The 112,083-nt window shown below is 72.6% G+C and carries 110 protein-coding genes and 1 rRNA gene (1 of these 111 only partly in view); 34 read left to right on the top strand and 77 right to left on the bottom strand.

Features of this window, described 5'->3' with window-relative positions; translation table 11 throughout:
* Nucleotides 1–879, top strand: partial view of a 2-oxoacid:ferredoxin oxidoreductase subunit beta gene (locus CHF15_RS26475; protein WP_089226393.1) — the 3' portion only. 207 nt of this gene lie to the left of the window's left edge; 879 of the gene's 1,086 nt are visible here — the last part of the coding sequence; its start codon lies off the left edge, out of view; the stop codon is at nt 877–879.
* Nucleotides 880–925: 46 nt separating this feature from the next.
* Here CHF15_RS26475 and CHF15_RS26470 read toward each other — a convergent pair whose 3' ends face one another.
* The gene (locus CHF15_RS26470) at nt 926–1,321 is read right to left on the bottom strand and encodes a winged helix-turn-helix transcriptional regulator (protein ID WP_089226392.1); all 396 of its coding nucleotides are present in this window, start codon (nt 1,319–1,321) and stop codon (nt 926–928) included.
* Between the two features lie 105 nt (nt 1,322–1,426).
* Between CHF15_RS26470 and CHF15_RS26465 the strand changes: the two genes are divergently transcribed.
* Nucleotides 1,427–2,284 (top strand): SDR family oxidoreductase, encoded by an 858-nt coding sequence (locus CHF15_RS26465; protein ID WP_089226391.1) that lies wholly within the window; start codon nt 1,427–1,429, stop codon nt 2,282–2,284.
* Between the two features lie 219 nt (nt 2,285–2,503).
* A complete protein-coding gene (gene rarD, locus CHF15_RS26460) occupies nt 2,504–3,448 on the top strand; it encodes an EamA family transporter RarD (RefSeq protein WP_089226390.1) in 945 nt (314 codons plus the stop codon).
* Nucleotides 3,449–3,471: 23 nt separating this feature from the next.
* Here rarD and CHF15_RS26455 read toward each other — a convergent pair whose 3' ends face one another.
* On the bottom strand, nt 3,472–4,086 hold the full coding sequence (locus CHF15_RS26455) for a CGNR zinc finger domain-containing protein (protein ID WP_089226389.1): 615 nt from the start codon (nt 4,084–4,086) through the stop codon (nt 3,472–3,474).
* Between the two features lie 64 nt (nt 4,087–4,150).
* On the opposite strand from CHF15_RS26455, the gene CHF15_RS26450 reads away from it, so the two are divergent.
* Both CHF15_RS26450 and CHF15_RS26445 read left to right on the top strand, forming a co-directional pair.
* Nucleotides 4,151–4,600, top strand: coding sequence for a VOC family protein (locus CHF15_RS26450; protein ID WP_089226388.1), 450 nt, complete (start codon nt 4,151–4,153; stop codon nt 4,598–4,600).
* Nucleotides 4,601–4,689: 89 nt separating this feature from the next.
* On the top strand, nt 4,690–5,247 hold the full coding sequence (locus CHF15_RS26445; RefSeq protein ID WP_089226387.1) for a flavodoxin family protein: 558 nt from the start codon (nt 4,690–4,692) through the stop codon (nt 5,245–5,247).
* 10 nt (nt 5,248–5,257) lie between these two features.
* Here CHF15_RS26445 and CHF15_RS26440 read toward each other — a convergent pair whose 3' ends face one another.
* From CHF15_RS26440 to CHF15_RS26345, 20 genes are all read right to left on the bottom strand, one after another.
* Complete coding sequence (locus tag CHF15_RS26440; RefSeq protein WP_089226386.1) at nt 5,258–6,130, bottom strand: ABC transporter permease; 873 nt, start codon at nt 6,128–6,130, stop codon at nt 5,258–5,260.
* Nucleotides 6,117–7,082 carry an ABC transporter ATP-binding protein gene (locus CHF15_RS26435; protein ID WP_089226385.1) on the bottom strand — a complete coding sequence of 322 codons (966 nt, stop codon included), beginning with the start codon at nt 7,080–7,082 and terminating at the stop codon, nt 6,117–6,119. Before CHF15_RS26435 ends, CHF15_RS26440 begins: the two co-directional genes overlap by 14 nt.
* Before the next feature lie 39 nt (nt 7,083–7,121).
* On the bottom strand, nt 7,122–8,393 hold the full coding sequence (locus CHF15_RS26430) for a LolA family protein (protein ID WP_089226384.1): 1,272 nt from the start codon (nt 8,391–8,393) through the stop codon (nt 7,122–7,124).
* A 266-nt stretch (nt 8,394–8,659) separates the two neighbouring features.
* Nucleotides 8,660–9,646: a polyprenyl synthetase family protein gene (locus CHF15_RS26425; protein ID WP_089226464.1), complete on the bottom strand. Its 987-nt coding sequence runs from the start codon at nt 9,644–9,646 to the stop codon at nt 8,660–8,662.
* Between the two features lie 510 nt (nt 9,647–10,156).
* A complete protein-coding gene (locus CHF15_RS26420; RefSeq protein ID WP_089226383.1) occupies nt 10,157–11,365 on the bottom strand; it encodes an FAD-dependent oxidoreductase in 1,209 nt (402 codons plus the stop codon).
* Nucleotides 11,362–12,618: a carboxylate--amine ligase gene (locus CHF15_RS26415; RefSeq protein ID WP_322975706.1), complete on the bottom strand. Its 1,257-nt coding sequence runs from the start codon at nt 12,616–12,618 to the stop codon at nt 11,362–11,364. The genes CHF15_RS26420 and CHF15_RS26415 overlap by 4 nt, the downstream gene beginning before the upstream one ends.
* 332 nt (nt 12,619–12,950) lie before the next feature.
* A complete protein-coding gene (nuoN, locus tag CHF15_RS26410) occupies nt 12,951–14,603 on the bottom strand; it encodes an NADH-quinone oxidoreductase subunit NuoN (RefSeq protein WP_089226381.1) in 1,653 nt (550 codons plus the stop codon).
* Nucleotides 14,600–16,195, bottom strand: coding sequence for an NADH-quinone oxidoreductase subunit M (locus CHF15_RS26405; RefSeq protein WP_089226380.1), 1,596 nt, complete (start codon nt 16,193–16,195; stop codon nt 14,600–14,602). Before CHF15_RS26405 ends, nuoN begins: the two co-directional genes overlap by 4 nt.
* Nucleotides 16,195–18,093 carry an NADH-quinone oxidoreductase subunit L gene (gene nuoL / locus CHF15_RS26400; protein ID WP_089226379.1) on the bottom strand — a complete coding sequence of 633 codons (1,899 nt, stop codon included), beginning with the start codon at nt 18,091–18,093 and terminating at the stop codon, nt 16,195–16,197. The genes CHF15_RS26405 and nuoL overlap by 1 nt, the downstream gene beginning before the upstream one ends.
* 12 nt (nt 18,094–18,105) lie before the next feature.
* Nucleotides 18,106–18,405, bottom strand: a complete 300-nt coding sequence (gene nuoK / locus CHF15_RS26395) for an NADH-quinone oxidoreductase subunit NuoK (protein ID WP_018558801.1) — start codon at nt 18,403–18,405, stop codon at nt 18,106–18,108.
* Nucleotides 18,402–19,199, bottom strand: a complete 798-nt coding sequence (locus CHF15_RS26390) for an NADH-quinone oxidoreductase subunit J (RefSeq protein WP_089226378.1) — start codon at nt 19,197–19,199, stop codon at nt 18,402–18,404. The genes nuoK and CHF15_RS26390 overlap by 4 nt, the downstream gene beginning before the upstream one ends.
* Entirely contained in the window at nt 19,196–19,852 is a 657-nt protein-coding gene (gene nuoI, locus CHF15_RS26385) for an NADH-quinone oxidoreductase subunit NuoI (protein ID WP_089226377.1), read from the bottom strand. The genes CHF15_RS26390 and nuoI overlap by 4 nt, the downstream gene beginning before the upstream one ends.
* Nucleotides 19,845–21,182 carry an NADH-quinone oxidoreductase subunit NuoH gene (gene nuoH, locus CHF15_RS26380; protein WP_375820740.1) on the bottom strand — a complete coding sequence of 446 codons (1,338 nt, stop codon included), beginning with the start codon at nt 21,180–21,182 and terminating at the stop codon, nt 19,845–19,847. Before nuoH ends, nuoI begins: the two co-directional genes overlap by 8 nt.
* Nucleotides 21,179–23,680 carry an NADH-quinone oxidoreductase subunit G gene (locus tag CHF15_RS26375; RefSeq protein ID WP_089226376.1) on the bottom strand — a complete coding sequence of 834 codons (2,502 nt, stop codon included), beginning with the start codon at nt 23,678–23,680 and terminating at the stop codon, nt 21,179–21,181. The genes nuoH and CHF15_RS26375 overlap by 4 nt, the downstream gene beginning before the upstream one ends.
* The gene (nuoF, locus tag CHF15_RS26370) at nt 23,677–25,008 is read right to left on the bottom strand and encodes an NADH-quinone oxidoreductase subunit NuoF (protein WP_089226375.1); all 1,332 of its coding nucleotides are present in this window, start codon (nt 25,006–25,008) and stop codon (nt 23,677–23,679) included. Before nuoF ends, CHF15_RS26375 begins: the two co-directional genes overlap by 4 nt.
* A 2-nt stretch (nt 25,009–25,010) precedes the next feature.
* Nucleotides 25,011–25,838, bottom strand: coding sequence for an NADH-quinone oxidoreductase subunit NuoE (gene nuoE / locus CHF15_RS26365; RefSeq protein WP_179279972.1), 828 nt, complete (start codon nt 25,836–25,838; stop codon nt 25,011–25,013).
* Between the two features lie 26 nt (nt 25,839–25,864).
* A complete protein-coding gene (locus CHF15_RS26360; protein ID WP_089226373.1) occupies nt 25,865–27,199 on the bottom strand; it encodes an NADH-quinone oxidoreductase subunit D in 1,335 nt (444 codons plus the stop codon).
* Complete coding sequence (locus CHF15_RS26355) at nt 27,196–27,933, bottom strand: NADH-quinone oxidoreductase subunit C (protein ID WP_089226372.1); 738 nt, start codon at nt 27,931–27,933, stop codon at nt 27,196–27,198. Before CHF15_RS26355 ends, CHF15_RS26360 begins: the two co-directional genes overlap by 4 nt.
* Nucleotides 27,930–28,484, bottom strand: a complete 555-nt coding sequence (locus tag CHF15_RS26350) for a NuoB/complex I 20 kDa subunit family protein (RefSeq protein ID WP_089226371.1) — start codon at nt 28,482–28,484, stop codon at nt 27,930–27,932. Before CHF15_RS26350 ends, CHF15_RS26355 begins: the two co-directional genes overlap by 4 nt.
* A gap of 15 nt (nt 28,485–28,499) precedes the next feature.
* Entirely contained in the window at nt 28,500–28,859 is a 360-nt protein-coding gene (locus CHF15_RS26345; protein WP_089226370.1) for an NADH-quinone oxidoreductase subunit A, read from the bottom strand.
* 555 nt (nt 28,860–29,414) lie between these two features.
* On the opposite strand from CHF15_RS26345, the gene CHF15_RS26340 reads away from it, so the two are divergent.
* Nucleotides 29,415–30,203 (top strand): C40 family peptidase, encoded by a 789-nt coding sequence (locus tag CHF15_RS26340; protein ID WP_245939052.1) that lies wholly within the window; start codon nt 29,415–29,417, stop codon nt 30,201–30,203.
* Between the two features lie 261 nt (nt 30,204–30,464).
* On the opposite strand, the gene CHF15_RS26335 is transcribed toward CHF15_RS26340, so the two are convergent.
* The 9 genes from CHF15_RS26335 to CHF15_RS26295 form a co-directional block, all read right to left on the bottom strand.
* On the bottom strand, nt 30,465–30,860 hold the full coding sequence (locus CHF15_RS26335) for a hypothetical protein (protein ID WP_089226368.1): 396 nt from the start codon (nt 30,858–30,860) through the stop codon (nt 30,465–30,467).
* A gap of 300 nt (nt 30,861–31,160) precedes the next feature.
* Nucleotides 31,161–31,520, bottom strand: a complete 360-nt coding sequence (locus tag CHF15_RS26330; RefSeq protein WP_089226367.1) for a DUF4180 domain-containing protein — start codon at nt 31,518–31,520, stop codon at nt 31,161–31,163.
* Nucleotides 31,513–31,977, bottom strand: coding sequence for a helix-turn-helix domain-containing protein (locus CHF15_RS26325; protein WP_089226366.1), 465 nt, complete (start codon nt 31,975–31,977; stop codon nt 31,513–31,515). The genes CHF15_RS26330 and CHF15_RS26325 overlap by 8 nt, the downstream gene beginning before the upstream one ends.
* Nucleotides 31,978–32,110: 133 nt before the next feature.
* Complete coding sequence (locus tag CHF15_RS26320) at nt 32,111–33,400, bottom strand: geranylgeranyl reductase family protein (protein WP_089226365.1); 1,290 nt, start codon at nt 33,398–33,400, stop codon at nt 32,111–32,113.
* 115 nt (nt 33,401–33,515) lie between these two features.
* Nucleotides 33,516–34,205: a demethylmenaquinone methyltransferase gene (locus tag CHF15_RS26315; RefSeq protein ID WP_089226364.1), complete on the bottom strand. Its 690-nt coding sequence runs from the start codon at nt 34,203–34,205 to the stop codon at nt 33,516–33,518.
* A 90-nt stretch (nt 34,206–34,295) separates the two neighbouring features.
* Nucleotides 34,296–34,700: an imidazolonepropionase-like domain-containing protein gene (locus tag CHF15_RS26310; RefSeq protein ID WP_089226363.1), complete on the bottom strand. Its 405-nt coding sequence runs from the start codon at nt 34,698–34,700 to the stop codon at nt 34,296–34,298.
* A gap of 8 nt (nt 34,701–34,708) precedes the next feature.
* Entirely contained in the window at nt 34,709–35,908 is a 1,200-nt protein-coding gene (gene mqnC / locus CHF15_RS26305) for a cyclic dehypoxanthinyl futalosine synthase (RefSeq protein WP_089226362.1), read from the bottom strand.
* Nucleotides 35,909–35,959: 51 nt separating this feature from the next.
* Nucleotides 35,960–37,642, bottom strand: coding sequence for a serine/threonine-protein kinase (locus tag CHF15_RS26300; protein ID WP_089226361.1), 1,683 nt, complete (start codon nt 37,640–37,642; stop codon nt 35,960–35,962).
* A gap of 191 nt (nt 37,643–37,833) precedes the next feature.
* Nucleotides 37,834–38,670 (bottom strand): menaquinone biosynthetic enzyme MqnA/MqnD family protein, encoded by an 837-nt coding sequence (locus CHF15_RS26295; RefSeq protein WP_179279971.1) that lies wholly within the window; start codon nt 38,668–38,670, stop codon nt 37,834–37,836.
* Between the two features lie 343 nt (nt 38,671–39,013).
* On the opposite strand from CHF15_RS26295, the gene CHF15_RS26290 reads away from it, so the two are divergent.
* Together CHF15_RS26290 and CHF15_RS26285 are read left to right on the top strand one after the other, a co-directional pair.
* Nucleotides 39,014–39,217, top strand: a complete 204-nt coding sequence (locus tag CHF15_RS26290; RefSeq protein ID WP_018558781.1) for a cold-shock protein — start codon at nt 39,014–39,016, stop codon at nt 39,215–39,217.
* 477 nt (nt 39,218–39,694) lie between these two features.
* Nucleotides 39,695–40,549, top strand: coding sequence for a MaoC/PaaZ C-terminal domain-containing protein (locus CHF15_RS26285; protein WP_089226359.1), 855 nt, complete (start codon nt 39,695–39,697; stop codon nt 40,547–40,549).
* Here the strand turns inward: CHF15_RS26285 and CHF15_RS26280 are convergent.
* From CHF15_RS26280 to CHF15_RS26255, 6 genes are all read right to left on the bottom strand, one after another.
* Nucleotides 40,546–41,178 carry a TetR/AcrR family transcriptional regulator gene (locus CHF15_RS26280; RefSeq protein WP_089226462.1) on the bottom strand — a complete coding sequence of 211 codons (633 nt, stop codon included), beginning with the start codon at nt 41,176–41,178 and terminating at the stop codon, nt 40,546–40,548. The two genes, CHF15_RS26285 and CHF15_RS26280, sit on opposite strands and share 4 nt — an antisense overlap.
* 45 nt (nt 41,179–41,223) lie before the next feature.
* Nucleotides 41,224–41,523: a DUF4229 domain-containing protein gene (locus tag CHF15_RS26275; protein WP_089226358.1), complete on the bottom strand. Its 300-nt coding sequence runs from the start codon at nt 41,521–41,523 to the stop codon at nt 41,224–41,226.
* A gap of 109 nt (nt 41,524–41,632) precedes the next feature.
* The gene (locus CHF15_RS26270; RefSeq protein WP_089226357.1) at nt 41,633–42,151 is read right to left on the bottom strand and encodes a GNAT family N-acetyltransferase; all 519 of its coding nucleotides are present in this window, start codon (nt 42,149–42,151) and stop codon (nt 41,633–41,635) included.
* Between the two features lie 145 nt (nt 42,152–42,296).
* Complete coding sequence (gene mqnE / locus CHF15_RS26265; RefSeq protein WP_089226461.1) at nt 42,297–43,460, bottom strand: aminofutalosine synthase MqnE; 1,164 nt, start codon at nt 43,458–43,460, stop codon at nt 42,297–42,299.
* A gap of 47 nt (nt 43,461–43,507) precedes the next feature.
* Nucleotides 43,508–43,963: an Lrp/AsnC family transcriptional regulator gene (locus CHF15_RS26260; RefSeq protein ID WP_018558776.1), complete on the bottom strand. Its 456-nt coding sequence runs from the start codon at nt 43,961–43,963 to the stop codon at nt 43,508–43,510.
* 81 nt (nt 43,964–44,044) lie between these two features.
* Nucleotides 44,045–44,734, bottom strand: coding sequence for a UbiX family flavin prenyltransferase (locus CHF15_RS26255; protein WP_089226356.1), 690 nt, complete (start codon nt 44,732–44,734; stop codon nt 44,045–44,047).
* 23 nt (nt 44,735–44,757) lie between these two features.
* On the opposite strand from CHF15_RS26255, the gene CHF15_RS26250 reads away from it, so the two are divergent.
* From CHF15_RS26250 to CHF15_RS26240, 3 genes are all read left to right on the top strand, one after another.
* On the top strand, nt 44,758–45,909 hold the full coding sequence (locus tag CHF15_RS26250; protein ID WP_143681636.1) for a hypothetical protein: 1,152 nt from the start codon (nt 44,758–44,760) through the stop codon (nt 45,907–45,909).
* A 92-nt stretch (nt 45,910–46,001) separates the two neighbouring features.
* The gene (locus CHF15_RS26245) at nt 46,002–46,646 is read left to right on the top strand and encodes a rhomboid family intramembrane serine protease (protein ID WP_375815859.1); all 645 of its coding nucleotides are present in this window, start codon (nt 46,002–46,004) and stop codon (nt 46,644–46,646) included.
* 43 nt (nt 46,647–46,689) lie between these two features.
* A complete protein-coding gene (locus CHF15_RS26240) occupies nt 46,690–47,286 on the top strand; it encodes a DUF4870 domain-containing protein (RefSeq protein ID WP_089226354.1) in 597 nt (198 codons plus the stop codon).
* Nucleotides 47,287–47,315: 29 nt separating this feature from the next.
* On the opposite strand, the gene mqnP is transcribed toward CHF15_RS26240, so the two are convergent.
* Nucleotides 47,316–48,239 carry a menaquinone biosynthesis prenyltransferase MqnP gene (gene mqnP, locus CHF15_RS26235; protein ID WP_089226353.1) on the bottom strand — a complete coding sequence of 308 codons (924 nt, stop codon included), beginning with the start codon at nt 48,237–48,239 and terminating at the stop codon, nt 47,316–47,318.
* Nucleotides 48,236–49,687: a menaquinone biosynthesis decarboxylase gene (locus CHF15_RS26230; protein WP_089226352.1), complete on the bottom strand. Its 1,452-nt coding sequence runs from the start codon at nt 49,685–49,687 to the stop codon at nt 48,236–48,238. Before CHF15_RS26230 ends, mqnP begins: the two co-directional genes overlap by 4 nt.
* Nucleotides 49,688–49,775: 88 nt before the next feature.
* Between CHF15_RS26230 and CHF15_RS26225 the strand changes: the two genes are divergently transcribed.
* From CHF15_RS26225 to CHF15_RS26215, 3 genes are read left to right on the top strand one after another with little or no spacing between them, the layout of a single operon-like run.
* A complete protein-coding gene (locus CHF15_RS26225) occupies nt 49,776–50,186 on the top strand; it encodes a PLD nuclease N-terminal domain-containing protein (protein ID WP_089226351.1) in 411 nt (136 codons plus the stop codon).
* A 21-nt stretch (nt 50,187–50,207) separates the two neighbouring features.
* Complete coding sequence (locus CHF15_RS26220) at nt 50,208–50,654, top strand: nucleoside deaminase (protein ID WP_089226350.1); 447 nt, start codon at nt 50,208–50,210, stop codon at nt 50,652–50,654.
* Nucleotides 50,651–51,604 carry an isopenicillin N synthase family dioxygenase gene (locus tag CHF15_RS26215; RefSeq protein WP_089226349.1) on the top strand — a complete coding sequence of 318 codons (954 nt, stop codon included), beginning with the start codon at nt 50,651–50,653 and terminating at the stop codon, nt 51,602–51,604. Before CHF15_RS26220 ends, CHF15_RS26215 begins: the two co-directional genes overlap by 4 nt.
* A gap of 17 nt (nt 51,605–51,621) precedes the next feature.
* On the opposite strand, the gene ccsB is transcribed toward CHF15_RS26215, so the two are convergent.
* The 7 genes from ccsB to hemL all read right to left on the bottom strand — a co-directional run bounded on the left by ccsB (nt 51,622) and on the right by hemL (nt 59,454).
* Nucleotides 51,622–52,704 carry a c-type cytochrome biogenesis protein CcsB gene (ccsB, locus tag CHF15_RS26210; protein WP_089226348.1) on the bottom strand — a complete coding sequence of 361 codons (1,083 nt, stop codon included), beginning with the start codon at nt 52,702–52,704 and terminating at the stop codon, nt 51,622–51,624.
* Nucleotides 52,701–54,473 (bottom strand): cytochrome c biogenesis protein ResB, encoded by a 1,773-nt coding sequence (gene resB, locus CHF15_RS26205; RefSeq protein ID WP_089226347.1) that lies wholly within the window; start codon nt 54,471–54,473, stop codon nt 52,701–52,703. Before resB ends, ccsB begins: the two co-directional genes overlap by 4 nt.
* A gap of 3 nt (nt 54,474–54,476) precedes the next feature.
* Nucleotides 54,477–55,199, bottom strand: coding sequence for a cytochrome c biogenesis CcdA family protein (locus tag CHF15_RS26200; protein WP_245939054.1), 723 nt, complete (start codon nt 55,197–55,199; stop codon nt 54,477–54,479).
* Nucleotides 55,200–55,236: 37 nt separating this feature from the next.
* A complete protein-coding gene (locus tag CHF15_RS26195; protein WP_089226345.1) occupies nt 55,237–55,854 on the bottom strand; it encodes a TlpA family protein disulfide reductase in 618 nt (205 codons plus the stop codon).
* A gap of 133 nt (nt 55,855–55,987) precedes the next feature.
* Nucleotides 55,988–57,283, bottom strand: a complete 1,296-nt coding sequence (locus CHF15_RS26190) for a polysaccharide deacetylase family protein (protein ID WP_089226344.1) — start codon at nt 57,281–57,283, stop codon at nt 55,988–55,990.
* A 186-nt stretch (nt 57,284–57,469) separates the two neighbouring features.
* Nucleotides 57,470–58,144, bottom strand: a complete 675-nt coding sequence (locus CHF15_RS26185) for a histidine phosphatase family protein (RefSeq protein ID WP_089226343.1) — start codon at nt 58,142–58,144, stop codon at nt 57,470–57,472.
* A complete protein-coding gene (hemL, locus tag CHF15_RS26180; protein ID WP_089226342.1) occupies nt 58,141–59,454 on the bottom strand; it encodes a glutamate-1-semialdehyde 2,1-aminomutase in 1,314 nt (437 codons plus the stop codon). The genes CHF15_RS26185 and hemL overlap by 4 nt, the downstream gene beginning before the upstream one ends.
* Nucleotides 59,455–59,560: 106 nt before the next feature.
* Between hemL and CHF15_RS26175 the strand changes: the two genes are divergently transcribed.
* A complete protein-coding gene (locus tag CHF15_RS26175; protein WP_179279967.1) occupies nt 59,561–60,139 on the top strand; it encodes a hypothetical protein in 579 nt (192 codons plus the stop codon).
* 32 nt (nt 60,140–60,171) lie between these two features.
* Here CHF15_RS26175 and CHF15_RS44005 read toward each other — a convergent pair whose 3' ends face one another.
* Nucleotides 60,172–60,474, bottom strand: coding sequence for a hypothetical protein (locus tag CHF15_RS44005; protein ID WP_107418568.1), 303 nt, complete (start codon nt 60,472–60,474; stop codon nt 60,172–60,174).
* 556 nt (nt 60,475–61,030) lie between these two features.
* On the opposite strand from CHF15_RS44005, the gene CHF15_RS26165 reads away from it, so the two are divergent.
* From CHF15_RS26165 to CHF15_RS26155, 3 genes are all read left to right on the top strand, one after another.
* On the top strand, nt 61,031–61,258 hold the full coding sequence (locus tag CHF15_RS26165) for a hypothetical protein (RefSeq protein WP_089226341.1): 228 nt from the start codon (nt 61,031–61,033) through the stop codon (nt 61,256–61,258).
* A gap of 79 nt (nt 61,259–61,337) precedes the next feature.
* Nucleotides 61,338–62,060 (top strand): hypothetical protein, encoded by a 723-nt coding sequence (locus CHF15_RS26160; RefSeq protein ID WP_089226340.1) that lies wholly within the window; start codon nt 61,338–61,340, stop codon nt 62,058–62,060.
* The gene (locus CHF15_RS26155) at nt 62,050–62,490 is read left to right on the top strand and encodes a protein-tyrosine phosphatase family protein (protein WP_089226339.1); all 441 of its coding nucleotides are present in this window, start codon (nt 62,050–62,052) and stop codon (nt 62,488–62,490) included. Before CHF15_RS26160 ends, CHF15_RS26155 begins: the two co-directional genes overlap by 11 nt.
* On the opposite strand, the gene CHF15_RS26150 is transcribed toward CHF15_RS26155, so the two are convergent.
* From CHF15_RS26150 to CHF15_RS26140, 3 genes are read right to left on the bottom strand one after another with little or no spacing between them, the layout of a single operon-like run.
* Nucleotides 62,469–62,759, bottom strand: a complete 291-nt coding sequence (locus CHF15_RS26150) for a glutaredoxin domain-containing protein (RefSeq protein WP_089226338.1) — start codon at nt 62,757–62,759, stop codon at nt 62,469–62,471. The genes CHF15_RS26155 and CHF15_RS26150 overlap by 22 nt on opposite strands.
* Nucleotides 62,756–64,120, bottom strand: a complete 1,365-nt coding sequence (locus CHF15_RS26145) for a M1 family metallopeptidase (RefSeq protein WP_089226337.1) — start codon at nt 64,118–64,120, stop codon at nt 62,756–62,758. Before CHF15_RS26145 ends, CHF15_RS26150 begins: the two co-directional genes overlap by 4 nt.
* The gene (locus tag CHF15_RS26140; protein ID WP_089226336.1) at nt 64,117–68,028 is read right to left on the bottom strand and encodes a Pls/PosA family non-ribosomal peptide synthetase; all 3,912 of its coding nucleotides are present in this window, start codon (nt 68,026–68,028) and stop codon (nt 64,117–64,119) included. Before CHF15_RS26140 ends, CHF15_RS26145 begins: the two co-directional genes overlap by 4 nt.
* 746 nt (nt 68,029–68,774) lie before the next feature.
* Here CHF15_RS26140 and CHF15_RS26135 point away from each other — a divergent pair.
* Complete coding sequence (locus CHF15_RS26135; RefSeq protein WP_089226335.1) at nt 68,775–69,677, top strand: MEDS domain-containing protein; 903 nt, start codon at nt 68,775–68,777, stop codon at nt 69,675–69,677.
* Nucleotides 69,677–70,105 carry an ATP-binding protein gene (locus tag CHF15_RS26130; RefSeq protein WP_089226334.1) on the top strand — a complete coding sequence of 143 codons (429 nt, stop codon included), beginning with the start codon at nt 69,677–69,679 and terminating at the stop codon, nt 70,103–70,105. Before CHF15_RS26135 ends, CHF15_RS26130 begins: the two co-directional genes overlap by 1 nt.
* Nucleotides 70,106–70,117: 12 nt before the next feature.
* Here the strand turns inward: CHF15_RS26130 and CHF15_RS46620 are convergent, their stop codons facing one another.
* Both CHF15_RS46620 and CHF15_RS46615 read right to left on the bottom strand, forming a co-directional pair.
* Complete coding sequence (locus CHF15_RS46620) at nt 70,118–70,345, bottom strand: DUF429 domain-containing protein (RefSeq protein ID WP_089226333.1); 228 nt, start codon at nt 70,343–70,345, stop codon at nt 70,118–70,120.
* On the bottom strand, nt 70,252–70,851 hold the full coding sequence (locus tag CHF15_RS46615) for a DUF429 domain-containing protein (protein ID WP_089226332.1): 600 nt from the start codon (nt 70,849–70,851) through the stop codon (nt 70,252–70,254). Before CHF15_RS46615 ends, CHF15_RS46620 begins: the two co-directional genes overlap by 94 nt.
* Before the next feature lie 114 nt (nt 70,852–70,965).
* On the opposite strand from CHF15_RS46615, the gene CHF15_RS45900 reads away from it, so the two are divergent.
* Nucleotides 70,966–71,517: a hypothetical protein gene (locus CHF15_RS45900; protein WP_245939051.1), complete on the top strand. Its 552-nt coding sequence runs from the start codon at nt 70,966–70,968 to the stop codon at nt 71,515–71,517.
* A gap of 41 nt (nt 71,518–71,558) precedes the next feature.
* Here CHF15_RS45900 and CHF15_RS26110 read toward each other — a convergent pair whose 3' ends face one another.
* Together CHF15_RS26110 and CHF15_RS26105 are read right to left on the bottom strand one after the other, a co-directional pair.
* The gene (locus CHF15_RS26110; protein WP_089226331.1) at nt 71,559–72,554 is read right to left on the bottom strand and encodes a phosphotransferase family protein; all 996 of its coding nucleotides are present in this window, start codon (nt 72,552–72,554) and stop codon (nt 71,559–71,561) included.
* 33 nt (nt 72,555–72,587) lie between these two features.
* Complete coding sequence (locus CHF15_RS26105; protein WP_322975705.1) at nt 72,588–73,076, bottom strand: hypothetical protein; 489 nt, start codon at nt 73,074–73,076, stop codon at nt 72,588–72,590.
* 211 nt (nt 73,077–73,287) lie between these two features.
* Here CHF15_RS26105 and CHF15_RS26100 point away from each other — a divergent pair, with 211 nt between their 5' ends.
* On the top strand, nt 73,288–74,034 hold the full coding sequence (locus tag CHF15_RS26100; RefSeq protein WP_089226330.1) for an uL14 family ribosomal protein: 747 nt from the start codon (nt 73,288–73,290) through the stop codon (nt 74,032–74,034).
* Nucleotides 74,035–74,075: 41 nt separating this feature from the next.
* On the opposite strand, the gene CHF15_RS26095 is transcribed toward CHF15_RS26100, so the two are convergent.
* Together CHF15_RS26095 and CHF15_RS26090 are read right to left on the bottom strand one after the other, a co-directional pair.
* Nucleotides 74,076–75,062: a 2-hydroxyacid dehydrogenase gene (locus CHF15_RS26095; protein WP_089226329.1), complete on the bottom strand. Its 987-nt coding sequence runs from the start codon at nt 75,060–75,062 to the stop codon at nt 74,076–74,078.
* Between the two features lie 58 nt (nt 75,063–75,120).
* Complete coding sequence (locus CHF15_RS26090; protein ID WP_089226457.1) at nt 75,121–75,699, bottom strand: TetR/AcrR family transcriptional regulator; 579 nt, start codon at nt 75,697–75,699, stop codon at nt 75,121–75,123.
* A gap of 114 nt (nt 75,700–75,813) precedes the next feature.
* Here CHF15_RS26090 and CHF15_RS26085 point away from each other — a divergent pair, with 114 nt between their 5' ends.
* Both CHF15_RS26085 and CHF15_RS26080 read left to right on the top strand, forming a co-directional pair.
* On the top strand, nt 75,814–77,313 hold the full coding sequence (locus tag CHF15_RS26085; RefSeq protein ID WP_089226328.1) for an FAD-dependent oxidoreductase: 1,500 nt from the start codon (nt 75,814–75,816) through the stop codon (nt 77,311–77,313).
* A gap of 135 nt (nt 77,314–77,448) precedes the next feature.
* Nucleotides 77,449–78,204 (top strand): SDR family NAD(P)-dependent oxidoreductase, encoded by a 756-nt coding sequence (locus tag CHF15_RS26080; RefSeq protein ID WP_089226327.1) that lies wholly within the window; start codon nt 77,449–77,451, stop codon nt 78,202–78,204.
* A 13-nt stretch (nt 78,205–78,217) separates the two neighbouring features.
* On the opposite strand, the gene CHF15_RS26075 is transcribed toward CHF15_RS26080, so the two are convergent.
* Nucleotides 78,218–78,478, bottom strand: a complete 261-nt coding sequence (locus tag CHF15_RS26075) for a hypothetical protein (protein ID WP_089226326.1) — start codon at nt 78,476–78,478, stop codon at nt 78,218–78,220.
* Nucleotides 78,479–78,559: 81 nt separating this feature from the next.
* A complete protein-coding gene (locus CHF15_RS26070; RefSeq protein ID WP_089226325.1) occupies nt 78,560–79,753 on the bottom strand; it encodes an RtcB family protein in 1,194 nt (397 codons plus the stop codon).
* A 238-nt stretch (nt 79,754–79,991) separates the two neighbouring features.
* Here CHF15_RS26070 and CHF15_RS26065 point away from each other — a divergent pair, with 238 nt between their 5' ends.
* The 3 genes from CHF15_RS26065 (at nt 79,992) to CHF15_RS26055 (ending at nt 82,944) form a co-directional block, all read left to right on the top strand.
* Nucleotides 79,992–80,777, top strand: coding sequence for a hypothetical protein (locus tag CHF15_RS26065; protein ID WP_245939050.1), 786 nt, complete (start codon nt 79,992–79,994; stop codon nt 80,775–80,777).
* Between the two features lie 65 nt (nt 80,778–80,842).
* A complete protein-coding gene (locus tag CHF15_RS26060; protein WP_089226324.1) occupies nt 80,843–81,547 on the top strand; it encodes a DUF3558 family protein in 705 nt (234 codons plus the stop codon).
* Between the two features lie 119 nt (nt 81,548–81,666).
* On the top strand, nt 81,667–82,944 hold the full coding sequence (locus CHF15_RS26055; protein WP_089226455.1) for a DUF2637 domain-containing protein: 1,278 nt from the start codon (nt 81,667–81,669) through the stop codon (nt 82,942–82,944).
* A 4-nt stretch (nt 82,945–82,948) separates the two neighbouring features.
* Here CHF15_RS26055 and CHF15_RS26050 read toward each other — a convergent pair whose 3' ends face one another.
* Both CHF15_RS26050 and lysS read right to left on the bottom strand, forming a co-directional pair.
* A complete protein-coding gene (locus CHF15_RS26050) occupies nt 82,949–85,564 on the bottom strand; it encodes an MXAN_6230/SCO0854 family RING domain-containing protein (protein ID WP_089226323.1) in 2,616 nt (871 codons plus the stop codon).
* A gap of 347 nt (nt 85,565–85,911) precedes the next feature.
* Nucleotides 85,912–87,579 carry a lysine--tRNA ligase gene (gene lysS / locus CHF15_RS26045; protein WP_089226322.1) on the bottom strand — a complete coding sequence of 556 codons (1,668 nt, stop codon included), beginning with the start codon at nt 87,577–87,579 and terminating at the stop codon, nt 85,912–85,914.
* Nucleotides 87,580–87,707: 128 nt separating this feature from the next.
* On the opposite strand from lysS, the gene argS reads away from it, so the two are divergent.
* Nucleotides 87,708–89,453, top strand: coding sequence for an arginine--tRNA ligase (gene argS, locus CHF15_RS26040; protein WP_089226321.1), 1,746 nt, complete (start codon nt 87,708–87,710; stop codon nt 89,451–89,453).
* A 92-nt stretch (nt 89,454–89,545) separates the two neighbouring features.
* Entirely contained in the window at nt 89,546–90,352 is an 807-nt protein-coding gene (locus tag CHF15_RS26035; protein WP_089226454.1) for a DUF4253 domain-containing protein, read from the top strand.
* 84 nt (nt 90,353–90,436) lie between these two features.
* On the opposite strand, the gene CHF15_RS26030 is transcribed toward CHF15_RS26035, so the two are convergent.
* From CHF15_RS26030 to CHF15_RS25995, 8 genes are all read right to left on the bottom strand, one after another.
* A complete protein-coding gene (locus CHF15_RS26030) occupies nt 90,437–90,760 on the bottom strand; it encodes a hypothetical protein (protein WP_089226320.1) in 324 nt (107 codons plus the stop codon).
* A gap of 442 nt (nt 90,761–91,202) precedes the next feature.
* Entirely contained in the window at nt 91,203–92,204 is a 1,002-nt protein-coding gene (hemB, locus tag CHF15_RS26025) for a porphobilinogen synthase (protein WP_089226319.1), read from the bottom strand.
* Between the two features lie 156 nt (nt 92,205–92,360).
* Nucleotides 92,361–93,962, bottom strand: a complete 1,602-nt coding sequence (locus tag CHF15_RS26020; RefSeq protein WP_089226318.1) for a bifunctional uroporphyrinogen-III C-methyltransferase/uroporphyrinogen-III synthase — start codon at nt 93,960–93,962, stop codon at nt 92,361–92,363.
* Between the two features lie 122 nt (nt 93,963–94,084).
* Nucleotides 94,085–95,053, bottom strand: a complete 969-nt coding sequence (hemC, locus tag CHF15_RS26015; RefSeq protein WP_089226317.1) for a hydroxymethylbilane synthase — start codon at nt 95,051–95,053, stop codon at nt 94,085–94,087.
* The gene (locus CHF15_RS26010) at nt 95,050–96,474 is read right to left on the bottom strand and encodes a glutamyl-tRNA reductase (RefSeq protein WP_089226316.1); all 1,425 of its coding nucleotides are present in this window, start codon (nt 96,472–96,474) and stop codon (nt 95,050–95,052) included. The genes hemC and CHF15_RS26010 overlap by 4 nt, the downstream gene beginning before the upstream one ends.
* Nucleotides 96,471–97,241 (bottom strand): redox-sensing transcriptional repressor Rex, encoded by a 771-nt coding sequence (locus CHF15_RS26005; protein WP_089226315.1) that lies wholly within the window; start codon nt 97,239–97,241, stop codon nt 96,471–96,473. Before CHF15_RS26005 ends, CHF15_RS26010 begins: the two co-directional genes overlap by 4 nt.
* A 131-nt stretch (nt 97,242–97,372) precedes the next feature.
* Nucleotides 97,373–98,095 (bottom strand): 3'-5' exonuclease, encoded by a 723-nt coding sequence (locus CHF15_RS26000; RefSeq protein ID WP_245939049.1) that lies wholly within the window; start codon nt 98,093–98,095, stop codon nt 97,373–97,375.
* A gap of 94 nt (nt 98,096–98,189) precedes the next feature.
* Entirely contained in the window at nt 98,190–98,486 is a 297-nt protein-coding gene (locus CHF15_RS25995; protein WP_089226314.1) for a glutaredoxin family protein, read from the bottom strand.
* A 109-nt stretch (nt 98,487–98,595) separates the two neighbouring features.
* Here CHF15_RS25995 and CHF15_RS25990 point away from each other — a divergent pair, with 109 nt between their 5' ends.
* From CHF15_RS25990 to CHF15_RS25980, 3 genes are all read left to right on the top strand, one after another.
* A complete protein-coding gene (locus CHF15_RS25990; RefSeq protein WP_089226313.1) occupies nt 98,596–99,516 on the top strand; it encodes an HAD family hydrolase in 921 nt (306 codons plus the stop codon).
* A 307-nt stretch (nt 99,517–99,823) separates the two neighbouring features.
* On the top strand, nt 99,824–100,618 hold the full coding sequence (locus tag CHF15_RS25985) for an ECF subfamily RNA polymerase sigma factor, BldN family (RefSeq protein WP_026250935.1): 795 nt from the start codon (nt 99,824–99,826) through the stop codon (nt 100,616–100,618).
* Between the two features lie 216 nt (nt 100,619–100,834).
* Nucleotides 100,835–102,028 (top strand): DUF5667 domain-containing protein, encoded by a 1,194-nt coding sequence (locus tag CHF15_RS25980; protein WP_089226312.1) that lies wholly within the window; start codon nt 100,835–100,837, stop codon nt 102,026–102,028.
* 100 nt (nt 102,029–102,128) lie between these two features.
* Here CHF15_RS25980 and CHF15_RS25975 read toward each other — a convergent pair whose 3' ends face one another.
* From CHF15_RS25975 to CHF15_RS25955, 5 genes are all read right to left on the bottom strand, one after another.
* Nucleotides 102,129–103,337: a lysophospholipid acyltransferase family protein gene (locus CHF15_RS25975; protein WP_089226311.1), complete on the bottom strand. Its 1,209-nt coding sequence runs from the start codon at nt 103,335–103,337 to the stop codon at nt 102,129–102,131.
* Between the two features lie 26 nt (nt 103,338–103,363).
* Nucleotides 103,364–104,416: an NAD-dependent epimerase/dehydratase family protein gene (locus tag CHF15_RS25970; protein WP_089226310.1), complete on the bottom strand. Its 1,053-nt coding sequence runs from the start codon at nt 104,414–104,416 to the stop codon at nt 103,364–103,366.
* A 181-nt stretch (nt 104,417–104,597) separates the two neighbouring features.
* Complete coding sequence (locus CHF15_RS25965) at nt 104,598–104,696, bottom strand: 30S ribosomal protein bS22 (RefSeq protein ID WP_003948845.1); 99 nt, start codon at nt 104,694–104,696, stop codon at nt 104,598–104,600.
* Between the two features lie 107 nt (nt 104,697–104,803).
* Nucleotides 104,804–105,016, bottom strand: coding sequence for a helix-turn-helix domain-containing protein (locus CHF15_RS25960; RefSeq protein WP_018558718.1), 213 nt, complete (start codon nt 105,014–105,016; stop codon nt 104,804–104,806).
* A gap of 128 nt (nt 105,017–105,144) precedes the next feature.
* Nucleotides 105,145–105,960: a phosphatase gene (locus CHF15_RS25955; protein WP_089226308.1), complete on the bottom strand. Its 816-nt coding sequence runs from the start codon at nt 105,958–105,960 to the stop codon at nt 105,145–105,147.
* A 145-nt stretch (nt 105,961–106,105) separates the two neighbouring features.
* Between CHF15_RS25955 and CHF15_RS25950 the strand changes: the two genes are divergently transcribed.
* Nucleotides 106,106–107,659 (top strand): GMC family oxidoreductase, encoded by a 1,554-nt coding sequence (locus tag CHF15_RS25950; protein ID WP_089226307.1) that lies wholly within the window; start codon nt 106,106–106,108, stop codon nt 107,657–107,659.
* Nucleotides 107,660–107,687: 28 nt separating this feature from the next.
* Here CHF15_RS25950 and CHF15_RS25945 read toward each other — a convergent pair whose 3' ends face one another.
* From CHF15_RS25945 to CHF15_RS25935, 3 genes are read right to left on the bottom strand one after another with little or no spacing between them, the layout of a single operon-like run.
* Entirely contained in the window at nt 107,688–108,863 is a 1,176-nt protein-coding gene (locus CHF15_RS25945) for an acetoin utilization protein AcuC (RefSeq protein WP_089226306.1), read from the bottom strand.
* Nucleotides 108,814–110,043 (bottom strand): MFS transporter, encoded by a 1,230-nt coding sequence (locus CHF15_RS25940; protein ID WP_089226305.1) that lies wholly within the window; start codon nt 110,041–110,043, stop codon nt 108,814–108,816. The genes CHF15_RS25945 and CHF15_RS25940 overlap by 50 nt, the downstream gene beginning before the upstream one ends.
* A gap of 43 nt (nt 110,044–110,086) precedes the next feature.
* Nucleotides 110,087–110,734, bottom strand: a complete 648-nt coding sequence (locus CHF15_RS25935; protein WP_089226452.1) for an HAD family hydrolase — start codon at nt 110,732–110,734, stop codon at nt 110,087–110,089.
* A gap of 122 nt (nt 110,735–110,856) precedes the next feature.
* Here CHF15_RS25935 and CHF15_RS25930 point away from each other — a divergent pair, with 122 nt between their 5' ends.
* Nucleotides 110,857–111,897 carry a hypothetical protein gene (locus tag CHF15_RS25930; protein ID WP_089226304.1) on the top strand — a complete coding sequence of 347 codons (1,041 nt, stop codon included), beginning with the start codon at nt 110,857–110,859 and terminating at the stop codon, nt 111,895–111,897.
* Between the two features lie 57 nt (nt 111,898–111,954).
* Here CHF15_RS25930 and rrf read toward each other — a convergent pair.
* Nucleotides 111,955–112,071 (bottom strand): 5S ribosomal RNA (rrf, locus tag CHF15_RS25925).
* Nucleotides 112,072–112,083 lie beyond the last annotated feature (12 nt).

Below are 112,083 nucleotides of genomic sequence, written 5' to 3'. Positions count from 1 at the left end.
GTCTCGGGGATCGGCTGCTCCTCCCGCTTCCCGTACTACATGAACACCTACGGGATGCACTCCATCCACGGCCGCGCCCCGGCCATCGCGACCGGGCTCGCCGCCTCGCGGCGCGACCTGTCGGTGTGGGTCGTCACGGGAGACGGCGACGCGCTGTCCATCGGCGGCAACCACCTGATCCACTCGCTGCGGCGCAACGTCAACCTCAAGATCCTGCTCTTCAACAACCGGATCTACGGGCTGACGAAGGGGCAGTACAGCCCGACCTCCGAGCTCGGCAAGATCACCAAGTCGACGCCGATGGGTTCGCTGGACGCGCCCTTCAACCCGGTCTCGCTGGCGCTGGGCGCGGAGGCCTCCTTCGTGGCGCGCACCGTCGACTCCGACCGCAAGCACCTCACGAGCGTGCTGCGGGCGGCCGCCGCGCACCCGGGTACGGCCTTCGTGGAGATCTACCAGAACTGCAACATCTTCAACGACGGCGCCTTCGAGGTGCTGAAGGACCGGACCTCGGCCGAGAACGCGGTGATCCGGCTGGAGCACGGCGAGCGGATCCGCTTCGGCGCGGACAACGCCAAGGGCGTCGTGCGCGACCGGGCGACCGGCGACCTGCGGGTCGTCGACGTCGACGCGTCCAACGAGGACGAGGTCCTGGTGCACGACGCGCACGCCGCGACACCCACGACGGCCTTCGCCCTGTCCAGACTCGCCGACCCCGACACGCTGCACCACACGCCGATCGGTGTGTTCCGCAGCGTCGAACGGCCGGTCTACGACGCGCTGATGTCCGAGCAGCTGGAGCAGGCCGTCGAGCAGCACGGCAAGGGCGACCTCGCCGCCATGCTGGCCGGCAACGACACCTGGACGGTCGTGGGCTGAGCCACCGCACCCACCTCAGCCGCCGTACGGGGCCCGGGCCGCACGATCAGGCCCGGGCCTCGTCGTACGTCCGGCGGGCCGCGATCACCTGCCCGGTGCGGTCCTCGGTCCAGCGGGCCAGGGCCCAGACCTGGTCGGCGGCCTCCTTGCCGAGCGGCGTGAGGGAGTACTCGACGCGCGGCGGGATGACGGGGTGCGCCTCGCGGTGCACGAAGCCGTCGCGCTCCAGGGTCTGCAGGGTCTGGGCGAGCATCTTCTCGCTGACCCCGCCGACCGTGCGGCGCAGCTCGCTGAAGCGCAGGGTGCCGTCGATGAGGGCGGCCAGCACCAGCACGCCCCAGCGGCTGGTGACGTGTTCGAGGATCACCCGCGAGGGGCAGTTGCGCGCGTTCACGTCGGGGGGCGCCTGCAGCAGGCCGGCCGGCTCTTCCCTTACGTCCATGCCACTAGCTTACTTCAAAGTGGGTACTTTCTAGAAGTTAGTACCGGCTCTAGGGTTAGTCCAGTCATCACCAACGGGGACAACAGGGACTGGAGTGAACCCCTCATGAGCATCGTCGTCACCGGAGCCACCGGACAGCTGGGCCGTCTGGTCGTGGACCGGCTGCTCGCCGGCGTCCCGGCCGGGCAGGTCGTGGCCGTCGTACGCGACGCGGACAAGGCCGCGGACCTCGCCGCCAGGGGCGTGGAGCTCCGGGTGGCGGACTACAACGCCCCCGAGACCCTCAAGGGCGCCTTCCGGGCCGGCGACGTGGTGCTGCTGATCTCGGGCAGCGAGGTCGGGCAGCGCGTCGCCCAGCACACCGCCGTGATCGAGGCCGCCAAGGAGGCGGGCGTCGCGCGGCTCGCGTACACCGGCGTCCTCGGCGGCCCTGCCGCCGACTTCCTCCTCGCCGCCGAGCACAAGGCCACCGAGCAGGCCCTGCTGGACTCCGGCCTGACCTACACGCTGCTGCGCAACGGCTGGTACACCGAGAACTACACCGCGCGGATCCCCACCCAGCTGGAGCACGGCGTCGCCGGCAGCGCGGGCGAGGGCCGCATCGGCTCCGCGAGCCGTGAGGACTACGCGGACGCCGCCGCGGCCGTGCTGACCGGCGAGGGGCACGAGAACGCGGTGTACGAGCTCAGCGGGGACGAGGCCTGGACGATGGCCGAGTACGCCGCCGAGCTGGCGCAGCAGTCCGGCCGGCCGGTCGCCTACGCCGACCTGCCCGCCGACGCCTTCCTGGCGGTCCTGACCGGCGCCGGGCTGCCCGAGCCGGTGGCCGCGATCTACGTGGACGTGGACGTCGCCGGCATCTCCCGCGGTCTCCTCCGGGGCGGCAGCGGCGACCTCGCCCGGCTGATCGGACGTCCCACCACCCCGCTCGCGGAGACGATCGCGGCGGCGCTCAAGGGCTGACCCCGGGCATCCGCCGGAACGGCGGGGCCCCGCGGCGGATCCCCTCCGGCCGCGGGGCCCCGCCCCGTTCCGGCCCGTCCCGTTCCGGCCCGGCCGGTCCGTCCCGGCGCGCTGCCTGCCCGCGGCGAAGGTGTCATGACCGTCATGCGATACGCAGATGACGGGAGAACGCCCCGCACGCTACCTTCGAGCAGTCGGCCAGCGCCCCGGGAGGAACGAGTGAACGAGCAGCGTGCCGGTCTGCTGTACGGATTCGCCGCCTACGGGCTCTGGGGGCTCTTCCCCCTCTACTGGCCGCTCCTCGAACCGTCCGGCGCGGGCGAGATCCTGGCCCACCGCATGGTGTGGTCGCTGGCCGTCGTCTCCGTCGTGCTGCTGGTGATGCGCCGCTGGGCCTGGGTCCCCGAACTCCTGCGGCAGCCGCGGCGGCTCGGGCTGCTGGCCGTGGCCGCGGCGGTGATATCCGTGAACTGGGGCCTGTACATCTGGGGTGTCAACAGCGGCCACGTCGTCGAGACCTCGCTGGGCTACTTCATCAACCCGCTCGTCACCATCGCCCTCGGCGTCCTCGTCCTGCACGAGCGCCTGAGGCCCGCGCAGTGGGCGGCCGTTGGCGTCGGCGCCGCCGCCGTCCTGGTGCTGACCCTGGGCTACGGGCGGCTGCCCTGGATCGCGCTCACCCTGGCCTGCTCCTTCGCCACGTACGGCTTCATCAAGAAGAAGGTCGGCATGGGCGGCCTGGAGTCGCTGGCGGCCGAGACCGCGATCCAGTTCCTGCCGGCGCTCGGCTTCCTGGTCTTCCTCGGCTCCCGGGGGGAGACCACCTTCGCCTCGCACGGGGCCGGTCACGCCTCCCTGCTCGCCGCGTGCGGCGTCGTCACCGCGGTGCCGCTGGTCTGCTTCGGCGCGGCGGCCATCCGCATCCCGCTGAGCATGCTGGGGCTGCTGCAGTACCTCGCGCCGGTCTTCCAGTTCGGGCTCGGACTGCTGTGGTTCCACGAGGAGATGCCGGCCGAGCGCTGGGCGGGCTTCGGCCTCGTCTGGCTCGCCCTGGCCCTGCTGACCTGGGACGCGCTGCGCGCCGCCCGGCGCGGCCGGATCGCGGTGCGGGACGCCGCCGTCGTGCCCGACGAGGCGGCGCCGCGCGGGGCCGTCACCGGCTGAGCGGCGGCGTCCGTGCACCGGCGCTAGCCTTCCGGCGCCTCGTACGCCTGGCTGCGGGAGCGGTGGGCGCGGACCTTGTGGCGGTTGCCGCAGTGCTCCATGGAGCACCAGCGGCGCCGGCCGGGACGTGAGACGTCCACGAAGACCAGCCGGCAGTCGTGGGCGGAGCATTCCCGGACGCGGTCGGCGTACGGGCCGGAGAAGAGCTCCACCGCGTCCCGGGCGACGGCCGCCAGGACCTGGGTGCCGGTGATCGGGGTGCGCCAGGTACGGCCCCCGTCGGGGGCGAGACGCAGCGCCGGGGGACGCCAGGCGGCCGCCTCGTTGAGGACGACGAGGTCCGGGGCGGGGAGCGGTTCGCCGTGGACCCGGGCGACGGCGATGTGCCAGAGCGCGTCGCGCAGGTAGCGGGCCGCGGCGACGTCCTCCGGGGAGACGACGAGGCCGCCGGGGTCGGGGCGCAGCCGGGACGCCGCCGCCCAGCGGGCCAGGTCGGCGGGCTCGTTGAGGACCTCGTAGTGGGACAGGGCGCCGGGGCCCCCGGTGGGCAGCAGCTCCAGGCCGAGCGCTCCCGGATCGAAGCGGTGGGCAACTCCTTCGGATGAATGGAGGACCAAACCGATTGCGGGCTCCGTCATGTAACCAATATAACTGGTTACACACCGGCCGAGAGCCGGCGGGACGCGAACGAGGGGGCACGTCATGGCAGTTCACTGGAAGCTCGTGATCGACGCGGCGGATCCGCACCGGCAGGCCGCCTTCTGGGCGGAGGCCCTGGAGTACACGCTCGAGGACCACAGCGTGCTGATCGAGAAGCTGCTGGGGTTCGGCGCCGTCACGGAGGACCTCCTCACGGAGGCGGCCGGCCGCAAGGCCTGGCGGGACCTGGCGGGCGTACGGCACCCCGAGGACCCGTACGACAAGGAGAAGGGCTCGGGCCTCGGGCGGCGCATCCTCTTCCAGCGGGTGCCCGAGGCCAAGACGGCGAAGAACCGGCTGCACATCGACCTCCACCCGGGCGGCGGACGACTGGAGGAGGAGGTGGCCCGGCTGGAATCGCTCGGCGCGAAGGTGCTGCGGCGGATAGCGGAGCCCTCCGGCACCTGGGTCACCATGGCCGATCCGGAGGGGAACGAGTTCGACGTCGAGTAGCCCTCCGGCACCCGCCTTGACTCCGGTGGCGGAGCGATGAAAATATCTCTATGCATACGCAATTATTGCATACGCAAGGAGATGACGGGGTGTCGGATTCAGAGCGGTCGTTCCTCTTCCTGGTGGGAAGCAGCCGCGCCGACGGCAACACCGAGACGTTGGCGCGGCACGCCGCCGAGCGGCTTCCGCCGACGGCGGACCGGCACTGGCTGCGGCTGGGCGATCTGTCGCTGCCGCTCTTCGAGGACCGTCCGCGCGAGGGCGAAGGACCCTGCCCCGCGCCGTCGGGGCTCGCCGCGACGCTCCTTCAGGCCACCTTGTCGGCCACCGACATCGTGGTGGTCTCACCGCTGGACTGGTACGGCGTCTCGACCGCCACCAAGCTCTACCTGGACCACTGGTCGGGCTGGATGCGGGTGCCGGGGCTGGACTTCCTGGAGCGGATGCGCGGCAAGACCCTGTGGTCGGTGACCGTGCACGGCGGCCAGGATCCGGCGACGGCGGCCCCGCTGGTCGGGACACTGCGCCACACGGCCGACTACGCCGGGATGCGCTGGGGCGGGGCGCTGCTGGGCCACGGCAGCCGGCCTGGCGACGTCCTGCGGGACACGGCGGCACTGGGCCGGGCGAAGACCTTCTTCAGCTGACCGGTGGCGGTCAGGCCAGGATGTCGCGGGTGGTGAAGCGGGCCCAGGCCGCGGAGCCGAACACGGCGACATAGAGGGCCTGGAGCTGGAAGTTGCTGCGCATCTCGTCCCAGTAGACGGGGTCGCGCACCAGGTCGGCGAAGCTCAGCCAGTAGTGGGGGAAGAGGTAGGGCTGCACGGCGTGCAGTTGGGGGATGGTGTCGACGATCTGCACGGTGATCAGCAGACCCACGGTGGTCGCCATGGCGGCGATGCCGCTGTTGGTGAGCGTGGAGATGAACAGGCCCAGCGCGGCGATGCCGGTGAGCGAGGCCGCCACGACCAGGGCGACCAGCAGGGCGCGCAGCAGCCCCTCGGAGAAGGGGACGGTCGTACCCGACAGCAGGGTGACGTCCCCGAGCGGGAAGAGCAACGCGCCGGTCACCAGGGCCGAGACGGCCACCACGAGGGTGCCGATCAGGCAGAAGGCCAGGACGGAGGCGTATTTGGAGACCAGGAGACGGGTGCGCCCGGCCGGGGCCACCAGCAGATAGCGCAGGGTGCCCGCGTTGGCCTCGCCGGCGACGGCGTCGCCGGCCACGACACCGATCGCCATGGGGAGGAAGAAGGGCAGCGTCGCGGCGAGCGAGGCGAAGACCAGGAAAAGACCGTTGTTGGTGATCAGCGCGACGAAGGCCGGGCCGCCTCCGCCACCACCGCCGGCCGAGCCGCCGTCACCGGTCTCGATCCGCACCGCGATCCCGATGAGCACCGGGACCCCGGCCAGGACGGCCAGCAGGGCGAGGGTGCGCCAGCGGCGCAGCACGGTCACCAGTTCGCTGCGGAACAGCCCGAGCGAGCGGATCGGCCACACCGACCTGGTCAGGGTGTCAGCCTGCGACATCGAAGCCCTCTCCGGTCAGCGCGACGAACGCGTCCTCCAGTGACGCCCGTTCGACGCCGAAGCCGCGGACGCGGACTCCGGCGGCGACCAGGGCGGCGTTGAAGTCGGCGAGTTCGGGGAGCGCCGCGGGGTCCTGCGGCAGCTCTCCGGTGACCCGGTCGCCGTCGGCGGCCAGGCCGGTGACCCCCCGCTCCTTCAGGACGCGCACCGCCTCGGCGGGATCGGGGGTGGTGACCACCAGTCGCCCGGCGGAGGAGAGCGCCTCCACCGGGCCCTGGGTGATCAGCCTGCCGCGGGACATCACCGCGGCGTGGGTGCAGACCTGTTCGATCTCGTCGAGAAGATGGGAGGAGAGGAAGACCGTGGTGCCGTCCGCCGCCAGCTCCCGGACGAGCGAGCGGATCTCCCGCATGCCCTGCGGGTCCAGGCCGTTGGTGGGCTCGTCCAGCACCAGCAGCTCGCGGGGCCGCAGCAGCGCGGCCGCCAGGCCGAGCCGCTGCTTCATACCGAGCGAGTAGGCGCGCGCCTTCTTGCCCGCGGCGGCGGCCAGGCCCACCCTCTCCAGGGCCGTGTCGACCCGTGTCCCGCGGGTGCGGGGCTCGGCGGTCGGATCGGCCGCGTCGAAGCGGAGCAGGTTGTCACGGCCGGAGAGGAAGCCGTAGAGGGCGGGGCCCTCGATCAGCGCGCCCACGCGCGGCAGGACGCTGCGCACCGCGCGCGGCATGGGCTCGCCGAGCACCCGTGCCGCACCGGAGGTCGGGGCGATGAGCCCCATGAGCATGCGGATCGTCGTCGTCTTCCCGGAGCCGTTGGGCCCCAGGAAGCCGAAGACGCTGCCGCGGGGAACGGCCAGGTCGAGGCCGTCGACGGCGAGCTGTCCGCCGCGGTACCTCTTGGTGAGCCCGCTCGTGGAGATCGCGTGCTCACCCGTCTGGGCGGACGGCTCCCCCATCGGCGCTCCTTCGCTCGGTGACGTGCCCTGCTCCGCGCCCTACCGTGCGGCCGCGTCCGCGGCCTTGATCAGGGCGTCCTGGGTCACGGTGCCCACGTAGACCTTGCCGCTGTCGGTGATCAGGGCGTTCACCAGGCGGGTGCTGACCACCGTGCCGGTGCCGAAGTCGCCCTTGACCTCCTTGCCGAAGGTACCGAGCAGCCCCTGACCGCCGAGGCCGGGGGCCTTTTCGCCGCCCTTGGACGGGGACTCGTTCAGCGCCTCCGGCGGCAGCTTCAGCTCGGCGATCGAGTCCCAGCCCTTGCCGAGGACGTCAAGGCCCTCCAGGGCGTCCGGGCCGCCGAGGTCACCGAACTCCTCGCGGGCCTCCCGCTCGGCCTTGGCGTCCGCCTTCTCACCGGCCTTCTCGCCGGCCTTCTCCGTCGTCACCTCGGCGCCCTTGGGCGGGGTGAAGTCGAAGGTCGAGGCGGCGGGCCGGGAGAAGTCGACCTTGGTGAAGGCGACGTCGACGATGGCCTTGCCGCCGCCCCTGGGGGCGAGGGTGAACTTCAGCGGCACACCGGTGCCGGCGTCGACGCCGATCCGGATCGACCCGACCGTGGAGTCCGTGGCCTTGGGCGTGACCACCAGCTGGTAGGCGTCCCGCCCGGCGATGCGCGCGGTGCCGTCCACCGTGACGGTGGAGCTGTCGTCCGCCGCGTCGAGGATCTTCTTCGCGGCCTCCTGCGGGGTGGCCGGCCAGCCCTCGGGCACCTCGTGCCCGCCCTTGGCCCCGTCCTTGCCCTGCGCCTCCTGCGGGAGGCCGGTCAGGTGGTAGGCCTGGTTGCTGCCGCTGTCGTAGGCCCAGACCTCGTCACCGTTGTGGATGAGGCTGTACTCCGCGGCGTTCCGGACGATCGACACCTTCTGCCGCTGCGGGCCGTCGGCCGCGACGCGCAGGGTGTGGGAACCGGCCAGCAGCTCGGTCAGCTGCTCCTTCGGATCGGCCGAGGAGTCACCGCGGCCGCCGCCTCCGCCACCGCCGAACGGCCCGCCGGCGCCCGTGGCGCCGGTCAGCAGGGCCGGCAGACCGAAGTCCGTGCTGATGCGGACCGAGCCGGAGATCGTCTGGGTGTCCGAGGCCGCGACCTTCGCGATCAGCTCCTCGGCCGTGATCTTGGGCAGATCGGGGCTGCCCACGCTCGCGAGCGCCGGCACGAGGCCGATGGTCGCCGCGGCGACCCCCGCGGCCGCCACCGGGACCGCGTAACGTATCGCCTTGGCCCGGCGCCGGGGCTCCCGGTCGTCGTCCATGGGCTGAATGGGTGCCATTACGTCCCTACCTCCGTTGTCAACGGCGGGTTCCCGTCAGCATCGCAATCGTCCACCTCGGGCCATTGTCACCCGATCCGCCGTGTGGTGGTGCCTCTTATCCCATCAATCCGGCCGCTCGGGCGCATCGCCCGCCGGGATCAACTCGGCGTACACCTCTGGGATGACGTCCCCTGACAACAGCTCAGGGCAGAGGTGTCCCGCACCCCCGTGGACACACGGGCCGCACGGGCCGCGTGGACGCCGGGAACGGGTGCCGGGCTCCGCTAGCCCGCGCGGTGCACCACGGCGTCGCAGAGGCCCTCCAGGGCCTGCTTGGCGGCGCAGTCGGGCAGCGGTGCCAGCAGGGCCCGCGCCTCGTCCGCGTAGCGCACGGTGTCGCGCCGGGCCTGGGCCAGCGCCGGGTGGGCGCGCAGCAGCGCCAGCGCCTCGGCGTGCCGCCGGTCGTCCGTCAGATCGCCGTCCAGCAGTTCGCACAGCCGCAGGTCGTCCGCCGACGCGAAGTCGCCCGCCTTGGCCACGGCCGCACGCAGGTGCAGGACCGGCAGGGTCGGCACGCCCTCGCGCAGGTCCGTGCCCGGGGTCTTGCCGGACTCGTGCGAGTCGCTCGCGATGTCCAGCACGTCGTCGGCGAGCTGGAAGGCCGTGCCGATGCGCTCCCCGAACTGGGTGATGATGTCGACGACGCTCTCGTCGGCGCCGGACATCATCGCGCCGAAGCGGCACGAGACGGCGATCAGCGAGCTCGTCTTGCCGGCGATGACTTCCAGGTAGTGGTCGATCGGGTCGCGTCCGTCGCGCGGGCCGACGGTCTCCAGGATCTGCCCGGTGACCAGCCGCTCGAAGGCCTCGGCCTGGATGCGTACGGCCTCCGGCCCGAGGTCGGCCAGTATGTGCGAGGCCTTGGAGAAGAGGAAGTCGCCGGTCAGCACGGCCACCGAGTTGTCCCAGCGGGCGTTGGCGCTCGGTACGCCGCGCCGCACCTCGGCCTCGTCCATGACGTCGTCGTGGTACAGCGTCGCCAGGTGCGTCAGCTCCACCACCACGGCCGACGGCACGATGCCGGGCGCGTGCGGATCGCCGAACTGGGCGGCCAGCAGCACCAGCAGGGGACGGAACCGCTTCCCGCCCGCGTGCACGAGGTGGCGGGCCGCCTCCGTGATGAACCGCACATCGCTCTTGGTGGCCTCCATGAGGCCTTCCTCGACGGCGGACAGCCCGGCCCGGATCCCTGACTCGAGGTCCTCGTCCATTACGCTCAGCCCGAAGGGCCCGACGACGGTCGTCACCTGGGATTCTCCTGTCGCTGAGATCGCTTCTGCGGCTTGCGGCGTGGCGCTTTACTACACCGGCAGCGTAACCGGTCGCCTCTCGATCACTGCGAGGGCATGGCCCCCTCGGGCCACTACGCCCGGTTTTGCCCGCGTGTGCGGCCGGACTTTCGCGGCCCGCGCCCGGCCCGCACCGGGCCCACCACCGGCCCCCAGACCGGCTCCCGCGCCCATCCGCGGGCCCCACCGCCGCCCCGGACATCCCCTCACGAGGCACCCGCGGCGGCCTCCGCGAGGTACCTGCGCCGTTGTCCCGCCTTCCCCGGGAGCCGCCCCCCCCATGCCCGGCCCCCATGCCCGCCCCGCCGCAGGCCCCGGCGCACACGGCGAACGGCGCGGCCCCCGCCAAGTGCGGGGCGCCGCGCCGTGGATGGCCGTGCGCCGGGACGCGCCGGAACGCGCCGTAACGTACGAAGACGCGCCGGAACGCGCCTAGCGCCCGTACGCCTTCGCCACCGCCGCCGCCAGTCGCGGCGAGGCCCACTCCGTGCCGCACACGAAGCGCAGCACCGGCCCGAAGGTGGCCGCGGCGGGCAGCCCGGTGAAGTACATCCCCGGGACGGAGGAACCGAAGTCGGCGCCCAGCCGGGGCGAGCCGCCGGTGCGGGCGAGCTCGGCGCGCAGCTCGGGGCCGAGGAATTCCAGCGCCTCCAGGTCGACGCGGTAGCCGGTGGCGGCCATCACGTGGTCGGCGCGGAACTCGGCCGCGCGGCCGCCGGGCGCGGCGGTGGACAGCACGACCTTGCCGTCCTCGTCCACGCGGGCGCTGCGCAGCGTGTGGCCCTCGCTGACGGCGACCTTGCCCTCGAAGCGCTCGCGCAGCCACCAGGCGCCCAGCGGGCCCAGTACGCGGCGTACGAGGTGCAGCCGCAGGGGCGCGGGCAGGCCGCGGAAGTACTGGGCGTGGTAGCTGAAGGCGTACAGGGACCAGGCCCGCCCGAAGGGCGACTCCGGCCGCAGGCGCGGCTGGCGGTCCGGCGGGGCGCCGAAGCCCACGGCGCGCCGTCCACGGGCCAGCAGCCGTACGGTGGCGCCCGCCTCGGCGAGCAGCGCCGCGCCCTCCAGGGCCGACTGCCCGGCGCCGACGACGACCACCTCGCGTCCGGCGAGCCGGCCCGGGTCGGTGTGCTGGGAGCTGTGCGAGACGGGCCCGGCCGCGGACGGCCCGTCCGGGGTGACGCGGCGCAGCACGCCGGGCGTGTACGCGAAGCCGTGCAGCCCGCTGGCGACGACGACCGCCCGGGCCCGGAACTGCTCGCCGGAGTCCAGCTTGAGCTCGAAGCCCCCGCCGGCGGCCCGGTCCACGGAGACCACCCTGACCTGCTCCAGATCGGGGACGAGCCGCTCCTGGAACCAGTGGCCGTAGCGGACGAAGGTCTCGGCGGGGACGAGGTCCCAGTCGGTGACCAGCGGCCGCTCCCCGGCGTCCAGGCAGAAGTCGCGCAGGGTGTGACCGGGCCGGGCGGCGGAGATGTCGGAGGCGGCGGGGGTGGACTTCAGCACCATGGCGGAGGGCATGTTCTCCCGCCAGCTGACCATGGGTTCGCCGAAGGTGCGCACGGGGACGCCCCGTTCGCGCAGGTGTGCGGTGGTGGACAGACCGTACGGGCCGGCGCCGATCACGGCAACGGGCGTCGTCATGGGTGTTCCCTTCGCATCGCGGTTCGACGTCGTGACCGGTACATCTGCATCAGGTGCCGGGCGCCCGGCCGTACGAAGCGGGCGAGCATGGTGAAGAAGGGCCTCAGGTCGTCGGCGGCCAGCCAGGCCAGCTCGGTGGCGCCCGCGCGGGCGGGTGCGTGGGGCGTGGTGTAGCCGCTGCGGCGGTAGGCCAGGAGAGCGGGCAGGTCGATGTTCTCGACGACGAAACGCCGGCCCTCCGGTTGCCCCGCCCGGGGGATCTCCCGTCCCGTCAGGTCGAGGTGCTGCGCGCGGACGACGTCGATCCCGGCCTCGGATTCGAAGAGCCGGAACTGGGCGCCCATGCGGGGATTGAAGTCGAGCAGTTTGTAGCGGCCGTCGCGGCGGTCGTAGCGCCAGTCGAGGTCGGCGATGCCCCGGAATCCGATGGCCGCGCAGAAACGGCGGGCCATTGCGGCGAGTTCCGGATTGTCCACCACATAGGCGCAGGCCGTCATTCCGGCGTGCGGCGGCCAGGAACGCACCTTGACGCCGGTGAAGAGCACGGGCTCCGTCCCGGCGGCCCCGAAGTAGGCGTGCACGATCCAGTCCTCGGCCTCCTCGCGCGGCAGGTACTCCTGGAGGATCACGCCGGGTCTCGGTCCCCAGCCGCGGGCCAGCGCCAGCAGCTCCTCGGCGTCGTCGATACGGGTGGTGCCGGGCACGGCGGGTGTACGGCGCCGCTCGAAGGCCTCCCGGTTCTTGGCGACGACCGGGAAGCGGGCGTCCGCCGCGAACTTCTCGACCTCCTCCGGCGAGTCGGGGAAGGCCGCCAGCGGGGTCGGCACCCCGTGCCGGACGCACAGCTCGTGCAGGCCCTGCTTGCTGGCCAGGTGCCGGGACAGCCCGGGGTCGTCGGTGCGCGGGAAGAGGAAGAGGCCGTCCAGTTCGGCGGCGTGCTCGGCGATGAGCACGGCCGCCTCCTCGTCGGTCGGGATGAGCACCGTGGGGCGCCCGATCCGGCGGCCGATCCGGCACAGCCCTTCGACCAGGCGCTCCGCGGGCTCCAGTCCGGTGGTCGGCCAGACGAAGCGACCCCGCAGGTAGCGGGAGGCCGCGGCGGGTGTGTGCCGGTCCTCGGTGACGGCGTACATGGGGACCCCGAGCCTCCCCAGGCTGCGGATCGCCCCCACGCCACCGTGGTGCAGCGGATAGTTTCCGATCTTCACGATCAGCCCCGGCACGGCAGGGTCGACCGCGAACGCGGACTTCACCACGTAATCCCCCCAATGATCACGGTATTGATCGGCCCCTCCCGACCGTGACCTGAAAGGAAGCTAAGCCCGAATTGACCACCACTGCAAGACTTTTCCGGACATTGCGAACTCTTTAGACAATCGAGAAGAGCTGTTCACCCGGGCATCAAGTGGCCGAATTCATCGGGGTTTCGCAGGCGAACGCAGGTCAGAAAGCCGGCGCGCGAACCGAATTGGCGCGATGCGGCCGTGACGGGCCGCGGTGGCCGGGCCCCGGCGGGCCGGACTGCGGCAGCACGACGCCCCGCGACCGGGGAGCCGGTCGCGGGGCGCTCGGGCCGTGCGAGGGGTCAGCGGACGAAGACGCCCGCCTGGTTCGCGAGGTCCAGGAAGTACTGGGGCGCGACGCCCAGCACCAGGGTGACGGCCACACCGACCGCGATGGCCGTGGACGTCAGCGGCGAGGGCACGGCGACCGTGGGGCCGTCGGCCTTCGGCTCGCTGAAGAACATCAGCACGATGACCCGGATGTAGAAGAACGCCGCGATGGCGGACGAGATCACACCCACGATCACCAGCGGCATCGCGCCGCCCTGCGCGGCGGCGCTGAAGACCGCGAACTTCCCGGCGAAGCCCGAGGTCAGCGGGATGCCGGCGAAGGCGAGCAGGAAGATCGCGAAGACCGCGGCCACCAGCGGGGAACGCCGGCCCAGGCCCGCCCAGCGCGACAGGTGCGTGGCCTCCCCGCCGGCGTCGCGCACCAGCGTGACGACCGCGAAGGCGCCCAGCGTCACGAAGGAGTACGCCGCCAGGTAGAAGAGCACCGAGGAGACGCCCTCCGGCGTGGTCGCGATGACACCGGCCAGGATGAACCCGGCGTGCGCGATCGAGGAGTACGCGAGCAGGCGCTTCACGTCGGTCTGGGTGACCGCCACGATCGCGCCGACCAGCATCGTGAGGATCGCGACGCCCCACAGCACCGGCCGCCAGTCCCAGCGCAGCTCCGGCAGCACCACGTAGAGCAGCCGCAGCAGCGCTCCAAAGGCGGCGACCTTGGTGGCCGCGGCCATGAAGCCGGTGACCGGGGTCGGCGCGCCCTCGTAGACGTCGGGCGTCCACATGTGGAACGGCACGGCGCCCACCTTGAACAGCAGCCCCATGCCGACCAGCGCGGCGCCGATCAGCAGCAGCGCGTCGTTGCCCGCGGAGTCGGCCAGTGCCGGGTTGAGCTTGGCGGTGCCGTCGACGACCGACGCGATGCCGGAGTAGGAGACGGTGCCCGCGTAGCCGTAGAGCAGGGCGATGCCGAAGAGCAGGAAGGCGGAGGAGAAGGCGCCCAGCAGGAAGTACTTGACCGCCGCCTCCTGCGACATCAGGCGGCGGCGCCGGGCGAGGGCGCAGAGCAGGTAGAGCGGGAGGGAGAAGACCTCCAGGGCCACGAAGAGCGTCAGCAGGTCGTTGGCCGCCGGGAAGATCAGCATGCCGCCGATGGCGAACATCAGCAGCGGGAAGACCTCCGTGGTGGTGAAACCGGCCCGGACGGCGTCCTTCTCCTGGTCGCTGCCGGGCACCGCGGAGCCCTGCGCGGCGAAGGAGTCGACGTGCCGGCCGTGCGCCTTGGGGTCGAGCCGGCGCTCGGCGAAGGTGAACACCCCGACCATGCCCACCAGCAGGATCGTGCCCTGCAGGAAGAGGGCCGGGCCGTCGACGGCGACCGCGCCCATGGCCGCGATGTGCGCCTTCGTCGTGGCGTAGCCGCCCGCCGCGAGCGCCACGACCGCGGCGAAGGCGGCGGCCATGCCGACGACCGCGAGGCCGACCTGCCCGGTGTAGCGGAACCGCCGCGGCAGGAACGCCTCGAGGAGGATGCCCAGGATGGCCACACCGAAGACGATCAGGACCGGAGCGAGCTGGGCGTACTCGATCTTCGGCGCGTTGATCTTGTCGGCGGCGAGCGGTGCCGCCGTTGTCCACAGGCTGTGGACAGCAACTGTGCTGCTCACTTGGATGCCTCCAGCGCCGGCTTGGGGTCGGTCTTGTGCACGTCGGAGAGCGTCTGCTGCACCGCCGGGTTGACGACGTCGGTCAGCGGCTTCGGGTACACCCCGAGCACGATCAGCAGCGCGATCAGCGGCGCCACGACGGCCAGTTCCCGGACCTTCAGGTCGGGCATCCCCTGCACCTCGGCCTTCACCGGGCCGGTCATCGTCCGCTGGTAGAGGACGAGGACGTACAGCGCGGCGAGGACGATGCCGGTGGTGGCGATGATCCCGACGGCCGGGTAGCGGCTGAACGTCCCGACGAGGACGAGGAACTCGCTGACGAAGGGCGCGAGCCCCGGCAGCGACAGGGTGGCCAGACCGCCGATCAGGAAGGTGCCGGCCAGCACCGGGGCCACCTTCTGCACCCCGCCGTAGGACGCGATGAGTCGGGAGCCGCGGCGGGAGATCAGGAAGCCGGCGACCAGCATCAGCGCGGCGGTGGAGATGCCGTGGTTGACCATGTACAGCGTCGCCCCGCCCTGGCCCTGGGAGGTCATCGCGAAGATGCCCAGGATGATGAAGCCGAAGTGGGAGATGGACGCGTACGCGATCAGCCGCTTGATGTCGCGCTGGCCGACCGCGAGCAGGGCGCCGTAGACGATGCTGATCAGCGCCAGCACCAGGATCGCCGGCGTCGCCCACTTGCTGGCCTCGGGGAAGAGCTGGAGGCAGAAGCGGAGCATCGCGAAGGTGCCGACCTTGTCGACGACCGCGGTGATGAGCACCGCGACCGGCGCCGTGGCCTCGCCCATGGCGTTGGGCAGCCAGGTGTGCAGCGGGAACAGCGGGGCCTTGACCGCGAAGGCGAAGAAGAAGCCCAGGAACAGGGCGCGTTCCGCGGTGGTGGACATGTCGAGCTCGCCGGCCGCCCGGGCCTGCAGGATCTCCTGGAGGGAGAAGGTGCCCTGGCCGAGCTGGTCGGCGGTGACGGCGTACAGCCCGATGACCGCGGCCAGCATGATCAGTCCGCCGGCCAGGTTGTAGAGCAGGAACTTCACCGCGGCGTACGAGCGCTGACGGGCCGCCTCCTCCTCGCCGTGCTCGTGGGCACGGTCCCCGAAGCCGCCGATGAGGAAGTACATCGGGATGAGCATGGCCTCGAAGAAGATGTAGAAGAGGAAGACGTCCGTGGCCTCGAAGGAGATGATCACCATCGCCTCGACCAGCAGGATCAGCGCGAAGAATCCCTGGGTGGGCCGCCAGCGGCGGTTGGGGTTCTTCTCCTCCAGAGGGTCGGCGTCGTGCCAGCCCGCCGCGATGACGAACGGTACGAGCAGCGCGGTCAGCCCGATGAGCGCGACGGCGATGCCGTCCACGCCGAGTTCGTAGCGGACCCCGAAGTCGGCGATCCAGGCATGGGACTCGGTGAGCTGGTACCGGGCCCCGCCCGGGTCGAAGCGTACGAAGGCGATGGCGGCCAGCACGAGCGTCGCCAGCGAGACGACCAGCGCGAGCCACTTGGCGGCCCCGCGCCGCGCCGCCGGCACGGCGGCGGTGGCGATCGCGCCGAGCGCCGGCAGGCCGGCGGTCAGGGTGAGCAGGGGGAAGGACATCAGGCAACACCCCTCATCAGCAGCGTCGCGGCGACCAGCACCGCGGTGCCCGCCAGCATCGACACGGCGTAGCTGCGCACATAACCGTTCTGGAGACGCCGCATCCGGCCGGAGAGGCCCCCGACGGCGGCCGCGGTGCCGTTGACGACGCCGTCCACACCCTTGTGGTCCACGTAGACCAGCCCGCGGGTGAGGTACTCGCCGGGCAGCACCAGGGCGACGTGGTTGAAGTCGTCCTGGAGCAGGTCGCGCCGGGCGGCGCGGGTGAGCCAGCTGGCGCGCGGGGCGACGGAGGGGACGGGGCGGCGCCCGTACATGGCCCAGGCGAGGCCCACGCCGAGCAGCATCACCACCATCGTGGCGCCGGTGACGGCCGCCGCGCCCATCGGCGGGTGGGCCTCCTCGAAGCTGGTGACCGGCTCCAGCCACTTCACGAAGGCCTCGTTCCAGCTGAACAGGAACCCGGCGAAGACGGAGCCGAAGGCCAGGACGACCATCGGGATCGTCATCGACTTCGGCGACTCGTGCGGGTGCGGCTCGTGGCCCTCGGCGTCCGGCTCCCAGCGCTTCTCGCCGAAGAAGGTCATCAGCATCACGCGGGTCATGTAGAACGCGGTGATCCCCGCGCCCAGCAGGGCCGCGCCGCCGAGGATCCAGCCCTCGGTGCCGCCCTTGGCGAAGGCGGCCTCGATGATCTTGTCCTTGGAGAAGAAGCCGGACAGGCCCGGGAAGCCGATGATCGCCAGGTAGCCGAGGCCGAAGGTGACGAAGGTGACCGGCATGTACTTCCGCAGGGCCCCGTACTTGCGCATGTCCACCTCGTCGTTCATGCCGTGCATGACCGATCCGGCGCCGAGGAAGAGCCCGGCCTTGAAGAAGCCGTGGGTGACCAGGTGCATGATCGCGAAGACGTAGCCGATCGGGCCGAGGCCCGCGGCCATCACCATGTAGCCGATCTGCGACATCGTCGAGCCGGCCAGGGCCTTCTTGATGTCGTCCTTCGCGCAACCGACGATCGCACCGAACAGGAGGGTGACCGCGCCGACCGTCACCACGGCCACCTGGGCGGTGGGCGCGGCGTCGAAGATCGCGCCGGAGCGGGTGATCAGGTAGACGCCGGCGGTCACCATCGTCGCCGCGTGGATCAGGGCCGAGACCGGGGTCGGGCCCTCCATCGCGTCGCCGAGCCAGGACTGCAGCGGGACCTGCGCCGACTTGCCGCAGGCGGCGAGCAGCAGCATCAGGCCGATGCCGGTGAGGACTCCCTCACCCGCGCCGTCCACCGCTCCGAGGACCGGCCCGAAGGTGAAGGTGCCGAAGGTGGTGAACATCAGCATGATCGCGATCGACAGGCCGACGTCGCCGACGCGGTTGACGATGAAGGCCTTCTTGGCCGCGGTCGCCGCGCTCGGCTTGTGCTGCCAGAAGCCGATCAGCAGGTACGAGGCGAGGCCCACGCCCTCCCAGCCGACGTACAGCAGCAGGTAGTTGTCGGCGAGGACCAGCAGGAGCATCGCCGCGAGGAAGAGGTTGAGGTAGCCGAAGAAGCGGCGGCGCCGCTCGTCGTGCTCCATGTAGCCGATCGAGTAGATGTGGATGAGCGTGCCCACACCGGTGATCAGCAGGGCGAAGGTCATCGACAGCTGGTCGAGCTGGAAGGCCACGTCCGCCTTGAAGCTCCCGACGGAGATCCAGGTGAAGGCGGTCGAGTGCAGCGCGCGGTCCTCGCCGCTGCGACCGAGCATGTCGAAGAAGAGCACCGCCGCGACGACGAAGGACGACCCCGCGAGCACGGTGCCGATCCAGTGGCCCGTACGGTCCAGCCTCCGCCCGCCGGTGAGCAGCACACCGGCGCCCAGCAGCGGCAGGAGGACGAGCCATCCGATCAAGTAGTCCACTGTCGCTACCCCTTAGAGCTTCATCAGGCTGGCGTCGTCGACCGAGGCCGAGTGGCGGGAGCGGAAGATCGTCACGATGATCGCCAGACCCACGACGACCTCCGCGGCGGCGACGACCATCGTGAAGAAGGCGATGATCTGGCCGTCGAGGTTGCCGTGCATGCGGGAGAAGGTGACGAACGCCAGGTTGGCGGCGTTCAGCATCAGCTCGACGCACATGAAGACGATGATCGCGTTGCGCCGGATCAGCACCCCGGCGGCGCCGATGGTGAACAGCAGCGCCGACAGGTACAGGTAGTTGACCGGATTCACTTCGACGCCTCCTCGGAGCGCTGTTCCAGCTCGGCGACCTTGGCGACCGACTCCGCGGAGACGTCCCGGTACTGGCCGCGGCCGCGCAGCGTCGGGCTGACGCTGAGCTCCGAGACCGTCCCGTCCGGCAGCAGGCCGGGGACGTCGACCGCGTTGTTGCGGGCGTAGACGCCGGGCGCGGGGAGCGGGGTGATCTGCTTGCCCTCGCGCACGCGCCGCTCGGCGAGTTCGCGCTGGGTGGCGCGGGCCTCGGTGCGCTCGCGGTGGGTGAGGACCATCGCGCCGATGGCGGCGGTGATGAGCAGCGCGCCGGTGATCTCGAAGGCCCACACGTACTTGGTGAAGATCAGGGAGGCGAGTCCCTCGACGTTGCCGCCGGCGTTGGCCTGGCCGAGCCCCTGGAAGTTCTTGATCGAGGCGTTGGCGATGCCGGCGATCAGCAGCACGCCGAAGCCGAGTCCGGCACCGGCGGCCAGCCAGCGCTGCCCCTTCAGCGTCTCCTTGAGCGAGTCGGCGGCGGTGATGCCGACCAGCATGACGACGAAGAGGAAGAGCATCATGATCGCGCCGGTGTAGACGACGATCTGGACGACCCCGAGGAAGTACGCGCCCTGGGCCAGGTAGAAGACCGCCAGGACGATCATCGTCCCGGCGAGCGACAGTGCGCTGTGCACGGCCTTCTTCATCAGTACGGTCGCGAGCGCGCCGAGCACCGCGACGGTGCCGAGCACCCAGAACTGGACCGCCTCCCCGGTGGAGGTGGTGTATGCGGCCAGCGTGGTCACGCCGTTCATGCCTCGCCTCCCGTCCCGGCCGGAGCGGCGGCGCCGGTCGCGGGGACCTGTGCGCCCGCCGCCTCTTCGCCGTCCCGCTCGCCCCGCGCCGTCTCGTCCGGCTTCTCGCCCTTGGAGACCGCGACCTGGCGCTCGGTCCCGGGTGCCGCGTGGGTCACGGCGCCGCGGTAGTAGTCGCCCTCGTCCATGCCGGGGAAGATCGCGTGCGGGGTGTCGACCATGTTCTCGTCCAGGCCCGCGAGCAGCTGCTCCTTGGTGAAGATCAGCGACTCGCGGCTGCTGTCGGCGAGTTCGTACTCGTTGGTCATGGTCAGGGCGCGCGTCGGGCAGGCCTCGATGCACAGCCCGCACAGGATGCAGCGGGCGTAGTTGATCTGGTAGACGCGGCCGTAGCGCTCACCCGGCGAGTAGCGCTCCTCGTCGGTGTTGTCGGCGCCCTCGACGTAGATCGCGTCCGCCGGGCAGGCCCAGGCGCACAGCTCGCAGCCCACGCACTTCTCCAGCCCGTCCGGGTGCCGGTTCAGCTGGTGGCGGCCGTGGAACCGCGGCGCGGTCGGCTTCTTCTCCTCGGGGTACTGCTCGGTCAGGCGCTTCTTGAACATGGCCTTGAAGGTCACGCCGAAGCCCGCGACCGGGCCCAGGAACTCAGGCATCGTCGGCCTCCTTGCCTACGAGTTGACGCTCCGCACGGGACGGCCGCCGCGGGACGGGCGGCAGCTCCTGGCCGGGCAGCGGCGGCACGGGGAACCCGCCCGCCATGGGATCGAACGGCTCCTGCGGCCCGGCCTGTTCGGCTGCCTCCCGGGCCTTGTCGCCGCGGTCGCGGAAGACGTCGTAGACCAGGGAGAGCAGGAGCAGCAGGACCACGCCGCCGCCGACGTAGAGCACGATCGACTGGAAGTCGTAGTTCTCGTTGCGCAGCGCCCGGACGGTGGCGACCAGCATCAGCCACACCATCGAGACCGGGATCAGGACCTTCCAGCCCAGCTTCATCAGCTGGTCGTAGCGGACGCGGGGGAGCGTGCCGCGCAGCCAGATGAAGAAGAAGAGCAGCAGCTGCACCTTGATCACGAACCAGAGCAGCGGCCACCAGCCGTGGTTGGCGCCCTCCCAGAAGGTGCTGATGGGCCACGGGGCCCGCCAGCCGCCCAGGAAGAGCGTGGTGGCCACCGCCGAGACCGTCACCATGTTCACGTACTCGGCGAGCATGAAGAGCGCGAACTTGATCGAGGAGTACTCGGTGTTGAAGCCGCCGACCAGGTCGCCCTCGGACTCGGGCATGTCGAACGGGGCGCGGTTGGTCTCGCCGACCATGGTGCCGATGTAGATGATGAAGGACACCGGCAGCAGCAGCACGTACCAGCGGTCCTCCTGCTGGGCGACGATCTGCGAGGTCGACATCGAGCCGGAGTAGAGGAAGACCGACGCGAAGGCGACGCCCATCGCGATCTCGTAGGAGATCATCTGCGCGCAGGAGCGCAGTCCGCCGAGGAGCGGGTACGTCGAGCCGGAGGACCAGCCGGCCAGCACGATGCCGTAGATGCCGACGGAGGCGGTGGCCAGGATGTAGAGGACGCCGATCGGCAGGTCGGTGAGCTGCATCGGCGTGCGGTGGCCGAAGATGGAGATCTCGTTGCCCGCCGGGCCGAAGGGGATCACCGCGATCGCCATGAAGGCCGGGATGGCCGCCACGATCGGGGCCAGCACGTAGACGACCTTGTCGGCCTTCTTGACGATCAGGTCTTCCTTGAGCATCAGCTTCACGCCGTCGGCGAGCGACTGGAGCATGCCCCAGGGGCCGTGCCGGTTGGGGCCGATGCGCAGCTGCATCCACGCGACGACCTTGCGCTCCCACACGATGGAGAAGAGCACGGTCACCATCAGGAACGCGAAGCAGAAGACCGCCTTGATGGCGATCAGCCACCACGGGTCCCGTCCGAACAGGGACAGGTCCTCGGCGGCGAGCGTGGTCAGTCCATTCACGGGGTCACCTCCGGTGCGGCAGCGGCGTCCACGGCGGCCGGGGCGATCCGGACGATCTGGCCCGGCAGTGCGCCGGTGTCCGAGGCGACTCCCCCGCCGGCCGAGTTGAGGGGCACCCACACGATCCGGTCGGCCATCGCCGTCACCTGCAGCGGCAGCCGGACCGTGCCCAGCGGACCGGACACCTCCAGCGGCTCGCCGTCGGCGACGCCGATCTCCTTCGCCGTGGTCGCCGACACACGGGCGACCGCCGGGTGGCGGGTGCCGGCCAGGGCGTCGTCGCCCTGTTGCAGCAGGCCCTGGTCGAGCAGCAGCCGGTGGCCCGCGAGGACCGCCTCGCCGCTGCCGGGCTTCGGCAGCTGCCGGCCGGTCTCCTGCGGCGCCGCGGCCCGCGGGCCCTCGTACGGGGCGAGCCGGGACAGCTCGGCGCGGGCCGAGCCCACGTCGGCGAGCCCGAGGGCGACGTCCATCGCGTCGGCCACCATGGTCAGCACCCGGGCGTCCGGGTACTGGTGGCGCTGGACCTGCTGGCCCGGCTTGATCGCGGCCTCGAAGAGCCGCACCCGGCCCTCCCAGTTGAGGAAGGTGCCGGCCTTCTCGGCGACCGCGGCGACCGGCAGGACGACGTCCGCCCGCTCGGTGACCTCGCCGGGGCGCTGCTCCAGGCTGACCACGAAGCCCGCCGCGTCCAGTGCCGCGCGGGCCAGGGCCGGGTCGGGCAGGTCGGCCGGCTCGACGCCGCCGACCAGCAGCGCGCCGAGCTCGCCGCTCGCGGCCGCCTCCAGGATCCCGCCGGTGTCGCGGCCGTGGCGGGACGGGAGCGTGGCCACGCCCCAGACCTCGGCGACCTCGTCGCGGGCCCGCGGGTCGGTGACCGGGCGGCCGCCGGGCAGCAGCCCGGGCAGGGCGCCCGCCTCGACGGCACCGCGCTCGCCCGCGCGGCGCGGGATCCACGCCAGCCGGGCACCGGTCGCCCGGGCGAACCGCACGACCGCGGTCAGCGCGCCGGGGACGGCGGCCAGCCGCTCGCCGACCAGGACGACCGAGCCCTCGGCGCGCAGCGCCTCGTGGGCGGTGAGTCCGTTGCCGTCCAGCCCGACGCCACCGGCGAGGGCGTCCAGCCACTCGGTCTCGGTGCCGGGCGCGGCGGGCAGCAGGGTGCCGCCCGCCTTCTCCAGCCCGCGGGTGGCGAACGGGGCCAGCGCGAAGGTGCGCTGCTTGTGCCCCCGCCAGGCCTTGCGCAGCCGCAGGAAGACGCCGGGCGCCTCCTCCTCGGCCTCCAGTCCGGCCAGCAGGACGGCGGGGGCCTTCTCCAGCAGGGTGTAGGTGACCCCGTCGCCGGACAGGTCCCGGCCGCGGCCCGCCACGACGGCCGCCAGGAAGTCGGCCTCCTCCGAGGAGTGCGCGCGGGCCCGGAAGTCGACGTCGTTGGTGTCGAGGGCGACGCGCGCGAACTTGGCGTAGGCGTACGCGTCCTCGACGGTGAGCCGGCCGCCGGTCAGCACGCCCGTGCGGCCGCGGGCCGCCGCGAGCCCGCGGGCCGCGGCCTCCAGGGCCTCGGGCCAGCTCGCGGCCTCCAGCTCACCGGTGTCGGCGTTGCGGACCAGCGGGGTGGTGAGCCGCTCGGGGCGCTGCGCGTAACGGAACCCGAAGCGGCCCTTGTCGCAGATCCACTCCTCGTTGACCTCGGGGTCGTCCTGCGCGAGCCGGCGCATGACCTTGCCGCGCCGGTGGTCGGTACGGGTGGCGCAGCCGCCCGCGCAGTGCTCGCACACGCTCGGCGAGGAGACCAGGTCGAAGGGCCGGGACCGGAAGCGGTAGGCCGCCGAGGTCAGGGCACCGACCGGGCAGATCTGGATGGTGTTGCCGGAGAAGTACGACTGGAAGGGGTCGCCCTCGCCGATGCCGACCTGCTGCAGCGCGCCGCGCTCCAGCAGTTCGATCATCGGGTCGCCGGCGACCTGCTGCGAGAAGCGGGTGCAGCGCGCGCACAGCACGCAGCGCTCGCGGTCCAGCAGCACCTGGGTGGAGATCGGGACCGGCTTCTCGTAAGTCCGCTTGCGGCCCTCGAAGCGGGTGTCGGCCTGGCCGGCGGACATCGCCTGGTTCTGCAGCGGGCACTCGCCGCCCTTGTCGCAGACCGGGCAGTCCAGCGGGTGGTTGATGAGCAGCAGCTCCATCACCCCGCGCTGGGCCTTGTCCGCGACGCCGGAGGTGAGCTGGGTCCTGACGACCATCCCGTCGGTGCAGGTGATCGTGCAGGACGCCATCGGCTTGCGCTGGCCCTCGACCTCGACGATGCACTGGCGGCAGGCGCCCACGGGGTCGAGAAGGGGATGGTCGCAGAAGCGCGGGATCTCGATGCCGATCATCTCGGCGGCACGGATCACCAGGGTGCCCTTGGGCACGGAGATCTCGACGCCGTCGATGCTGACGGACACCAGGTCCTCGGGCGGCACCGCCGCCTCACCGGAGGCGGCGTTGGTCGTGACGGTCACGCGTTCACCTCCAGGTGAGACTTGTCGGCCCAGACCGTGGACTTGGCCGGGTCGAAGGGGCAGCCGCGGCCCTCCAGGTGCTCCACGTACTCGTCGCGGAAGTACTGGAGGGAGGAGAAGATCGGGCTGGCCGCTCCGTCGCCGAGGGCGCAGAAGGACTTGCCGTTGATGTTGTCGGCGATGTCGGCGAGCTTGTCGAGGTCCGCCAGGGTCCCCTTGCCCGCCTCGATGTCGCGCAGCAACTGGACGAGCCAGTAGGTGCCCTCGCGGCACGGGGTGCACTTGCCGCAGGACTCGTGGGCGTAGAACTCGGTCCAGCGGGTGACGGCGCGCACCACGCAGGTCGTCTCGTCGAAGCACTGCAGCGCCTTGGTGCCGAGCATGGAGCCCGCGGCGCCGACGCCCTCGTAGTCCAGCGGGACGTCGAGGTGCTCGTCGGTGAACATCGGCGTCGAGGAGCCGCCCGGGGTCCAGAACTTGAGCCGGTGGCCGGGCCGCATGCCGCCGCTGAGGTTGAGCAGCTGGCGCAGCGTGACGCCCAGCGGGGCCTCGTACTGGCCGGGGTTGGCGACGTGGCCGCTGAGCGAGTAGAGCGTGAAGCCCGGGGACTTCTCGCTGCCCATCGAGCGGAACCAGTCCTTGCCCTTGAGCAGGATCGACGGCACCGACGCGATGGACTCGACGTTGTTGACCACCGTCGGGCAGGCGTACAGGCCCTCGACCGCCGGGAAGGGCGGGCGCAGCCGGGGCTGGCCGCGGCGTCCCTCCAGGGAGTCGAGCAGCGCGGTCTCCTCACCGCAGATGTACGCGCCGGCGCCGGCGTGCACGGTCAGCTCCAGGTCGAAGCCGCTGCCCAGGATGTTCTTGCCGAGGAGTCCGGCCTCGTACGCCTCGGCGACCGCGTGGTGCAGCCGCCGCAGCACGGGCACGACCTCGCCGCGCAGGTAGATGAAGGCGTGGTTGGAGCGGATCGCGTGGCAGGCGATCACCATGCCCTCGATGAGCGAGTGCGGGTTGGCGAAGAGCAGCGGGATGTCCTTGCAGGTGCCCGGCTCCGACTCGTCCGCGTTGACGACGAGGTAGTGCGGCTTGCCGTCGCCCTGCGGGATGAACTGCCACTTCATCCCGGTGGGGAAGCCCGCGCCGCCGCGGCCGCGCAGGCCGGACTCCTTCACGAGGGCGATCACGTCGTCCGGGGGCAGGGCCAGCGCCTTGCGCAGGCCCTCGTAGCCCTCGTGGCGGCGGTACGTGTCGAGGGTCCAGGACTGGGGATCGTCCCAGAAGGCCGAGAGAACGGGTGCCAGCACCTTCTCCGCCGAGTCGACCATGGTCACCGGTCCTCCTCGCCTTCCGTCGGGCGCTCCTGCGTGACCGGTCCCGCCGGGTGCTCCGGGTCGGAGACCGCGGAGTCCAGGGGGGCGTCGTGGGAGCTGGGGTGGGCCGGGGGTGTCTCGTCCTGCGGCGGGGCGGAGGTCTGCCGGGGCACGCCGGCCCCGTTGCCCGGCAGCGACTCGCCGCGGGCGAGCCGCAGGCCCGCCAGCGAGGCGGGGCCGGCGCCGCCGGTCGCCTCGACGGCGCCGGGGCGCTCGTCGGGGAACCCGGCGAGGATCCGGGACGTCTCCTTGTACGAGCAGAGAGGAGCGCCGCGGGTGGGTTCGACGGTGCGGCCGGCGCGCAGGTCGTCGACGAGCCGCTTGGCCGACTCCGGGTCCTGGTTGTCGAAGAACTCCCAGTTGACCATCACCACGGGGGCGAAGTCGCAGGCCGCGTTGCACTCGATGTGCTCCAGCGTGACCTTGCCGTCGTCGGTGGTCTCGCCGTTCTCGACGCCGAGGTGGCGCTTGAGCTCGTCGAAGATCGCGTCGCCGCCCATGACCGCGCACAGCGTGTTGGTGCAGACCCCGACCTGGTACTCGCCGGACGGCTTGCGCCGGTACATCGAGTAGAAGGTGGCCACCGCGGTGACCTCGGCCGTGGTCAGCCCCAAGTGCTCCGCGCAGAAGCGCACGCCGGTGCGGGAGACGTAGCTCTCCTCCGCCTGCACCAGGTGCAGCAGCGGCAGCAGGGCGCTGCGGCTGCCGGGGTAGCGCGCGATGATCTTCGCCGCGTCCTCGTCCAGTCGCTGCCGTACGTCGGCCGGGTAGTCCGGCGCGGGCATCGCGGGGATGCCGAGTGATACGTCTGTCACCGGTCGACGCCTCCCATCACGGGGTCGATGGACGCCACCGCGACGATGACGTCGGCGACCTGGCCGCCCTCGCACATCGCCGCCATGGTCTGCAGGTTGGTGAAGGACGGGTCGCGGAAGTGGACGCGGAAGGGGCGGGTGCCCCCGTCGCTGACCACGTGGACGCCGAGTTCGCCCTTGGACGACTCGACGGCGACGTACGCCTGGCCGGCCGGAACCCGGAAGCCCTCGGTCACCAGCTTGAAGTGGTGGATCAGGGCCTCCATGGAGGTGCCCATGATCTTCTTGATGTGGTCGAGCGAGTTGCCGAGCCCGTCCGGGCCGAGCGCGAGCTGCGCGGGCCAGGCGATCTTCTTGTCGGCGACCATGACCGGGCCGGGCTGCAGCCGGTCCAGGCACTGCTCGACGATGTCCAGCGACTGCCGCATCTCCTCCAGGCGGAGCAGGAACCGCCCGTAGGAGTCGCAGGTGTCGACGGTCGGGACCTCGAACTCGTAGTTCTCGTAGCCGCAGTACGGCTGCGACTTGCGCAGGTCGTGCGGCAGGCCGGTGGAGCGCAGGATCGGGCCGGTGGCGCCGAGCGCCATGCAGCCCGCCAGGTCCAGGTAACCCACGTCCTGCATGCGGGCCTTGAAGATCGGGTTGCCGGTGGCGAGCTTGTCGTACTCGGGGAGGTTCTTGCGGAACTTCTTCACGACCTCGCGGACCTGGTCCACGGCGCCGGGCGGCAGGTCCTGGGCGAGACCGCCGGGGCGGATGTACGCGTGGTTCATCCGCAGGCCGGTGATCAGCTCGAAGAGGTCCAGGATCAGTTCGCGGTCGCGGAAGCCGTAGATCATGATCGTGGTGGCGCCGAGCTCCATGCCGCCGGTGGCGATGGCCACCAGGTGCGAGGAAATGCGGTTCAGCTCCATCAGCATCACGCGGATCACCGAGGCGCGGTCCGGGACCGCGTCGGTGATGCCGAGCAGCTTCTCCACCGCCAGGCAGTACGCCGTCTCGTTGAAGAACGGCGTCAGGTAGTCCATGCGCGTCACGAACGTGGACCCCTGGGTCCAGGTCCGGAACTCCATGTTCTTCTCGATGCCGGTGTGGAGGTAGCCGATGCCGCAGCGGGCCTCGGTGACCGTCTCGCCGTCGATCTCGAGGATCAGCCGGAGCACGCCGTGGGTGGACGGGTGCTGCGGGCCCATGTTGACGACGATGCGCTCGTCGTCGGCCTTGCCGACCGTCTCGGCCAGCTCGTCCCAGTCGCCGCCGGTGACCGTGAAGACCCGGCCCTCGGTGGTCTCCCGCTCCTCGGCCTGCTGGGGTGCGTGGTGAGTGCTCACGAGTACGACCTCCGCTGGTCCGGAGCAGGGATCTGGGCGCCCTTGTACTCGACGGGGATGCCGCCGAGGGGGTAGTCCTTGCGCTGCGGGTGGCCCTGCCAGTCGTCCGGCATCATGATCCGGATCAGGGCGGGGTGCCCGTCGAAGACGATCCCGAAGAAGTCGTAGGCCTCGCGCTCGTGCCAGTCGTTGGTCGGGTAGACCTCGACGAGCGACGGGACGTGCCGGTCCGCGTCGGAGACGCTCACCTCCAGCCGGATCAGCCGGTTGTGGGTGATCGAGCGCAGGTGGTACACGGCGTGCAGCTCGCGGCCCTTGTCCTCCGGGAAGTGGACGCCGCTCACGCCCGTGCAGAGCTCGAAGCGCAGCGCCGGGTCGTCCCGCAGGGTCCTGGCGACCAGGGGCAGGTGCTCGCGCGCGATGTGGAAGGTGATCTCGTCGCGGTCCACGACGGCCTTCTCGATCGCGTTGTCCGGGACGAGGCCCTGCTCCTCGAGGGCGCCCTCGAGCTCGTCGGCGACGTCGTCGAACCAGCCGCCGTACGGACGGCTCGCCGCACCGGGCAGCCGCACGGTGCGCACCAGGCCGCCGTACCCGGAGGTGTCGCCGCCGTTGCGGGCACCGAACATTCCGCGCTGGACGCGGATCGCCTCCCCGTGGTCGCCGCGCTGGCCGGGCAGCCCGGCCGCGTTGACGTCCCTGTCCGGGTTCGGGGTGTCCGGGGAATCCGTCATCGGAGCAGCCCCTTCATCTCGATCGTCGGCAGCGCCTTCAGCGCCGCTTCCTCCGCCTCGCGCGCGGCCTCTTCGCGGTTCACGCCGAGCTTGCTGTGCTGGATCTTCTGGTGGAGCTTGAGGATGGCGTCCATCAGCATTTCGGGGCGGGGCGGACATCCGGGGAGATAAATGTCAACAGGCACCACATGGTCAACACCCTGCACAATTGCGTAGTTGTTGAACATCCCGCCGCTCGATGCGCAGACCCCCATCGAGATCACCCACTTGGGGTTCGGCATCTGGTCGTAGACCTGGCGCAGGACGGGGGCCATCTTCTGGCTCACCCGGCCGGCCACGATCATCAGGTCCGCCTGGCGCGGGGACCCGCGGAAGACCTCCATGCCGAAGCGGGCCAGGTCGTAGCGCCCGGCCCCGGTCGTCATCATCTCGATGGCGCAGCACGCGAGGCCGAACGTGGCCGGGAAGACCGAGGCCTTCCGGACCCAGCCGGACGCCGCTTCGACGGAGGTGAGCAGGAACCCGCTCGGCAGCTTCTCTTCAATACCCATGGCTATTCTCCGCCCCTAATCCCATTCCAGGCCGCCGCGACGCCAGACGTAGGCGTAGGCGACGAAGACGGTGAGCACGAAGAGGAGCATCTCGACGAGCCCGAAGACCCCGAGGGCGTCGAAGGTGACGGCCCAGGGGTAGAGGAAGACGATCTCGATGTCGAAGACGATGAAGAGCATCGCCGTCAGGTAGTACTTGATCGGGAAACGGCCGCCCCCGGCTGGCTGCGGAGTCGGCTCGATACCGCACTCATACGCCTCCAACTTGGCCCGGTTGTACCGTTTTGGGCCGATGATGGAGGCCATGACCACGGAGAAGATCGCGAAGCCGGCCCCGAGGCCGCCCAGCACGAGGATGGGCGCGTAGGCATTCACGTCCCCGCTCCTTCCAGTCGACGATGACTGATGACGGACCGTGCCCGGACGTGTGCCCCACGCCACCTGGATCCCCTCCATGTGAGGCAGTTCACAAGCCCAGACTGCCCGCATCCTATGCCTCCTGGTCTGTGATCTGCGACACGGGGTTCACTCTCGCCTTTGTGATCTCTGACACCAGTCGAACGATCATGAACAGGGATGAGCGGTGATCTTCTCACTCAGGAATCTCAAACGATCACCAGAAGTCACATTTTCCTGCGTTTCCGCTGGTAAACGGGGGTGCCGCACTATCAGGCGCCGACGATCCGAGGCAAATTGGAGCTGGTCCGGGGGACGTGATAGCGCCCCGCCACTCGCGCGGGTGAGCCGCGAAACCCCGCACTGACAGCGGCCTGAGGCACGTGAACGCGCGCACGAGGATTTGCAGTTGAATATCCCTATCGTCCCGAATAAGGAAGATCAAAAAGCGGACAATACCACTGCTCGCGAGCCAACTGTGGCGCATCACACTTTTGTTGAACGGAACCGACCTGGCCTGATACCCAAGTCCTCATGTCCCTTCAGACCTCGCATATACGCCGCCGGCGACGCGCCTCGCAGAGCCCCAACTGGGTGCGCCGCGCAGGAGTCGCCGGCGGCGTCATCGGAACGCTCGCCCTCACCGGAATGTCCTCTTCGGCGAACGCCGAGCCTTCGGCCGCCGACCCGGCGACCACGGGGAGCATCCCCGTCATCCCCGCCCTCTCCACCACCGCCACCGCCGCGGAGGCCGCTGACACCATCGACGAGACCGTCGTCGAGCAGCAGCTGGACGCCGCCCGCACGGAGGCGCGCACCGAGGCCATGAAGGCCGCACAGAAGAAGAAGGCCGCCGCCGACGCGCGGTCGCGCGCCGCGGCCAAGGCCGCCAAGGCGCGCGAGACCGCGACCGCGTCCCGCTCCGCCGGACGCACCGCGCTGGCCGCCTCCTCCTCCACTTCCGCGACGGGCAGCGTCGCCTCCGTCATCGGCTTCCTCAAGGCCCAGGTCGGCAAGCCGTACGTCTACGGCGCCACGGGCCCCAGCGCCTACGACTGCTCCGGCCTCACCCAGGCCGCCTTCCGCACCATCGGCGTCGACCTGCCGCGTACCTCGCAGGCGCAGTCGACCTTCGGCACCCCGGTGTCCGTGAGCGCGGTCCAGCCGGGCGACCTCGTCTTCTGGGGCGGCGCGGGCTCCGCCTACCACGTGGCCGTCTACATAGGCGGCGGGCAGTACCTGGACGCGGCGAACCCGAGCAAGGGCGTCGTCATCCAGCAGATGTCCAACTACATGCCGACGTCGGCCGTCCGCGTGCTCTGATCACGCGCCCCGTCCCCACGGAGGCCGCCGGCCCGCACCGGGCCGGCGGCCTCCTCCGTTCCGTCCCCGCGCGGTCCTCCGCCGCCGCGAGGCGGGGCCGCCGCACCGCGCCCCACGGCAGGCGGCCGGAAAGGGGTCCGGCCCCGCCGCAAGGAGAGGTACCGCACACGGGGCCGGACGACCGGGGAGCCCCCGACGGGGCTCACGGGCCGGAGCCCGGCTCCGCCGTGGCGGGGGACCGGGCTCCGGGCCTCGGGTTCATCAGCGGTGGCAGTCGCGGCCTCCGCCGTGCCAGACCCTGACCCAGTGGCCTGGCGTGCGGACCCATTTGACGCGACCGTGACTGGAGACCCGCACCAGGCGTCCGGGACGGTACTCCAGCTTCCAGGAGCCCAGACCGAGCGAGCACTGCCGCTGCCGGTCGCCGCGCCGGTCGTCGTCCCGGCGGTCGTCACCGCGCCGGTCTCCGTCCCGGCGGTCGTCACCACGCCGGTCTCCGTCCCGGCGGTCGTCACCACGCCGGTCGTCGCCCTGGCGGTCGCCGGAGCGGTGGTCCGTCGGGGCCGCGAAGGCCGGGCCGGCTGCGAGCACGCCCCCTCCGGCGAGCAGGACCGATGCGGCCGCAGCGGCCAGGACCTGGAATATGCGCGTGCTCATGTCTGCACCCTTCTGTTGATCACGAATCCCCGAGCAGTGATCAAAAGTATGAGCACAACGCCTCAAATCCCGCATTTCGGGCGCGAGCTGACTCCGGGGCAGACCCATCTGACATCGATGTCAACGACATCGATGTCAAAGAATCGGCGGCCCGCACCACCCCGCCCCTCCCACCCCGGTGCGCGCGAACCGGCCGACGGGGCCCGGAGTTCACCGCCCCGCCCGGCCCGAGGTGACGCCGGGCGGGGCAACACGGCCGATACCGGGCGGCGTTCACCCCCGGGCCGCTCGGACTCCGGCTCAGCCCAGGTGGGCGTCGAGCGCTTCGAGGTCGTCGACGAACCACGTGCGGTCGCCGCGGTTGCACTCGCGCACCAGGTCCCGAAAGGCCGTACTGGCCGTCGTGTACGCCGAGACGTCGCCCACGACGGCAAGCCGGATGCGGTAGTTGGCGAACTTCTGCAGGATCTCCCCCGCCAGGCCGCTGCGCAGGGCGAAGAACCGCTCGTCCAGCCGGCCGACGGGGACGGCCACGACCTCCGCCCGCTGGTAGGCCGATCCGATCACGTCGAGCGCGTCCTGGACGCCGGAGATCCGCGCGCCGTCCTCGCCGCAGACGAGGACCGGCACGCCCCGCCGCTCGGTCACCACATCAGTCACGGCCCGCCTCCGGGTGCTCGGTGTGCTCCTCCGGGAACATGTCGTTCTCCCCTCCCAGGACGTCGTCGATGGTCCGCAGGACGTCCGCCGTCGCCGCGGCGCCGCCGAGCACCACGACCTTCAGCCGCGAGCGCTCGTCGTCGTACGCCGTCCGGACCCGGGCCAACTCGTGGGGGTCCCGCGCCATCTGGGCGCCGGCCACGAGCAGGGTGCCCAGGCGGTCGGCGGCGGCCGGCCCGATGCCGTCCACCTCGACGATGGCCGAGACCTCCACCCGGTGCCGGGCCGGGGCCGCCGGCGCACCGGTGAGGGCGTCCAGGTCGGCCTGGGCGACGCGGTACTGCTTGCCGATGCGGACGGCCTTCAGCCGGCCGTCGCGGATGTAGCCGCGGACCGTGCGCACATGCAGGCCGAGCCGGTCCGCGACCTGCTCGACGGACAGCCAATCCCTCTCCATAAGTACGCATCCTACCCTTCAGAGGGAAGGATAGGGACGTTTATCTACCGCGCCCTCCATGGCGGGAGGGCAGTAAAAAAAGCCGCGCCGGCCCGAGCGGTACGGGCCGGCGCGGCGAGCGGGTGCCGGGACGTCAGGAGCGGGGCGCCACCTTCGACAGACCGTTGATCACGCGGTCCATCGCGTCGCCGCCCGACGGGTCGGTGAGGTTCGCCAGCAGCTTCAGCGTGAAGCGCATCAGCATCGGGTGCGTGAGGCCGCGCTGCGTCGCCAGCTTCATGACCTTCGGGTTGCCGATCAGCTTCACGAAGGCCCGGCCGAGCGTGTAGTAGCCGCCGTAGGTGTCCTTCAGGATCCGCGGGTACGACTGGAGCGCCAGCTCCCGCTGGGCCGCGGTGCCGCGCGCGTGCGCCTGGACGATGACGTCGGCGGCGATCTGGCCCGACTCCATCGCGTAGGCGATGCCCTCGCCGTTGAAGGGGTTGACGAGGCCGCCCGCGTCGCCGACCAGCAGCAGGCCCTTGGTGTAGTGCGGCTGGCGGTTGAAGGCCATCGGGAGGGCCGCGCCGCGGATCGGCCCGGTCATGTTCTCCTCGGTGTAGCCCCACTCCTCGGGCATCGAGGCGCACCAGGCCTTCAGCACCTCGCGCCAGTCCAGCTCCTTGAAGGAGGCGGAGGTGTTGAGGACGCCCAGGCCCACGTTGGAGGTGCCGTCGCCCATGCCGAAGATCCAGCCGTAGCCGGGCAGCAGCCGCGGGTTGCCCGGGACGCGCCGGTCCCACAGCTCCAGCCAGGACTCCAGGTAGTCGTCGTCGTGCCGCGGGGAGGTGAAGTACGTCCGGACGGCCACGCCCATCGGGCGGTCCTCACGCCGGTGCAGGCCCATCTGGAGGGAGAGCCGGGTGGAGTTGCCGTCCGCGGCGACCACCAGCGGGGCGTGGAAGGTGACCGGGGTCTTCTCCTCGCCCAGCTTGGCCTCGACGCCGGTGATGCGGCCGGTGCGCTCGTCGCGGATCGGGGCGCCCACGTTGCAGCGCTCGTACAGCCGCGCGCCGGCCTTCTGCGCCTGCTGGGCGAGGAGTTCGTCGAAGTCCTCGCGCTTGCGCACGAGCCCGTAGTCGGGGAACGAGGCCAGATCCGGCCAGTCCAGCTGCAGCCGGACCCCGCCGCCGATGATGCGCAGGCCCTTGTTGCGCAGCCAGCCGGCCTCCTCGGAGATGTCGATGCCCATCGCGACCAGTTGCTTGGTCGCCCGGGGCGTCAGACCGTCGCCGCACACCTTCTCGCGCGGGAAGGCGGTCTTCTCCAGCAGCAGGACGTCGAGTCCCGCCTTCGCCAGGTAGTAGGCCGTCGTCGAACCGGCGGGCCCGGCACCTACGACGATCACATCGGCGCTGCGTTCCGAAGCGGCGGTCTCGGTCACGGTGCTCCTCGCTGCTCTGGGCTGATGCGGGCCTGTCTGCGGCCGGCCGGCGGCGGCCGGACCGGACCCGTGCAGTCTATGTGGCCGCTTTCGCGCACGGGCCGGGCGCCCCGGCTTAGCGCACCGCGCGGTGCAGGGCCACGATGCCGCCCGACAGGTTGCGCCATGCGACCTTCGACCAGCCGGCCTTCTGCAGTCGCGAGGCGAGGCCGGGCTGGTCGGGCCAGGCCCGGATGGACTCGGCGAGGTAGACGTACGCGTCGGGGTTGCTGCTGACCGCCCGGGCGACCGGCGGGAGCGCCCGCATCAGGTACTCGGTGTAGACCGTGCGGAACGGCGCCCAGGTGGGGTGGCTGAACTCGCAGATGACGACCCGGCCCCCGGGCCGGGTGACCCGCAGCATCTCGCGCAGCGCGGCGTCGGTGTCGTGGACGTTCCGCAGCGCGAAGGAGATCGTGACGGCGTCGAAGACCCCGTCGGCGAACGGCAGCCGTGTCGCGTCGCCCGCGGTGAGCGGGAGGAAGGGATGGCGGCGCTTGCCCTCGCGCAGCATGCCCAGGGAGAAGTCGCACGGCACGACCCGGGCGCCCGCCTCGGCGAAGGGCAGGGAGGAGGTGCCCGTGCCGGCGCCGAGGTCCAGCACGCGCTCACCGGGACGGACGGCGAGGGCCTGCGCGACGACCTTGCGCCAGCGGCGGTCCTGGCCGAGCGACAGCACGTCGTTGGTCAGGTCGTAGTTGGCGGCGACGTCGTCGAACATCGCGGCGACTTCGTGCGGCTGCTTGTCCAGGGAGGCTCGGGTCACGCCCCCATTCTTCACCCGGCGGCCCCGCGCCCCGCGCAGGGGCCCCGGCCCCGGTCGCGGAACGCCGTACGGCGCGGCCGGCGTGGGCGGTCAGGCCCTGCGGTGCAGGAGCCGGCCGGCGACGACGGTGGCGAGGCAGGCGCCGTGCTCGTCGAAGACGGCGAAGTCCGCCCTGGCGCCCGGCTCCAGGGGCGGGGCCTGGCGCGCCGGCAGCAGCCCGCTGCGGTCCAGGGCGGAGCGCAGCGCGGGGTCGGCGGGGGCGGTGGCGACGGCGGTGACCCCGCGCAGCAGCAGGGCGTGCACGCGTTCGCGCGGGGTGGGGGCCGGCGGGAGTTCGCCCTCGTGGGTCAGGCCCGGACGCAGCGCGCCGGGCCAGCTCCGGACGCGTGCGCCCGGGTGGGCCGCCCGTACCGCGTCGAGGGGGCCGACGGCGGCGATGAGGCCGCCGTCGGCCACCAGGGCCGTGCCGTCGCTCCCGGAATGGATCGTCAGCATCGGCGGGGTCAGGAGGTGCTGAGCAGCTTCAGCTCCGGGTGCGCCGTGCCGCCCTCGATGGCGGTCGACGACAGGTGGGAGACGACGTGGTCGTCGACCGGGTCGTTCGCCGGGTCGTCGTGGACGACGAGGTGCTCGTAGGTCGTGGCGCGCTGGGCGGGGACCCGGCCGGCGGCGCGGATCAGGTGGATCAGCTCCATGCGGTTGGAGCGGTGCTTGGCGCCGGCCGAGGAGACCACGTTCTCCTCCAGCATCACCGAGCCCAGGTCGTCGGCGCCGTAGTGCAGCGACAGCTGGCCGACCTCCTTGCCGGTGGTGAGCCAGGAACCCTGGATGTGGGCGACGTTGTCCAGGAAGATCCGCGCGATGGCGATCATCCGCAGGTACTCGAAGAGCGTGGCCTGGGTCCGGCCCTTCAGGTGGTTGTTCTCGGGCTGGTAGGTGTACGGGATGAAGGCGCGGAAGCCGCCCGTACGGTCCTGGACGTCGCGGATCATGCGCAGGTGCTCGATGCGCTCGGCGTTGGTCTCGCCGGTGCCCATGAGCATCGTGGAGGTCGACTCCACGCCGAGCTTGTGCGCGGTCTCCATGATCTCCAGCCAGCGCTCGCCGCTCTCCTTCAGCGGGGCGATCGCCTTGCGCGGGCGGGCCGGCAGCAGTTCGGCGCCGGCGCCCGCGAAGGAGTCCAGGCCCGCGGCGTGGATGCGGGTGATGGCCTCGTCCACCGGCACCTTGGAGATGCGGGCCATGTGCTCGATCTCGGAGGCGCCGAGGGAGTGGATGACCAGCTGCGGGAAGGCCTGCTTGATGGCGCTGAAGTGCTTCTCGTAGTACTCGACGCCGTAGTCGGGGTGGTGGCCGCCCTGGAACATGATCTGGGTGCCGCCGAGTTCGACGGTCTCCGCGCAGCGGCGCAGGATGTCGTCGAGGTCGCGGGTCCAGCCCTTGGCGGTGTCCTTGGGCGCGGCGTAGAAGGCGCAGAACTTGCACGCCGTCACGCAGACATTGGTGTAGTTGATGTTGCGCTCGATGATGTACGTCGCGATGTGCTCGGTACCCGCGTAGCGGCGGCGGCGCACGGCGTCGGCGGCGGCGCCGAGGGCGTGCAGAGGCGCGGAACGGTAGAGGTCGAGCGCCTCCTCGGGGGTGATGCGACCGCCGTCGGCGGCGCGGTCGAGGACGGACTGGAGGTCGGCGTTCTCGCTCACCGGGCATCCTTCCGAGGGGTGTGACGGACCCGCTCAGCCTACGCCAGGGGGTCAGCCACCCTGCTTCCTGAGGTCCCCTTCCGGCCGACCGGCCAGGGAGTCGCCCGAGCGGTAGTGCAGGGAGCCGTCCGCGTTGAGGGTGAACCGCTCGTCGGCAGAGCCGTCGGAGCAGATCCCCGGATGCGGGTTGGTGCCGCCGCTGGTGTCGAGCACGACGCTCTTCTCGGTGGCCACGGCGAGCTTCCAGTCGCCGCTGCAGTCGTAGGACTGCCCGAGCAGGTCCAGCACGCTCTTGTCCCGGCCGACGACCGCGCCGACCTTGCCCTCGCGCAGGGTGATCTCCATCGTCCCCGGCACTCCGTTGGCGGTGACGGTGTCGCCCTTCCAGGTGCCGGCGAAGGCCTTCGGGACGGCGTCCAGGCGCGGTTCGGACGCCGCCGGCGAGGACGGGGTCGAGGGCGAGGAGGCGGCCGAGGACGCCGGAGTGGTCCCGGAGCCCGCGCTCCGCGAGGGGGTGCGCTCGCCGCCCTTGGCCTGGTTCGAGCCGTCGAGGAGTCCCGGCAGCACGAGCGCCAGGGTCACGGCGGCCGCGACCAGCACGATCCCCGTCGCGGCCAGCGCGGCGACGCGCCCGCGGCGGCCCGGGGCGGGGGCGGGCGGCGGCGTGGCGGCGAACGGCGGTGCGTCCTGGGGCTCGGTCAGCGAGGGCGGCGGGCCGAACGATCCGTAGGAGGGGTGCGAACCGTACGAGGGGTGCGAACCGTACGAGCCGTGGCCGCCGCCCGGCCCCCCGGCGGTCCCGCCGGGGTCGCCGGCGGCCGGGCCCGGGTGCGGGGTGGGTTCGAGGTCGAGCAGTTCGACGGCCTGCCGCCCCAGGCGCTCCGTCAGCGGGGCCGGCAGCCAGCCGGCCCGCACCAGCGACGCGGCGTCGCCGCCGGGTGCCAGCAGCTCGGCGAGCCGGCGCGGCGTCGGGCGCACCGCGGGGTCCTTGGCGAGGCAGGACTCCGCGATCCGGCGCAACTCCTCGGGGACGCCGTCGAGTTCCGGTTCCTCGTGGGCGACCTTGTAGAGCAGGACGGCCGCGCTGTCCCCGGTGAAGGGGCCGCTGCCGGTCGCGGCGAAGGCCAGCACCGCGCCGAGCGCGAAGATGTCGGCCGCGGGGCCGGTGGGTCTGCCGGTGACCTGCTCGGGCGCCATGTAGCCGGGCGAGCCGACGACCACCCCCTTGCTGGTCAGGGCGGCCGTGGCGTCCATGGCACGGGCGATGCCGAAGTCGATCAGCACGGGACCGTCGAGCGAGAGCAGCACGTTGGACGGTTTGATGTCGCGGTGCACCAGCCCCCGGCCGTGCACGGCCTCCAGTGCCTCGGCGAGTCCGGCGCCCAGCGCCCGCACGCCCTGCGGCGACAGCGGCCCGAAGGTGGCGACGGCCTCGGACAGGGCGGGACCGGCGACGTAGCGGGTGGCCACCCACGGCACCGGCGAGTCGGTGTCGGCGTCCAGCACCGGCGCGCTCCACACGCCGCCGACCCGGCGCGCCGCGTCGACCTCGCGCTGGAACCGGGTGCGGAACTCCAGGTCGTCCGCGAGCTCGGAGCGCACCACCTTCACGGCCACCGTCCGGCCGCCGGGGCTGCGCCCCAGGTAGACCCGGCCCATCCCGCCGGCACCCAGCCGGCCGAGGAGACGGTACGGGCCGATCGACGGGGGGTCGTTCGCTTGCAGGGGCTGCATCTGCGCGCCTCTCGCCGGTGCGGAAGGTCAGTGGAGTTGTACCCGTGGCCGCCGTGGTCACCCCGGCCTTCGTTGCGGGCGCCGGAGCGGATCCGGCGCCCGGCGCCGCGGCCGGGGCTGCCGCCGATCGTAGTGGGCCCGCCGGACGGGGCGCGGGCCGGCGGCGGGGTGCCGCCGGCCCGCGGCGGGCGTCAGCTCCCGGCGCCCAGGAGTTCGACGCGCGCCTGCTCCGGGAAGCCCACCCGGCGGGCGAACTCGGCGATGCCGGTGAGCTGCTCGGGACCGAGCGAGAAGTCCAGGGTGGTGAAGTAGCGCTGGAGCGTGCGGGCGTCGAAGGCCTCCCAGCGGGCGGCCTGCTCGGCGACCTTCTCGACCTCCTCCATGCTCAGGTCGCGGGAGGAGAGGAAGGCCCGGTGCACCTCGTGCACCACACCGGGAAGGGACGCCAGGTAGTCGCGGCGGGCGGCCCAGACGGCGAAGACGAAGGGCAGCCCCGTCCACTCCTTCCACATCAGCCCGAGGTCGTGGACCTCCAGGCCGAGCAGCGGCGCGTCGTGCAGCGAGGCGCGCAGCGCCGCGTCGCCGATCAGGACCGCGGCCTGGGCCTCCTGCATCATCAGCGAGAGGTCGGGCGGGCAGGTGTAGTACTCGGGCTCGACCCCGTACTGCTCGGCGAGCAGCAGCTGGGCGAGGCGGACCGAGGTGCGGCTGGTGGAGCCGAGGGCGACCCGGGCGCCGTCCAGGGCGCTCAGCGGGACCTGGCTCACGATCACGCAGGACATCACCGGGCCGTCGCAGCCGACGGCGATGTCCGGCAGCGCGATCAGTTCGTCGGCGTGCCGGAGGTACTCCATGAGGGTGATCGGACCGACGTCCAGGTCCCCGGAGACGAGCTGGGCGCTGAGCTTCTCGGGCGTGTCCTTGGTCAGCTCCAGGTCGAGCAGGGCACCCGTTCGGGCGAGTCCCCAGTAAAGGGGCACGCAGTTCAGGAACTGGATGTGCCCGACGCGGGGCCGGGTCCGGCGCACACCACTGGCGGATGGAAGAGGCGCAGATTTGTCCACATCAGGAGGCTAGACCCCCGCCCAGGTGAACTTCAGGCGGGTCCCCGCCTCCCACGCCGGGGCGGCCGGGGGCGGGCACGGCGTTCACTCCGCGTCCGGGCCTCGCGCGGCGCGTGCGAAATCGGATCTTGTCGCTCTTCCCCGCCGCAGATGCTCCGTGCTACTGTCTTCGCAAGTTGCAGTTTGGTTTCCCTTGCAGTACAGAGCCTGCGGAGCATGTGACCGCGGGCTTTTGTAGTTTTCAGACTTCTTGCAGTGAGCAGGGCAGGTTCTGGAGCAGGGCAACCCTTTGGCCCAAGGAGGGCTTATGGCTACCGGAACCGTCAAGTGGTTCAACGCCGAGAAGGGCTTCGGCTTCATCGCCCAGGACGGCGGCGGCCCCGATGTCTTCGTCCACTACTCCGCGATCAACGCCTCCGGCTTCCGTTCGCTGGAGGAGAACCAGGCGGTGACCTTCGACGTCACCCAGGGTCCGAAGGGCCCGCAGGCGGAGAACGTCGTCCCCGCCTGATCGCGGACTGACGCGCAGTAACCGACGAGCAGTACCCAAGGAGCCCCGCACGAGTCGTGCGGGGCTCCTGCCTTTTGCGTGCGCCCGCGGGCGGAGCGCGCCATAAAGCGATTCGATCTCGTGTGCGAAGTCGTTTGCGACCGCCGTGCGGCGCGGCTTTCCGGGCGGGGCGGGCGAGATGGACCGATTACTCCGTGAATTCCACGGATAACACGGTGAAGCAGCGTTTGGACTCCGCGCGGGAAACGGGAATTCGCGTCGCCCACGGCCGGCCGGAACCGGGCTGCGGTTTCACGGGGACCGCCGTCCGGGCCCGGGGCGGCGCCGTGGGGACCGGAACCACGCCGTCCCCGGTGATACCCGCTGCCGCTGCGAGGACCGGGGACGACCGGTGAGCGTTACTTTCGGTAATCTCACTCAGGGCCGGGGCATCGTCCGCCCGTCCACGACCGCCCACCGACCCCGCGGGAACCCACGATGCCCCTGATCCTCACCCTCGCCCGAGGCGTACTGACCGGCCTCGGCAAGCGCCCGGCCGCCGACGCGCCGCTGCCCGCCGAGCGGGCGACCGCGCAGGCCGTCCGGGTGGACCCGCAGCGGCTCGCCGCGTACGCCGAGGTGTGCGGCTTCGCCCCTGCGGAACGGCTCCCGCCGACGTATCCGCACGTCCTCGGATTCCCGCTCGCCGCCCGGCTGATGGCCCGGCGGAGCTTCCCGCTGCCGCTGCTCGGCCTGGTGCACACGTGGATCGAGATCGTCCAGCGGCGCCCGCTGCTGCCCGGCGACCGCCCCGACATCGCCGTCCACGCCGAGGAGTTGCGCCTCCACCGGCGCGGCGTCGAGGTCGTGGTCGTCACCGAGGCGTCCGTCGGCGGGGAGGTCGTCTGGCGCGACCGCAGCGGCTACCTCGCGCGGACCCGCACGGCCGCCGCGGAAGGCGGCGGCACGGTCGGCGGCGGCACGGCGCCCGCCGAGGGGACGGGACTGCCCGCCGTGGCGGAGTGGCGGCTCCCCGCCGGCCTCGGGCGCCGGCACGCCGCCGTGTCCGGCGACTGGAACCCGATCCACCTCCACCCGCTGACCGCGCGGCCGCTCGGCTTCCCGCGCGCCATCGCCCACGGGATGTGGACCGTCGCCCGCTGCGCCGCGGAGGCCGTCCCCGCGGACGCCGAAACGTTTACCCTGCGGGCGGAGTTCAGGGCTCCCGTCCTGCTGCCCGGCACCGTCACCTACGCGGCCTCGGAGGGGGACGCCTCCGGGCCGGGCCGGGTGCGGAACTTCGCCGTCCGCTCCGGGGACCGGATCCACCTCACCGGAACCGTCGGTCCCTAGGTCGTGCCGGGCGTCCGGGCACGGGCGAGCAGGGCCTCCAGGCCGGGCCAGGCGAAGTCCATCAGGGTCGCGGCGGTGTCCTTGGGCTCGGGACGTTCGCCGGACGCGGGCGGCGCTCCGCCTGCCCAGTCGGCCAGCGACTCCGCGGCGCCGACCAGCGCGTGGGCGAGGGCGGTGACCTCGCGCCCGACGAGCGCCGCGTCGCAGCCCGCGTCACGGGCGGCGGCCGCGAACAGCCCGGCCACGTACTCCACGAGGCCCTCGCGCAGGACGTCCACCTCGGCCGCGAAGGGCCTGCCGGTGGTGCGCGCCTGACGGTAGAGGACGGCCCAGCCGTCGGGGTGGTCGGCGGTGTGCGTGAAGAAGCCGAGGAGCCCGCCCCACAGCTGACGCTCGGGGGACTCCCCCGCGTCCACCGCGCCGGTCACCGCCGCGGCCAGGGCGGCGGCCTCACGCCGGATACAGGCGGTGAAGAGCTCTTCCTTGGAGTTCAGGTAGAGGTACAGCAACGGCTTGCTGACGCCCGCCCGTTCGGCGATCCCGTCCATGGAGGCGGCCCGGTAGCCCAGGCGTCCGAAGGTGGCGACCGCCGCGTCGAGCATCTGCCGTTCGCGGACCTCTTTGGGCACGCGCCTGCGGGTCACCCCGCCCCCTCCCCCCGGCCCCCGGGTGTGTCAGCTGCTCTGCGCCGCCGCGCGCGAGGCGTCGTCCGCCTCGTCCTCCTGGGCGGCGCTGGCGGCGAGGTTCGCCTTGGTGCGCTCCACGCGCGCGGAGACCTGCACGGAGGCCGCCTCGCGCGCTCCGCGCAGCACGACGAAGCTGAGCGGCGCGCTGATCACCAGCGCGAGCAGCATCACCCACAGCAGGTTGGAGTCGCCGAGGCCGGAGGGCAGTACGCGGACGTAGACCAGGCCCCAGATCACCAGGAAGCAGGCCGCGAACAGGCAGAGACGCATCAGGGAGTAGCGCAGCATGGGGCTCGGCTTCCAGCTCACGGTCGTTGCCACTTCCTTCGTTTCCCTCGTTCCGGCCTGCGGGACGTACCGGACGTACCCGTATCAGTGAAGCACGGGCCCGCGGCGGTCAGGTCAGCGGGAGCCACATCGTGATGTCGTCACGGTCGTCACCTGCGGCGACGCGTATCGCCGCAGGGACGCGCCCGACCTCCTTGTAGCCGGCCGAGGCGTAGAAGCGCTCCAGTCCCATGCCGCCGCGGCAGGTGAGCTTCAGCCCCTCCAGGCCGAGGTCTCGGCCGGCCCGCTCCGCCGCCTGCATCAGCTCCCAGCCGTGCCCGCGGCCCTGCAGCGACGGGTCGACCATGACGGTGAACAGCCAGGCCCAGTGCCGCATCAGGCGGTGGGTGTTGAAGGTGAGGAAGGAGGTGGCGGCGAGCCGGTCGCCGTCGAACCCGGCGACCATGTGCGCCCTGCCCTCGGACAGCGCCGAGTAGTGCCGTTCGGCTTCGAGGGCGACGTCGGTACGGGTCACGGGCGCGACGAAGCCGACGGCGCCGCCCGCGTTGGTGACGTCGGTCCACAAGGAGACGAGCTGTTCCCGCAGACCGGGGGTGAGCTCGGGGTCGAGGGTGAAGCGCAGTGCCATGGCGCACACCCTAGGCATCGAGGCTGACAGCACTCGACGGGCGTCCGGACGCCGGACGACATCGGGGTTAAGGCGAGGCCTCGGCACTCCGGGGTGCGCCGCCGTCACACGGCGGCGCACCCTCGGTCCCGTCGTTCAGGCGGTCTCACACGCGCATCGGCTGCGGCGACTCGCGGCGCGCCGCGTCGGGACCCGGGTACTCGCGGATGATCTCGTACCGGGTATTGCGCTCGACGGGACGGAAGCCCGCGTCCTGGATGAGCTCCAGCAGGTCGTCCCGGGTGAGCTTGTTGGGCGTCCCGTAGTTGTCGGCGTCGTGCGTGATCTTGTACTCGACGACCGAGCCGTCCATGTCGTCCGCGCCGTGCTGCAGCGCCAGCTGGGCGGTCTGCACGCCGTGCATGACCCAGAACACCTTCACGTGCGGCACGTTGTCGAACAGCAGCCGGGAGACCGCGAAGGTCTTCAGCGCCTCGGCGCCGCTGGCCATCGTGGTGCGCGCCTGGAGGGTGTTGCGGACCTTGCCGTCCTTCAGGTCCACGAAGTCGTGCTGGTAGCGCAGCGGGATGAAGACCTGGAAGCCGCCGGTCTCGTCCTGCAGCTCGCGCAGCCGCAGCACGTGGTCCACCCGGTGCCGGGGCTCCTCGATGTGCCCGTACAGCATGGTGCACGGGGTCTTGAGGCCCTTCTCGTGCGCCAGCCGGTGGATGCGCGACCAGTCCTCCCAGTGGGTGCGGTGGTCGACGATGTGCTGCCGCACCTCCCAGTCGAAGATCTCGGCACCGCCGCCGGTCAGCGACTCCAGGCCGGCCTCGATGAGCTCGTCCAGGATCTCGCTCGCGCTCATCCCGGAGATCGTCTCGAAGTGGTGGATCTCGGTGGCGGTGAACGCCTTCAGCGAGACGTCCGGCAGCGCCTCCTTGAGCGCCTTCAGCGAGCGCGGGTAGTAGCGCCACGGCAGCGTCGGGTGGAGGCCGTTGACGATGTGGAGCTCGGTGAGGTTGTCGCCCTCCATCTCCTTCGCCAGCCGGACGGCCTCCTCGATGCGCATCGTGTAGGCGTCCTTCTCCCCCGGCTTGCGCTGGAAGGAGCAGTACGCGCAGGAGGCGGTGCAGACGTTGGTCATGTTGAGGTGGCGGTTGACGTTGAAGTGGACGACGTCACCGTTCTTCCGCGTCCTCACGTGGTGGGCGAGACCGCCCAGCCAGGCCAGGTCGTCGGACTCGTAGAGGGCGATGCCGTCCTCGCGGGTCAGCCGCTCACCCGCGTAGACCTTCTCCTCCAGTTCGCGCTTGAGCCCCGCGTCCATCGTCCGCCTCGCCTTCACCATCCGAAATCGACCGTTCGACCTTACGCCTAGATACTCTCGGGGAGTTCCCCGACCCGGTTCTCCCACTTCGTGGAGAGCACGACCGTGGTGCGGGTGCGGGCGACGCCCTTGGTGCCGGACAGCCGGCGGATGGTGTGCTCCAGGCCGTCCACGTCGGGGACCCGCACCTTGAGCATGTAGGAGTCGTCGCCGGCGATGAACCAGCAGTCCTCGATCTCGTCCAGGTCGCGCAGCCGGGTGGCCACGTCCTCGTGGTCGGCGGCGTCGCTGAGCTGCAGGCCCACCAGCGCGGTCACCCCGAGGCCGAGGGCCGCGGGGTGGATCGTGGCACGGTAGCCGGTGATCACCCCGGCCTGCTCCAGCCGGTTGATCCGGTCGGTGACGCTCGGTCCGGACAGGCCCACCAGCCGGCCCAGCTCGGCGTACGAGGCCCGGCCGTTCTCACGGAGGGCCTGGATGAGCTGCCTGTCCACCGCGTCCATCAGACTGGACCCCTTCATTCATGCCGCGACTGAGCTGTCAGGACAAGAATCTAAGGCATCCACGGGGATGTGCCCTGCGCATCAATCCGCTGCAGCCCCGCCGGCCCCGGCACCGGCGGCGCCCAGCTCGCCCTCCCAGCGGCGGTAGAGCTTGTGCGGGACCTGTACGGCGTCCAGCACCCGGCCCGCGACGAAGTCGACCAGGTCCTGGATGTCCCTGGCCCCCGCGTAGAAGGCGGGCGAGGCCGGGAGCACCACGGCGCCCGCCTCGTCCAGCGCGACCAGGTGTCGCAGGGTCTGGCCGCCGAGCGGCGTCTCCCGCACGGCGACGACCAGCGGCCGCCGCTCCTTCAGGGTGACGCTCGCCACCCGCTGCAGCAGGTCCTTGGAGAGCCCGAGGGCGACGCCCGCCACGCAGGCCGTGCTCGCCGGCACGATCAGCATCCCCCTGACCGGGTACGAACCCGAGCTCGGCCCCGCCGCGAGGTCCCCGGCGGACCAGTACCGCACCCGGCTCAGATCGGTCTCGAACCGGTCCGGGGTGCCGTCCGCGCCCCGGGCCAGCCAGCGCGCCAGGTCCTCGCGCCAGTGGGCGTCCCGGAAGGGCGCCCCGGTCTCGTCCAGGACGGTGAGCCGGGCGGCCCGGCTGACCACCAGGTCCACCGCCTCACCGGCGTGCAGCAGCGCCCGCAGCACCGCCGCGGCGTACGGCGTCCCGGAGGCCCCGGAGACCCCGACCACCCACGGTGTCCCGCGCTCGCTGTCGTCCATGCCGCGAGCCTATCCGGCCGCTCGTGCAACCTTCCGGCCACCTCATGGGTCCTCCTGGTGTTCGTGTACCGACCAAGGAGAACACCATCAACGCCACGCGCAAGGGCATCGCCGCAGTCGGCTGTGCCGCCTTCATCGCCACCACCGCCACCGCCTGCGGCACCGCCGGCGACCTCAGCGCCGGTGCCAAGGTCCAGCGGGCGCTGGACCGGCTCGGCGAGCAGAAGGCCGTCACGGTGTCCGTGGGCTTCGACGGCGGCGAGCAGCAGCTCTGGTCCGCGCTCAAGGGCTCGGACGGATTCACCCGTGCCGACGCGAAGATGCTCGCCGGTCTCGACGTCTCGCTGTCCGTGAGCGCCGCCGGGCCGCTGAAGGACATCAAGGACGTCAAGGCCGAGGGCGCCTCGGTGGCGCTGCGGGTCTCGCTCGGCCGGGACGGGGACCTGCTGGAGATCCGCAGCCTGTCGGGCAAGGAGGCCTACCTGCGGGTGGACGTGCAGCAGTTCCTGTCGCTCGCGGACGATCTCGGCTCCGCCCAGAGCAAGGGCGACCTGAAGGGCTTCCGGAAGTTCCTCGACGCCGCGGACGAGCTGCCCTCCTCCTACAAGTCGGTGAAGGACGCGCTCGGCGGCAAGTGGATCTCCGTCGACCCCGCGGCCTTCCAGGAGTTCTCCCGGAGCATGGCGGCGGCCGGCCCGGCCGGATCGCCGCTCCCTGACACCCCGCAACTGGACGCCGGGACGCAGGAGCGGATCACCAAGGCACTGCGGCGGGCCCTGGAGCGCAACGCGAGGTTCGCCGACGCCGGCGGCAAGGACGGCGCCGACATCGTCAAGGTCACCGTCCCCGCGGGGAAGACGGCCGACGCGCTCGCCGACGCCCTGGAGCCGCTGGCGGACCAGCTGCCCGAGGGGGTCGCGCCCTCCGACCTGAAGGACGTGCCCGACAAGGACGTCACCGTGGACGTGGCCGTCAAGGACGGCACGCTGTCCGGGATCAGCCTCGACCTCGACCAGTTCGACTCCGGCGACGAGATCCACGGCGCGCTGCCGCTGACCGTCGGCTTCGCCCCCGACGCGGCGCCCGTCGCCGCCCCGGCCGGCGCCACCCCGCTCAACCCGCAGGACGTCATGGGCGCCATGATGCAGTTCATGATGGGCGGAATGGACGAGTAGGCCCGGGAACCGCCAACGATGCCCTTGTCGTTGTCTACCGTGAGGAAGCCCGGCCGCACGGGCGGGCGGTGGACAACCACGAGGGGGGACCTGTGGCGTACGAACCCGTCGCCGGACACGACGCCGGCGACGCCCGGCGGCGCGTCCGCGGCAGCGCCGTGCCGGGTCCCGGAGAGCGTGCGAAGACCGCCGCGGCGGTCATGTTCATCTGGGTGGGGCTGCTCTGGCTGATCGAGTGCGTGGACGTGATGACCCATCACGCGCTCGACACCTTCGGCATCGTGCCCCAGCAGCTCGGCGAGCTGCGCGACATCATCCCGGCCGCGTTCATCCACTTCGGCTTCGACCACGTGGCCGCCAACAGCCTGCCGCTGCTGGTGCTGGGCTTCCTCGCGGGGCTGCGCGGCATCGGCCGCATGCTGAGCGTGGTCTTCGTCATCATCATGACCAGCGGCGGCGGGGTCTGGCTGGTGGCCCCGCCGCACACCAACACCGCGGGCGCCTCCGGCGTCGTCTTCGGCCTGTTCGGCTACCTGCTGGTGCGCGGCTTCGTCGACCGGCGCCTGATCGACATCGCGGTCGGCCTGATCGTCGCGGTGGCGTACGGCTCGATCCTGTGGGGGGTCCTGCCCACCGCGCAGGGGGTCTCCTGGCAGGGCCACCTCTTCGGCCTCGTCGGCGGCGTCGTGGGCGCGTTCCTCTTCCGGGACCGCCCCGCCGACGGGTTGATCAGATGACGCCGTAGGATCCCGGGGACGAAGCGACGGGGGGCGGTTCTCCATGACCGATTTCAGCAAGCACGAGGACGTACAACCGCGGGACACGGCACCGCCCGTGCCGCCGCAGCAGGGACCTGCACAAGGTCCCCACGCCATGCCGCCGCCGCCCCCGTACGGCCACGGCCACGGCTACGCGCACGGGCCGCTGCCGTACCCGCCCCCGCCGATGCGGCCGCCCACCACGCCGGCCATGTGGGCCCACCTGGGCGCACTGCTCACCCTGGTGGCGGGCAGCAGCATGTGCTGCATCGGCTGGGCTCTGGCCTGGGTGACCCCGCTGGTCATCCGCTCCAACCAGCACAACAAGCACGACCCCTTCATCCGGCACCACGCCGCCCAGGCGATCAACTACGGCATCACCACGGCCATCGTGGGCCTGCTCGCCGTGGCCGGTTACGTCGGCGGCCTGGTCAGCCTTGCCGCGCACGACGACGGCGGACCGGGCTGGCTGCCCGTCGTGGGCTTCGGCCTGCTGGCCCTGGCGGTGCTGCACCTGCTGGCCGGGCTGATCCTCTGCATCGTCGGCAGCACCAAGGCCAACGGCGGCCAGTGGTGGAGCTACCCGAAGTTCTTCGCGCTGCCGTTCGTGCGCGGCTGAGCGGTCGCGGCCCGGCCGCGGCCCGGGCGTCAGACGCCCAGGCCGCGCACCGCGAGGTCCAGCAGCGCGCAGAGGAACAGCGCCATGCCGATGAAGCCGTTGACCGTGAAGAACGCCCGGTTCAGCCTGCTGAGGTCGCCGGGCTTCACGATGCTGTGCTCGTAGACGAAGGCGCCGCCCACGATCAGCATGCCGACCCACCAGAAGGCCCCGGCACCGACCGCGAGTCCGTACCAGACGAGCAGCACGGTCGTCACCACATGGCTCACCCGCGCCCCGTACAGCGCGCCGTCGACGCCGAAGCGGGCCGGCACCGAGCGCACCCCGTGGGCGCGGTCGGCGGCGACGTCCTGGCAGGCGAAGATGAGGTCGAAGCCGCCGATCCACACGCCCACCGCGAGGCCGAGGACGACGGCGTCCCACGACCAGGAGCCGGAGACCGCGAGCCAGGCGCCGACCGGGCCCATGGCCTGGGCGAGGCCCAGGATGGCGTGCGGGTAGTCCGTGAACCGCTTGCCGTACGGGTAGACCACCATCGGGACCACCGCGATCGGCGCCAGCGCCAGGCACAGCGGGTTGAGCAGCGCCGCGGCGCCCAGGAAGAACACCACGGCGATCAGCGCGCCGGTCCACGCCGAGCGCACCGACACGGCGCCGGTGACCAGTTCGCGTCCCGCCGTGCGGGGGTTGCGGGCGTCGATCTCGCGGTCGATGATCCGGTTGCAGGCCATCGCGAAGGTGCGCAGGCCGACCATGGCGACGGTGATCAGGAGAAGCTGCCACCAGTGGACGGACCGGTCCTCGGCGAACATCGCGCTGAGCGCGGCGATGTAGGCGAAGGGCAGGGCGAAGACCGAGTGCTCGATCATCACCAGCCGCAGGAACGCCCGGACCTTGCCGTCCGGGCGGGGAGAGGGTCCGAAGAGATCCGGGGTCGCGGATTCGGCGCTCACAGGCCGTACTCCTTCCAGCGGCGGTCGACCTTCTCGGCGGTCTCCGGGTCGGAGAGCACCATCTCGGGCCAGCCGCCGTCGCGGGTGTAGCCCTCCTCGGGCAGCTTCCGGGTCGCGTCGATGCCCGCCTTGCCACCCCAGAACTGCTGGTACGAGGAGTGGTCGAGGTGGTCCACGGGACCCTCGACGACCGACAGGTCGCGGGCGTAGTCGGTGTTGCCCAGCGCCCGCCAGGCGACCTCGTGCAGGTTGTGCACGTCGCAGTCGGCGTCGACCACGACGATCAGCTTGGTCAGCGACATCATGTGCGCGCCCCAGACGGCGTGCATGACCTTCTGGGCGTGCTTGGGGTACTTCTTGTCGATCGAGACGATCGCGCAGTTGTGGAAGCCGCCCGCCTCCGGCAGGTGGTAGTCCACGATGTCCGGCACGATGACCTTCAGCAGCGGCAGGAAGAAGCGCTCGGTGGCCCGGCCCAGCGGGCCGTCCTCGGTCGGCGGCCGGCCCACCACGATGGACTGCAGCAGCGGACGCCTGCGCATCGTCACGCAGTCGATGGTCAGCGCCGGGAAGGGCTCCTGCGGGGTGTAGAAGCCCGTGTGGTCGCCGAACGGCCCCTCGGGCAGCATCTTCCCGGGCTCCAGCCAGCCCTCCAGGACCACCTCGGCCTGGGCGGGCACCTGCAGCGGCACGGTCTTGCAGTCGACCATCTCGACGCGCCTGCCCCCGACGAAGCCGGCGAGGAGGTACTCGTCGATGTCGCCCGGCAGCGGCGCGGTGGAGGCGTACGTCACGGCGGGCGGGCAGCCGAAGGCGATGGCCACGGGCAGGCGTTCGCCGCGCCGCTGGGCCACCTGGTAGTGGTTGCGGCTGTCCTTGTGGATCTGCCAGTGCATGCCGATGGTGCGGCGGTCGTGCCGCTGCAGCCGGTACAGCCCCAGGTTGCGGACGCCGGTCTCGGGGTCCTTGGTGTGCGTCAGGCCGAGGTTGAAGAAGGAGCCGCCGTCCTCGGGCCAGGTGAACAGTGCGGGCAGCGCGTCCAGGTCGACGTCGTCACCGGTGAGCACGACCTCCTGGACGGGGGCGTCCTTCACCTTCTTCGGCGGTACGTGCGTCATCCCCGCGAGCTTGCCGAAGGCCTCGCGCACGCCGACGAAGCCGTGCGGCAGCTCCGGCTTGAGCAGCCCGCCGATGCGGTCGCCGATGTCGGCGTAGGACTTGAGGCCGAGCGCCTTCAGCAGCCGCCGGTCGGTGCCGTAGACGTTCATCGCCAGGGGCATCGAGGAGCCCTTGACGTTCTCGAACAGCAGCGCCGGGCCGCCCGCCTTGTTGACGCGGTCGACGATCTCACCGACCTCCAGGTACGGGTCGACCTCTGCCTTGACGCGCTTGAGGTCCCCCTCCTTCTCCAGGGCCCTCAGCAGCGAGCGAAGATCGTCGTAAGCCATGCGGTCCAGTATCCGGCACGGACTACCCTGTACCCGTCACCGGGGCCCTGCCGCGCCCCGCCGCCGCTGCCTGGGGGGCACCTCCGCGATGATCCGGTACATCCCGTTCCTGCTGGTGCTGGCGTTGTGGATCTACGCCTTCATCGACTGCCTCAACACGCCCGAGGAGCAGGTGCGTGGCCTCCCCAAGGTCGTCTGGGTCATCGTCATCCTGCTCTTCGGCGAGGTGCTGATCGGCCCGATCGCCTGGCTGGTGGCCGGCAAGCACCGCACGGCCCCGGCGAGCGGGAGCACGCCCTCGGAGTGGCACCGCAACCACCGCACGCAGTGGGTCGCGCCCGACGACAACCCTGAGTTCCTGTCCTCGCTCCGCGAGGAGAACAAGAAGGACGAGCAGCTGCTGAAGAGCTGGGAGGCCGACCTGCGGCGCCGCGAGGAGGAGCTGCGGGAACGCGAGAGCGGCTCCGGAGACGGCCAGGACAACCAGCCCCGCGGCTGATCCTGCGGGACACTGGGCGTCATGGACGACGCGCGGACGATGCTGGCGACGGCCGTCGCGGAGGCCCGCGCGGGCCTCGCGGAGGGCGGTATCCCGATCGGGGCGGCGCTGTACGGCCCGGACGGCCGCACGGTGCTGGGCCGCGGCCGCAACCGCCGTGTACAGGACGGCGATCCGTCCATGCACGGCGAGACGGCGGCGTTCCGCGCCGCCGGGCGGCAGCGCACCTACCGCGGTACGACGATGGTGACCACGCTGTCGCCGTGCTGGTACTGCAGCGGCCTGGTCCGGCAGTTCGGGATCTCCCGGGTGGTCATCGGCGAGGCCCGCACCTTCCACGGCGGCCACGACTGGCTGGCGGAGCACGGCGTGGAGATCGTCCTGCTGGACGACCCGGAGTGCGTCGCCCTGATGACGGACTTCGTCGCGGCCCGTCCCGACCTGTGGAACGAGGACATCGGCGCGTGATCCCCACCATCGACCTCGGGCCCTGGCTCGGCGGTGACGCCGCCGCCCGGGCCCGCATCGCCGCCACCGTGGACGAGGCGCTGTGCTCGGCCGGCTTCCTGCTGGTCACCGGGCACGGCGTCGACCCGGGACTGCGCGCCGCGATCAGGGAGGCCGCCCGCGGCTTCTTCCGGCTGCCGGCCGCCGTCAAGGAGCCGTACGCGGTGCGGGTGGGCGGCCGGGGCTGGCTGGGCCCCGGCGCGGAGGCCAACGGCTACGCGGAGGGCACGGCCACCCCCGCGGACCTGAAGGAGTCCTGGTCGTTCGCCGCCGAGGAGCCGAGCGGCGACCCGGCGGTGGACGCCGAGTGGTTCCTGCCGAACGTCTGGCCGGACGAGGCGCCGCGGCTGCGGCCGCTGGTGGACGCGTACGTGGCGCGGATGCGCGATCTCTCCGACCACCTGCTGGAGCTGCTGGCCGCCGCCCTGGGCGGCCCCGGGGACCTTTTCACCCGGCACACCCGCCATCCCACCTGGGGCTTCAACATCAACTGGTACCCGGGCACAGAGGTGGTCGGGCCGCCGGAGCCAGGCCAGTTCAGGATCGGCCCGCACACCGACTTCGGCACGGTCACGGTGCTCGACCGCCAGCGGGGCAGGGGCGGCCTCCAGGTCCACACCGACGAGGACGGCTGGCAGGACGCGCCCTGGGCCCCGGACTCCTTCACCGTCAACATCGGCGACCTGATGGCCCGCTGGACCGGCGACCGCTGGCGTTCGGGCCGGCACCGCGTGCTGCCCCCGCCGGCCGACGTGCCGGCGGAGGAGCTGATGTCGCTGGTGTGGTTCTACGAGTGCGACCCCGGCACCCGCGTCACGCCGCTGCCCGCGCCCGTGGGCAGGCACGCGTACGAGCCGGTGGACTCGCACACGTACCTGCGGGCGAAGCTGGACGCGATCGGCCTGGGCTGAGCCCGGGCCGGTGCCGGTCAGACGCCGGCGTAGGAGTGCTTGCCGGTGATGAAGATGTTCACGCCGTAGTAGTTGAACAGGAAGCAGGCGAAGGCGAGCAACGCCAGATAGGCGGCCTTGCGGCCCTTCCAGCCGGCAGTGGCCCGGGCGTGCAGGTAGGCCGCGTAGACCACCCAGGTGATGAAGGACCAGGTCTCCTTGGGGTCCCAGCCCCAGTAGCGGCCCCAGGCCGCCTCGGCCCAGATCGCGCCGGCGATGATCGTGAACGTCCACAGCGGGAAGACCATGGCGTTGACGCGGTACGCGAACTTGTCCAGGCTCGCGGCCGACGGCAGGCGGTACATGATGCTCGCCCAGGCGCCCTCGTTGCCGCTGCCCGAGGCCGCGAGACCGGTCTCGTAGCGGTCGCGGAAGAGGTAGAGCACGTTCGAGACCGCGCCCAGGTAGAGCACCGCGCCGGAGATGATGGCGCAGGAGACGTGGATCCACAGCCAGTACGAGTGCAGGGCCGGGACCAGCTGGTCGCTGTCGGTGTAGAGGACCGAGACGGCGAGGCCGAGGTCGAGCAGCACGGAGGTGGTCAGGAAGAGCCCGATCCAGCGCACCTTCTTGCCCAGCAGGAGCAGCACCAGGTAGGCGGTGACCGCGGTGGCGCCGAAGGTGGTGGAGAACTCGTACATGTTGCCCCAGGGGGCGCGCTGCACCGAGACCGCCCGGGCCACGACACCGCCCACGTGCAGCGCCCACGCCAGCACGGTCAGGGACACCGCGATCCGGCCGTAGAGGTCGCCCTGCTCGGTGTCGCCGGCCGCGCCGGGACCGTCGGCGAAGCCGCGGTCACTGGCGGAGGCCCGGGTGACGACCTCGGGCCGCGCCAGGGTGGCGGTGCCGCCGTCCTGCTTCACGGTCACGGTGACCGCGGGTGCGGACCCGGCGGCGGGGGCGAGCGCGGCGGAGGTCCTGGCGACCTTGCTGCGGCTGCCGAAGACCCATTCCGCGATGTGCGCGAGGAAGGCCAGCGTGTAGACCGCCATCGCCGAGTAGATCAGCAGGTTGCTGGTGTGGGCGACGTTCTCGTTGACCGCGGCAGCGATGGTCACGCGCGCGCTCCTTCGTCATGGGGCAGGGGTTCTTCTGAGGCTTCGGGGTCCGCCGCGGGCAGCGGCGGGGCCGTGGCCGTGAGGCCGTCGGCGAGTTCGCCCAGCTCGTCGGCGATCCGCGCCGACTCGCTGCGGCCGAGTCCGGCCAGCTCGACGACGGTGGTGCCGTCGTCGCCGCGCACCGCGCGCACCCAGACCCGGCGGCGCTGGATGAACAGCGAGCCGGCCAGGCCGGCGATCGCGGCCACGGCGCTGACCAGCGCCCAGCCGTTGCCGACCTGGTGGGAGACCTGGAAGGTGGCCCAGGTCTTGACGCCGTCGAAGGTGAGCGAGCCGTCGCCGCCGGGCAGCGCGAGGGTGTCGCCCGGCCGCAGCATTTCGCTGAGGATCTCGCCTTCGGCGTCCTTGAACTGCTTCATCTTCTTGGTGTCGAGCTGGTACACGTTCTGCGGCAGGCCCGCGTCCACGCCCAGGTCGCCGTGGTAGGCGGTGAGGGCCAGCACCGGGTAGTCCAGGGCCGGGAAGGTCGAGTGCGGGCCCTGCTGCGCGTCCAGCGCGAAGGTCGGAGTGAAGATCCCCTGGAAGGCGTACTGGGTCTTCCGGTCGGCGTGGTCGCGGACGTCCATCGCCTTGATCACGCCGGGCGAGGTCTGGTTGCCGTCACGCGGCAGGAAGGGGACCGGGCCCTGGAAGACGACGCTGCCCTGGCCGTCCTTGACGGTGACGACGGGAGCGTAGCCGTGGCCGATCAGGTAGACCTTGGAGCTGCCCACCTCCAGCGGCTCGTTGACCTCGATCGCGGTCTTCGTCTGCTTGCCGCCCGGGCTCGTCCAGTAGCGGATGTTGGCGCGGAAGGTGCGCGGGGTGCCCTTCTGGGGGCCGCTGCGCGCGTACGAGGCGTTGAAGCCGTCCAGCTTGAAGCCGAAGGTGTCCAGGTCGTCCGCGTTGTAGAAGGTGCCCGGCTTGAAGTCGTCGTACTGGGTGAGCGTGTTGTTGAAGCCGTCGCCCTCGACGATCAGCTTGCCGCCCTCGGCCTTGAACAGCCCGCCCACCGCGAAGGAGATCAGCAGCCCGAACAGGGCGACGTGGAACAGCAGGTTGCCGGCCTCACGCAGGAAGCCCTTCTCCGACGCGACCGCCGAACCGACGGTCTGGGTGCGGAAGCGGCGGCCGCGCAGCAGGCGCTGCGCGGAGGCGAGCACGGCCTCCGGCTCGGCCTCGGTGCGCCAGGTCGCGTACGCCGGGAGCCGGGTGAGGTTGCGCGGCGCCGCCGGGGGCTTGGCGCGGAGCTGGCCGACGAACTGCCAGCTGCGCGGGACGATGCAGCCGGCGAGCGAGACGAACAGCAGGATGTAGATCGCCGAGAACCACACCGAGCTGTAGACGTTGAACAGCCCGAGCTTCTCGTACAGCGGCGCCACCGTGGTGTGGGCGTCCTTGAAGTTCTGCGCCTTGATCTCGTCGACGCTCGTCTGCGGCACCAGCGAACCGGGGACGGCGGCCAGCGACAGCAGGAAGAGCAGGATCAGCGCCACCCGCATCGAGGTGAGCTGACGCCACGTCCAGCGCACCCAGCCCCCGGCCTCGCGGCCGGTCCAGGCGAGCGCGCCGGCCGTGCCCGGCCCGCGGACGCCTCCGAAGGAGCCGGGGACGGCCTGCCCGAGGTCCTCGACGGGCGCGGTCGACAGCTGTGCGCCGGCCGCGCCGAGGTCGGTACCGGCGTCCGCCGCCGCGTCGGGGGGTGCCCCCGCGGTGTCTTTGGAGCTCATGGATCAGATCCCTGGAGTGAAGCCGGACGACCAGATCTGCATCTGGTAGACGATGTGGTCCCAAACGCCGGTGACGAGCAGCAGTCCGACGGCGACGAGCATGCCACCGCCGATCCGCATCACCCACACATAGTGGCGCTTGACCCAGCCGAAGGCGCCGAGCGCGCGGCGGAAGGCGACGGCCGCCACGATGAACGGCAGGCCGAGGCCGAGACAGTAGAAGACGGTGAGCAGCGCGCCGCGGCCCGCGCTGGCCTCGTTGAAGGCGAGCGCGTTGACGGCGGCCAGGGTCGGGCCGATGCACGGGGTCCAGCCGATGCCGAAGAGCAGGCCGAGCAGCGGCGCCCCCATCAGGCCCATCGTGGGCCTGCGGTGGAAGCGGAACTCGCGCTGGGTGATGCCGCCCACCAGGCCCATGAACGCCAGGCCCATGACGATGGTGAGCGCGCCGAGCACCTTGCTGATGACCGCCTTGTGCTCCTGCAGCGTCCAGCCGAAGTTGCCGAACAGCGCGCCGCCGGAGACGAACACGGCGGTGAAGCCGAGGACGAACAGCGAGGCGCCCGCGAGCATCCGGCCGCGCCGGGCCTCGGCCAGGTCGGTGCCGGTGACGCCGGTCACGTACGACAGGTAGCCGGGGACGAGCGGCAGCACGCAGGGCGAGAAGAACGAGACCAGGCCGCCGAGCAGAGCGATCGGCACGGCGGCGATCAGGGCGCCGTTCATCACGGTCTGGTTGGCACCGGCGGCGAGTGCGCTCACGTCACTTCTCCGCGATCACCGGGTCGAGGACCTCGTGCAGTTCGTCGGCGCCGAGTTCCTTCAGCGCGCGCACCGCGATCTTCCCCTGGCGGTCGATGATCAGCGTGGAGGGGATGGCCTGCGGGTTGACGCTGCCCTTGGGGAAGCGCAGCACCAGGTCGCCGGACGGGTCGTAGAAGCTCGGGAAGGGGATGGCGAACTCCTTCTCGAAGGCCTTGGCCTGCGCGGTCTGCAGATCCCGGGTGTTGATGCCGAGGAACTGCACGCCCTGGGACTCGGTCTCCTTCGCCACCTTGGCCAGGTGCGGTGCCTCGGCCCGGCAGGGCGGGCACCACGAGCCCCAGATGTTGAGGACGACGACCTTGCCCTTGTGGTCGGCGAGGCTCAGCGGGGCGCCCTCCACGGACTTCCCGCTCAGTTCCGGCGCGGCCACCCGGTGCCCCGGCTCGATCGTGGAGATCTCACCCGTCCCGCCGACGTAGTTCGTCCCGGAGCCGGTGCCGTTGGAGGACGCGGTGGAGGTCGAGCAGGCCGTGACGGCCAGCGCGAACGCGGCCGCCCCGGCGAGTGCAGCGGCACCGCGGAGCGGACGGCGTCGGAGGGCACGCGTAGGACTCATGTGAAAAGTTTCGCATGAGGCCTGGGGCGATCTTGCGCACCCCCGACAGCTTTGCCGAAAGCGGCAAATGCCCCAAGTAAGCGACGGTTAATCGCGGACCCGGCCAGGTGTGCGAACCGGTCGGCTCAGCCGCTCAGGAGGACGAAGGGGATACAGGAGGCGAAGGGGACTTGGAGGAACGTTCCTGCGCGAGAAATCGGCGCCAGCCGCCCGCCGGGCGCTGCCCCGGCCCGAGGGTGCGCAGCTTCGCCAGGACCGCCGGGTCCTGCGCGTCCAGCCAGTCAGTGAACTGGCGGAACGACACCAGCCGCACGTCCCGGTGGCCGGCGATCCGCCGGAGCGCGTCCTCGACGGCGTCCATGTAGATCCCGCCGTTCCACTCTTCGAAGTGGTTGCCGATGAACAGCGGCGCCCGGTTGGTCTCGTACGCCCGGCTGAAGCCCGCCAGGTAGGCGTCGCGGGCCTGCCGCTGCCAGGCCGGGTAGCGGGCGGGGTTGCCGCGCGTGGAGTTCACCGACTGGTTGGCCAGCATGTTGTAGTCCATCGACAGCACCTCGAAGGAGCGACCGGGGAAGGGCACCGCCTGCAGCGGCAGGTCCCACAGCCCGTGGCTCTTGCCCGGCCACACCTGCAGACCGCCCGGTCCGCTGGCGTCGTACCGCCAGCCCAGGCGGGCGGCGGTGGGCAGCAGCGAACCCTGGCCCAGCAGGCAGGGCGTACGGCCGCCGACCAGTTCCTTGCGGTAGTCGAAGGGCAGCGGGAGCAGGTCGGTGAAGCCGGTGTGGGTACGCCACTTCTCCACGAAGCCGACGGCCTGTTCGATCTCGCTGCGCCAGTCGGCCGGGCTCCAGCGGCCCACCGAACCGGATCCCGCGCAGAAGTGGCCGTTGAAGTGCGTGCCGATCTCATGGCCCTCCAGCCAGGCCAGCCGCAGTTGCTCCAGGGTGACGCGTATGTGGGCGTCGGTGAGATAGCCGATGTCGGAGGCGCCGACGGGATTGCGCGGCGGCTTGTAGAGCCTCTTCTTCGACTCGGGGAGCAGATAGACACCCGAGAGGAAGAAGGTCATCTTCGCGTCGTGCTCGACCGCGAGCTTCCGGAACCGCTCGAAGAGGCCGTTGTCCAGCTCGCCCGCCCCGTCCCAGGAGAAGATCACGAACTGCGGCGGCTGCTGCCCCGGTTCCAGGCGCTCCGCCACGGGCTGGTGCGGCTGCGGCCCGGTGTCCGCCGTGGAACCGTCGCCTATCGTCCGCACCGACGGGGACGGGGAGGGCGGCACCCGCGGGCTGCCCGCGGACGGCGTCGGCGACGGCGGGGACCCCCCGCTCGCGTGCCGGCCGCCGGGACTCTCCCCGGCGCAGCCCGCCAGTCCGGCGGCGGCCGCCCCGGCCGCCAGGCCCAGTACTCCTCGTCGGCTGATGTCCCGCATTCCGCGCCCCAATCCCCGTACCTCGCTCGGCCCCCTCGCGCTAGATGCCGTACGCGGGCGGCAGGTTCCTTCCCGGGGCGGGGAAATTCACCGGGACGGGGCCCGGATCGGGTCACGCGGCGGCGGCCGTCGCGGAGCGTGCGCGGTGGCGCCGGTCTCCGTGACCGGCGCCCTCCTGGGGGACCGCTACGCGCCGAAGCCCTTGCTGCCGCCCTTGACCGGCTTCGCCCCGGCCAGCAGGTGCGCGGGGACCAGGTCGCGGGCGGGCTCGCTGTAGCCGACGGAGACGATCCGGTCGTCCTCGAACGTGAAGGACGTCAGGCTCGCCAGGGTGCACTGCCGTTTGCGCGGGTCGTGCCACAGGCGCCGCTGCTCGATGGCGCTGCGCACGATCCAGATCGGCAGCTGGTGGCTGACGCAGACCGCCTCGTGGCCGCGCGCCGCGTCCCGGGCCGCCTCCAGCGCCGCCGTCATACGGGCGACCTGGTCCGTGTACGGCTCGCCCCAGCTCGGCCGGAACGGGTTGACCAGGTGCTTCCAGTTGGCGGGGCGCTTGAGCGCGCCGTCGCCGACGCCGAAGGTCTTGCCCTGGAAGACGTTGTCCGCCTCGATCAGCCGCTCGTCGCGCGCGACGTCGAGGCCGAGGACGGCGGCGATCGGCGCCGCGGTCTCCTGGGCGCGCTCCAGCGGGGAGGCGACGACGTAGCCGATGTCGCGGCCCGCGAGGTGCTCGGCGACCCGGTCGGCCATCTTCCGGCCCAGGTCGGACAGGTGGTAGCCGGGCAGACGCCCGTAGAGCACGCCGGTGGGGTTCTCCACCTCGCCGTGCCGCATCAGGTGGACGACCGTGATCTCGCTCATGCCGTGGCCTCCGCGGCGGCGCGGGCGGCGGCCGGCAGGGCGGCGGCGACGCGCTCGACGGCGGCGCCGTCGTGCGCGGCCGACACGAACCACGACTCGAAGGCGGAGGGCGGCAGGTACACGCCCTGGGCGAGCATCGCGTGGAAGAAGGCGGTGAAGCGGAACGCCTCCTGCTTCCTGGCCTCGTCGTAGTCGGTCACCGGCTCCTCGGTGAAGAACACCGAGAACATGTTGCCCGCGGTCTGCAGCCGGTGCGCCACGCCCTCCTTGGCGAGCGCGGCGGAGACCAGGCCCGACACCTCCGCGGCGACGGAGTCGACGGTCTCGTACACCGCGTCGTCCAGCAGCCGCAGCTGGGCGAGGCCCGCGGCGGTGGCCACCGGGTTACCGGAGAGCGTGCCCGCCTGGTAGACCGGGCCGGCGGGCGCGAGGTGCGCCATCACGTCGGCACGGCCGCCGAACGCCGCTGCGGGGAAGCCGCCGCCCATCACCTTGCCGAAGGTCATCAGGTCGGGGCGGACGCCGTCGATGCCGTACCAGCCGGCCTTCGAGACGCGGAAGCCCGTCATGACCTCGTCGGAGATGTAGAGCGCGCCGTTCGCGCGGCAGAGGTCCGCCAGTCCCTGGTTGAAGCCCTCGGCCGGCGGCACGACGCCCATGTTGCCGGGCGACGCCTCGGTGATCACGCAGGCGATCTCGTCGGGGTGGGCGGCGAACGCGGCCCGTACCGCCCCGAGATCGTTGTAGGGGAGCACGATCGTGTCGCCGGCCTGCGCGCCCGTCACCCCGGGGGTGTCCGGCAACCCGAACGTGGCAACCCCGGAACCCGCGGCGGCCAGCAGGGCGTCCACATGACCGTGGTAACACCCCGCGAACTTGATCACCTTGGCCCGGCCCGTGAACCCGCGCGCCAGCCGGATCGCCGACATCGTGGCCTCGGTGCCGGAGGAGACCAGCCGCACCTGCTCCACCGGCGCGACGCGCGCCACGATCTCCTCGGCCAGATCCACCTCGCCCTCACCGGGCGTGCCGAAGGACGTACCCCGCGCAACCGCCGCCTGCACGGCGGCGATCACCTCGGGGTGGGCGTGGCCGAGGATCATCGGCCCCCACGAGCAGACGAGGTCGACGTATTCGCGACCATCCGCGTCCTTCAGGTAGGGACCCGTTCCGGACACCATGAAGCGGGGCGTACCGCCCACGGCGCGAAAGGCGCGTACCGGGCTGTTCACCCCACCAGGGGTCACGACGGCTGCTCGATCGAACAAGGTCTGAGAAACTGGCGCTTCGTAGGCGTACGGATAGCTCACAAGCACATGCTCTCAAATGCCGGGCGTTGCGCGACGAGGTATCGACCGTGCATCTGAGACGATGATCGGGTTGCGCGGTTGGGTCTGCGGATGGTCGGGTAGTGGAATGCAGCGCGGTGGCGAACGCGGTGACGTGGGCGACGGGTCGGACGACCCCGACGCGGAGCACGCCCGCCCCACCGGTCGGCGCCGCCGGCCGCCGAAAGAGCGCGACATGGCCGTTGAGAAAAGCGGGAGCAGGGGTGGCCGAGTGGGGGTGACCTACAAGTACTTCGGCGCGCCCGATGGCGCCACCGCCGCTCGGGTCCCCATCTCGATGCGACCGGAGGAACTCGGCGGCGACGAGCTGGGCCAGGGCATGTACACCAAGGTCAAGCCGGAGACGATGGCCGCGATGGTGCTGACCGGGATCGAGGGCATACCCCCGGCGAAGGTCCCGCCGCTGGAACTCGTCGTGCTCCATCCCGACTACGCCGTCGTCAAACTGCCCCATTCCGTCGTCGAGCCGTTGCGCAAGGCCGACGAGGAGGCCCTCGGCGCCGCCGCCTTCATCTGGTCCACCGTCCCCGACCGCCGCGGCCCGCGGGACGCGTTCGTGATCTACAAGATGCTGCACGAGTGGCAGGACTTCGCCCAGCGCTGCCACGAGAGCGGGCACCAGCTGTACTGCCTGGTGTGGCCGTGACGGGCGCCGGGCGGATGCGGGTTCACTGACGGTTACAGCACCACCACGACGACGCCGTCGCCGTATCCGTTGTCGTAGCCGCCGTAACCTCCGTAGCCGTAGCCCCAGCCGTATCCGTAGCCACAGTCGTTGTCGTAGTGATGGTTGTAACGCCATCCGTAACCCCAGTCGCCGTAGCCCCGGCAGCCGTCTCCATGGGTGACGACGGACTGGTGCGAGGCGGGGGCCGCCTGCTGCGGCGCCGCGCCGGCCGCGCCGGCTCCGACGAGGGCGAGGATCGGTGCCGCGAGTACCGCGGCGGCGACCCGGCGGATGGTCATGCTCTGGACGCGCATTGTCGTTCCCCTTCGGTGCGGAACGTCGGTGCCGGTCGCGTACGACCGTGCGCGGGTCGCACCGGCCGGTGCGCGTGGCACTGGTGCGACGGGGGGTGCGCCTGGACCTCGGGTGCGGACGCACCATCACAGACGTGAAGCGTCGGACGGGACGCGGTTCACAGAAGCCGTCCTCTGACATGAACCTTAGATTCCATTACTCCCCGCAGTCAATACATAGGGTGAAATCCCCTAATTTCGGACCCTATTCGTGCGGTGGGAACTTCCCCGGTCACGAAAGGTGACGAAATCGGTGACGGTCCGCCGCCCTCCGGTCACACGAGGCGGCCGCCCGGCCGGGGCCGGTCGGGCTCCGCCGCCGACGGGCGGCCGAGGGCCGGTCGCCACCCGCCGGGGCCGAACCCACCCGCGCCGCGCGGACGTTGAGTCGGCCGCCCGGGCCGCTCCGCCGCCGCGCACCCCGCCCCCGGCGGAACTGCGATCGCCGGGCGCGCGGCGCGCGGACATACTGGACTACCGGCACCACAAGGGGCATGACCCACCCGGAGGCACCACGATGCCCGTGTACGAGATGCGTGCGGAGTACGACACCGAGAACGGCGGCCCGGCCGGCGACAGCCCGCCGCGGGCGTGGCACATGGTCGAGGACGGCGCCGCGACGGGGCTGTGCGGGCGGGAGCTCTCCCCCGCCGCCGCCGTGCAGGCGGAGGACGTGTGGGGGACGCCGGCGGCGCAGCCCTTCTGCCACAGTTGCGGCGCGCTGTATCTGCGTCATACCGCCTGAGTCGGCGGAGGATAGCCGCTCGAACGCTTGTCCCGCATGCGGAACCCCGAGATTCCGGAGCGGGTGGAATCATGTGCGGATGCTGCTCACCGAGATCGACGCCGTCAATTGGAATGCCATTCCCACGCCGCGGCCGCGCCCTCGGACCGCGGATGCCCGGGACGGCCTGAGGGCGCTTGCCGCCGCGCGCGACCTCGACTCGGTCGCCTCTGCGGTGGCGGCCCTGACCAGCAGTTCCCTGCTCCGCGGACGCACCGGCGAGGTGCTTCCCGGCGCCGTGGTCGCGGCCCCCTTCCTGCTGGACATCGCCGAGCACGGCCATCCGCACGCACGGGAGTCGGCGGTCGTCCTCCTCGACCGAGCGATGCGGTCCGCCCCGCTCGCCGATTTCAGCCGATTCCGCACGGCGGCCGGACATGACGCCCCGTTGTGCTGCGCGATAGCCGAACTGGTCCGCGCCCGCGGGGATTCCCTGGCGGAATGCGGGAGGTCCGGGAAATACCTCCTCAAAGCGAGCGACGCCCATTGGCGATTCGACATCCGCGAGGCCTCGGCCGTGTCCGGTGACGTCGTCGCCCTCGGCACCCTCCGGGGCGCTCTGCCCGCGCCGTCCGCGGGCGGGGAACTGCACCACGACGGCTCGGTGACCGCGGTCGGCTCCGTGGGCGTGGAGTGCCCTCCCGTGGACGCCACCGCCGAGGCCTGCCTGCGGCTGTCCGGCCTCGGGGCCGACGCCGCGGACGCCGGCGGCCTGACCGGTGCCGTGCTCTACCCGGCGGCGTGCGGCGACCATGAGCGCTGAGCCCGCCGGCGGCTGGGAGCCTGACGCACCGGGGGTGCTGCGACTGCCGTCGGGGCGGCTGGTGCGCGGACGGGGGCTGCGGCACCCGCTGCCGGCCGGGCCCGTCCCCGCGTTCGGGCTGTACCTGCTGGGCCACGAGCCCCCGGCGGTGGCCTGGGAGGGCCGCTGGGTGCGCTGGCCGGACTTCCGGCTGCCGGCGGACCGCGCCGCCGCCGCGGAGACGCTGCGCGAGGCGTGGCGCCGCGCGGCGGGCGAGCGCGTGGAGGTCGCCTGCCACGGCGGCGTGGGCCGCACGGGGACGGCCCTGGCGTGCCTGGCGGTGCTGGACGGGGTGCCGCCCGGCGAGGCCGTCGCCTATGTGCGGGAGCACTACGCCCGGCGCGCGGTGGAGACGCCCTGGCAGCGCCGCTATGTGTCGCGCTTCGGCTGAAGGTGCGGGGCGTACGCCCTGACCGCCTCCCTCAGCTGCCGCAGCGACGGGTTGACCATGGGCCGCCCCGCCACGGTGACGGTCGGGACGGTCTCGTTCCCGTCCGCCACGGAGCGCACGAAGGCGGCGGCGTCCGGATCGCGCCAGATGTTGACCTTGGTGTGCCGCAGCCGGGCGAACCGCAGCTGTGCGCGCAGCTTCATGCAGAAGGTGCAGCCGGGCCGCCAGTAGACGACGACGCCGCCCTCGTCCGTGTGCGCGTCGCTCATGCTCCCCCGATCGGCAGACGTGGCAGCCGCGTCCCGTGCAGCCACGGATGGAAGACCAGCGCCTCCAGCGGCCGGTCGGTGTGCTCCTGGGCCAGGGCGGTGAACTGCCCGGTGGTCACGGTGCCATGGCGGTGGGCGGCGGTCCAGGCCCGCAGCAGCCGGAAGAACGCCGGATCGCCCATGACCGTGCGCAGCGCGTGCAGAGTGAGCGCGCCGCGCTTGTACACCCGGTCGTCGAACATGCGCCGGACGCCGGGGTCGGCGAGCCGCAGGTCCTGGGGCTGGGCGGCCAGCTTTGCGTGGGCGCGGGCCGCGTTGCGGGCCGCGGTCATCTCGCCGCAGGACTCCGCCCACAGCCACTCCGCGTACGCGGCGAAGCCCTCGTTGAGCCAGATGTGCCGCCAGTCGGCGAGGGCGAGGCTGTTGCCGAACCACTGGTGGGCGAGTTCGTGGGCGACGAGGCGTTCGCCGCCGCGGCGGCCGTCGAGGTGGTTGCGGCCGAAGACGGAGACCCCGTGCGCCTCGACGGGCACCTCCAGTTCCTCGTCGACCACGACGACCGCGTACTCGCCGAAGGGGTAGGGCCCGAAGAACTCGGTGAACGCCTCCACCATCCGCGGCTGCCGTCCGAAGTCGTGGGCGAAGTCGGCGGTCAGGCGCGGCGGTACGGCGGCCGGCTGGGGCAGCGGGCCGCCGAGGTGGTCGATCAGCTCGTACTGGCCGATCTGCACGGTCGCCAGGTACGGCGGCATCGGCTTCGGCTGGTCGTACACCCAGGTCGTCGTGGAGGCGCCCACCCGGTACGACTCCAGGCTGCCGTTGGCGACGACCGTGTACGGCGAGGGGGCGGTCACCGTGATCCGGTAGCCCGCCCGGTCGCCGAGGTGGTCGTTGCAGGGGAACCAGGAGGGCGCGCCGATCGGCTGGCTGGCCACGAGCGCGCCGTCCTCCAGCTGCTCCCAGCCCAGTTCCCCCCAGTCGCGGGAGCGGACGGGCCTCGGGTTGCCGACATAGCGGACCTCCACCGCGAACGGGCCCGCGGGCAGCGCCTTCGCGGGCTTCACGCGGAGCTTGCCCGCCCGGTGGGTGTAGCGGACGGGGCGGCCGTCGACGAGGACCCGGTCGAGGCGGAAGGCGCCCAGGTCGAGGCTGAACGCGGAGAGGGCCCGGTCCGCCACCGCGGAGATCCGGGCCCGGCCCGAGAGGCGGTTGGCCGCCGGGCGGTAATCCAGTTCCAGGTCGTAGTGGGTGACCCGGTAGCCGCCGTTGCCGTGCTCGGGGAAGTAGGAGTCCGCGGACACCTCCGCCCCGGGCGTGGCGGGGACGGCGGCCCCGCCACGCACGCGCTTGCCGTTGCTCACCCTGTGCGGGCCCCCTCTGTGTGCCAGGCGGAGATCGGGTTGCCGAGCCAGCGGGTGCCCTCGGGCACGCCCTCGCCCCGCATGACGAGCGAGGCCGGGCCGATCGCGCTCCGGGCCCCGACCGTCGCGCCGGGCAGCACGATGCCGTGCGGGCCAAGGCTCGCGCCCTCCCCGAGTACGACCTCGTCCATCCGCAAGATCCGATCGTGGAACAGGTGTGTCTGTACCACGCAGCCGCGGCCGACGGTAGCGCCGTCCCCGACCCGGACCAGGTCCGCCTCCGGCAGCCAGTACGTCTCGCACCATACGCCGCGCCCGATCCGCGCCCCCAGGCACCTCAGCCACAGGTTCATCAGCGGGGTGCCGCCGACCGCGCCGACGAGCCACGGCACGGCCAGCACCTCGACGAAGGTGTCGGCCAGTTCGTTGCGCCACACGAACGAGCTCCACAGCGGCCGTTCGCCCGCCCGCACCCGCCCGACCAGCAGCCACTTCATCACGACGGCCACCGCGCAGGCGGCCGCACCGGCGCCCGCGAGCAGCGCCCCGCCGGCGGCGAGCGCCACGGGCACCCCGTACCGGCCGGCCACCGCCGCGTACCCGGCGAGCACCAGCACCACCAGCGCGACCGCGCACATCACGGGGACGACCCGGCACAGCTCGACGGCCGCGCGGGCCAGCACGAGCCGCCGGGGCGGCGCGAAGGTGCGGCTGCGGTCGCCCTCCTCGGGGACCCGGGGCAGCTTCATCGGCGGCATGCCGAGGTAGGAGCTGCCGGCCTTGGCGCCCTTGGGCGTCGACGAGAGCACGCCGACCAGGCCGTTCTTCGGCACCGAGCGGCCGGGGGCGGTCATCCCGGAGTTGCCGAGGAAGGCCTTCTTGCCGATCCGGGCCTCGGCGATGCGCATCCGGCCGCCGCCGAGTTCGTAGCTGCCGACCATGGTGTCGTCGGCGAGGAAGGCCCCGTCGCCGACGGTGGTCATCGTGGGCAGCGCCAGCACGGTGGACGCCTCCACGTGGCGGCCGACCTTCATGCCGAGCGCGCGCAGCCACACCGGCGTCAGCAGGCTGGCGTAGAACGGGAACAGATGCGCGCGGGCCCGGTCCATGAGCCGGGCCGTCGTCCAGGCCTGCCAGGCGACGCGGCCGTGCACGGGGTGGTGGCCCTCGCGCAGCCCGACGCCCAGCAGCCGCACCCCGGCCAGCACCAGCAGCGCGTACGTCAGCAGCCAGGCGAGCGTGGCCAGGGGGACGGCGGTGAGCGCGGCGGACAGCGGCGCGGCGCCGGCGTCGCGCAGGAAGCGGGCCAGCACCAGCAGGGCGGGCAGCGCCGACACCGCGGGCAGCAGGTCGAGGGCGAAGGCGGTCGCCTCGTACGCCGCCGCCCAGCGCAGCCGCCGCGGCGGCCGGGAGTCGGCGCCGCGGTGCGGGGCCTTGCCGGTGCGGACGGCGGGCACGCCGCCCCAGCGCTGCCCGGCCCGCACGGCGCCCACGACGCCGGAGCCGGGGGCGATCTCGGCGCGCTTGCCGATCCGGGCGCCGGGCAGCAGGGTGCTGCGCGAGCCGACCGTGGCGCCCGCCCCGACGCGGATCTTGCCGATGTGCAGCAGGTCGCCGTCGAGCCAGTGGCCGGACAGGTCGACCTCGGGCTCGACCGCGCTGCCCTTGCCGAGCTTGAGCATGCCGGTGACCGGCGGCGGCGCGTGCAGGTCGGCGCCGTCGCCGACCTTGGCGCCCAGCGCGCGGGCGTAGTGGCTCAGCCACGCGCCGGTGAGGTTGCCCGCGCCGCTGACGTGCGCCAGGCGTTCCGCGGCCCACAGGCGCAGGTGCACCGACCCGCCGCGCGGATAGGTGCCGGGGCGTACCCCGCGCAGCAGCAGCCGGGCGCCGCCGGCCGAGACGGCGACCCGTCCGGCGGGGCTGACAAGCAGCGCCCAGCCGGCCAGCACCCACCACCAGGAGACGGCCGGGACCCACGGGAAGGGGCCGAGGAGGAGCAGCACGTTGCCGATGGCCGCCGCCACGACGCCCCAGCGCAGTCCGGCCAGGACGAATAGCGGCGGCATCAGCGCCAGCTGGACCGCCGCGGCCCGCCGGGGCACCGGCCGCACCGGGCGCGCGGCGGCGCGGCGGGCGTCGGCCTCGTCCAGGCGTGCGGCGAGCGCCCCGAGGGTGGGGTGCTGGTAGACGTCGCCCACGGCGGCCGCGGGGTAGCGGGTGCGCAGCTGGGAGACGAGGCGGGCGGCCGTCAGGCTGCCGCCGCCGAGCGCGAAGAAGTCGGCCTCGGGCCCGGTCACCGGAGCGCCGAGGAGCTCCGCCCACAGCCCCGCGAGCAGTCCCTCGGTGCCGGCGAGTTCCACGGCGGGCGTCTCGAGCCCGGGCAGCGGCCAGGGCAGCGCGTCCCGGTCGACCTTGCCCGAGGTCCTGGTCGGCAGGGTGCCGACGACGGCGACCAGCGGCACGAGGGCGGCGGGCAGCGCCTCGCGGAGCCTGGCGAGCGCGTCGGCCTGGTCGAAGTCCTCGGTCACCGCGACGTAGCCGACCAGGATCTGGTTGCCGCCCTTGGTGGTGCGTACGGCGGCTGCCGCGCCGGCGACGGCGGGCAGTGCCTGCAGCGCGGCGTCGATCTCGCCCAGTTCGATGCGGCGGCCGCCGAGCTTGACCTGCTCGTCGGCGCGGCCGACGAAGACCAGGCCCGCCGCGTCCGCGCGGACCAGGTCGCCGCTGCGGTAGGCGCGGTCCCAGCCGAGGGCGGGCAGCGGGGCGTACTTCTCGGCGTCCTTGGCGGGGTCCAGGTAGCGGGCGAGGCCCACCCCGCCGATGACCAGCTCGCCGGTGGCGCCCATGGGCAGCGGTGCGCCGTGGGCGTCCACCACGGCCAGCTCCCAGCCGTCCAGGGGCAGCCCGATGCGGACCGGGCCCTCGCCGGTGAGCTGGGCGGCGCAGGCGACGACGGTGGCCTCGGTCGGACCGTAGGTGTTCCACACCTCGCGGCCCTCGACGGCCATCCGCTCGGCCAGTTCGGGCGGGCAGGCCTCGCCGCCGAAGATCAGCAGACGGACGTCGTCCAGCGCCTCGACGGGCCACAGCGCGGCCAGGGTGGGCACGGTGGAGACGACGGTGATGCCCTGCTCGACCAGCCACGGGCCGAGGTCCAGGCCGGTGCGCACCAGCGAGCGCGGCGCGGGCACCAGGCAGGCGCCGTGCCGCCACGCCAGCCACATCTCCTCGCAGGAGGCGTCGAACGCCACCGACAGCCCGGCCAGCACCCGGTCGCCGGGTCCGAGCGGCTCGTCGGCGAGGAAGAGCCGCGCCTCGGCGTCGACGAACGCGGCCGCCGAACGGTGGGTGACGGCGACGCCCTTCGGCTTGCCCGTGGAGCCGGAGGTGAAGATGATCCACGCGTCGTCGTCCGGCCCGGGACGGCGGCCGGCGCTGCCGCCGGGCACGGCGCACGGGGTGATCGCGAGGTGCTCGCCGATGACGGCGCACACCTGTGCCTCGGAGAAGACCAGCCGGGCGCGTTCCTCGGGGTCCTCGGCGTCGACCGGCACATAGGCGGCGCCCGCGGAGAGCACGGCGAGGATCGCCACGTACAGGTCGGCGGTGCCCGAGGGCACCCGTACGCCGACCCGGTCGCCGGCGCCGATGCCGGCCTCCGCCAGGCGGTGGCGCAGGCGCTCGGTCGCCGCGGCGAGGGCGCGGTAGCTCAGCGTCGTGGTGCCGTCGTCGACGGCGGGTGCGGTGGGGTGCGCCCGGGCGGTGGCGGCCAGGATGCCGAGCAGGGTGCGCTCGGGCGCTGCGGCGCCGGCCCGGAAGAGCGCGGTACCCGGGGCGCAGGTGACGCCGGTGGCACCAGTGGGCGCGGGGTCCTCCAGGAGCGGGAGGGGCGACTCGACGAGCGTCATACGGTGCTCCCCGGCTCGGGCGAGCCGGGGGTCGGTGGCGCGGCGGCGGACGTGCCGGGCACCTTGTTCCGGTCACTCACAGCCAGGGACGGACGCATGTCAAACCCTCCAAAAGCTCGGGACCACTGCGGTGCCGGCGGCCTTCGACCGGACGGCCGGGGACCACGGCGTCCCGGCGCGCGGGCTGCTTCCCGCGACTGGCGCACGCCCGGCCTCCCCGTACCGCGACCGTCCCGACCGGACGGCGGCGGGCCCTTCACCGAGCGACAGAAATAGCGAACAAGCAGTTTACCGTCGCTTAATCCACGCTGCCTGCCGAAAAGCGGGCAAGTGGTCGCTCTCACAGCCGTGCCGGGCTCCGGCGGGGCGTCGTCACCACCTCCTTCCCGCGGCCCGTCCGCGGTCCCGACGCCCGCACGCGCACACCTGAACGCCCGTACGCCCGCCCGGCTCCCGGCTCGCGTCGGGGCCCTGCCACGCCACCCACTGGACCACGGCGGGGACGGGAGCATCGTCCCCACGGCGCATCCGGGTGACGTCCCGCGGCACGGCCGGGCCGTTGCACGAGCGCCCACCGGCACATCGATCGCCGTCCGTCACATCACGTTGACGGACGGGCGCTTCCGGGCAGCTACGGCGCGGTCGCGGTCGCTCCCCGCGCGATCCCGGGCAGAGTCGGTCCCGCCTGGCGTCCCGTGGTGCTCGCTCCTAACCTCGGCAGCTCGGAGACCAGGGGGTGAGGACGGATGCCTGCCGCGGATGTGCGGGTCGTCCCGGTGCAGCGGATGCGGCCCGGCGACCACGCGTTCGTCAGCTACGACGGCGACGACACACGCTGGGACGTCCTGGCCGCGTTCGCACGGCTCGGGCTGGCGGCCGGCGAGCGGGTGATGGTCTTCGCCGCCCCCGGCGTGCCGGACCCGGAGGTGCTGGCCCACCTGGGACCGGCCGACGACGCCGGGCGGCCCGGGGACGCCGACGCCTGGGTGCGCTCCGCGCGGCGGAGCGGGCAGCTCGTGCTGAGCAGCATGCGCGAACTGATCAGCCCGGAGCGCGAGTTCACGGCGGTACGGCAGCAGGGCCGGCTCACCGAGGAGACGGACCGCGCGGTCCGCGACGGATACGCGGGCCTGCGCGCGTACATCGACATGCACTGGGTGCGCGACATGGGCGCGCCCATCGACGCGATGGTGCACCGCGAGACCCACGCCGACCACCTCTTCGCCGGACGCCCCTACGCGGAGGTCTGCGCCTACGACCGCCGGTGGTTCACCGGGGACGTGCTCGACGCGATGGCGCAGGCGCACCCGCGCAACCTGCTGACCCGGCTCGGCGCGCTCTACGCGACGCGCACCGAGGGCCTGCTGCGGCTGCTCGGCGAGGCCGACCTCAGCACACGGGAACGGTTCCAGGGCGTGGTCGGGGACGCGCTGCGCCGGACCGCGGAGGGCGGGCGCCTCGTACTGGCCCTGCGCGACCTGCACTTCCTCGACGTGGGGTGCGCGGCGGAGCTGCTGACGCTGGTGGCCGCCGCGGGAGAGCGGGGGGTGCGGGTGGAGGTCCGCTGCTCGGCCTTCCACCTGGCGCTGCTGCGCAGACTGGGCGCGGCGACCCTGCCGGGGCTGACGCTGATCGGGGTGAGCGGTTGATGCTGGAGGAGCTGCGTGAACCGTCCGCCGGCGACCCCGCCGCCGAAGGCTGCTGGCTCGAACGCGACTTCGCGGAGGGCGACCTGCCCCGGCTGCGGGTGCTGACCGAGGAGTTCGCGATGTGGGCGGGCCTGGCCGCGGCGCACCGGGGGGAGTTCGTCCTGGCGGTGAACGAGGTGGCCTCCAACGCGATCGTCCACGGCGGCGGCCGCGGCCGCCTGATGCTGCGCCGGACCGACGGTGAGGTGCAGTGCCGGGTCACCGACCGCGGCCCCGGCTTCGACGCCGCCGTCATCCCCGAACTGCTCCCGGGCCTCGACTCCCGCTGCGGGCGGGGCCTGTGGCTCGTCCGCCTGGTCACCGACCACCTCACGATCGTCCCGGGCCCGGTCGGCACGGTCGTCACCCTCGCGATCCGCCTCCCCTGACCGGGCCGGGCCTCACGGCAGGGACGGGAGGGTGGCCGCGCGGGGGACGTGGATCCAGCCCTCGACGGCCGCGGCACGGGTCTGTTCGGGGCCGGACGGCAGGCGGGTGAGCCCGCGTTCGACGGCGCGGGCGGCCAGGGCGGCGATCAGGGCGTCGAAGGCGTGCTCGCTGCCGTCGTACGCGGCGCGTTCGGCCGGGCCGCACCGCAGCCAGGGCGCGGCGGCGCAGAGTTCCGCCATGGAGCGTTCGGGGCCGAGGCCCCATCGCCTGCGGGACGCCGCGGGGTACACCTCGGCGATCCGCCCGGAACCGTCGCGGGCCACCGGACGGCCGCGGGCGCGGCGAGTTCGTCGGCGAGGTGGGCCCAGCGGGCGGCGGTGGCGCCGAGCCGGTCGAAGGCGACGGACAGCGGCCACCGGCCGCCGAGTTCCTCGTGGGTGAGGATGTCGGTGCGGCGGTGGCGCAGGGTCGCCCGGTGCGCGGCGCTGCCGGTGCCCCGCCCGGGCCATGGCGCACCCGCCGTGTGGGCGGTGACGGCCTCGACGAAGGGGATCGGCCAGCCGAAGGGGCAGTCCACCCCGGCGCGTTCCTCCGGTCCCAGGCCGGAGAGCAGGTCGACCAGCACGTCGTCGGCGCACCCGAGCAGCGGCGGGGCGACGGCGGCCGTGCCGTCGCCGGGCCAGTCGACGACCGCCGCCGCGGTCGTCCGGGGGCCTGCGGCGAGGTCGATCCCGAGGGTGCGCACGGTCCCATCATCCCCGCCGCGCGGACGGCGCCGCGGGGGCGCGGCTGAACGTTGCGGTGCCGGAGTGCGTATCCCCTGCCGTACCGCACTGCAGCCAATGGTGAGGAACGGCCGATGAACAGTCAGAGCAACGTCCCCTTCCAGGGGCTCCAAGCGCTCCCCGACGGCGAGGCCGAGCTGCCGCTCGTCGTGCACCTGAGGTGGGAGGACCTCGCGGCACTGGGCCGGGAGGCGAGCCGGCTGGCGGTACGGCTGCAGCGGCCCGTGAGCCTCGACGAGGCGGCCGGGCACCACCTGCGGACCCGGTTCGGGGTGAGCCACGCACCCGACAAGGACGAGCACCCGAAGACGGAGGCGACCCGCGCGGTCACCGCCGCGGTGCCCTCCTCCGCCGCCCCGATGGCGATCGCCCCGGGCGCCGCGCAGCAGTCCGGAGGCGCCCACGCGGCGCCCACCCATGCCGCCCCCGCCCATACCCCCGCCCATACGCCCACGCACACGTCCACGCACACGACGGCTCCCACGACCGCCCCGGCGTCCGCCCACGCCGCCACCCCGGTGTCCGGCACGGGACTCACGCCGGGCCGGCAGGCGGAGCAGCCCGGCCGGGTGGCGCCGCTCGGCGGCCGCAACGTGGTGGAGCAGCCCACGACCGCCGCCGGGTAACTCCCCGGCCCCGGGTGCCGCGACGGGGCGCGATGGTTGTACTAGGCCGGGCCGGCCCGGTCCGGCCGTACGGCCCTGAGCTCCGCGACCCACCGGCCGAGGACGTCGCGGACGTGGTCGGCGTGGTCGGCGGGGTAGCCCCGCGGGCCGCACTCGACGACCAGGATCAGTCCGAGGTAGACCCGGTACAGGGCCAGCCGGTGCAGCGTGGACGGCCCGAAGTCGAGAACGCCGCCCGCCTCCCGGTAGCCGGCGACGAGGTCGCTGCCGGGGCCCGTGTCGCCGCCGAGGGCCAGGGAGACCAGTTCGGCCGACGGGTCGCCCCAGAAGGCCCGCTCGTGGTCGATGAGCCCGGTGACGGCGGAGCCGTCGTCGGCGACGAAGACGTTGCCGGGCCACAGGTCGAAGTGGACCAGCCGCGGCTCGGTCACCTCCGCCAGGACGTCCGCGCCCGCCGCGACCAGCGCGCGGATCTCCTCGGGGGCGACGCCGAGCGCGGTACGCCGGTGCCCGGCCTCCTCCAGCAGCGCGTCCACCATGGCGCCGAAGGCCGTCGGCCAGTCCGCCGCCGACAGACCGGCCTCGGGGGCCGGGTAGCCGTACCGGCCGTCCTCCGGGGCGAGCGTGTGCAGCCGCGCCACGATCCGGCCCAGTTCACGGCGGAGCGGGGCCTGCCGGTCCGCGGGGATGCGGTCGGCCGCCTTGTCCCAGGGGGTGCCGGGCAGGACCGACAGAGCCATGAACTCCGGTGCCGCGTACAGCAGTTCCGGCAGCGGGATGCCGCCCAGGGCGGCCATGCGGCGGTGCGCCATGACCTCGGTGGCCATGATGCCGCGCTCGTAGCGCAGGACGACGGCGTCCGGCGGCGGGGCGATCTTCACCACCGCCGGCCGCCCGTCGTCGAGCCGCACCCGGTAGGCGGCGTTGAACCAGCCGTCCGTCAGCTCCGCTTCGACGCTGCAGCCGAGACCCGTCGACTCCCGCAGCATGGCGGTCAGTTGCTCGGCGGACAGGGCTCGTTTGGTCAGGCTCCTCATGTCCCCGCATGCTATGAGAGCGCTCCCACGCTGTCACCGGTCGTGCCGGACGGCGATGCGGTCGGCACCCGGCTCGTACCAGAGGACCGCCACGTCCACGCCGGCGCCTTCCGGACACAGGAAGACGGTCCGGTCCAGGCGCCGGCCGATCGCCCGCAGGAAGCCGCAGAAGACGTCCAGCCGTTCCTGGCCCCACAGTTCGTACAGGTCGATGTCGAAGTCGATCGTCTCGTCCGACAGGAAGCGGAAGATCGCCCGGAACCCGGGCACGGGCTCGACGTACAGGGTCGGCACCTCGGCGTCGCACGGCCGGGACAGCACCCGCGCGGCGGTCGGCAGGGGCAGCACACGGCAGCCCTCCGCGTACGCGTGCCACCAGCCGCGGGCGACGACCAGGTCGAGCAGTGCCTGCCAGTCCGCCGCGGAGACGCCGGGGATCCACAGATCGGGCAGCCTGCCCATGGCGACGGGGTCGAAGACGTCCGCGACGTCGGCCCACAGGGGATCGGTCACGGCGCCCATCCTGACTCCGGCACCGCCTCCGGCGCACCCGGATTGACGGGGCGCGCGGGTACACCCGTCACGCCCGGTGCCGCAACCCCTACGCGCCTGGTCTGTTCCCGGGCCACTTTCATATGGCAATCTCATCTTCGCGTCGTACGCTCAGGCCCCACGTCCCCCACGCTCACTCCTCAGCCCCAGGTTCCTCAGGATCGACGAAGAGAAGACCGCCGTGGCGTCCCTGCCCCTCACCCTGGCGGCTCGTCTGCTGCCCACCGCCATACTCGCCATCGTCGGCTGGACGATGGCCTCCTCGTCCCACGAGGAGACCGGCCGCACGTCGGCGAACGGATCCCCGGCCGGCTCCGCCGCGCCGTCCGGATCGGACTCCGGCTCGGGTTCGGACTCCGGGTCCGACTCCGGCTCCGGCTCGGGTTCCGGGTCGGAGGGCTCGAAAGACGCGCCCGCCACGTACTCCAAACCGCCCGCGCCGTGCACCGCGATCAAGGCCGCGACCATCAAGAAGCTGGTGCCGGAGGCCAAGACGGCGGGCAAGCAGCTCTCCCTCACCGACCCCTCGCACCGCACCGGCTGCTCGTGGAACGCCCTCAAGGGCTTCGACTACCGGTGGCTCGACGTGACGTTCGAGGTGTCCACCAACAGCGGCGGCCAGGACGGCGAGGCCGCGGCGAAGGCCTCGTACAAGCGCCTGAAGAAGTCGATCACGGCCGCCGGCATCGGTGACGAGGCGTCCGTGTCCGTGGAGCTGACGACCGAGGACAAGCAGCAGACGCGCGAGGCGGTCGTGGTGTTCCGCAAGGGCAACGCGGTCGTGACCGTCACCTACAACGGCAGCGACTTCGAGAACAAGAAGTCGCCGGACGACTCCGAGGTCCGCGACGGCGCCCTGGCGGTGGCCAAGGACGCGCTCACCGGGCTCGGCCCGGGCACCAACGTCGAGGGCGACCAGAGCGCCTGAGCCGGCGGCGGGCGGACAAGGCCCGCTTCTGCAGGGCCCGTTCAGGCCTCCGCGGCGGGGATGACGTCCCGTGGCGGCCGGCCGTCGAGGAAGTCCACGACGTTGCGCACGGCGGCCCGGGCGATCCGCGCCAGGGTGTCCCGGGTGGCACCCCCGGCGTGCGGCGAGAGGACGACATTGGGCGCCTGGAGCAGCCGCGTCCCGGCCGGCGGCGGCTCGGGTTCGAAGACGTCGAGCCCGGCACCCGCCAGGCGCCCGGCCTCCAGGGCGTCGGCCAGCGCGTCCTGGTCGACGACCGCGCCGCGCGCCGTGTTGACCAGGAAGGCCGTGGGTTTGAGCAGCGCCAGCCGCCGCGCGTCGAGCAGATGCCGGGTCGCGCCGGTCAGCGGGACGTGGACGGAGACATAGTCGGCGGCGGCCAGCAGTTCCTCCAGCGGCATGCGGCGGGCCCCGAGCAGCCGCTCGGTCGCGGCCGGCACGGGCCCGCGCGAGGTGTAGAGCACGGTCATCCCGAAGGCGCCGGCCCGCCGGGCCACGGCCTGCCCGATCGCCCCGAGGCCGATCACGCCGAGGACCCTGCCGTCCAGTTCGGTCAGCGAGCGCTGCAGGCGGGGCAGCGGCCATTCACCGCGGGAGAGCGCCTCGTGCCCGGGGACGATCCGTTTGGCGAGGGCGAGCATCAGCGCGAAGGCCTGCTCGGCGACGCTCTGCGTCTCGGCCCCGCTGGAGCCGATGGTGCACACGGGTACGCCCCGGGCGCGGGCGGCGGCGACGTCCACGTGCTCGTGGCCGTGGCTGGTGCACTGGACGAGTTCCAGGGCGGACGCCCGGGCGAGGTGCCCGGCCGTCACGGGGCCCAGTGCCGTCATGATCACGTGGGCCGCGGCCAGCGCGGCCGGGTCCTCGTCGGCGGACTCGACGACCGTGACGGCGGCCCGGTCCCCGAAGAGCCCGGCCAGGGCGGCACCGGCGCCGCGGCCCCCGACGTGCGGCGCGATCACCGCGAGGACGTTCTTCGGCTGCTCCATGCGTCGTCACTCCTTCGTTCACGGGTCCGCCCCGCGCGGACGCCGACCGCCCGCCGGGTCAGGGCGCCACGGCCGTCAGGTACCGCTGGACGGTGGGCGCCAGCCAGGCCACGACCTCCTCGCGCGGCATCGCCGCGGCCGGGGGGAAGCGGAGCACGTACCGGCTGACGGCCATGCCGAGGATCTGCGAGGCCACGAGCACGGCGCGTTCCGCGGCCCGTCCGGGCTCCGGATCCGGGCACACGGCCGCGGCGACCGGTGCGAGCTGCCGCTGCAGGATCGAGCGCATCCGCTCGGCGCCGACCGGGTTGGTGACGCCGACGCGCAGCAGCGCGGTCAGCGCCTCGTCCTCCTCCCAGCGCTCCAGGAAGTGCGTGACGAGAACGGCCCCGACGTCCTCGGTCGCGACCGCGGCCACGTCCGGCATGCGCAGGTCGAACTCGGAGGCGGCGGCGAAGAGCCCCTCCTTGTTGCCGTAGTAGCGCATGACCATCGAGGGGTCGATGCCGGCGTCCCTGGCGATGGCGCGGATGGTGGCGCGCTCGTAGCCGTCGGCGGCGAAGCGGTCGCGGGCCGCGATGAGGATCGCCGCGCGGGTGGCGTCGGACCGGCGGGGGGCGGGGGGCGTCGCAGTCATGCCCACAACTGTAGGCCAACACCTGTTGACATCGCCAGAGGGGCCGGACTAGGTTTGCCAACAAGCGTTGACCAACAACTGTTGGCCCACAGACGTTGGCCCCAGGAGGCCGCCATGACCACCGAGCACCGCACCCAGCACCGCACCGACGCCACCCGTCGCTCCGGCACCGCGGACCACCCGGCCGGGGTCCTGGTCGTGGGGGCGGGCCCCACCGGCCTGCTGCTCGCCGGGGACCTCGCCGCCGCCGGCGTCCCCGTCACCGTCCTGGAGCGCCGCGCCCCGGGACACGGCAACCTGAGCCGGGCCTTCGGCGTCCACGCCCGCACCCTCGAACTCCTCGACGCCCGCGGCCTCGCCGACGAACTGGTCGCCACCGGCCACCGGCTGCGCGGACTGCGGCTCTTCCGCCGGCTCTCGCTGGACCTGACGGAACTGCCCTCCCGCTTCCCGTACCTGCTGATCACTCCCCAGTACGAGGTGGAGAGGCTGCTGGAACGCCGGGCCCGCGCCGCCGGCGTGCGCTTCGAGCACGGCGCCGAGGTGCTGGCCGTGCACCAGGACGACGGAGGCGTCTCGCTCGACGTCCGCGCCGCGGACGGCACCGTCGCCACCCGCCGCGCCGCGTACGCGGTCGGCGCCGACGGCCACCGCAGCGCCGTCCGGACCGCCCTGGGCCTGCCCTTCCCCGGCCGGTCCGTGATCCGGTCGATCGTGCTCGCCGACGTCCGGCTCGCCGAGCCGCCCCCCGGACTGCTGACCGTGGGCGGCACCGGTGACGCCTTCGCCTTCCTCGCGCCCTTCGGCGACGGCTGGTACCGCGTGATGTGCTGGGACCGCGCCGGCGAGCGGCCCGACGGCGACCCGGTCGGCCTCGACGAGGTCCGCGACATCACGCGCCGCGCCCTGGGCACCGACCACGGCATGGGCGAGGCCCGCTGGCTCTCCCGCTTCCACAGCGACGAACGCCAGGTGCCCGTCTACCGCGCCGGCCGCGTGCTGCTCGCCGGCGACGCGGCGCACGTCCACTCCCCCGCGGGAGGGCAGGGGATGAACACCGGCCTGCAGGACGCCGCCAACCTCGGCTGGAAGCTCGCCGCCGTGGTCCGCGGCAGCGCGTCCGACGCCCTGCTCGACAGCTATCAGGCCGAACGGCACCCGGTGGGCGCGATGGTGCTCCGCAGCAGCGGCGGCATCATCCGCCTCGCCATGGCCCACAACGCCCTCCAGCGCGCCTTGCGCGACGCGCTCTCCCTGGCCGTCGGGCACCTCCCGCCACTGCGCCGAAGGGCCCTTGGCGCGATCACCGGCATCGGCATCGCCTATCCCGCCCCGCGCGGCGCCCATCCCCTGACCGGCCGGCGCGCGCCCGATCTGCCCCTGCGGGAGGGCCGGCTGTACGAGGCCCTGCGCGCCGGCCGCTTCGTCCTCGTGAGCCCCGAGGGCCCCGCGGACGGCGCCGCCGACCCGCGCGCCGTCCACGTCACCCGTACGGACGGCGGCCGCACCACGCTGCTCGTCCGCCCCGACGGCCATGTCGCCTGGGCCGCCGAGGGCGCCGCCGCCGGGGGCCGCGCCGCCGCCCTCGCCGCGTGGGCCGGCACGGGAGGCTGAGCACACCGGCGGGGCTCCGGGGCCCGCGGATCCGCGGACCGCCCCGCGAGCGCCCGGCACCACCGCGCCTATGCTGCGAATGTGGGCGGGCACTTGCCCCTCCCGACCTCCCGAACGGCGAAAGGCACCACGACCATGAGCCCCCGTACCGCAGTCGTGACCGGCGCGAGCAGCGGCATCGGTGCCGCCACCGCCCGCAGGCTGGCCGAAGCCGGCTACCACGTCGTGCTCACCGCCCGCCGCGCCGACCGTCTGGAGGCGCTCGCCAAGGAGATCACCGCCTCTGGCCACTCCGCGGCCGCCGTCGCCCTCGACGTCACGGACCGCGGCGCCGTCGACGCGCTGGCCGCCTCGCTGGACCGGGTGGACGTCCTGTTCGCCAACGCCGGCGGCGCCCTCGGCGCGGACCCGGTCGCCACCGCCGACCCCGCGGACTGGCGCACGATGTACGAGGTCAACGTCCTCGGCGTGCTCAACACCGTCCAGGCCTTCCTGCCCGGGCTGATCGCCTCCGGCGACGGCACCGTGGTCGTGCTCTCCTCCACGGCCGCCTTCACCCCGTACGAGGGCGGCGGCGGGTACGTGGCGGCCAAGCACGGCGCCCACGCCCTCGCCGGCACGCTCCGCCTGGAACTGCTCGGCGAGCCGGTCCGCGTGGTCGAGATCGCCCCCGGCATGGTGAAGTCCGAGGGCTTCGCCCTCACCCGCTTCCACGGCGACGAGGAGAAGGCCGCCGCCGTCTACGCGGGCGTGGCCGAGCCCCTCACCTCGGAGGACATCGCCGACACGGTCACCTGGGCGGTCACCCGCCCGCCCCACGTCAACGTCGACCTGCTGGTCGTCCGCCCCCGCGCCCAGGCCGCCCAGCACCGGGTGCACCGGAAGCCGTAGCCGCCCGGCGGGATCACCGGCGCAGCGCGAGCAGGGTGCCCCGGGTGGCCACGACGACGTGCCCGGGGTGGCCGTCCGGGCCCACGGGGCGCAGCGCGCAGACGCGCCGGCTCACGCGGTCGTCCGCCGCCCGGTGGAAGACCGCCGCGGCGTGCACCGGGGCCGACGGCCTGGCGGTGGCCCGGCGTTGACCGGTGCTCCACAGCGGCGGCCGATGCGCGGGGCGAAGGCGGGCAGGGGCGAGCAGCCGCGCCCACAGCGCTCCGGGGCGCATCACCCCTCCACTCACCGGCGCCGTACGAACGGCGGGTCCGGGGCCCTTCACGGCCCCGGACCCGCCGTTCGTCCGCCGGGCTCAACCCTTCACGCAGACGACCTGCTTGAGCTTCGCGACGACCTCCACGAGGTCCCGCTGCTGCTCGATCACCTTCTCGATCGGCTTGTACGCACCCGGGATCTCGTCCACCACGCCCGAGTCCTTGCGGCACTCGACGCCCTTGGTCTGCTCCTCCAGGTCCCGCGTGGAGAACCGCTTCTTCGCCGCGGTGCGGCTCATCCTGCGGCCCGCGCCGTGCGAGGCGGAGTTGAAGGCGTCGGTGTTGCCGAGGCCGCGGACGATGTACGAACCGGTGCCCATGGAGCCCGGGATGATGCCGTGGTCGCCGCTGCCGGCCCTGATCGCGCCCTTGCGGGTGACGAGCAGGTCCATGCCGTCGTAGCGCTCCTCCGCCACGTAGTTGTGGTGGCAGGAGATGACCTCGTCGAAGGTGACCTTGGCCTTGCGGAACTCGCGCCGCAGCACCTCCTGGAACAGGGCCATCATGATCGCGCGGTTGCGCTTCGCGTAGTCCTGCGCCCAGAACAGGTCGCGCCGGTAGGCCGCCATCTGCGGGGTGTCCGCGATGAACACGGCCAGGTCGCGGTCGACCAGGCCCTGGTTGTGGGACAGCTTCTGGGCCTCCCCGATGTGGTACTCGGCGAGTTCCTTGCCGATGTTGCGCGAGCCGGAGTGCAGCATCAGCCAGACCGCGCCCTCCTCGTCGAGGCAGACCTCGATGAAGTGGTTGCCCGAACCGAGGCTGCCCATCTGCTTCGTCGCGCGCTCCCTGCGGAACCGGACGGGCTCGGCCAGGTCGTCGAAGCCGTCCCAGAAGCGGTCCCAGCCGGCGGCGGACAGGCCGTACAGCCGGGCGGGGTCGACGGCCTCGTCGTGCATGCCGCGGCCGACCGGGACGGCCTGCTCGATCTTGGAGCGGAGCCGGGAGAGGTCGCCGGGCAGGTCGTTCGCCGTCAGCGAGGTCCGCACCGCGCTCATGCCGCAGCCGATGTCCACGCCGACCGCGGCCGGGCAGACCGCGCCGTGCATCGCGATCACCGAGCCCACCGTGGCGCCCTTGCCGTAGTGGACGTCGGGCATGACGGCGAGGCCCTTGATCCACGGCAGCGAGGAGACGTTGCGCAGCTGCTGCATGGCCCCGTCCTCGACCGCGGCCGGGTCGGTCCACATGCGGATGGGCACCCGCACTCCGGGCACTTCTGTGTACGACATCTCGATCCCCCCTGGGTCGGACGGTGATTTCCATCAAGGCAACACAAACAACACGTCTCAACGGAAAGCGAAATAAAGGGCGAAAGCAGCTATACAGCCCCATGATCAGGCGACGGCCGCAGCGCGTGCGGTAGACATTGTGTCTACCCGTCGCCCACCCCCGCCAAGGGATTTACGCGGGCGCCGGACCGATCGCCGGAGGAAGGGGCCACCTCAAGTGCAGCCAACGGGAGACCGCGTGCACCGGATCCGGGGCCTGGTGGCCGCGGTGTGCACGACCGCGCTCGCCGCCGCCGCGCTGGCGGGGTGCACAGGCTCGGGCGGCACCGGGGACGGCGCACGCAACGGGGACAGCGCGGACGGCAGGCAGTCCACCCCGGCCGCCCCGCCCGGCCGGTACCGGGTGCTGCCCGAGCCGTGCGGCTCGCTGGCCGCCGGCACGCTCGAGAAGTTCGTCCCGGACGCGGACGACTACGCGGGCGAGGCGACCGTGACGTTCGACACGGACCGCAAGGCGGGCTGCAAGTGGACCGGCCGCACCGAGCTCGGCAACCGCTACCTCCACATCGACCTCGAGCGCGTCGTGTCGTACGACACATCCGTCAGCGACGAGAGCCAGGCCACGGCGGACTACGACAGCCGGGCCGCGGCGGCCCACATCCCGGCCGCCACGGCGCCGGCCGACGCCGCCGCCTCCGCGTCGGCCACCACGGGCCCGCCCGGCACGGAGGCCGGGAGCACCACGGCCTCGGGCGCCCCCTCGCCGTCCGTCACGGCCACCGGCGACACCTCCCCGCGCGCCCTGGACGACCTCGGCGACGGGGCCTTCCTCGACGACGTCCTCAAGAACCAGGACTCGGGACTCCACCGCGACATCGCCGTGGTCTTCCGCATGGCGAACGTCCTGGTCACCGTCGAACTCTCCCAGTGGTCAACGGACAAATCGGTCGAACCGCCCAGCGAGGAGCTGCAAATGGGCGCCCGCCAGGTCGCGGCCGAGCTGGCAGATCAACTCGACGAATGAGACGAAGCGCGTAGTCTGGCCGTTTGTGCCATGACATGACACGCAACGAAATGAGCGAAGGATCCATGCACCGATCAGCCCCGCACCTCGCCCGCCTGCTGGTGGGCGCGGCCGTGCCGGTGATGCTCGTCGCCGGCTGCTCCTCCGGCTCGGACTCGTCGAAGGACGACGCGCGGAAGGCGGCCGCCGCCTCGGCCCCCGCGTCGAAGTCCGCGTCACCGTCGCCCAGCGCCGTCGCCGCGAAGTACGCCGAACTCCCCGACCCCTGCCGGGTCATCGGCGCCAAGACCGTCAAGTCCCTGGTCCCCAAGGCGAAGAAGCCCGCGGGCACCCCCGCGCACTCCGCCGAGCGCGACGAGCGCGGCGGCTGCTCGTGGAACGGCCTGGACGGCTACCAGTACCGCTGGCTGGACGTCTCCCTCCAGCGCTACGACACGGTCGCGGGCCTCGGCTCGGCCGAGGAGCAGGCGAAGGAGCGCTACGCCGAGCAGGTCGCCGAGGCCGCCCGGGCCAAGGGCGCAAAGAGCGCCCCGGTCACGGTGGACGGCGTGTGGGACGCGGGCACCGCGGTCACCTCGACGGCGAAGAAGGACAAGGAGGAGTACCGGGACGTCACGGTCGTCGCCCGCACCGGGAACGCCGTGCTGGTGCTCACCTACAACGGCGCGGGCCTCGAGGACGCGAAGACCCCGGCCGGCTCCGGCCTGAAGGCCGGCGCGCTCAAGGCGGCCAAGGAGGCGGCCACCGCGGTCGCGGCGGCGAACGCGTAACAACTGCGGGATCCGCTGTACCGATTCACCACGTTTGGGCAACCTGCCCGTTGCCCCGTGTGGCAGGCTGGGCAGGCCAGTTTCCGAGCCTGGGAGGGTCGCGGGTGTCCGCGATACGCATGAACCGGACGCACCGGATCCTGATCGGTGTGGTCGTCACAGGCGCGGTGGTCATCGCCGCGATCGGCTTCGCGGGCTCGTACGCGGCCGTGCGCGAGCTGGCGCTCCGCAAGGACTTCGGCTGGTTCGCCAACGTCTTCCCGATAGGCATCGACGCCGGGATCGTGGTGCTGCTCGCACTCGACCTGCTGCTGACCTGGCTGCGCATCCCGTTCCCGCTGCTGCGCCAGACGGCGTGGCTGCTGACGGCGGCCACGATCGCCTTCAACGGCGCGGCGGCCTGGCCGGACCCGCTAGGCGTCGGGATGCACGGCATCATCCCGATCCTCTTCGTCGTCTCGGTGGAGGCGGCCCGGCACGCGATCGGCCGGGTCGCCGACATCACCGCCGACAAGCACATGGAGTCGGTCCGGCTCGCCCGCTGGCTGCTGGCCCCCTTCGCGACCTTCCGCCTCTGGCGGCGCATGAAGCTGTGGGAGCTGCGCAGCTACGACGAGGTCATCCGGGTCGAGCAGGAACGTCTCGTCTACCGCGCCCGGCTGCGCGCCCGCTACGGCCGGGCCTGGCGCCGCAAGGCCCCGGTCGAGTCCCTGATGCCGCTGAAGCTCGCCCGGTACGGGGTGCCGATGGAGCAGACCGCGGCCATCGGCCTGGCCGCCGCGGGCATCGACCTCCCGTCCCCCGCGCCCGCCGCCGCACTGCCCGCCGCCCAGCCGGCCCCCGCGCCGGATCCGGGCCCCGAGCCCGAACCCGAGTGGCAGACCCCGGAGCAGGCCCCGGAGCCGGTCGCGGTCGAACCGCAGGTCCAGGTCGAGCACCGGGCCCCCGCTCCCGCCTCCGCTCCCGCGCCGGAACCGGTGGCCGATCCGTACCAGGCGCCGGAGCCGTACCAGCAGCCCGCCCCCGCGCTCGAACCCGTCACCGCCCCGGTCGGCGCCGGGAACCGCCGCCGTGCCCTCGCCGACGGCAACGGCGTGATCCCCACGCCCCGCGCCGAGTTCGCCCCGGAGCCCGAGCCGGACTTCTACCCCGAGCCCGAATCCGAGCCGGAGCCCGTCACGGAGGACACCTCCCGCGAGGAGATCTACGACCGCGCGTTCCGGGCCTACCACCAGCAGTTCGGCAACTTCCCCAACGCCCGCCAGTTCGGCCTGATCCTGCAGGACCGCTACGGCATCTCCAGCCCCAACGGCGGCCCGCTCAGCGAGAGCACGCTGCGCCCCTACGTCCGCGAACTGCGCCGCCGGCTCGAACTCGACGGCCAGTACGCGTCGTAGCGCCTCAGCCGGCGGCCGGAGCGGCGGCCGGTGCCAGCGACGCGACCACGTCGGACGCCGACAGCAGCCGCACCCGCGCCGCGTCGAGGGCCGCCGGGTGCAGCGCGAACACCTCGCCGCCCTCGGCCACGGCGACGTCGCCGCGCAGCAGGTACGCCAGCCGCGCCGCGTCCGGCTCCGCACCGTCGGCGGGGTCGGCGTACGGCGAACCGATCCGGGCCGCGAACTCCGCCACCGTCTCGGCGGCACGGCGCCGGTAGGCGGTGGTGGAGCCGTCCGCGTGGCGCAGCAGGACGGTCGCGGCGCGGGCCGCGGCCTGCCAGACGGCCAGTTCGCCCAGCCCCACCCGGGCCCCGGAGGCGAACATCCCGGTGAGGCCCTCGGCGAGCGCGGCAAGGCCGTCGCCGTGCCGCGCCACGGAGTGGCAGGTGCCGGTGACGCCCTTGGCCACGTCCAGCCACCGCATCGTGCGGCCCGCCACGTCGATCACCAGCGGCACGCTCGTGCGCGCCCGCCCGGTCAGGTCGTAGCGCTGCTCGACGGCGCGGGCGTCGAACACCGGCCCCGCGTCGCCCGGTTCGTCGCGCAGCATCAGCCCGGCGAACGCCTCGTCCAGCTCCTCGAACGGCACGTCGTTGAACGAGAAGACCAGCGCGACGAGATGGCGCACCCCGGCGTCCGCCAGGGCGTCCAGGTCCAGGTCGACGAACTCACTGGCACCGTCCGGGGCGGGGGCGCTGGTCAGGTCACCCGAGTGCACCGCGGCGCCGTCGCCGAAGCGCAGGGCCGTGTAGTCGCAGTGGCCCACGCGCCGCCAGTCGGCGTCGAACATGGCCGTGGACAGGTCCAGGTCGGTCCGCCCGGACCGCTCGCTCTCCGTCCAGTGCAGGAACAGCCGGATCGTCCGGCCCTCCGGCACGGGCAGTTCGCTGCCGCGCGGCAGGGTCACCAGGGCGCGCGAGGCGGTGCGCTCGGTGAACGGAGCGATCAGGCCGTCCAGTCCGGCGTCCACGACGGCAACCTCGACGGCCTCCCGCTCCGCCGCCCGCCGCAGCACCTCGCCGTGGAGCACGGCCACGGCCCTCTCCCCCGCGCCGGCGTCGATCGGCAGCCGGTCGTCGTCGGCCAGATGCGTCTTGGCGCTGCCGCCCTTCGGGAAGAACACCCTGGTTGCGGCCGCCTGCGGACGGCTGCGGATCTCGCCGAGCGCGGACAGCAGCACCGCGGGCGACACCTGCGGCACCGCCGTCTCCAGCGCTGACAGCACGACGTCCGCCTCCGCGGCCCCGGAGAGCCGCAGCAGGTGGTCGAGCCGGCGTACGAACTCGCCCGGCCGCTGCGCCAGCAGCGCGACCGCGGCCGGTACGTCCATGGCGTCCAGCGCGGCCTCGACCCGGCCCGCCCGGCCCCGCACCCGTACCGTCGTCCCGGTCGCGTCGACCTGCGGCGCGGCGTCGGCCGCCGCCCGCAGCGTCGCGGTCAGCGCGTCGCCGTCCGCGAGGCGGGTGTCGCGCAGCGCCGCCACGGCCAGGGCGGCCCGCGGGAAGCGGTCCGCGTGCTCGAAGGGGTGCAGGCGCTCGGCGACACGCAGCCACGCGTGCCGGTGGCGGCGCATGTCCTGCGCGGCCAGGTCCGGCGCCAGGCCGTCGAGCACCCCGAGCAGGGCGCGCCGCAGCGGCCGCGGGACCGCGCCGAAGCGCGGCAGGTCCACGAGGCCGGGGTCACCGCCCGAGCGGACGGCGAGCAGCCGCAGGACGTCGGTCGCGGTGTCGATGCGCGCGGCGGCGGCCGGGACGGTGGTGGCGTACGCGGCGGGATCGGCCAGCAGCCAGGCCAGCACCCGGGCCTTGGTCTCCCGGCCGGGGATCCGCTCCGGCAGCCAGGACAGCCCGTCCCGGTCCCGGGTGCCCAGCAGCGCCACGAGGTCGTCGGCGTCCTGCGGGCTCAGCGCGCCGGTACGGGCGAGGAGCCCGCCGATCTCGCGCTCCGCGTCGGCGTCCCGCGCCGCGAGGTCGCCGCCGTACTGCAGCACGCGCAGCCGCTCGGGCAGGGCACGCCGAAGCGCGCCGAGGCGCCGGGGCCTGCGGGGCCGCAGGAAGGGGTCGTCCGCGTCGATCCGGCGGTGGCAGACCGGGCACGCCGAGAAGTCCGCGCCGTCGAAGCAGGAGCGGCACACCAGGTGCGCGCAGGGCGAGACGGCGTGGACGGTGCCCTGCGTGCCGCACAGCACGCACGGCTGCTCCGGGTGCTGGAAGAGCAGGGTCAGGACCCGGTCGGCGTAGAAGGCGAAGGTGTCCCGCGGGGTGCTCGCGGGGAAGTCGCGGAACAGCGGCTCGTGGGGCCGGTCGGCGCCGAGCGCCTGGTCGGCCTCGGCCAGCAGGGCACTCCCGGCGGCGGTCAGCGCGGCCTCGCTCCGCTCGGTGAGCGCGGCCCGCAGGGCGGGCGCCATCAGGTAGCCGCGGTCGAGCAGGTCCGCCTCCAGCAGCGCCACGCCCGCCGCGGTGGCGAGCGAGGGCCCGGTCGTCGCGGCCGGCAGGTGGACGGCTCCGCGGCGTGCGAGCAGGACGCCGGCGAGCGTGCGCGGCGCGGTGGTGGTGGCGGTGGTGGTGGCCGTGGACATCCCTGTGTCTCCCCCTGGTGGACGTGCCGGGGCGGGAAGTGGGCGCGCTGGAATCGATCGCCGAAGGCGATTTCGAGGAGAAGGAAGCACGCCCGGGAGCCGCCCCGGGGAACCGGTGGTCCCGTGCCCGGTCCCCATGTCCGGGCCGGTGACGCCGGTCGCGTACGCGGGGCGGGAAGCCGGAGCGCTGGTTCATTGGAATGGAGAGAAGGAAGCACACCGTGAGCCGCCCCGCGTGCGACGACCCTAGCGCGGGCACCCCTCCACCGCGTTCGAATATTCACGCCCCGTACGCGCGACGGCGGCGGGTGGCCGTGCCACCCGCCGCCGCCGTGTACGCGTCCGGCTCAGCTCGCCGCGAGCAGCTCCCGCACCCGGTCCTGACCGACCGCCAGCAGCAGCGTGGGCAGCCGCGGACCGGTGTCCCGGCCGACCAGCAGCTTGTAGAGCAGCGCGAAGAAGGAGCGCTGGGCGACCTTCATCTCCGGCGTCGGCTTGGCGTCGGGCGCGAAGCCCGCCTGGATCTTCGGCACGCCGTAGACCAGGGTGGTCAGCCCGTCCAGCGACCAGTGCTCGGGCAGCCCGTCCACCAGCAGCTTCAGCGCCTCCCGCTCCTCGCCGGACAGAGCCGCCAGGGCCTTTGCGTCCGGCTCGGTGCGCACCTGGGTACGGGCCTCCGGCTCGACGTGGGTGTTGACCCAGCGCTCGGCGCAGTCCAGCCGCGGCCGGGCCTCGTCCAGGGAGGCCAGCGGCTGCTCCTGGTCGAAGTCGCGCAGGATGCGCAGCGTCTGCTCCTCGTCCCCGGTCGTGATGTCCACGACCGAGGCGAGGGTGCGGTACGGCAGCTTGCGCGGCGTGGTGGGCAGTTCACCGCTCGCGGTGCTCGCGGCCCGCGAGTGCACCGCGAGGTCCACCGGCGCGGCCGTGCCCTCGGCGACCTTGCGCTCCAGCGCGTCCCACTCGTCGTAGGTGCGGGAGATCTCGTCGCCGAAGGAGATGTTGAACGCCTGGTTGGGCCGGCGGCGGGCGTACAGCCAGCGCAGCAGCTGCGGCTCCATGATCTGCAGCGCGTCGGCCGCGATCGGCACGCCGCCCTTGGAACTGGACATCTTGGCCATGCCGCTGATGCCGACGAAGGCGTACATCGGGCCGATGGGCGGCTCGGCGCCGAAGATCTCGCGCACGAGCTGCTGGCCGACCATCCACGAGGAGCCGGGCGACTGGTGGTCGACGCCGGAGGGCTCGAAGTCCACGCCCTTGAAGGCCCAGCGCATCGGCCAGTCGACCTTCCAGACCAGCTTGCCGCGGTCGAACTCGCTCAGCCGCACGGTCTCGCGGTTGCCGCAGTCCTGGCACTCGTAGGTGAGGTCGGTGGTGTCGTCGTCGTAGGCGAGGACCGTGGTCGTGTCCTTGCCGCAGGCCGAGCAGTACGGCTTGTACGGGAAGTACTCGGGGGCCTGCGCGAGCGTGGCCTCCTCGTCGTCCTGCTCCTCGCCGCCGCCCTTCTTCTTCGTCCGGTAGCGGCCGAGCACCTCGTCGATCCGCCGGCGCTCGCGCATCGCGTGCAGGATCTGCTCGCGGTAGGCGCCGGAGGTGTACTCGACGGTCTGGCTGATCTCGGTGACCTCGACGCCCAGCGCCGCCAGCGCCTCGCGGAACGGGGCCTTGAAGTGGTCCGACCAGGTCTCGTACGAGCTGCCCTCGGGCGCCGGCACGGAGGTCAGCGGCTTGCCGATGTGCTCGGCGTACGACGGGTCGTATCCGGCCGGCACCTTGCGGTACCGGTCGAAGTCGTCCCAGGACAGGATGTGCTCGCAGGGCACGCCACGCCGCTTGATCTCGTCGGCGACCAGGTGCGGGACCATGATCTCGCGCAGGTTGCCCAGGTGGATCGGGCCGGAGGGGCTGATACCCGAGGCGACGATGATTTTCTTGCCCGGAGCCCGACGCTCGGCTTCCGCGATGACGTCGTCCGCGAAGCGGGCGACCCAGTCGGCCTCGGTGCTCTGAGCCACTGTCTCGACTTCCTTCCACCTGTGCAGCGGGTAGCGCGGTACCCGGCAATTGTCCCAGAGAAAAATGAGTGGTAGCGCGTGGGATACTGAGGGTTGATCTCCGATCCCTCTCAGGAAGCACCCATCCCATGGCCTCGGTCAACTCGCTTTCCGCCTCGATCCAGCAGCGCGTCGCTGACGCCCTCGGTGCCGACCCGCTGCTGCGACGTAGCGACCGGGCCGACTTCCAGGCCAACGGCGTGCTGGGCCTCGCCAAGCGGAACAAGGCGAACCCGCGCGAGCTGGCCGCCCAGGTCGTCGAGGCCCTCCCGGCCGGCGACGAGCTGATCGCCGCCGTCGAGGTCTCGGGACCGGGCTTCCTCAACATCACCGTCTCGGACGCCGCGATCACCCGGACGCTCGCCGCCCGGGCCGCCGACGACCGGCTCGGCGTGCCCGTGAAGCCGGAGCCCGGCACCACGGTGATCGACTACGCGCAGCCGAACGTGGCCAAGGAGATGCACGTCGGCCACCTTCGGTCCTCCGTGATCGGCGACGCCCTGGTCAAGATCCTCGAGTTCGAGGGCGAGACGGTGATCCGCCGCCACCACATCGGCGACTGGGGCACCCAGTTCGGCATGCTCATCCAGTACCTGGTGGAGCACCCGCACGAGCTGGACCACGGGGCGTCCGAGGCCGGCGAGGAGGCGGGCGAGGCCTCCATGTCGCGCCTCAACCGGCTCTACAAGGCCTCCCGGACCGTCTTCGACTCCGACGAGGAGTTCAAGACCCGGTCGCGCAAGCGCGTCGTCGACCTGCAGGCCGGCGACCCGGAGACGCTGGCGATGTGGCAGCGGTTCGTGGACGAGTCGAAGATCTACTTCAACTCCGTCTACGACAAGCTCGACATCGAGATCCGCGACGAGGACGTCGTCGGCGAGTCCGGCTACAACGACATGCTGGTCGAGACCTGCAAGCTGCTGGAGGAGTCCGGCGTCGCCGTGCGCTCCAACGGCGCGCTGTGCGTGTTCTTCGACGACGTCAAGGGCAAGGACGGCGAGCCCGTCCCGCTCATCGTCCAGAAGGCCGACGGCGGCTTCGGCTACGCCGCGACCGACCTGTCCGCGATCCGCGACCGCACCGCGGCCCTGCACGCCGACACGCTCCTGTACGTCGTGGACTCCCGGCAGGCCCTGCACTTCAAGATGGTCTTCGAGACGGCCAAGCGGGCCGGCTGGCTGACCGACGAGGTCACCGCGCTCCACATCCCGTTCGGCACGCTGCTCGGCAAGGACGGCAAGCCGTACAAGACGCGGTCCGGCGAGACCTTCCGGCTGGTCGACCTGCTGGACGAGGCGGTGGAGCGGGCCGCGACCGTCATCCGGGAGAAGTCCTCGGAGCTGACGGACGAGGAGGTCGCGGACCGCGCCAAGGAGGTCGGCATCGGCGCGATCAAATACGCCGACCTGTCCACCTCGCTCGGCCGGGACTACGTGTTCGACCTGGACCGGATGGTCTCGCTCAACGGCGACACGAGCGTGTACCTCCAGTACGCGTACGCCCGGAACCGCTCCATTCTCCGCAAGGCGGGCGACGCGAAGCCGGTCGCGCACCCCGAGCTGCCGCTGGCCCCGGCCGAGCGGGCGCTCGGCCTGCTGCTGGACGAGTTCGCGGAGACCCTGGCGGGCGTCTCGGAGACGTACGAGCCGCACAAGCTGGCCTCGTACCTGTACGCACTGGCCTCGGCGTACACCACCTTCTTCGACCAGTGCCCGGTCCTGAAGGCCGAGACCCCCGAACTGCGGGAGAACCGCCTCTTCCTCTGCGACCTGACCGCCCGCACCCTGCGGCAGGGCATGGCGCTGCTCGGCATCCGCACGCCCGAGCGCCTCTGACGCGCCCCGCGTCCGTACGACGGCGGCCCCGGCGGGAGTGATCACTCCCCCCGGGGCCGCCGTTGTCAGTGGCCGGCCCTACATTCACGGCCATGGCGATGCTCCCCAACCAGCTCCCGAAGCTCGCGCAGGACCCGGCCGGCCGGTCCCTGGGCCTCGAGCTCCCGCCCGGCACGCTCGTCGACGCCACGGGCGACGGCCGCCCGCACGAACCGCTGCTCTGGCACGCGAACGGGCCCGCCGAGCCCGGCTCCTGGGAAGGGCTGCTCCCCGCGCGGATGTCGGCGGGGCTGCACCCGTTGCTGCTCTCCATGGACGGGGCGCTGCCCGCCACCAGGGACCTGGACCCCCGGGCGATGTCCTATCCGGGCGACCACGAGGCCGACGAGGTCCTCGCCGACCTCTGGGGCGACGAGGAGGAGTCCGACGAGGACGACGCGGACCTGACCGCCCCGTTCGGCCGGACGTGGCCCGGCCTCGCCCCCGCGCGGGAGTTCGAGGCCGATCCGGACGTCAGGGCGGCCGAGGTCGCCGCGTCCGTGGTCGAGGCGGGGTGGTTCAAGGACCCCCGAGCGGCCCTCGTCCCCGCCCGGCGCAGCGCCGACGTCCCCGCGGCCATCGGCTGGACGGGACCGTGCAACCACGAGAACGACGTGGCCCGGCTCTGTTCCGTCCTGCGCTCCTGGGAGGAGCGCTTCGGCGTGCGCGTCGTGGCCATTGCCTTCGACGTGCTCGTGCTCTCCGTGGCCGCGCCGCCGGCCTCGGTGGACGAGGCCGAGGCCGTGGCCGCCGAGCACTTCGCCTTCTGCCCCGACAACGTCACCCAGGGCAGCGGCTCGCTGCGCGCGTACGCCGAGTCCCTGGTGGGCGCGCCCGCCTGGTCCTTCTGGTGGGACTAGGCGGTGCCGTCGGCCGGGCCCGAGTCACGGGTGTCCTTCCCCGCGGTGGAAGGACACCCCCCGAGACGACCCGGTCAGAACCGCTCAGCGGTGGAAGTGCCAGCGGTGGTCGTGACGGTGGTGGCGGTGGTGCCAGCGCGGGTGGTGCCGGTGGTGACGGTGGTACCAGCGGCCGTCACGGCCCCGGTCACGGCGGAACTCGCGGCCGTCACGGCCTCGGTCACGGCGGAACTCGCCGCCTCGGCCGCGGTCACCGTCGTACCGGTACTCGCCGCCCCGGTCGTTTGTCGCCTGGGTCGTGTGCGACACCGCCGCCGTTGGCGGCGTTGCGGCGCCGGCAGCGCCGGCGCCGCCCAGAAGGACGGCGGCAGCGACGCCCAGCGCGGCGGCGAATCGGGGAATCCGCATCGCGGTTCTCCTTTCACGGCGGAGGCCCTTGTGCCTCCGCCTGCTGTGGACTTGCTGTGAACTTCCCACCGACTTACGCCGTTAAGTCCGAATCGCCACCAACGCCACTTGATGTAATGAAATGCCGGGCAACCTGGAACCGCGCCGTCCACATCCGCGTCCTGCGCGCGATCATCTGTGGGTACCGCGTCCGGGCAGCGCGGGAAGAACGCCGCCCACCCTGCTTCGGCAGGTCACCGCCCGGGCTGCAGCCCCGGCCGGGCATGATCACTCCTCTGCCGCCGATCACACCCGGTCAGCGGCCCCGGGCACGGCAGCGCCCGCGCGGAGGGGACGCCCCATGTTCGCTGCGTACGCCGCGACCTGACCGCGCGTGAGCCGCGCCCCGGCCCGGCGGGACAACCGCGCCGGGCCGGCGCCGGTAGGGCCGACGGCCGCGGGCTCAGAGCTGCGCGGCCACCTCGGTCGCCCAGTAGGTGAGGATCAACTGCGCGCCCGCGCGGCGGATCCCGGTCAGGGTCTCCATGATCGCCCGGTCGCGGTCGATCCAGCCGCGCTCGGCGGCCGCCTCGACCATCGCGTACTCGCCGCTGATCTGGTACGCCGCGACCGGCACGTCCACCGACTCGGCGACCTTCGCCACCACGTCGAGGTACGGCCCCGCGGGCTTCACCATGACCATGTCGGCGCCCTCGGCGAGGTCCAGCGCCAGCTCGCGCAGCGACTCCCGCTGGTTCGCCGGGTCCTGCTGGTAGGTCTTGCGGTCGCCCTTGAGCGAGGACCCGATGGCCTCCCGGAACGGCCCGTAGAACGCCGACGCGTACTTCGCCGTGTACGCCAGCACCGACACGTCCTGGTGGCCGGCGGCGTCCAGGGCGCCCCTGATGACGCCGACCTGACCGTCCATCATGCCGCTGGGGCCGACGACGTGGACGCCGGCGTCCGCCTGGACCCGGGCCATCTCCGCGTAGCGCTCCAGGGTCGCGTCGTTGTCCACCCGGCCCTTGGAGTCCAGCACGCCGCAGTGGCCGTGCTCGATGTGCTCGTCGAGGCACAGGTCGGACATGACCACCAGGGCGTCGCCGACCTCGCTGACGACGTCGCGGATCGCCACCTGCAGGATCCCGTCCGGGTCCGTGCCGGGCGTCCCCACGGCGTCCTTCTTCTCGTCCAGCGGCACACCGAAGAGCATGATGCCGCCCACTCCCGCCTCGGCCGCCTCCACGGCGGCCTTGCGGAGGGTGTCACGGGTGTGCTGGACGACGCCGGGCATCGCGGAGATGGGCACGGGCGCGTCGATGCCCTCGCGCACGAAGACGGGGAGGATCAGCTCGGCGGGGTGCAGCCGGTTCTCGGCGACGAGGCGGCGCATCGCGGGCGTCGTGCGCAGCCGGCGGGGCCTCGTACCGGGGAACTGACCGTATCCGCTTCCGTTTCCGCTCATCACCGCGCCGCGCCTCTCTCCGTCCCGGGCCGTTTCCGCGTTCCACGGTACGCCCGTACGCGCCGTGCTCATGCCGACCCGTTGTCGGCCCGGGAACGCGACGGCCCCCGGCTCCGCAGGGAGCCGGGGGCACGTGGTACGCGGGCGGTGGGCCCGTCAGACGCGGGCCCTGCGCCGCGAGCCGGGACGCCGCTCGCTGGGACGCGTGACGGGGTCGCCCGCGGCGATCGCCGTCTCACGCCGCCGGACGCCGAAGTCCGCCAGCGCCTGCGCGAGCGCGTGGACGGACGGCTCCGGGGCCATCACGTCCACCCGCAGCCCGTGTTCCTCCGCGGTCTTCGCGGTGGCCGGGCCGATACAGGCGATCACGGTCACGTTGTGCGGCTTGCCCGCGATGCCGACGAGGTTCCGCACCGTGCTGCTCGAGGTGAACAGCACCGCGTCGAACCCGCCGCCCTTGATCGCCTCACGGGTCTCCGCCGGCGGCGGGGAGGCCCGCACGGTCCGGTAGGCGGTGACGTCGTCGACCTCCCAGCCGAGCTCCACGAGCCCCGCCACGAGCGTCTCCGTCGCGATGTCGGCGCGCGGCAGGAAGACCCGGTCGATCGGGTCGAAGACGGGGTCGTAGGGCGGCCAGTCCTCCAGCAGGCCCGCTGCGGACTGCTCGCCGCTGGGCATCAGGTCCGGCTTCACACCGAAGTCCACCAGCGCCCCGGCCGTCTGCTCGCCCACCGCCGCGACCTTGATCCCGGCGAAGGCACGCGCGTCGAGCCCGTACTCCTCGAACTTCTCACGGACGGCCTTGACCGCGTTCACCGAGGTGAAGGCGATCCACTCGTACCGTCCGGTGACCAGACCCTTGACCGCGCGCTCCATCTGCTGCGGGGTACGGGGCGGCTCCACCGCGATCGTGGGCACCTCGTGCGGCACGGCGCCGTAGGAGCGCAGCTGGTCGGAGAGGGACGCGGCCTGCTCCTTGGTGCGCGGGACGAGCACCTTCCAGCCGAACAGCGGCTTGGTCTCGAACCAGGAGAGCAGCTCGCGCCGCGCGGTCGGCTCACCGACCACGGCTATCGCCGCGATGGGGCCCTCCGGCGTGGGCAGCGCCTTGGTCGCCTTCAGCTCGGCCGCAATCGTGGACAGCGTGGCCGTCCAGGTGCGCTGCCGGGTCGTCGTGCCGGCCACGGTGACGGTCAGCGGGGTGTCCGGCTTGCGGCCCCCGGAGACCAGCTCCGCCGCGTTGGCGGCGACCGTCTGCAGGGTGGTGGAGACGACCAGGGTCGCGTCGCTCGCGCCCGCCTCGTTCCAGCACCGCGCCGACGCGGTCGCGGCCTCCACGAAGCGCACGTCGCCGCTGAGCGGCACACCCGCGTACGCGGGCACGCCCACGGCCGCGGCCACGCCCGGCACGACCTCGAAGGGGATGCCGGCCTGCGCGCAGGCGAGCATCTCGCCGGCGGCCGCGGAGTCGAGTCCGGGGTCGCCGGCGATCGCACGGACCACCCGCTTGCCGGTGCGCGCGGAGGCCGTGAAAAGCTTGGCCGCGGCGGCCGAAGGGCTCAACTCCCCCTCGGCGTCGCCCGGCTGCGCCGTGTCCACGCCCGGCCGGGCATGGGTCCGTACGACGTCCAGCACATGGCCGTCGGCGACCAGGACGTCGGCGTGGGCGAGCGCCTCGACGGCGCGAAGGGTCAGCAGCCCGGGGTCACCGGGCCCGGCACCGAGGAAGGTGACGTGCCCGAGGGCGGAACCCGGCATATCCGTGCCCGCGGTCCCGGTGTGGCCCGCGGTGCCCGCGGTACCCGTCCTGCCTGCCGGTCCTGCCGGCCCGGCCGCGGTGGTGCCTGCGGTCGTGTTGGTCGCTGCGGCGGCGGTGGGGCTCAAAGTTCGCGCTCCCCCATAAGACCGGCCGCGCCCTTGGCGAGCATCTCGTCGGCGAGCTCGTGGCCGAGGGCCACGGCTTCGTCCCGGGATGCGGGGGTCGGACCGGTGATGGACATCTGCACCAGCGAGGAGCCGTCGGTGGTCCCGACGACACCGCGCAGGCGCAGCTCGGTGATGTGCCCGTCGACGACGGGATCGGCCAGCGCGCCCACGGGCGCGGAGCAACCGGCCTCGAGAGCGGCGAGCAGTGCGCGCTCGGCGGTCACGGCGGCCCGGGTGAACGGGTCGTCGAGCTCGGCGAGCACGGAGACGAGCCCTGCGTCGTCCGCAGGGCACTCGACGGCCAGCGCTCCCTGTCCGGGAGCGGGCAGCACGATGTCGGGGGAGATCAGCTCGGTGGCCTCCGCGAGGCGGCCCAGCCGGCTGAGTCCGGCGGCGGCGAGCACCACGGCGTCGAGGTCGCCTGAGGCAACGTATCCGATGCGCGTGTCGACGTTGCCGCGGATCGGCACGGTCTCGACGCGCAGCCCCATCGAGCGGGCCCAGGCGTTCAGCTGCGCCATGCGGCGCGGCGAACCGGTGCCGATGCGGGCGCCCCGGGGGGAGGCGGCCAGCTGCTCGAAGGTGAGGCCGTCGCGCGCGATGAGCGCGTCGCGCGGGTCCTCACGGAGCGGGACCGCGGCGAGGGTCAGGCCCTCGGGGTCGGCGGTCGGCAGGTCCTTGAGGGAGTGGACGGCGAAGTCGATCTCGCCGCGCAGCAGCGCGTCGCGCAGGGCGGAGACGAAGACGCCGGTGCCGCCGATCTGCGCCAGGTGCTCGCGCGAGACGTCGCCGTAGGTGGTGATCTCCACCAGCTCCACGTCACGACCGGTGATCCGGCGGACCTGCTCGGCCACCATGCCGGACTGCGCCATCGCCAGCGCGCTGCGCCGGGTTCCCAGTTTCAGTGCGGTTGGGCTCGTCATGCCCGCCCTCGATTCGAGTCACTCGTTGCTGAAGCAGCCGACGCCACCGGCGTGACGGCCGCGGCAGCGGAGGGGATCACCGGTGTGCGCGGTGAGTCGGCCCTGCTGACCGCGGCGACCGCCTGGGGGTCCAGGTCGAAGAGTTCGCGCAGCGCGTCGGCGTACCCGGCGCCGCCGGGCTCTCCCGCGAGCTGCTTGACCCGCACAGTAGGCGCGTGCAGGAGTTTGTCGACGACGCGGCGCACGGTCTGGGTGACCTCCGCGCGCTGCCGTTCGTCCAGATCGGGGAGGCGGCCGTCCAGGCGCGCCAGTTCGGAGGCGACCACGTCGGCGGCCATGGCGCGCAGGGCCACGACGGTCGGCGTGATGTGCGCGGCACGCTGGGCGGCGCCGAAGGCGGCCACCTCAGCCGAAACGATCTTTCGCACCTCGTCGACGTCGGCCGCCATCGGGGCGTCGGCCGCGGCCGCGGCGATCGTCTCCAGGTCGGTGACGTGGGCGCCGTCCAGGGAGTGCACCAGCGGGCCGATGTCGCGCGGCAGGGCGAGGTCGAGCATCCCGATGGGCGCGACGGGCTCGCCGTCGGAGCGCAGGGCCCGGGAGAGCGTGGCACGGGCGACGGTGTCGGCGGTGAGGACCAGTCCGGTCGCCCCGGTGCAGGACACGACGATGTCGGCGTACGACAGCTCGCCGGCCAGGTCGTCCATGGGCGCGGCGCGGCCGCCGACGCTCTCGGCGAGGCGCTCGGCGCGCTCGAACGTACGGTTGACGACCACGATCTCGCCCGCCCCCGCGCGGGCGAGGGTGGCCGCGGCGAGCGAGCTCATCGAGCCGGCGCCCACGACCAGCGCGCGCTTGCCCTTGCCCCATTCCTCGAAGGGGACGCCGCCGACGGCCTGGGCCATCTGCTCCAGACCGAAGGTGACCAGCGACTGCCCGGCCCGGTCGATCCCGGTCTCGGAGTGCGCGCGCTTGCCGACCCGCAGCGCCTGCTGGAACAGGTCGTTCAGGGACCGGCCCGCGGTGTGCAGCTCCTGGCCCAGGCCCAGGGTGTCCTTGAGCTGGCCGAGGATCTGGCCCTCGCCGACGACCATGGAGTCCAGGCCGCAGGCGACCGAGAACAGGTGGTGGACGGCCCGGTCCTCGTAGTGCACGTACAGGTGCGGGGTCAGCTCGTCGAGGCCGACGCCGCTGTGCGTGGCGAGCAGCGTGGACAGCTCGGCGACGCCGGCGTGGAACTTGTCGACGTCCGCGTACAGCTCGATGCGGTTGCAGGTGGACAGCACCGCGGCCTCGCTGGCCGGCTCGGCGGCCATGACGTCCAGCAGCAGCTTGCCCTTGGTGTCCTCACCGAGCGCCGCGCGCTCCAGGACGCTGACGGGGGCCGTGCGGTGACTCAGTCCGACGACGAGGAGGCTCATGCCGGCATCACGGCGGGGACGTCCCCGTCAGGTCCCGGACGGCGGCCGCCGTCGCGGACCGCCTTGGCCGCCACCGGAGGCGCCGTGAGGCTGCTCTCCAGCTCCTCGCCGGCCTTCCGCTGCTCGTGGAAGGCGAGGATCTGCAGCTCGATGGAGAGGTCGACCTTGCGGACGTCGACCCCGTCGGGGACGGTCAGCACGGTCGGCGCGAAGTTGAGGATCGAGGTGACCCCGGCGGCCACCAGGCGGTCGCAGACCTCCTGGGCGGCCCCGGCCGGCGTGGTGATCACGCCGATGGACACCTGGTTGTCCTCGACGATGCCCTCCAGCTCGTCCGCGTGCCGCACGGGCAGCCCGGCGATGAGCCGGCCGGTGAGCTGGACGTCCGCGTCGATGAGCGCGGCGATGCGGAAACCGCGGGAGGCGAAGCCGCCGTACCCGGCGAGCGCGGCCCCGAGGTTTCCCATCCCGACGATGACGACCGGCCAGTCCTGGGTGAGGCCCAGTTCACGGGAGATCTGGTACACGAGGTACTCGACGTCGTAGCCGACGCCGCGGGTTCCGTAGGAACCGAGGTAGGAGAAGTCCTTGCGCAGCTTGGCGGAGTTCACACCGGCGGCGGCCGCGAGTTCCTCCGAGGAGACGGTGGGCACCGATCGCTCGGACAACGCGGTCAGGGCCCGCAGGTACAGCGGGAGCCTGGCGACGGTGGCCTCGGGAATCCCTCGGCTGCGGGTCGCCGGTCGGTGAGTTCGGCCAGTTGCCACGATGCTCCTGCGGGTAGAGCTGGGCTGCGAGCGGCACCCGTCATTGGGACCGCCCCGTGGACGCCAGGCTATGTCTTTGTGAACGCGTGCACAAAGATGGTGTCCGATTTGCCCAGGGGAAGTGACCGGCATCACGCACCCCCATTACGGACATAAGAAACCTTCTGCTGCGACGGAACGTTCCACGCCGGAGCCCGGTCCGCGCCCCGGCGCCCCACCCACAGCGCGTCCGCCCCGGCCAGTTGCGGCCACTCGACCGCCGCCGCGCGCCCCAGCGCCTTGTCCGCCTGCGCGGGTCCACCCGGGTGGTCCAGGACGTACGAGGCGAACAGCCGGGCCGTCGTGCGGGCGTCCCCCAGCGCCGTGTGCGCGGTCCAGCCGGTCAGCCCGGCGGCCTCGGCGCACGCCTGCAGGCTCAGGCCGCCCGGCGCGGGCTCGCGCAGCGCGGCCATCCGCATGGTGCACAGTTCGGGGACGACGGGGAACTCCACGCCGAGCCGGGCGTACTCCGCCGCCAGGAAGGCGCGGTCGCAGCCGACGTTGTGCCCCACCAGCACCCTGCCCCGCAGCAGCCCCAGCAGCCTCGGGGCGATCTGCCCGAACAGCGGGGCGTCGACCGCCTCGACGTGGCGGGACTCGATGCCGTGGATGTGGGTGGGGCCGACCGGCCCCTCGGGGTCGACGAGGGTGGAGAACTCGCCCTCGTGGCCGAAGTCGCGGTCGAGCAGCACCACCGCCAGCTCGACCACCCGGTGGCGCCGCGAACTGGAACCGGTGGCCTCCAGATCGACCACGGCGAAGCCGCCGCGCGTCTGAATTCTGCCCGGGAGCACGCAGTCACCGTCCTTGCTCACGCACCCCCGCCGTTACACAAAACGCCTTGATGGTAAACGAGCACCCGCGTCCAGAGGAACACGCGCAAATCGCCCACCTGTCGCATCAGGGCCCTCAGGCGCCCAGCCCGCGCCGCAGCCGGCCCTCGTCGACACGCCAGAACGTGTGCTGTTCGCCGTCGATGAGGACGACCGGGATCTGCTCCCAGTAGCGGTCGTGCAGTTCCCCGTCGCGCGTGATGTCCATCTCCTCGAAGCGCGCGCCCAGGTCGTCGACGACCCTGCGGATCACCGTCCGCGCGTCGTCGCACAAGTGGCAGCCGGGCTTGGCGATCAGCGTCACCGTCCGGCCGGCCGGGTCTTTCCTGGCATTGCGGGCTTCACGTCCGAACAGAGGGCTCATGCCGGCCATTCTGCCTCCGTCAACCGCCGACCCGCGGTAACACCCTCGTCGCGAGGAGTTCATTCACCTGCTCCATCGGTGCACCGGAGTTGCCCAACGGACTGGCTATGCTCGCCCCATGGCCGCTCTGCGATGGCTCACCCCCCGTAAGCGCTCCGCCACCGCGCGCAGCGTGCTGGCCGGCGAGGCCGCGGCGGAGGCCGCGCTCGCGGCACCCGCGCAGGAGAAGGACGACCGGGCGGGCGCCCCCGCGTTCCCAGTGGTGGGCGATCCGCACGCGGCCGCCTTCTTCGACCTGGACAACACCGTGATGCAGGGCGCCGCGATCTTCCACTTCGGGCGCGGCCTGTACAAGCGGAAGTTCTTCCAGAGCCGCGACCTCGCGCGCTTCGCCTGGCAGCAGGCGTACTTCCGCATCGCCGGGTCCGAGGACCCCGAGCACATGCAGGAGGTGCGGGAGAGCGCGCTCACGATCATCAAGGGGCACCGCGTCGAGGAACTCATGTCCATCGGCGAGGAGATCTACGACGAGTACATGGCGGACAAGATCTGGCCCGGCACCCGCGCGCTCGCCCAGGCCCACCTCGACGCCGGCCAGCGGGTCTGGCTGGTGACGGCCGCCCCGGTGGAGACGGCCACGATCATCGCCCGCAGGCTCGGCCTCACCGGCGCCCTCGGGACCGTCGCCGAGCACGTCGACGGCGTCTACACCGGCCGGCTGGTGGGCGAGCCGCTGCACGGCCCCTCCAAGGCCGAGGCCGTGAAGGCGCTCGCCGGCGCGGAGGGACTCGAACTCTCGCGCTGCGCCGCGTACAGCGATTCGTCGAACGACATCCCGATGCTGTCGCTCGTCGGACATCCATATGCGATCAATCCCGATACGCGTCTGCGCAAGTACGCCCGCGAAAAGGGCTGGCGGCTGCGTGATTACCGTACGGGCCGCAAGGCGGCGAAGATCGGCATCCCGGCGGCCGCCGGCGTGGGCGCCGTGGCGGGCGGTGCGGCCGCCGCGATGGCCCTGCAGCGCCGTCGCCGCTAGGGACGCGGGCGACACGCCCGGGTCCCCCTCTGGCGCCCCGTCAGTTCACGGTGAGCCACACAGCCACAACACGCTCTCCACGCGAGCATTTCACGACGCTATGTGGTCAACACCGTTTCAGTGTTCGATAATTACTCGATCACCATTCCGCCAGAGAGTGGGCGGAACCGACGATTTCAGCAACTCGGTGTAGCGTCGCCTGTACGAAGCGTTATTCTCCTCAGACGCAAGCCGGTACCCACACGTCCCTACGACGGGTGAACGGTTCCGTACTGCACGTGATGGAAGTTCTGCCTCTGGGAGTCCCGTGTACCCACACACCGGGGTTGACGCCTCTGGCCTGGCTACGCTGCGCGCACTGGTGGCTGAGCACCTGCTGCGCGTCGTCCCCGCGTACGCCGTGCCCGTCCCCGCACTCGCCACGGCGGCAGCGCCCGCCGGCCGCGCCTACGCGCTGGCCGACGGTCGGGCCACGGTCGGCAGACGATCCCGCAACGCCCAGCAGACCGACCGGTCCACGGGCGCCACCCCGCGCCGGCCGGCGGCCGACAGCGACAGCGGACGCATGATGGACCTGGTCGAGCGCGCCCAGGCCGGCGAGACCGAGGCCTTCGGCCGGCTGTACGACCACTACTCCGACACGGTCTACCGCTACATCTACTACCGCGTCGGGGGAAAGGCCACCGCCGAGGACCTGACCAGCGAGACCTTCCTGCGCGCCCTGCGCCGGATCGGCACCTTCACCTGGCAGGGCCGCGACTTCGGCGCGTGGCTGGTCACCATCGCGCGCAACCTGGTGGCCGACCACTTCAAGTCCAGCCGGTTCCGGCTGGAGGTGACCACCGGGGAGATGCTCGACGCCAACGAGGTCGAGCCCAGCCCGGAGGACTGCGTCCTGGAGGCGCTGTCCAACGAGTCGCTGCTCAGGGCCGTGCGCAAGCTCAACCCCCAGCAGCAGGAGTGCGTGACGCTGCGCTTCCTGCAGGGGCTCTCGGTCGCGGAGACGGCCCGCATCATGGGCAAGAACGAAGGCGCGATCAAGACCCTGCAGTACCGGGCCGTACGGACCCTCGCCCGGCTGCTCCCCGACGACGCGCGATGAGCGCGATGGATGGATCTTCATCTTGCGACTGCCTCCACGGTCCGATCATCATGACTGCGTAACCCAACTCGGGCGGCACTCGTTGCATCACATGCGGACCCCCCAATGCCGTGCCCTGCCCGCTTCCGATCACTCGATCGGGTGGAAAGGCTCAAGGTGCACAACCTTGAAGGCACTACGGGGAGTCGAGGTGGATGACGAGAGGAGGTGCCGCCCGTGATCGCGAATCCAACGGCGCACCGGCGGGCCAACGCCTTCGCCGACGCCCTCGAGGGCGAAGGCCCCCAGACGGGCGCCGGCGTACAGCACGGCGCCCACGCCGCGGACCGGCATGCGGATCCGGACCAGGGCACGTTCCTGGCCCTGGCGGACGCCCTGCAGGACGTGCCGCGGCCGATGCTGGACCCGGAGACCAAGACCGTCCAGCGTGCCCAGTTGATCGCCGCCATGGAGGCGGCGCTCGCCGACGGCACCCTGACGGTTCCCGTACAGCGCGACGGCGGACGGGGCGCACACCGCGCCGGCGGCCGCGGTCTCGGCAAACTGAAGCCGCGCTCGGCGTGGTCGCGCAGGCTCGCCGCCGGCGGCCTCTCCGTGGGCGTGGCGGCCGGTGCCCTCGGCGGCGTCGCCGCCGCGAGCACCGATGCGCTGCCCGGCGACACCCTCTACGGCCTCAAACGGGGCATGGAGGACATGCGCCTCAACCTCGCCGACGACGACGCCGACCGTGGCAAGGTCTATCTCGACCTCGCCTCCACCCGGCTCCAGGAGGCCCGCCGCCTCATGGAACGCGGCCGGGGCGGTGATCTCGACGACGAGTCCGTGGGCGAGATCCGCAAGGCGCTGTCCGGGATGCAGCAGGAGGCCTCCGAGGGCCATCGGCTGCTCGCCGCCGCGTACCGCAAGGACGGTTCGCTGCGGCCGATCGAGACGCTCTCCGCGTTCTCCAGCAACCACCGCAGGGGCTGGACGGAGCTGCGCGGCCGGCTGCCCTCCCGGCTCGACGACGTGGGGAACAAGGTCACCTCCGTCTTCGACGCCATAGAGGACGAAGTGGCGCCGCTGCAGAAGCTGTTGCCGCCCGACACCGGCGCCGGCCACAGTGACGGCCGCGGTGTCCCGGGCGGCGGAAACCGCTCCGCGAGCGGCACCCGGGGGCCCTCGCCCTCGGTCAGCGGCTCCGCGAGCGGCTCGGCCGACGAGCGCGGCGGCGACAAGGCCAGCCCGTCGGCGTCCCGCAGCGCGGACAGCGGCCTCATCGGCGGCACGGGCGATCTGCTCGACCCCCCGCCGAGCGGGGGCAGCTCCCCGGGCGGCGACGGCACCCAGCCGTCGGTCACCCTCCCGCCGCTGCTGCCCGGACTGCTCCCGGGCCTCGGGCTGAGCGCCGAGGACGACAGGGACGACTGAGCGGGACCTCACATGGTGGGCCGGGGCGTCACGCCCCGGCCCACCATGGGTTCCGGCCCCCGCGAGCCGGCGGCAGCCCCGGAGGCCGGAGGCCGAGGCTCTAGAAGAAGACAGAGCGGCGCTGCACCAGCAGCTTGTAGAGGGTGTGCTGGATGGTCTCCCGCACCTGGTCGGTCAGATTGAAGACCAGCATCGGGTCCTCGGCCGCCTCCGGCGCGTAGCCGTCCGTGGGGATCGGCTCGCCGAACTGGATCGTCCACTTCGTCGGCAGCGGCACCATACCCAGCGGCCCGAGCCACGGGAACGTCGGCGTCACCGGGACGTACGGGAAGCCCAGCAGCCGGGCCACCGTCTTCGCGTTGCCGATCATCGGGTAGATCTCCTCCGCGCCCACGATGGAGCACGGCACGATCGGCACCCCGGTCTTGAGCGCGGTCGCGACGAAACCGCCCCGCCCGAAGCGCTGCAGCTTGTAGCGCTCGGAGAAGGGCTTCCCCAGCCCCTTGAAGCCCTCGGGCATCACACCGACGACCTCACCGCGTTCCAGCAGCAGCTGGGCGTCCTCCGCGCAGGCGAGGGTGTGCCCGGCCTTGCGGGCCAGCTCGTTGACGAGCGGCAGCATGAACACCAGATCCGCCGCCAGCAGTCGCAGGTGCCGCCCCGCGGGGTGGTGGTCGTGGACGGCGACCTGCATCATCAGGCCGTCCATCGGCAGTGTCCCGGAGTGGTTGGCCACCACCAGGGCGCCGCCCTCGGCCGGGATGTTCTCGATGCCCTTCACCTCGACCCGGAAGTACGACTCGTACAGCGGCCGGAGCAGCGACATCAGGACCTGGTCGGTGAGCTCCTCGTCGTAGCCGAAGTCGTCGACCTCGTAGTCGCCGGTGATCCGGCGGCGCAGGAAGGCCAGGCCGTGCGCCACCCGGCGCTCCCAGGGTTTCCCCAGCAGCCGGTCCGCGGCCGAGCCGAGCGCCGCCGCCAGCGGGCCGCCCGGACTACCCGGAGTACCGCCCGGGGTGCCGCCGGGATGCCCCTCAGCGCCCTCCGGAGCGGTCTGTGCGCCCTCGGACGCCCCATCCGCACCACCGGTGCCGGGGGTGTCCGCGGAGGCCGTCACGGCGCCTTCGACGGCGTCGGCCTCGTCCGCGGCCGCGGACCGCGTGGCCCGCTCCTCGACCGGCAGCGCGGCCACCGCGTTCCCGGCGTCGCCGCCCGCCTTGCCGCGGGCCGCGGCCCGCCCGCGCGAGCGCGGCGCCCCCCTCCGCGTCCGCGTGTCCTCGTCGAACGGGATGACCTTGGCGTCCGCCATGGTGCGGTTCCTCCTCGCAGCAGTGCTCACGAGCTCAGTCCTCGGGGGCCGCCCGCGGGGACCAGGGCGGCGAGCCGGTCGACGGCCTCCGCGAGCCGATCGGGCGGCAACAGGCCGGGGCCGCGACTGCGGGCGAAGTCGCTGAAGGTCTCGGCGGTGGTGTACTTCGGGGCGAAGCCGAGCGTCTCGCGCATCTGCGTGGTGTCCACGACCCTGCCGTGGGTGAGCAACCGGATCTGCTCCCGCGAGAAGTCGGTGACGCCGGCGGTGCGCAGCATCTGCCCCACCCACGTCACCGCGGGCAGCAGCACCGGCACCGTGGGCTTCCCCAGCCGTCGCGCGGTCTGCGACAGCAGGAGCACCCCGTCACCGGCGATGTTGAACGTGCCGCTGTTGATCGTCCCGTTGCGCTCGTCGCGCAGGGCCAGCATGAGGACGTCGACGACGTCGTCCTCGTGGACGAACTGCAGCCGCGGGTCGTAGCCGAACACGGTCGGCAGCACCGGCAGCGCGAAGTACTCGGCGAGGGGCGTGTCGGCCCGCGGGCCCAGGATGTTGGCGAACCGCAGAACCGATACGGCAACATCCGGACGGCGCCGTGCGAAGCCGCGCACATAGCCCTCGACTTCGACCGCGTCCTTGGCGAAGCCGCCGCTGGGCAGCGACTTGGGCGGCATGGACTCGGTGAAGACCGCGGGATCGCGGGGGGCGGAGCCGTACACGCTCGTGGTGGACTTCACCACCAGGCGGCGCACCGTCGGGGCCTTCTGGCAGGCGCCGAGCAGCTGCATCGTGCCGATGACGTTGGTCTCCTTGACCGCGGTCCGGCTGCTGCGACCGGGCAGCGTGCCGCTGACGTCCATGTGGACCACCGTGTCCACCGAGTGCTCCGCCAGCACCTTCGCGATCATCGGGTGCCTGATGTCGGCACGGACGAACTCGGCACCGCCCAGTTGGTGTGTGGGCGGCATCGTGTCGACCGCGATCACCCGGTCGACGTCGGGGTCGCGCATCACACGTCGTACCAGCCGGCCGCCGAGCTGGCGGGCGACTCCGGTCACCAGCACCACTTTGCCCAAGATCAGCGCCTTCCCTCGCACCGCATGTACGCACCGTATCGGTTCGTTGTTGCGCCGTGATGACGCCCGAACGTACGAGCACCGTCGAGGAGCCCGCCCGGCGGCCCCGGGAACGCCGCTGCCCTCCCGCCCCCACGGTCCGTGGGGGCGGGAGGGCAGCGAGGTGCGACGCGTAGCTCGCTTACTTCTTGTTGCGACGCTGCACACGCGTACGCTTCAGCAGCTTGCGGTGCTTCTTCTTGGCCATACGCTTGCGCCGCTTCTTGATGACAGAGCCCACGACTACCCTCGCTTCGTTTTCACTCGGTGCGGGGCGTCCGAGCCCACACGACCTACGTCGGCTCAGCCTACCCGTCCGCAAGCGCCGAGCAGAAACCGAGGCGGTCGTCAGGCAGTTTCCCCCACCCCCACGTAGGACTCCCGAAGATAGTCATGGACGGCCTGCTCCGGCACCCGGAAGGACCTCCCCACCCGGATCGCCGGCAGATGACCGCTGTGCACCAGCCGGTACACGGTCATCTTGGACACTCGCATCACCGCGGCGACCTCTGCCACGGTCAGGAACACGACCTCGTTGAGAGGCCTCTCGCTTGAAGCCATGACACACCTGAACCTTCCGCACATGACGGGCACCGGCTTCCCCTCCGGTGACTCCCTCTCGCACGTGCGCTCCTCCCCAGATTAGGTGCGCATGATGCAAGTGGGGAAGAGGAGTAGCGATCGGTTGACTACTGTGACAGACACGCTCGATTGAGTACATAGCGCGTAAGCGGTCGGTAGTAATCGGACCGCACAGCGTCATCAAGCGGAACCACGGCCGAGACCCTGCCCTCCGTCTCGGCCACGAAAACCGCCGGGTCGTCCGAATCGGCCAGTCCGATGGCCTCGATGCCCAGCTGACCTGCTCCGCAGACCCAGCCGTGGTCTCCCACCACGAGGCTCGGCAGCAGCCCCCCGCGTCCTGCCGCACCGGCCAGCGCGGCCCGAACCGGGAGCGGGGAGTGTGTGTGTACCGCCGGCGCACCACGGGCGCCCTCACCCGGCGCATCACGGACCGTCGCGACTCCCCCTACGTACCAGAGGTTGTACGTGCGTAGGCCGAATTGCGTCGCCATGTCGATACATCGGCCATGCGATGGGGTGAGGACGGGGCATCCCGCCGCCGACAGGGCGGCCGCCAATCCGGCGTAGAATCCGAGCAGGCGATGCGGGTGACCAGTACCGATGAGTACGGGCTCCCTGCGCTGCGCGGCCTCCTTCAACCGGACGGCGAAGGCCTCGAGCCCCGCCAGCGTGCGGTCCGGGTCGATCACATCCTGCCCGGAAGTGTGCCCCGGGTCAGGCGAAACCCCACATCGGTCGGCCATCAACCGCAGAAGACCGGACTGCGTCCAGGACCGCGCCGGCTCCAGCCCCAGGGTCTGCCGCGGATCGCCCGCCACGAACAGCCGATAGCTGCGCAGGCTCTTCTCCCGCGGTGTCGCCACGACCCCCGCGATCCCCGCCCCCACCAGATGCGCCCGCAGCGCGGCAAGTGTCACCACGTGCCGATGGTGGCCCTCACCGCCCCCTCACGTGCCGGAACGGCCCGAACATCACTCCCGAGGGGCGGTTGTTCGGGTCGGCGCCCCCGGCGGAGCCCTCCGTACAATTCAGGCATAGAGCGCGACAGCGACGGGAGGGTCTCCCGTGGCCGACACCTCCGCGGGCGCGGACGAGTTCGACTACATCGTGGTGGGGGCGGGATCCGCGGGATGCGTGCTCGCGGCCCGCCTCTGCGAGGACGACGCGGCCCGTGTGCTGCTCCTCGAGGCCGGCGGAGCCGACCGCCCCCCGCAGGTCTCCGTCCCCGCGGCCTGGCCGAGCCTGCTCGGCACCCGGCTCGACTGGGCGGACCGCACCGTACCGCAGACCGAGACCGGCCTCGTCGTACCGTGGCCCCGCGGCCGCGGCCTGGGCGGCAGCTCGGCCGTCAACGCCATGAACTTCCTGCGCGGCCACCCCTCCGGCTACGACGCCTGGGCCGCCGAGGGCGCCGACGGCTGGGGCTGGGACGACCTGCTGCCCTGCTTCCGCCGCAGCGAGGACCTGACCGGCGTCCCGGACCGCGACCCGGAACTGCGCGGCATGGACGGCCCCCTGCGCGTCGGCCCTGCCACCGACCGCCACCCGCTCGCCCGGGCCTTCCTGCGTGCCGCGGTCGAGGCCGGCCACCGCGAGGCGCGCGACCTCACCGGCGGCCTGGAGGAGGGGTTCGGCTGGGGCGACCTCAGCATCGCCGACGGCGTACGCCAGGACGCCGCCACGGCCTACCTGCGCCCGGCGCTACGCCGGCCGGGCCTCCACGTGGTCACCGGAGCCCTCGCGCACCGGGTGCTCCTGGCCGGCGACCGCTGCACGGGCGTGGAGTACGCCGTCGACGGCGAGCCGCGCACGGCCCGCCGCTCCCCCTCCGGGCAGGTCGTCCTGGCCGCGGGCGCGGTCGGCACCCCGCAGCTGCTCATGCTCTCCGGCATCGGCCCCCGCAACCACCTGCGCCACTGGGGCATCCCCACCGCCGTGCACCTGCCGGGCGTCGGCTCCCACCTGCTGGACCACGTCCTCTCCGGCGTCGTCGTACGGGCCGCCCGCCCCGTTCCGCCCGGCGCCAACAACCACGGCGAGGTCCAGGGCCTGATCCGCACCCGGCCCGAAGCGCCGGGCCCCGACGTTCAGTTGCACATCGCCGACGTCCCGATCCGCGAGGAGAGCCTGCCGGGGCCCGCCGTCGGCGAAGGCTGGACGATCATGGTCGCCCTGATGGCGCCGCACGGCCACGGAACGGTCCGGCTCTCCGGCACCGCCCCCGGCGCGCCACCGCTCATCGACCCCCGCTACTACGCCGACGTCCGCGACCTCGACACCATGGCGCGGGGCCTGGACGCCGCCCGGGAGCTCGCCGCCGCCCCCGCCCTGGCCGAGTGGTACGGCGAGGAGGTCCTCCCCGGCCCGGACACCACCGGCACCACCGAACTGCGCGCCTACCTGCGCCGCAACCTGCGCTCCTACAACCACTACGCCGGCACCTGCCGCATCGGCACCGACGCCTACGCCGTCGTCGATCCCGAACTGCGGGTACGCGGCGTCGACGGCCTGCGGGTGGCCGACGCGTCCGTGATGCCGGGCCCGGTCTCCGCCAATACGAACGCCACCGTCTACGCCATCGCGGAACGCGCGGCGCAGCTGCTGCGCACCGGCGCCTGAGCCCATTCCCGTGGGGATCCGGTCGTACCTAGGGCAGCAGCCCGTGCAGCGGGAAGACCGCCCGCCGGGTCGCCAGGATCGCCTGGTCCAGCCGGTCCGCCGGGTCGTACCCCGCGTCGTGGAAACCGCTGAACGCCGCGTCCCGGCCGTCCGTCATCCACAACGGCCCCATCTGGCGCGTCCTGCGGTACACCTCCGCCCGCCACTCCTCGGGCGTCGCCGTCTCCGGCGCGACCGGCTGCCCCGCGGCGATGCCCACCAGGTGCGCCCACGTCCGGGGCACCACGTCCACCACCGCGTATCCGCCCCCGCCCAGGGCGACCCACCGGCCCTCGGCGTGCTCGTGCGCCAGGCCGTGCAGCGCCTCCGCCACGGCCCGCTGCGCGTCCAGGCTCACCGCGAGGTGCGCCAGCGGGTCCTCGAAGTGCGTGTCCGCGCCGTGCTGGGTCACCAGCGCCTGCGGCCGGAAGGCCGCGAGCAGCTCGGGGACGACCGCGTCGAACGCCCGCAGCCAGCCCTCGTCCCCGGTGCCGGCCGGCAGCGCCACGTTCACCGCGCCGCCCTCCGCCGCCGGGCCGCCGGTCTCCTCCGGCCAGCCGGTCTGCGGGAAGAGCGTGCGGGGGTGCTCGTGCAGCGAGATCGTCAGCACGCGCGGATCGTCCCAGAAGGCCGTCTGGACGCCGTCCCCGTGGTGCACGTCCACGTCCACGTACGCGACGCGCTCCGCGCCCAGCTCCAGCAGCCGGGCGACGGCCAGCGCGGCGTCGTTGTAGACGCAGAAACCCGAGGCCATCCCCGGCATCGCGTGGTGCAGCCCGCCCGCGAAGTTCACCGCGTGCGTCACCTCGCCGCGCCACACCGCCTCGGCCGCCCCCACCGACTGGCCCGCGATCAGCGCCGAGACCTCGTGCATGCCCGCGAACGCCGGGGTGTCCTCGGTGCCGAGGCCGTACGCCAGTTCCGTCATGGCCTTCGGGTCGGCGGAGGCGCGGCGCACCGCCGCCACGTACTCCGCGTCGTGCACCAGGCACAGTGTCGAGTCGCCGGCCACGGGGGCCGCGGTGACGGTGAGCGCCCGGTCCAGTCCGAGCGCCCGGACCAGCCCCATGGTCAGTGCGAGCCGCACCGGGTCCATCGGGTGGCCGCGACCGAAGTCATAGCCCGTTACCTGCTCGTCCCACATCAGCTGTGCGCGGCCGCTCATGGTCGACACCGTATCGGGCGGGCTCCGTCCCGAACGAGCGGGCGTACAGCAGCGTCGCCGCCACCAGCAGCATCGGCACAAGCATCGCCCCCCGGTAGCTCCAGGCATCGCCCAGGGCCCCCACCAGGGGGGAACCGACCAGGAAACCCACGTAGTTGAAGATGTTCAGCCGCGCGATCGCCGTGTCCGAAGCCCCCGGGAACAGCCGCCCGGCAGCCGCGAACGTCTGCGGCACGATCACGCACAACCCCAGACCCAGCAGCGTGAAACCCGCCATCCCCACCCACGCGCCCGGCGCGGCCGCGACCACCGCGAAGCCCGCTGCCGCCACCAGCGCGCCCGTACGCACCACCGCGGCCGCCCCGAACCGCCGCACACCGAGGTCGCCGACCGAGCGGCCCAGCAGGGTGGTGACCATGTAGACGTTGTACGGGACGGTGGCCAGCTGCTCGGAGCCGCCGAGCACGTCCTGCAGGTACTTCGCGCTCCAGTTGGAGACGGTGGAGTCGCCGATGTACGCGAACGCCATCACCAGGCACAGCGGGAGCAGCAGCCGCATCGCCACTGGAGCCGCGGCGGCCGTGGCCGTGGCCGTGGCGTCATGTGCCTCCGTCTTCCGGTCGACGTACCAGCGGCTGGCGACCAGCGTCAGCGGGATCAGCACCGCCACCACCGGCCCGTACAGCACCGCCAGCGACAGGTGCCAGTGCGCTCCCGCCCAGGCCAGCGACGCCCCCAGGATGCCGCCGAGACTGTACGCGGCGTGGAAGCCCAGCATGATGCTGCGCCCGTACGCACGCTGCAGGCTCACCCCGAGCATGTTCATGGACGCGTCCAGGGCGCCGACGCATATCCCGAACACGGCCAGCGACGCGGCAAGTTGCCACAGCGCGTTCCCGGCACCGGCGCCCAGCAGCGCCAGGCACACCACCGGTTGCACCCAGCGCAGCACCACACTCGGCCGCACCCGCTTCACCAGGTGCTCGGTGGCGACACTCCCCACGCCCGCCAGCACGGGCACCGCGGCGAGGAACGCCGGCAGCAGCGCGTCACTGACGCCGTACCGGTCCTGCAGCGCCGGGATCCGGGTCACCAGCAGCGCGAAGGCCGCCCCCTGTGCGAAGAAACCGACGGCCAACGAGGCCCGTCCATGACGCAAACCGCCGCCGAAGCCCTCCATGAGCGTGCAGCGTAGGGCCGCGAGCTACGGACGGGTAGATCGATCACACGAACAGTTTCGCGGGCAGCTCCGCCATGTCCCCGAACAGCTCCCGCGCCCCCGCCAGTTTCTCCGCGGGCGTCATCGCCGTGAACGCGTAGGCGTCCATCCCGGCCGCCACCGCGGCACGCACCCCGAGCGGGCTGTCCTCCACCACGGCGCACCGCTCCGGCGCCACGCCCATCGTGCGCGCCGCGTGCAGGAACAGGTCGGGCGCCGGCTTCCCGCGTCCCACGTCCTGCGAACTGAAGATCCGCTCCTCGCCGAAGTACCCGTACAACTCGGTCTTCTTCAGCGCGACCCGGATCCGCTCGTGGCTGCCGGAGGACGCGACGCAGTACGGGACACCGTCCGCCGCCAGTTTCCCCAGCACGGTCACCACACCGGGCACCGGCTCCAGTTCACGCCGGAAGCCTTCGAAGACCCGCGCGTAGTACGTGGCGTCGAAGTCCGCGGGCAACTGCCGGCCCGTGCGCTCCGCCACCAGGTCGTGGACGCGGTGCATCGCCGCACCCATGTAGTCCCGGACGGACTCCTCATAGGTGGTGGGGTGGCCCAGCTCCGTCAGCAGGCCCGCCAGAATGCGGTTGGAGAGCGGCTCGCTGTCCACGAGCACGCCGTCGTTGTCGAAGATGACCAGGTCATAGCGCACCGCCCCACTGTAGTCGGGCACCGGATCCGGCCGGTCCGGGCTGAATCCACCCGTCCGCCGGCACCCCTCGCCCATCATGGACGGCCGACGGGGCACCGCGTCCCGGCGGAAGGGGGACATCCTTGAGACGCCGAAGCTTCCTCACACTCGCCGGGGCGGGCCTGACCGCCCTCGTCACCCCGGCCGCCCCCGCGGTCGCGGCCGCCGTCGCAGCCGGACCGCGCATCCACGTCCTCGACACGCTCCCCGGCGGCAACGGGCAGGTCCACGCCCTGGGCCACCCGGGCATCGCGGGCGGATCCAGCGGCAACGCCCCGGTCTACTGGACCGGACGCAGCGTCCACCGCGTCCCGTTCCCGGCCGCTTACGGCTACGGAACGGGAGAGGTCAGCGCCGTCAACCGGCACGGACTGATGGTCGGCACCGTGCTCTTCCCCTCTTGGGATCACGCCGTCGGCTTCAGTTACCGGCAGGGCCGGCGCACCGCCACGATCCTCCCGAACAGCCTGACCGCGAACGACGTCAACGACCACGGCCGTATCGTCGGCACGGGCGAGAACCACACGGCGTACGTCTGGCACCGCGACGCCGTGGAGCGCGAACTGCGGTCCTCCAGCCCGTTCTCCTCCGTGTGGAGCGCCGTCAGCATCAACAACTCCGGCACGGTCGTCGGCGCCGACGGCGACGGCGCCGTGGTCTGGCCCGCGGGAACCGACGAACCGGCCCAACGCCTGCTGCCCACCGAGCTTCCCGAGGGAGTCTCCTACGCCCCCGCCGCCGTCGACGAACACGGCCGCATCGTGGGCAGCGCCGGCGACTTCTTCTCCGACAGCCAGTACGAGACCTACTGGGACCCGCCGTACACCGCGGATGGCATACGCGTCCCCGGTCTGCCGGGTTACTACAACGAGGGCTACTTCCGGGCGATCAGTCCCACCACGGGCCTCGTCGTCGGCGGCGCCCCGACCAGTTTCGGCTCTCCGCCCGGATACCCGCCCGGCACCGCCGAGTTCTGGACCGGCACGGGGCCGATCCGCGCGCTGCCCCGCCTCCAGGAGGACGGCGACGCGGATGCCTTCGCCGCCGCCGACAACGGCAGGGTGGGCGGCTGCGCCGTCCGCGACGACGTACTGAAGCCGGTCATCTGGACCGGAGTGCGCTGAACGCAGAAAAGCCCCGGCCCCCGAGTGATTAAACTCGGGAGCCGGGGCTCAATATTTGTTCGGCGGCGTCCTACTCTCCCACAGGGTCCCCCCTGCAGTACCATCGGCGCTGAAAGGCTTAGCTTCCGGGTTCGGAATGTAACCGGGCGTTTCCCTAACGCTATGACCACCGAAACACTATGAAAC

It is taken from the genome of Actinacidiphila glaucinigra, assembly GCF_900188405.1.
GTDB classification, from domain to species: Bacteria; Actinomycetota; Actinomycetes; order Streptomycetales; family Streptomycetaceae; genus Actinacidiphila; species Actinacidiphila glaucinigra.
The sequence above is the reverse complement of the archived record's forward strand: the minus strand, read 5'-3'. Positions and strand labels throughout refer to the sequence as shown.

Coding starts and splice junctions, on each gene's coding strand:
- CHF15_RS26310 (WP_089226363.1), bottom strand. CDS start 34,700: ATGCTGACGATCCATTCCGGGAGCGACGGCACGGCCCTGGTGGCCGAC.
- CHF15_RS26095 (WP_089226329.1), bottom strand. CDS start 75,062: ATGGAGCAGCCGAAGAACGTCCTCGCGGTGATCGCGCCGCACGTCGGG.
- nuoF (WP_089226375.1), bottom strand. CDS start 25,008: ATGGTCGACTCGGCGGAGAAGGTGCTGGCACCCGTTCTCTCGGCCTTC.
- CHF15_RS26080 (WP_089226327.1), top strand. CDS start 77,449: ATGAGCCCCCGTACCGCAGTCGTGACCGGCGCGAGCAGCGGCATCGGT.
- CHF15_RS26405 (WP_089226380.1), bottom strand. CDS start 16,195: ATGTCCTTCCCCCTGCTCACCCTGACCGCCGGCCTGCCGGCGCTCGGC.
- CHF15_RS26110 (WP_089226331.1), bottom strand. CDS start 72,554: ATGAGGAGCCTGACCAAACGAGCCCTGTCCGCCGAGCAACTGACCGCC.
- CHF15_RS26140 (WP_089226336.1), bottom strand. CDS start 68,028: ATGACGCTCGTCGAGTCGCCCCTCCCGCTCCTGGAGGACCCCGCGCCC.
- CHF15_RS46620 (WP_089226333.1), bottom strand. CDS start 70,345: ATGGCGGAACTCTGCGCCGCCGCGCCCTGGCTGCGGTGCGGCCCGGCC.
- CHF15_RS26085 (WP_089226328.1), top strand. CDS start 75,814: ATGACCACCGAGCACCGCACCCAGCACCGCACCGACGCCACCCGTCGC.
- CHF15_RS26200 (WP_245939054.1), bottom strand. CDS start 55,199: ATGAACGGCGCCCTGATCGCCGCCGTGCCGATCGCTCTGCTCGGCGGC.
- CHF15_RS26450 (WP_089226388.1), top strand. CDS start 4,151: ATGGCAGTTCACTGGAAGCTCGTGATCGACGCGGCGGATCCGCACCGG.
- CHF15_RS26355 (WP_089226372.1), bottom strand. CDS start 27,933: ATGACGGATTCCCCGGACACCCCGAACCCGGACAGGGACGTCAACGCG.
- CHF15_RS26135 (WP_089226335.1), top strand. CDS start 68,775: ATGCCTGCCGCGGATGTGCGGGTCGTCCCGGTGCAGCGGATGCGGCCC.
- CHF15_RS25945 (WP_089226306.1), bottom strand. CDS start 108,863: ATGAGCGGCCGCGCACAGCTGATGTGGGACGAGCAGGTAACGGGCTAT.
- CHF15_RS26285 (WP_089226359.1), top strand. CDS start 39,695: ATGCCCCTGATCCTCACCCTCGCCCGAGGCGTACTGACCGGCCTCGGC.
- CHF15_RS26220 (WP_089226350.1), top strand. CDS start 50,208: ATGGACGACGCGCGGACGATGCTGGCGACGGCCGTCGCGGAGGCCCGC.
- CHF15_RS26150 (WP_089226338.1), bottom strand. CDS start 62,759: ATGAGCGACGCGCACACGGACGAGGGCGGCGTCGTCGTCTACTGGCGG.
- CHF15_RS26425 (WP_089226464.1), bottom strand. CDS start 9,646: ATGGACGAGGACCTCGAGTCAGGGATCCGGGCCGGGCTGTCCGCCGTC.
- CHF15_RS26060 (WP_089226324.1), top strand. CDS start 80,843: ATGCACCGATCAGCCCCGCACCTCGCCCGCCTGCTGGTGGGCGCGGCC.
- CHF15_RS26340 (WP_245939052.1), top strand. CDS start 29,415: ATGTCCCTTCAGACCTCGCATATACGCCGCCGGCGACGCGCCTCGCAG.
- CHF15_RS26130 (WP_089226334.1), top strand. CDS start 69,677: ATGCTGGAGGAGCTGCGTGAACCGTCCGCCGGCGACCCCGCCGCCGAA.
- hemC (WP_089226317.1), bottom strand. CDS start 95,053: ATGACGAGCCCAACCGCACTGAAACTGGGAACCCGGCGCAGCGCGCTG.
- CHF15_RS26230 (WP_089226352.1), bottom strand. CDS start 49,687: ATGGCTTACGACGATCTTCGCTCGCTGCTGAGGGCCCTGGAGAAGGAG.
- CHF15_RS26335 (WP_089226368.1), bottom strand. CDS start 30,860: ATGAGCACGCGCATATTCCAGGTCCTGGCCGCTGCGGCCGCATCGGTC.
- CHF15_RS25940 (WP_089226305.1), bottom strand. CDS start 110,043: ATGGAGGGCTTCGGCGGCGGTTTGCGTCATGGACGGGCCTCGTTGGCC.
- CHF15_RS26275 (WP_089226358.1), bottom strand. CDS start 41,523: ATGCTGCGCTACTCCCTGATGCGTCTCTGCCTGTTCGCGGCCTGCTTC.
- CHF15_RS26035 (WP_089226454.1), top strand. CDS start 89,546: ATGGCGATGCTCCCCAACCAGCTCCCGAAGCTCGCGCAGGACCCGGCC.
- CHF15_RS26290 (WP_018558781.1), top strand. CDS start 39,014: ATGGCTACCGGAACCGTCAAGTGGTTCAACGCCGAGAAGGGCTTCGGC.
- CHF15_RS26470 (WP_089226392.1), bottom strand. CDS start 1,321: ATGGACGTAAGGGAAGAGCCGGCCGGCCTGCTGCAGGCGCCCCCCGAC.
- CHF15_RS26190 (WP_089226344.1), bottom strand. CDS start 57,283: ATGCGGGACATCAGCCGACGAGGAGTACTGGGCCTGGCGGCCGGGGCG.
- nuoE (WP_179279972.1), bottom strand. CDS start 25,838: ATGCCCGCGCCGGACTACCCGGCCGACGTACGGCAGCGACTGGACGAG.
- CHF15_RS45900 (WP_245939051.1), top strand. CDS start 70,966: ATGAACAGTCAGAGCAACGTCCCCTTCCAGGGGCTCCAAGCGCTCCCC.
- CHF15_RS26390 (WP_089226378.1), bottom strand. CDS start 19,199: ATGAACGGCGTGACCACGCTGGCCGCATACACCACCTCCACCGGGGAG.
- CHF15_RS26070 (WP_089226325.1), bottom strand. CDS start 79,753: ATGTCGTACACAGAAGTGCCCGGAGTGCGGGTGCCCATCCGCATGTGG.
- CHF15_RS26420 (WP_089226383.1), bottom strand. CDS start 11,365: ATGACGACGCCCGTTGCCGTGATCGGCGCCGGCCCGTACGGTCTGTCC.
- argS (WP_089226321.1), top strand. CDS start 87,708: ATGGCCTCGGTCAACTCGCTTTCCGCCTCGATCCAGCAGCGCGTCGCT.
- CHF15_RS26195 (WP_089226345.1), bottom strand. CDS start 55,854: ATGAGTCCTACGCGTGCCCTCCGACGCCGTCCGCTCCGCGGTGCCGCT.
- CHF15_RS26185 (WP_089226343.1), bottom strand. CDS start 58,144: ATGAGCGAGATCACGGTCGTCCACCTGATGCGGCACGGCGAGGTGGAG.
- CHF15_RS26455 (WP_089226389.1), bottom strand. CDS start 4,086: ATGACGGAGCCCGCAATCGGTTTGGTCCTCCATTCATCCGAAGGAGTT.
- CHF15_RS26260 (WP_018558776.1), bottom strand. CDS start 43,963: ATGGACGCGGTGGACAGGCAGCTCATCCAGGCCCTCCGTGAGAACGGC.
- resB (WP_089226347.1), bottom strand. CDS start 54,473: ATGAGCTCCAAAGACACCGCGGGGGCACCCCCCGACGCGGCGGCGGAC.
- CHF15_RS26300 (WP_089226361.1), bottom strand. CDS start 37,642: ATGCAGCCCCTGCAAGCGAACGACCCCCCGTCGATCGGCCCGTACCGT.
- CHF15_RS26465 (WP_089226391.1), top strand. CDS start 1,427: ATGAGCATCGTCGTCACCGGAGCCACCGGACAGCTGGGCCGTCTGGTC.
- CHF15_RS26055 (WP_089226455.1), top strand. CDS start 81,667: ATGAACCGGACGCACCGGATCCTGATCGGTGTGGTCGTCACAGGCGCG.
- CHF15_RS26155 (WP_089226339.1), top strand. CDS start 62,050: ATGAGCGCTGAGCCCGCCGGCGGCTGGGAGCCTGACGCACCGGGGGTG.
- CHF15_RS26010 (WP_089226316.1), bottom strand. CDS start 96,474: ATGAGCCTCCTCGTCGTCGGACTGAGTCACCGCACGGCCCCCGTCAGC.
- CHF15_RS25995 (WP_089226314.1), bottom strand. CDS start 98,486: ATGGCCGGCATGAGCCCTCTGTTCGGACGTGAAGCCCGCAATGCCAGG.
- CHF15_RS26430 (WP_089226384.1), bottom strand. CDS start 8,393: ATGGCACCCATTCAGCCCATGGACGACGACCGGGAGCCCCGGCGCCGG.
- CHF15_RS26440 (WP_089226386.1), bottom strand. CDS start 6,130: ATGTCGCAGGCTGACACCCTGACCAGGTCGGTGTGGCCGATCCGCTCG.
- CHF15_RS26255 (WP_089226356.1), bottom strand. CDS start 44,734: ATGGACGACAGCGAGCGCGGGACACCGTGGGTGGTCGGGGTCTCCGGG.
- CHF15_RS26225 (WP_089226351.1), top strand. CDS start 49,776: ATGATCCGGTACATCCCGTTCCTGCTGGTGCTGGCGTTGTGGATCTAC.
- CHF15_RS25975 (WP_089226311.1), bottom strand. CDS start 103,337: ATGGCGGACGCCAAGGTCATCCCGTTCGACGAGGACACGCGGACGCGG.
- CHF15_RS26175 (WP_179279967.1), top strand. CDS start 59,561: ATGCAGCGCGGTGGCGAACGCGGTGACGTGGGCGACGGGTCGGACGAC.
- CHF15_RS26325 (WP_089226366.1), bottom strand. CDS start 31,977: ATGGAGAGGGATTGGCTGTCCGTCGAGCAGGTCGCGGACCGGCTCGGC.
- CHF15_RS26165 (WP_089226341.1), top strand. CDS start 61,031: ATGCCCGTGTACGAGATGCGTGCGGAGTACGACACCGAGAACGGCGGC.
- CHF15_RS26435 (WP_089226385.1), bottom strand. CDS start 7,082: ATGGGGGAGCCGTCCGCCCAGACGGGTGAGCACGCGATCTCCACGAGC.
- CHF15_RS26050 (WP_089226323.1), bottom strand. CDS start 85,564: ATGTCCACGGCCACCACCACCGCCACCACCACCGCGCCGCGCACGCTC.
- CHF15_RS26020 (WP_089226318.1), bottom strand. CDS start 93,962: ATGCCGGGTTCCGCCCTCGGGCACGTCACCTTCCTCGGTGCCGGGCCC.
- nuoI (WP_089226377.1), bottom strand. CDS start 19,852: ATGCCTGAGTTCCTGGGCCCGGTCGCGGGCTTCGGCGTGACCTTCAAG.
- CHF15_RS26105 (WP_322975705.1), bottom strand. CDS start 73,076: ATGGGCGCCGTGACCGATCCCCTGTGGGCCGACGTCGCGGACGTCTTC.
- mqnE (WP_089226461.1), bottom strand. CDS start 43,460: ATGGACGCGGGGCTCAAGCGCGAACTGGAGGAGAAGGTCTACGCGGGT.
- CHF15_RS25960 (WP_018558718.1), bottom strand. CDS start 105,016: ATGGCTTCAAGCGAGAGGCCTCTCAACGAGGTCGTGTTCCTGACCGTG.
- CHF15_RS26270 (WP_089226357.1), bottom strand. CDS start 42,151: ATGGCACTGCGCTTCACCCTCGACCCCGAGCTCACCCCCGGTCTGCGG.
- CHF15_RS26350 (WP_089226371.1), bottom strand. CDS start 28,484: ATGGGTATTGAAGAGAAGCTGCCGAGCGGGTTCCTGCTCACCTCCGTC.
- CHF15_RS26090 (WP_089226457.1), bottom strand. CDS start 75,699: ATGACTGCGACGCCCCCCGCCCCCCGCCGGTCCGACGCCACCCGCGCG.
- hemB (WP_089226319.1), bottom strand. CDS start 92,204: ATGAGCGGAAACGGAAGCGGATACGGTCAGTTCCCCGGTACGAGGCCC.
- CHF15_RS25990 (WP_089226313.1), top strand. CDS start 98,596: ATGGCCGCTCTGCGATGGCTCACCCCCCGTAAGCGCTCCGCCACCGCG.
- CHF15_RS26075 (WP_089226326.1), bottom strand. CDS start 78,478: ATGCGCCCCGGAGCGCTGTGGGCGCGGCTGCTCGCCCCTGCCCGCCTT.
- CHF15_RS26160 (WP_089226340.1), top strand. CDS start 61,338: ATGCTGCTCACCGAGATCGACGCCGTCAATTGGAATGCCATTCCCACG.
- CHF15_RS26030 (WP_089226320.1), bottom strand. CDS start 90,760: ATGCGGATTCCCCGATTCGCCGCCGCGCTGGGCGTCGCTGCCGCCGTC.
- CHF15_RS26240 (WP_089226354.1), top strand. CDS start 46,690: ATGACCGATTTCAGCAAGCACGAGGACGTACAACCGCGGGACACGGCA.
- CHF15_RS44005 (WP_107418568.1), bottom strand. CDS start 60,474: ATGCGCGTCCAGAGCATGACCATCCGCCGGGTCGCCGCCGCGGTACTC.